The sequence below is a fragment of the Candidatus Pelagibacter sp. HIMB1505 genome, assembly GCF_052047915.1.
GTDB lineage: Bacteria > Pseudomonadota > Alphaproteobacteria > Pelagibacterales > Pelagibacteraceae > Pelagibacter > Pelagibacter communis_A.
Map to the genome: position 1 here is coordinate 631,176 of NZ_JBNAIR010000001.1, position 114,342 is coordinate 745,517.

General features: G+C 29.4%; 131 protein-coding genes (2 of these 131 running past the window's edge). 98 read left to right on the top strand and 33 right to left on the bottom strand.

Annotation, left to right across the window (positions count from 1 at the left end; all coding sequences use genetic code 11):
- Positions 1-340, top strand: partial view of a DUF3726 domain-containing protein gene (locus ACTTAU_RS03290; RefSeq protein ID WP_438305574.1) — the 3' portion only. It extends 272 nt beyond the left edge of the window; 340 of the gene's 612 nt are visible here — the last part of the coding sequence; the start codon falls outside the window, past its left edge; it ends in the stop codon at positions 338-340.
- The gene (locus tag ACTTAU_RS03295; RefSeq protein WP_438305572.1) at positions 333-503 is read left to right on the top strand and encodes a hypothetical protein; all 171 of its coding nucleotides are present in this window, start codon (positions 333-335) and stop codon (positions 501-503) included. The genes ACTTAU_RS03290 and ACTTAU_RS03295 overlap by 8 nt, the downstream gene beginning before the upstream one ends.
- On the opposite strand, the gene ACTTAU_RS03300 is transcribed toward ACTTAU_RS03295, so the two are convergent.
- The 3 genes from ACTTAU_RS03300 to ACTTAU_RS03310 form a co-directional block, all read right to left on the bottom strand.
- Positions 500-1,042: a hypothetical protein gene (locus tag ACTTAU_RS03300; RefSeq protein ID WP_438305570.1), complete on the bottom strand. Its 543-nt coding sequence runs from the start codon at positions 1,040-1,042 to the stop codon at positions 500-502. The genes ACTTAU_RS03295 and ACTTAU_RS03300 overlap by 4 nt on opposite strands.
- 139 nt (positions 1,043-1,181) lie before the next feature.
- The gene (locus ACTTAU_RS03305; protein WP_438305569.1) at positions 1,182-2,540 is read right to left on the bottom strand and encodes a glycine cleavage T C-terminal barrel domain-containing protein; all 1,359 of its coding nucleotides are present in this window, start codon (positions 2,538-2,540) and stop codon (positions 1,182-1,184) included.
- The gene (locus ACTTAU_RS03310) at positions 2,533-3,261 is read right to left on the bottom strand and encodes a methylenetetrahydrofolate reductase (RefSeq protein WP_438305567.1); all 729 of its coding nucleotides are present in this window, start codon (positions 3,259-3,261) and stop codon (positions 2,533-2,535) included. Before ACTTAU_RS03310 ends, ACTTAU_RS03305 begins: the two co-directional genes overlap by 8 nt.
- A 111-nt stretch (positions 3,262-3,372) precedes the next feature.
- Between ACTTAU_RS03310 and ACTTAU_RS03315 the strand changes: the two genes are divergently transcribed.
- From ACTTAU_RS03315 to ACTTAU_RS03380, 14 genes are all read left to right on the top strand, one after another.
- Positions 3,373-4,560, top strand: coding sequence for an aromatic ring-hydroxylating oxygenase subunit alpha (locus ACTTAU_RS03315; RefSeq protein WP_438306256.1), 1,188 nt, complete (start codon positions 3,373-3,375; stop codon positions 4,558-4,560).
- A complete protein-coding gene (locus ACTTAU_RS03320; protein ID WP_438305566.1) occupies positions 4,557-4,964 on the top strand; it encodes an AAA family ATPase in 408 nt (135 codons plus the stop codon). Before ACTTAU_RS03315 ends, ACTTAU_RS03320 begins: the two co-directional genes overlap by 4 nt.
- Positions 4,964-5,338 carry a cytidyltransferase gene (locus tag ACTTAU_RS03325; RefSeq protein ID WP_438305564.1) on the top strand — a complete coding sequence of 125 codons (375 nt, stop codon included), beginning with the start codon at positions 4,964-4,966 and terminating at the stop codon, positions 5,336-5,338. The genes ACTTAU_RS03320 and ACTTAU_RS03325 overlap by 1 nt, the downstream gene beginning before the upstream one ends.
- A gap of 16 nt (positions 5,339-5,354) precedes the next feature.
- Positions 5,355-6,128 carry an enoyl-CoA hydratase gene (locus tag ACTTAU_RS03330; protein WP_438305563.1) on the top strand — a complete coding sequence of 258 codons (774 nt, stop codon included), beginning with the start codon at positions 5,355-5,357 and terminating at the stop codon, positions 6,126-6,128.
- 3 nt (positions 6,129-6,131) lie between these two features.
- On the top strand, positions 6,132-6,566 hold the full coding sequence (locus ACTTAU_RS03335; protein WP_438305560.1) for a CoA-binding protein: 435 nt from the start codon (positions 6,132-6,134) through the stop codon (positions 6,564-6,566).
- A 3-nt stretch (positions 6,567-6,569) separates the two neighbouring features.
- The gene (locus ACTTAU_RS03340; protein WP_438305558.1) at positions 6,570-6,989 is read left to right on the top strand and encodes a YeeE/YedE family protein; all 420 of its coding nucleotides are present in this window, start codon (positions 6,570-6,572) and stop codon (positions 6,987-6,989) included.
- Positions 6,986-7,396 carry a DUF6691 family protein gene (locus tag ACTTAU_RS03345; RefSeq protein ID WP_438305556.1) on the top strand — a complete coding sequence of 137 codons (411 nt, stop codon included), beginning with the start codon at positions 6,986-6,988 and terminating at the stop codon, positions 7,394-7,396. The genes ACTTAU_RS03340 and ACTTAU_RS03345 overlap by 4 nt, the downstream gene beginning before the upstream one ends.
- Before the next feature lie 44 nt (positions 7,397-7,440).
- A complete protein-coding gene (locus tag ACTTAU_RS03350) occupies positions 7,441-9,051 on the top strand; it encodes a hypothetical protein (protein WP_438305555.1) in 1,611 nt (536 codons plus the stop codon).
- A 39-nt stretch (positions 9,052-9,090) separates the two neighbouring features.
- A complete protein-coding gene (locus ACTTAU_RS03355) occupies positions 9,091-9,660 on the top strand; it encodes an NAD(P)H-dependent oxidoreductase (RefSeq protein WP_438305553.1) in 570 nt (189 codons plus the stop codon).
- On the top strand, positions 9,632-10,105 hold the full coding sequence (locus ACTTAU_RS03360; RefSeq protein WP_438305551.1) for a hypothetical protein: 474 nt from the start codon (positions 9,632-9,634) through the stop codon (positions 10,103-10,105). Before ACTTAU_RS03355 ends, ACTTAU_RS03360 begins: the two co-directional genes overlap by 29 nt.
- A gap of 61 nt (positions 10,106-10,166) precedes the next feature.
- Positions 10,167-12,599: a GcvT family protein gene (locus ACTTAU_RS03365; RefSeq protein ID WP_438305549.1), complete on the top strand. Its 2,433-nt coding sequence runs from the start codon at positions 10,167-10,169 to the stop codon at positions 12,597-12,599.
- Positions 12,599-13,348, top strand: coding sequence for an electron transfer flavoprotein subunit beta/FixA family protein (locus ACTTAU_RS03370; RefSeq protein WP_438305547.1), 750 nt, complete (start codon positions 12,599-12,601; stop codon positions 13,346-13,348). The genes ACTTAU_RS03365 and ACTTAU_RS03370 overlap by 1 nt, the downstream gene beginning before the upstream one ends.
- Positions 13,348-14,301: an electron transfer flavoprotein subunit alpha/FixB family protein gene (locus ACTTAU_RS03375; protein ID WP_438305545.1), complete on the top strand. Its 954-nt coding sequence runs from the start codon at positions 13,348-13,350 to the stop codon at positions 14,299-14,301. Before ACTTAU_RS03370 ends, ACTTAU_RS03375 begins: the two co-directional genes overlap by 1 nt.
- 22 nt (positions 14,302-14,323) lie before the next feature.
- A complete protein-coding gene (locus ACTTAU_RS03380) occupies positions 14,324-15,943 on the top strand; it encodes an electron transfer flavoprotein-ubiquinone oxidoreductase (RefSeq protein WP_438305544.1) in 1,620 nt (539 codons plus the stop codon).
- Between the two features lie 178 nt (positions 15,944-16,121).
- Here ACTTAU_RS03380 and ACTTAU_RS03385 read toward each other — a convergent pair whose 3' ends face one another.
- Together ACTTAU_RS03385 and hisI are read right to left on the bottom strand one after the other, a co-directional pair.
- Positions 16,122-16,496, bottom strand: coding sequence for a DUF2237 family protein (locus tag ACTTAU_RS03385; protein ID WP_438305542.1), 375 nt, complete (start codon positions 16,494-16,496; stop codon positions 16,122-16,124).
- Positions 16,497-16,964, bottom strand: coding sequence for a phosphoribosyl-AMP cyclohydrolase (gene hisI, locus ACTTAU_RS03390; RefSeq protein WP_438305540.1), 468 nt, complete (start codon positions 16,962-16,964; stop codon positions 16,497-16,499).
- A gap of 77 nt (positions 16,965-17,041) precedes the next feature.
- Between hisI and folE the strand changes: the two genes are divergently transcribed.
- The 12 genes from folE (at position 17,042) to ACTTAU_RS03450 (ending at position 28,922) form a co-directional block, all read left to right on the top strand.
- Entirely contained in the window at positions 17,042-17,644 is a 603-nt protein-coding gene (gene folE, locus ACTTAU_RS03395) for a GTP cyclohydrolase I FolE (protein WP_438305539.1), read from the top strand.
- A gap of 1 nt (position 17,645) precedes the next feature.
- Positions 17,646-18,647, top strand: coding sequence for an oxidoreductase (locus ACTTAU_RS03400; RefSeq protein ID WP_438305536.1), 1,002 nt, complete (start codon positions 17,646-17,648; stop codon positions 18,645-18,647).
- The gene (locus tag ACTTAU_RS03405) at positions 18,647-19,534 is read left to right on the top strand and encodes a LysR family transcriptional regulator (RefSeq protein WP_085114070.1); all 888 of its coding nucleotides are present in this window, start codon (positions 18,647-18,649) and stop codon (positions 19,532-19,534) included. Before ACTTAU_RS03400 ends, ACTTAU_RS03405 begins: the two co-directional genes overlap by 1 nt.
- Before the next feature lie 93 nt (positions 19,535-19,627).
- Positions 19,628-20,644, top strand: a complete 1,017-nt coding sequence (locus ACTTAU_RS03410) for an extracellular solute-binding protein (RefSeq protein WP_438305532.1) — start codon at positions 19,628-19,630, stop codon at positions 20,642-20,644.
- A gap of 14 nt (positions 20,645-20,658) precedes the next feature.
- Positions 20,659-22,266, top strand: coding sequence for an ABC transporter permease (locus ACTTAU_RS03415; RefSeq protein WP_438305530.1), 1,608 nt, complete (start codon positions 20,659-20,661; stop codon positions 22,264-22,266).
- Positions 22,263-23,324 carry an ABC transporter ATP-binding protein gene (locus ACTTAU_RS03420; RefSeq protein WP_438306254.1) on the top strand — a complete coding sequence of 354 codons (1,062 nt, stop codon included), beginning with the start codon at positions 22,263-22,265 and terminating at the stop codon, positions 23,322-23,324. Before ACTTAU_RS03415 ends, ACTTAU_RS03420 begins: the two co-directional genes overlap by 4 nt.
- 14 nt (positions 23,325-23,338) lie before the next feature.
- Positions 23,339-24,031: an AzlC family ABC transporter permease gene (locus tag ACTTAU_RS03425; protein ID WP_438305528.1), complete on the top strand. Its 693-nt coding sequence runs from the start codon at positions 23,339-23,341 to the stop codon at positions 24,029-24,031.
- Positions 24,028-24,336: an AzlD domain-containing protein gene (locus ACTTAU_RS03430; RefSeq protein ID WP_085114074.1), complete on the top strand. Its 309-nt coding sequence runs from the start codon at positions 24,028-24,030 to the stop codon at positions 24,334-24,336. The genes ACTTAU_RS03425 and ACTTAU_RS03430 overlap by 4 nt, the downstream gene beginning before the upstream one ends.
- Positions 24,337-24,346: 10 nt before the next feature.
- Positions 24,347-25,237 carry a DMT family transporter gene (locus tag ACTTAU_RS03435; protein WP_438305526.1) on the top strand — a complete coding sequence of 297 codons (891 nt, stop codon included), beginning with the start codon at positions 24,347-24,349 and terminating at the stop codon, positions 25,235-25,237.
- A 100-nt stretch (positions 25,238-25,337) separates the two neighbouring features.
- Positions 25,338-26,300 (top strand): ABC transporter substrate-binding protein, encoded by a 963-nt coding sequence (locus ACTTAU_RS03440; RefSeq protein WP_438305525.1) that lies wholly within the window; start codon positions 25,338-25,340, stop codon positions 26,298-26,300.
- A 59-nt stretch (positions 26,301-26,359) separates the two neighbouring features.
- Positions 26,360-27,424, top strand: a complete 1,065-nt coding sequence (locus ACTTAU_RS03445) for a quaternary amine ABC transporter ATP-binding protein (protein WP_438305524.1) — start codon at positions 26,360-26,362, stop codon at positions 27,422-27,424.
- On the top strand, positions 27,417-28,922 hold the full coding sequence (locus tag ACTTAU_RS03450) for an ABC transporter permease (RefSeq protein WP_438305522.1): 1,506 nt from the start codon (positions 27,417-27,419) through the stop codon (positions 28,920-28,922). Before ACTTAU_RS03445 ends, ACTTAU_RS03450 begins: the two co-directional genes overlap by 8 nt.
- A gap of 6 nt (positions 28,923-28,928) precedes the next feature.
- Here ACTTAU_RS03450 and ACTTAU_RS03455 read toward each other — a convergent pair whose 3' ends face one another.
- Together ACTTAU_RS03455 and ACTTAU_RS03460 are read right to left on the bottom strand one after the other, a co-directional pair.
- Positions 28,929-29,255 (bottom strand): c-type cytochrome, encoded by a 327-nt coding sequence (locus ACTTAU_RS03455; protein ID WP_438305520.1) that lies wholly within the window; start codon positions 29,253-29,255, stop codon positions 28,929-28,931.
- 29 nt (positions 29,256-29,284) lie between these two features.
- Entirely contained in the window at positions 29,285-30,502 is a 1,218-nt protein-coding gene (locus ACTTAU_RS03460) for a molybdopterin-dependent oxidoreductase (RefSeq protein WP_438305519.1), read from the bottom strand.
- Between the two features lie 156 nt (positions 30,503-30,658).
- On the opposite strand from ACTTAU_RS03460, the gene moaA reads away from it, so the two are divergent.
- The 9 genes from moaA to ACTTAU_RS03505 are packed head-to-tail and all read left to right on the top strand — an operon-like array spanning position 30,659 to position 39,075.
- On the top strand, positions 30,659-31,651 hold the full coding sequence (gene moaA, locus ACTTAU_RS03465; protein WP_438305518.1) for a GTP 3',8-cyclase MoaA: 993 nt from the start codon (positions 30,659-30,661) through the stop codon (positions 31,649-31,651).
- The gene (moaC, locus tag ACTTAU_RS03470) at positions 31,651-32,196 is read left to right on the top strand and encodes a cyclic pyranopterin monophosphate synthase MoaC (RefSeq protein ID WP_438305515.1); all 546 of its coding nucleotides are present in this window, start codon (positions 31,651-31,653) and stop codon (positions 32,194-32,196) included. The genes moaA and moaC overlap by 1 nt, the downstream gene beginning before the upstream one ends.
- 6 nt (positions 32,197-32,202) lie before the next feature.
- Positions 32,203-32,673, top strand: a complete 471-nt coding sequence (locus ACTTAU_RS03475) for a thioesterase family protein (RefSeq protein ID WP_085114080.1) — start codon at positions 32,203-32,205, stop codon at positions 32,671-32,673.
- A complete protein-coding gene (locus tag ACTTAU_RS03480; RefSeq protein ID WP_438305513.1) occupies positions 32,670-32,939 on the top strand; it encodes a molybdopterin biosynthesis protein MoeD in 270 nt (89 codons plus the stop codon). The genes ACTTAU_RS03475 and ACTTAU_RS03480 overlap by 4 nt, the downstream gene beginning before the upstream one ends.
- Positions 32,939-33,382 (top strand): molybdopterin synthase catalytic subunit, encoded by a 444-nt coding sequence (locus tag ACTTAU_RS03485; protein WP_438305512.1) that lies wholly within the window; start codon positions 32,939-32,941, stop codon positions 33,380-33,382. The genes ACTTAU_RS03480 and ACTTAU_RS03485 overlap by 1 nt, the downstream gene beginning before the upstream one ends.
- A 1-nt stretch (position 33,383) precedes the next feature.
- Positions 33,384-34,400: an MBL fold metallo-hydrolase gene (locus ACTTAU_RS03490; protein ID WP_438305511.1), complete on the top strand. Its 1,017-nt coding sequence runs from the start codon at positions 33,384-33,386 to the stop codon at positions 34,398-34,400.
- A 7-nt stretch (positions 34,401-34,407) separates the two neighbouring features.
- Positions 34,408-34,845, top strand: a complete 438-nt coding sequence (locus ACTTAU_RS03495) for a DUF4396 domain-containing protein (RefSeq protein ID WP_438305509.1) — start codon at positions 34,408-34,410, stop codon at positions 34,843-34,845.
- Between the two features lie 3 nt (positions 34,846-34,848).
- Complete coding sequence (putA, locus tag ACTTAU_RS03500; RefSeq protein WP_438305506.1) at positions 34,849-37,884, top strand: bifunctional proline dehydrogenase/L-glutamate gamma-semialdehyde dehydrogenase PutA; 3,036 nt, start codon at positions 34,849-34,851, stop codon at positions 37,882-37,884.
- Complete coding sequence (locus tag ACTTAU_RS03505; protein ID WP_438305505.1) at positions 37,885-39,075, top strand: MFS transporter; 1,191 nt, start codon at positions 37,885-37,887, stop codon at positions 39,073-39,075. It abuts the gene before it with no gap.
- On the opposite strand, the gene ACTTAU_RS03510 is transcribed toward ACTTAU_RS03505, so the two are convergent.
- Complete coding sequence (locus tag ACTTAU_RS03510) at positions 39,055-40,371, bottom strand: MATE family efflux transporter (protein ID WP_438305503.1); 1,317 nt, start codon at positions 40,369-40,371, stop codon at positions 39,055-39,057. The two genes, ACTTAU_RS03505 and ACTTAU_RS03510, sit on opposite strands and share 21 nt — an antisense overlap.
- On the bottom strand, positions 40,372-41,325 hold the full coding sequence (locus tag ACTTAU_RS03515) for an ADP-ribosylglycohydrolase family protein (protein ID WP_438305501.1): 954 nt from the start codon (positions 41,323-41,325) through the stop codon (positions 40,372-40,374). It lies immediately after the preceding gene.
- A gap of 41 nt (positions 41,326-41,366) precedes the next feature.
- Here ACTTAU_RS03515 and ACTTAU_RS03520 point away from each other — a divergent pair, with 41 nt between their 5' ends.
- Genes ACTTAU_RS03520 through ACTTAU_RS03535 form a run of 4 tightly spaced genes read left to right on the top strand, consistent with a single transcriptional unit; the run spans position 41,367 to position 44,906 of the window.
- Positions 41,367-42,074, top strand: a complete 708-nt coding sequence (locus ACTTAU_RS03520) for a methyltransferase domain-containing protein (protein ID WP_438305499.1) — start codon at positions 41,367-41,369, stop codon at positions 42,072-42,074.
- Positions 42,053-42,754: a formylglycine-generating enzyme family protein gene (locus tag ACTTAU_RS03525; protein WP_438305497.1), complete on the top strand. Its 702-nt coding sequence runs from the start codon at positions 42,053-42,055 to the stop codon at positions 42,752-42,754. Before ACTTAU_RS03520 ends, ACTTAU_RS03525 begins: the two co-directional genes overlap by 22 nt.
- A gap of 12 nt (positions 42,755-42,766) precedes the next feature.
- Entirely contained in the window at positions 42,767-44,230 is a 1,464-nt protein-coding gene (locus tag ACTTAU_RS03530; RefSeq protein WP_438305496.1) for a DUF294 nucleotidyltransferase-like domain-containing protein, read from the top strand.
- Positions 44,214-44,906: a 3'-5' exonuclease gene (locus tag ACTTAU_RS03535; protein ID WP_438305494.1), complete on the top strand. Its 693-nt coding sequence runs from the start codon at positions 44,214-44,216 to the stop codon at positions 44,904-44,906. The genes ACTTAU_RS03530 and ACTTAU_RS03535 overlap by 17 nt, the downstream gene beginning before the upstream one ends.
- Here ACTTAU_RS03535 and ACTTAU_RS03540 read toward each other — a convergent pair whose 3' ends face one another.
- Positions 44,907-45,434 carry a cytochrome b gene (locus ACTTAU_RS03540; RefSeq protein WP_438305492.1) on the bottom strand — a complete coding sequence of 176 codons (528 nt, stop codon included), beginning with the start codon at positions 45,432-45,434 and terminating at the stop codon, positions 44,907-44,909.
- Between ACTTAU_RS03540 and ACTTAU_RS03545 the strand changes: the two genes are divergently transcribed.
- From ACTTAU_RS03545 to ACTTAU_RS03555, 3 genes are all read left to right on the top strand, one after another.
- A complete protein-coding gene (locus ACTTAU_RS03545) occupies positions 45,429-45,896 on the top strand; it encodes a c-type cytochrome (protein WP_438305491.1) in 468 nt (155 codons plus the stop codon). The two genes, ACTTAU_RS03540 and ACTTAU_RS03545, sit on opposite strands and share 6 nt — an antisense overlap.
- A gap of 121 nt (positions 45,897-46,017) precedes the next feature.
- On the top strand, positions 46,018-48,447 hold the full coding sequence (locus ACTTAU_RS03550; protein ID WP_438305490.1) for a GcvT family protein: 2,430 nt from the start codon (positions 46,018-46,020) through the stop codon (positions 48,445-48,447).
- Positions 48,448-48,449: 2 nt separating this feature from the next.
- Positions 48,450-48,983: a hypothetical protein gene (locus tag ACTTAU_RS03555; protein WP_438305488.1), complete on the top strand. Its 534-nt coding sequence runs from the start codon at positions 48,450-48,452 to the stop codon at positions 48,981-48,983.
- A 313-nt stretch (positions 48,984-49,296) separates the two neighbouring features.
- On the opposite strand, the gene ACTTAU_RS03560 is transcribed toward ACTTAU_RS03555, so the two are convergent.
- Positions 49,297-50,154, bottom strand: coding sequence for an NAD(P)-dependent oxidoreductase (locus ACTTAU_RS03560; protein ID WP_438305487.1), 858 nt, complete (start codon positions 50,152-50,154; stop codon positions 49,297-49,299).
- Positions 50,155-50,198: 44 nt separating this feature from the next.
- Here ACTTAU_RS03560 and ACTTAU_RS03565 point away from each other — a divergent pair, with 44 nt between their 5' ends.
- Positions 50,199-50,378, top strand: a complete 180-nt coding sequence (locus ACTTAU_RS03565) for a hypothetical protein (protein WP_438305486.1) — start codon at positions 50,199-50,201, stop codon at positions 50,376-50,378.
- Positions 50,379-50,387: 9 nt separating this feature from the next.
- Complete coding sequence (locus ACTTAU_RS03570; protein ID WP_438305484.1) at positions 50,388-51,254, top strand: NAD(P)-dependent oxidoreductase; 867 nt, start codon at positions 50,388-50,390, stop codon at positions 51,252-51,254.
- Position 51,255: 1 nt separating this feature from the next.
- Here the strand turns inward: ACTTAU_RS03570 and ACTTAU_RS03575 are convergent, their stop codons facing one another.
- The 3 genes from ACTTAU_RS03575 to ACTTAU_RS03585 are packed head-to-tail and all read right to left on the bottom strand — an operon-like array spanning position 51,256 to position 54,706.
- Positions 51,256-52,320: a tartrate dehydrogenase gene (locus ACTTAU_RS03575; protein ID WP_438305483.1), complete on the bottom strand. Its 1,065-nt coding sequence runs from the start codon at positions 52,318-52,320 to the stop codon at positions 51,256-51,258.
- A 25-nt stretch (positions 52,321-52,345) separates the two neighbouring features.
- Entirely contained in the window at positions 52,346-53,263 is a 918-nt protein-coding gene (locus ACTTAU_RS03580) for an alpha-E domain-containing protein (protein WP_438305480.1), read from the bottom strand.
- A 3-nt stretch (positions 53,264-53,266) separates the two neighbouring features.
- Positions 53,267-54,706 carry a circularly permuted type 2 ATP-grasp protein gene (locus ACTTAU_RS03585; protein ID WP_438305478.1) on the bottom strand — a complete coding sequence of 480 codons (1,440 nt, stop codon included), beginning with the start codon at positions 54,704-54,706 and terminating at the stop codon, positions 53,267-53,269.
- A 104-nt stretch (positions 54,707-54,810) separates the two neighbouring features.
- Here ACTTAU_RS03585 and ACTTAU_RS03590 point away from each other — a divergent pair, with 104 nt between their 5' ends.
- The 7 genes from ACTTAU_RS03590 (at position 54,811) to ACTTAU_RS03620 (ending at position 61,140) form a co-directional block, all read left to right on the top strand.
- Positions 54,811-55,536 (top strand): 20S proteasome subunit A/B, encoded by a 726-nt coding sequence (locus ACTTAU_RS03590; RefSeq protein ID WP_438305476.1) that lies wholly within the window; start codon positions 54,811-54,813, stop codon positions 55,534-55,536.
- 69 nt (positions 55,537-55,605) lie between these two features.
- Positions 55,606-56,121 (top strand): pentapeptide repeat-containing protein, encoded by a 516-nt coding sequence (locus ACTTAU_RS03595; protein WP_438305474.1) that lies wholly within the window; start codon positions 55,606-55,608, stop codon positions 56,119-56,121.
- A complete protein-coding gene (locus ACTTAU_RS03600; RefSeq protein ID WP_438305473.1) occupies positions 56,114-56,404 on the top strand; it encodes a hypothetical protein in 291 nt (96 codons plus the stop codon). The genes ACTTAU_RS03595 and ACTTAU_RS03600 overlap by 8 nt, the downstream gene beginning before the upstream one ends.
- A 196-nt stretch (positions 56,405-56,600) precedes the next feature.
- Positions 56,601-58,043, top strand: coding sequence for a sodium:solute symporter family transporter (locus tag ACTTAU_RS03605; RefSeq protein WP_438305471.1), 1,443 nt, complete (start codon positions 56,601-56,603; stop codon positions 58,041-58,043).
- Between the two features lie 28 nt (positions 58,044-58,071).
- On the top strand, positions 58,072-58,992 hold the full coding sequence (locus ACTTAU_RS03610) for a radical SAM protein (RefSeq protein ID WP_438305468.1): 921 nt from the start codon (positions 58,072-58,074) through the stop codon (positions 58,990-58,992).
- A gap of 9 nt (positions 58,993-59,001) precedes the next feature.
- Positions 59,002-59,691 (top strand): TVP38/TMEM64 family protein, encoded by a 690-nt coding sequence (locus tag ACTTAU_RS03615; RefSeq protein ID WP_438305465.1) that lies wholly within the window; start codon positions 59,002-59,004, stop codon positions 59,689-59,691.
- A 135-nt stretch (positions 59,692-59,826) separates the two neighbouring features.
- On the top strand, positions 59,827-61,140 hold the full coding sequence (locus tag ACTTAU_RS03620) for a DUF2064 domain-containing protein (RefSeq protein ID WP_438305463.1): 1,314 nt from the start codon (positions 59,827-59,829) through the stop codon (positions 61,138-61,140).
- A gap of 1 nt (position 61,141) precedes the next feature.
- Here ACTTAU_RS03620 and ACTTAU_RS03625 read toward each other — a convergent pair whose 3' ends face one another.
- A complete protein-coding gene (locus ACTTAU_RS03625) occupies positions 61,142-61,888 on the bottom strand; it encodes a sterol desaturase family protein (protein WP_438305462.1) in 747 nt (248 codons plus the stop codon).
- 11 nt (positions 61,889-61,899) lie between these two features.
- Positions 61,900-62,790: a YghX family hydrolase gene (gene yghX / locus ACTTAU_RS03630; RefSeq protein ID WP_438305461.1), complete on the bottom strand. Its 891-nt coding sequence runs from the start codon at positions 62,788-62,790 to the stop codon at positions 61,900-61,902.
- Positions 62,791-62,875: 85 nt separating this feature from the next.
- Between yghX and ACTTAU_RS03635 the strand changes: the two genes are divergently transcribed.
- Together ACTTAU_RS03635 and ACTTAU_RS03640 are read left to right on the top strand one after the other, a co-directional pair.
- Complete coding sequence (locus ACTTAU_RS03635; protein WP_438305460.1) at positions 62,876-63,811, top strand: ABC transporter ATP-binding protein; 936 nt, start codon at positions 62,876-62,878, stop codon at positions 63,809-63,811.
- Entirely contained in the window at positions 63,801-64,568 is a 768-nt protein-coding gene (locus ACTTAU_RS03640) for an ABC transporter permease (RefSeq protein WP_438305458.1), read from the top strand. The genes ACTTAU_RS03635 and ACTTAU_RS03640 overlap by 11 nt, the downstream gene beginning before the upstream one ends.
- On the opposite strand, the gene ACTTAU_RS03645 is transcribed toward ACTTAU_RS03640, so the two are convergent.
- The 3 genes from ACTTAU_RS03645 to ACTTAU_RS03655 all read right to left on the bottom strand — a co-directional run bounded on the left by ACTTAU_RS03645 (position 64,565) and on the right by ACTTAU_RS03655 (position 67,286).
- Positions 64,565-65,704: a glycine cleavage T C-terminal barrel domain-containing protein gene (locus ACTTAU_RS03645; protein WP_438305457.1), complete on the bottom strand. Its 1,140-nt coding sequence runs from the start codon at positions 65,702-65,704 to the stop codon at positions 64,565-64,567. The two genes, ACTTAU_RS03640 and ACTTAU_RS03645, sit on opposite strands and share 4 nt — an antisense overlap.
- 98 nt (positions 65,705-65,802) lie before the next feature.
- Entirely contained in the window at positions 65,803-67,077 is a 1,275-nt protein-coding gene (gene aceA, locus ACTTAU_RS03650) for an isocitrate lyase (protein WP_438305456.1), read from the bottom strand.
- Between the two features lie 47 nt (positions 67,078-67,124).
- Entirely contained in the window at positions 67,125-67,286 is a 162-nt protein-coding gene (locus ACTTAU_RS03655) for a hypothetical protein (RefSeq protein ID WP_438305454.1), read from the bottom strand.
- A 111-nt stretch (positions 67,287-67,397) separates the two neighbouring features.
- On the opposite strand from ACTTAU_RS03655, the gene ACTTAU_RS03660 reads away from it, so the two are divergent.
- The 3 genes from ACTTAU_RS03660 (at position 67,398) to ACTTAU_RS03670 (ending at position 70,036) form a co-directional block, all read left to right on the top strand.
- Positions 67,398-68,825, top strand: coding sequence for a helix-turn-helix domain-containing protein (locus ACTTAU_RS03660; protein ID WP_438305453.1), 1,428 nt, complete (start codon positions 67,398-67,400; stop codon positions 68,823-68,825).
- A 201-nt stretch (positions 68,826-69,026) separates the two neighbouring features.
- Positions 69,027-69,296, top strand: coding sequence for a GNAT family N-acetyltransferase (locus ACTTAU_RS03665; protein WP_438305450.1), 270 nt, complete (start codon positions 69,027-69,029; stop codon positions 69,294-69,296).
- Complete coding sequence (locus ACTTAU_RS03670; RefSeq protein ID WP_438305448.1) at positions 69,287-70,036, top strand: sulfite exporter TauE/SafE family protein; 750 nt, start codon at positions 69,287-69,289, stop codon at positions 70,034-70,036. The genes ACTTAU_RS03665 and ACTTAU_RS03670 overlap by 10 nt, the downstream gene beginning before the upstream one ends.
- Here ACTTAU_RS03670 and ACTTAU_RS03675 read toward each other — a convergent pair.
- Positions 70,026-70,400: a phosphate-starvation-inducible protein PsiE gene (locus ACTTAU_RS03675; RefSeq protein WP_085115110.1), complete on the bottom strand. Its 375-nt coding sequence runs from the start codon at positions 70,398-70,400 to the stop codon at positions 70,026-70,028. The two genes, ACTTAU_RS03670 and ACTTAU_RS03675, sit on opposite strands and share 11 nt — an antisense overlap.
- A 2-nt stretch (positions 70,401-70,402) precedes the next feature.
- Positions 70,403-70,858: a hypothetical protein gene (locus tag ACTTAU_RS03680; protein ID WP_438305446.1), complete on the bottom strand. Its 456-nt coding sequence runs from the start codon at positions 70,856-70,858 to the stop codon at positions 70,403-70,405.
- A 137-nt stretch (positions 70,859-70,995) separates the two neighbouring features.
- On the opposite strand from ACTTAU_RS03680, the gene ACTTAU_RS03685 reads away from it, so the two are divergent.
- Positions 70,996-71,565, top strand: coding sequence for a hypothetical protein (locus ACTTAU_RS03685; protein ID WP_438305444.1), 570 nt, complete (start codon positions 70,996-70,998; stop codon positions 71,563-71,565).
- Here ACTTAU_RS03685 and ACTTAU_RS03690 read toward each other — a convergent pair.
- Positions 71,557-72,477, bottom strand: coding sequence for a calcium/sodium antiporter (locus ACTTAU_RS03690; protein ID WP_438305442.1), 921 nt, complete (start codon positions 72,475-72,477; stop codon positions 71,557-71,559). The genes ACTTAU_RS03685 and ACTTAU_RS03690 overlap by 9 nt on opposite strands.
- 82 nt (positions 72,478-72,559) lie before the next feature.
- Between ACTTAU_RS03690 and ACTTAU_RS03695 the strand changes: the two genes are divergently transcribed.
- Both ACTTAU_RS03695 and ACTTAU_RS03700 read left to right on the top strand, forming a co-directional pair.
- Positions 72,560-72,949 (top strand): DUF4149 domain-containing protein, encoded by a 390-nt coding sequence (locus ACTTAU_RS03695; RefSeq protein WP_438305440.1) that lies wholly within the window; start codon positions 72,560-72,562, stop codon positions 72,947-72,949.
- Between the two features lie 3 nt (positions 72,950-72,952).
- Positions 72,953-73,369, top strand: a complete 417-nt coding sequence (locus ACTTAU_RS03700) for a carbonic anhydrase (RefSeq protein WP_438305439.1) — start codon at positions 72,953-72,955, stop codon at positions 73,367-73,369.
- Here ACTTAU_RS03700 and ACTTAU_RS03705 read toward each other — a convergent pair whose 3' ends face one another.
- Complete coding sequence (locus ACTTAU_RS03705; RefSeq protein WP_438305437.1) at positions 73,370-75,907, bottom strand: ABC transporter permease; 2,538 nt, start codon at positions 75,905-75,907, stop codon at positions 73,370-73,372.
- Complete coding sequence (locus ACTTAU_RS03710) at positions 75,891-76,556, bottom strand: ABC transporter ATP-binding protein (protein WP_438305435.1); 666 nt, start codon at positions 76,554-76,556, stop codon at positions 75,891-75,893. The genes ACTTAU_RS03705 and ACTTAU_RS03710 overlap by 17 nt, the downstream gene beginning before the upstream one ends.
- On the opposite strand from ACTTAU_RS03710, the gene ACTTAU_RS03715 reads away from it, so the two are divergent.
- The 3 genes from ACTTAU_RS03715 to ACTTAU_RS03725 are packed head-to-tail and all read left to right on the top strand — an operon-like array spanning position 76,555 to position 78,393.
- Positions 76,555-77,157, top strand: a complete 603-nt coding sequence (locus ACTTAU_RS03715; protein WP_438305434.1) for an arylesterase — start codon at positions 76,555-76,557, stop codon at positions 77,155-77,157. The genes ACTTAU_RS03710 and ACTTAU_RS03715 overlap by 2 nt on opposite strands.
- A gap of 4 nt (positions 77,158-77,161) precedes the next feature.
- The gene (locus ACTTAU_RS03720; protein WP_438305433.1) at positions 77,162-77,851 is read left to right on the top strand and encodes an ion transporter; all 690 of its coding nucleotides are present in this window, start codon (positions 77,162-77,164) and stop codon (positions 77,849-77,851) included.
- Between the two features lie 5 nt (positions 77,852-77,856).
- Positions 77,857-78,393 carry a DUF2939 domain-containing protein gene (locus ACTTAU_RS03725; protein WP_438305431.1) on the top strand — a complete coding sequence of 179 codons (537 nt, stop codon included), beginning with the start codon at positions 77,857-77,859 and terminating at the stop codon, positions 78,391-78,393.
- A 47-nt stretch (positions 78,394-78,440) separates the two neighbouring features.
- Here the strand turns inward: ACTTAU_RS03725 and ACTTAU_RS03730 are convergent, their stop codons facing one another.
- Positions 78,441-79,499 carry a homocysteine S-methyltransferase family protein gene (locus ACTTAU_RS03730; protein WP_438305430.1) on the bottom strand — a complete coding sequence of 353 codons (1,059 nt, stop codon included), beginning with the start codon at positions 79,497-79,499 and terminating at the stop codon, positions 78,441-78,443.
- Between the two features lie 174 nt (positions 79,500-79,673).
- On the opposite strand from ACTTAU_RS03730, the gene rbsK reads away from it, so the two are divergent.
- Positions 79,674-80,588, top strand: a complete 915-nt coding sequence (rbsK, locus tag ACTTAU_RS03735; protein WP_438305429.1) for a ribokinase — start codon at positions 79,674-79,676, stop codon at positions 80,586-80,588.
- Positions 80,589-80,623: 35 nt separating this feature from the next.
- Complete coding sequence (locus ACTTAU_RS03740) at positions 80,624-81,172, top strand: tetratricopeptide repeat protein (protein ID WP_438305427.1); 549 nt, start codon at positions 80,624-80,626, stop codon at positions 81,170-81,172.
- Here the strand turns inward: ACTTAU_RS03740 and glnT are convergent.
- Entirely contained in the window at positions 81,169-82,494 is a 1,326-nt protein-coding gene (glnT, locus tag ACTTAU_RS03745; protein WP_438305426.1) for a type III glutamate--ammonia ligase, read from the bottom strand. The genes ACTTAU_RS03740 and glnT overlap by 4 nt on opposite strands.
- A gap of 47 nt (positions 82,495-82,541) precedes the next feature.
- On the opposite strand from glnT, the gene ACTTAU_RS03750 reads away from it, so the two are divergent.
- The 12 genes from ACTTAU_RS03750 (at position 82,542) to phoB (ending at position 94,198) form a co-directional block, all read left to right on the top strand.
- Positions 82,542-83,705, top strand: coding sequence for an iron-containing alcohol dehydrogenase (locus ACTTAU_RS03750; protein ID WP_438305423.1), 1,164 nt, complete (start codon positions 82,542-82,544; stop codon positions 83,703-83,705).
- Positions 83,705-84,496, top strand: a complete 792-nt coding sequence (locus ACTTAU_RS03755) for a type 1 glutamine amidotransferase (protein WP_438305422.1) — start codon at positions 83,705-83,707, stop codon at positions 84,494-84,496. The genes ACTTAU_RS03750 and ACTTAU_RS03755 overlap by 1 nt, the downstream gene beginning before the upstream one ends.
- A 51-nt stretch (positions 84,497-84,547) precedes the next feature.
- Entirely contained in the window at positions 84,548-85,543 is a 996-nt protein-coding gene (locus ACTTAU_RS03760) for a S1C family serine protease (protein ID WP_440632915.1), read from the top strand.
- A 71-nt stretch (positions 85,544-85,614) separates the two neighbouring features.
- Complete coding sequence (locus ACTTAU_RS03765) at positions 85,615-86,262, top strand: peroxiredoxin (RefSeq protein WP_438305419.1); 648 nt, start codon at positions 85,615-85,617, stop codon at positions 86,260-86,262.
- Positions 86,263-86,375: 113 nt separating this feature from the next.
- Positions 86,376-87,002 (top strand): SOS response-associated peptidase, encoded by a 627-nt coding sequence (locus ACTTAU_RS03770; RefSeq protein ID WP_438305417.1) that lies wholly within the window; start codon positions 86,376-86,378, stop codon positions 87,000-87,002.
- Positions 87,003-88,160, top strand: coding sequence for an ATP-binding protein (locus tag ACTTAU_RS03775; protein WP_438305415.1), 1,158 nt, complete (start codon positions 87,003-87,005; stop codon positions 88,158-88,160).
- 110 nt (positions 88,161-88,270) lie between these two features.
- Entirely contained in the window at positions 88,271-89,290 is a 1,020-nt protein-coding gene (locus ACTTAU_RS03780) for a substrate-binding domain-containing protein (protein ID WP_438305413.1), read from the top strand.
- A gap of 113 nt (positions 89,291-89,403) precedes the next feature.
- Positions 89,404-90,807, top strand: coding sequence for a phosphate ABC transporter permease subunit PstC (gene pstC / locus ACTTAU_RS03785; protein ID WP_438305411.1), 1,404 nt, complete (start codon positions 89,404-89,406; stop codon positions 90,805-90,807).
- On the top strand, positions 90,800-92,062 hold the full coding sequence (gene pstA / locus ACTTAU_RS03790) for a phosphate ABC transporter permease PstA (protein ID WP_438305408.1): 1,263 nt from the start codon (positions 90,800-90,802) through the stop codon (positions 92,060-92,062). The genes pstC and pstA overlap by 8 nt, the downstream gene beginning before the upstream one ends.
- Positions 92,063-92,824 (top strand): phosphate ABC transporter ATP-binding protein PstB, encoded by a 762-nt coding sequence (gene pstB, locus ACTTAU_RS03795; RefSeq protein ID WP_438305406.1) that lies wholly within the window; start codon positions 92,063-92,065, stop codon positions 92,822-92,824.
- A 3-nt stretch (positions 92,825-92,827) separates the two neighbouring features.
- Positions 92,828-93,517: a phosphate signaling complex protein PhoU gene (gene phoU / locus ACTTAU_RS03800; RefSeq protein ID WP_438305403.1), complete on the top strand. Its 690-nt coding sequence runs from the start codon at positions 92,828-92,830 to the stop codon at positions 93,515-93,517.
- Positions 93,518-94,198 carry a phosphate regulon transcriptional regulator PhoB gene (phoB, locus tag ACTTAU_RS03805; protein WP_438305401.1) on the top strand — a complete coding sequence of 227 codons (681 nt, stop codon included), beginning with the start codon at positions 93,518-93,520 and terminating at the stop codon, positions 94,196-94,198.
- A gap of 1 nt (position 94,199) precedes the next feature.
- On the opposite strand, the gene ACTTAU_RS03810 is transcribed toward phoB, so the two are convergent.
- Positions 94,200-94,421 carry a DUF6552 family protein gene (locus ACTTAU_RS03810; RefSeq protein ID WP_438305399.1) on the bottom strand — a complete coding sequence of 74 codons (222 nt, stop codon included), beginning with the start codon at positions 94,419-94,421 and terminating at the stop codon, positions 94,200-94,202.
- Positions 94,422-94,512: 91 nt separating this feature from the next.
- Between ACTTAU_RS03810 and ACTTAU_RS03815 the strand changes: the two genes are divergently transcribed.
- Entirely contained in the window at positions 94,513-94,878 is a 366-nt protein-coding gene (locus tag ACTTAU_RS03815; RefSeq protein WP_438305396.1) for a Fur family transcriptional regulator, read from the top strand.
- The gene (locus tag ACTTAU_RS03820; protein ID WP_438305394.1) at positions 94,878-95,342 is read left to right on the top strand and encodes a hypothetical protein; all 465 of its coding nucleotides are present in this window, start codon (positions 94,878-94,880) and stop codon (positions 95,340-95,342) included. The genes ACTTAU_RS03815 and ACTTAU_RS03820 overlap by 1 nt, the downstream gene beginning before the upstream one ends.
- 2 nt (positions 95,343-95,344) lie before the next feature.
- On the opposite strand, the gene ACTTAU_RS03825 is transcribed toward ACTTAU_RS03820, so the two are convergent.
- Positions 95,345-96,511 (bottom strand): mandelate racemase/muconate lactonizing enzyme family protein, encoded by a 1,167-nt coding sequence (locus ACTTAU_RS03825; protein ID WP_438305391.1) that lies wholly within the window; start codon positions 96,509-96,511, stop codon positions 95,345-95,347.
- A 121-nt stretch (positions 96,512-96,632) separates the two neighbouring features.
- On the opposite strand from ACTTAU_RS03825, the gene ACTTAU_RS03830 reads away from it, so the two are divergent.
- The 5 genes from ACTTAU_RS03830 to ACTTAU_RS03850 are packed head-to-tail and all read left to right on the top strand — an operon-like array spanning position 96,633 to position 100,847.
- Positions 96,633-97,598, top strand: a complete 966-nt coding sequence (locus ACTTAU_RS03830; protein WP_438305390.1) for a tripartite tricarboxylate transporter substrate binding protein — start codon at positions 96,633-96,635, stop codon at positions 97,596-97,598.
- 12 nt (positions 97,599-97,610) lie between these two features.
- A complete protein-coding gene (locus ACTTAU_RS03835; RefSeq protein WP_438305389.1) occupies positions 97,611-99,119 on the top strand; it encodes a tripartite tricarboxylate transporter permease in 1,509 nt (502 codons plus the stop codon).
- Positions 99,112-99,564, top strand: a complete 453-nt coding sequence (locus ACTTAU_RS03840) for a tripartite tricarboxylate transporter TctB family protein (protein ID WP_438305387.1) — start codon at positions 99,112-99,114, stop codon at positions 99,562-99,564. The genes ACTTAU_RS03835 and ACTTAU_RS03840 overlap by 8 nt, the downstream gene beginning before the upstream one ends.
- Before the next feature lie 6 nt (positions 99,565-99,570).
- Positions 99,571-100,497 (top strand): NAD(P)-dependent oxidoreductase, encoded by a 927-nt coding sequence (locus ACTTAU_RS03845; protein ID WP_438305385.1) that lies wholly within the window; start codon positions 99,571-99,573, stop codon positions 100,495-100,497.
- Positions 100,498-100,511: 14 nt separating this feature from the next.
- Positions 100,512-100,847 carry a hypothetical protein gene (locus ACTTAU_RS03850; protein ID WP_438305383.1) on the top strand — a complete coding sequence of 112 codons (336 nt, stop codon included), beginning with the start codon at positions 100,512-100,514 and terminating at the stop codon, positions 100,845-100,847.
- Here the strand turns inward: ACTTAU_RS03850 and ACTTAU_RS03855 are convergent.
- Complete coding sequence (locus ACTTAU_RS03855) at positions 100,834-102,300, bottom strand: DEAD/DEAH box helicase (protein ID WP_438305382.1); 1,467 nt, start codon at positions 102,298-102,300, stop codon at positions 100,834-100,836. The genes ACTTAU_RS03850 and ACTTAU_RS03855 overlap by 14 nt on opposite strands.
- A 111-nt stretch (positions 102,301-102,411) precedes the next feature.
- Between ACTTAU_RS03855 and ACTTAU_RS03860 the strand changes: the two genes are divergently transcribed.
- Positions 102,412-102,795 (top strand): rhodanese-like domain-containing protein, encoded by a 384-nt coding sequence (locus ACTTAU_RS03860; RefSeq protein ID WP_438305380.1) that lies wholly within the window; start codon positions 102,412-102,414, stop codon positions 102,793-102,795.
- On the opposite strand, the gene ACTTAU_RS03865 is transcribed toward ACTTAU_RS03860, so the two are convergent.
- Positions 102,792-103,292 (bottom strand): invasion associated locus B family protein, encoded by a 501-nt coding sequence (locus ACTTAU_RS03865; RefSeq protein ID WP_438305378.1) that lies wholly within the window; start codon positions 103,290-103,292, stop codon positions 102,792-102,794. The two genes, ACTTAU_RS03860 and ACTTAU_RS03865, sit on opposite strands and share 4 nt — an antisense overlap.
- A 95-nt stretch (positions 103,293-103,387) precedes the next feature.
- Between ACTTAU_RS03865 and ACTTAU_RS03870 the strand changes: the two genes are divergently transcribed.
- From ACTTAU_RS03870 to ACTTAU_RS03910, 9 genes are all read left to right on the top strand, one after another.
- Positions 103,388-103,834 (top strand): YtoQ family protein, encoded by a 447-nt coding sequence (locus tag ACTTAU_RS03870; protein ID WP_438305377.1) that lies wholly within the window; start codon positions 103,388-103,390, stop codon positions 103,832-103,834.
- 237 nt (positions 103,835-104,071) lie between these two features.
- Positions 104,072-104,917: a HalD/BesD family halogenase gene (locus tag ACTTAU_RS03875; protein WP_438305374.1), complete on the top strand. Its 846-nt coding sequence runs from the start codon at positions 104,072-104,074 to the stop codon at positions 104,915-104,917.
- Positions 104,917-105,816 carry an NAD(P)-dependent oxidoreductase gene (locus ACTTAU_RS03880; protein ID WP_438305372.1) on the top strand — a complete coding sequence of 300 codons (900 nt, stop codon included), beginning with the start codon at positions 104,917-104,919 and terminating at the stop codon, positions 105,814-105,816. Before ACTTAU_RS03875 ends, ACTTAU_RS03880 begins: the two co-directional genes overlap by 1 nt.
- Positions 105,813-106,544, top strand: coding sequence for a class II aldolase/adducin family protein (locus ACTTAU_RS03885; protein ID WP_438305371.1), 732 nt, complete (start codon positions 105,813-105,815; stop codon positions 106,542-106,544). Before ACTTAU_RS03880 ends, ACTTAU_RS03885 begins: the two co-directional genes overlap by 4 nt.
- Positions 106,544-107,758, top strand: a complete 1,215-nt coding sequence (locus tag ACTTAU_RS03890) for a Coenzyme F420 hydrogenase/dehydrogenase, beta subunit C-terminal domain (RefSeq protein ID WP_438305370.1) — start codon at positions 106,544-106,546, stop codon at positions 107,756-107,758. Before ACTTAU_RS03885 ends, ACTTAU_RS03890 begins: the two co-directional genes overlap by 1 nt.
- Complete coding sequence (locus tag ACTTAU_RS03895) at positions 107,758-108,861, top strand: mandelate racemase/muconate lactonizing enzyme family protein (protein WP_438305368.1); 1,104 nt, start codon at positions 107,758-107,760, stop codon at positions 108,859-108,861. The genes ACTTAU_RS03890 and ACTTAU_RS03895 overlap by 1 nt, the downstream gene beginning before the upstream one ends.
- 29 nt (positions 108,862-108,890) lie before the next feature.
- On the top strand, positions 108,891-109,094 hold the full coding sequence (locus tag ACTTAU_RS03900) for a hypothetical protein (protein ID WP_438305367.1): 204 nt from the start codon (positions 108,891-108,893) through the stop codon (positions 109,092-109,094).
- Between the two features lie 4 nt (positions 109,095-109,098).
- Positions 109,099-109,641 (top strand): GNAT family N-acetyltransferase, encoded by a 543-nt coding sequence (locus tag ACTTAU_RS03905; RefSeq protein WP_438305365.1) that lies wholly within the window; start codon positions 109,099-109,101, stop codon positions 109,639-109,641.
- Positions 109,642-109,689: 48 nt separating this feature from the next.
- A complete protein-coding gene (locus ACTTAU_RS03910; protein ID WP_438305363.1) occupies positions 109,690-110,346 on the top strand; it encodes a GNAT family N-acetyltransferase in 657 nt (218 codons plus the stop codon).
- Here the strand turns inward: ACTTAU_RS03910 and ACTTAU_RS03915 are convergent.
- Complete coding sequence (locus tag ACTTAU_RS03915; RefSeq protein ID WP_438305362.1) at positions 110,343-110,945, bottom strand: LysE family translocator; 603 nt, start codon at positions 110,943-110,945, stop codon at positions 110,343-110,345. The genes ACTTAU_RS03910 and ACTTAU_RS03915 overlap by 4 nt on opposite strands.
- A gap of 48 nt (positions 110,946-110,993) precedes the next feature.
- Here ACTTAU_RS03915 and ACTTAU_RS03920 point away from each other — a divergent pair, with 48 nt between their 5' ends.
- Complete coding sequence (locus tag ACTTAU_RS03920; protein ID WP_438305360.1) at positions 110,994-111,380, top strand: ATP-binding protein; 387 nt, start codon at positions 110,994-110,996, stop codon at positions 111,378-111,380.
- Here the strand turns inward: ACTTAU_RS03920 and ACTTAU_RS03925 are convergent, their stop codons facing one another.
- Positions 111,381-111,746, bottom strand: a complete 366-nt coding sequence (locus ACTTAU_RS03925) for a hypothetical protein (RefSeq protein ID WP_085114535.1) — start codon at positions 111,744-111,746, stop codon at positions 111,381-111,383.
- Here ACTTAU_RS03925 and ACTTAU_RS03930 point away from each other — a divergent pair.
- Positions 111,715-112,023, top strand: a complete 309-nt coding sequence (locus ACTTAU_RS03930) for a hypothetical protein (protein ID WP_438305359.1) — start codon at positions 111,715-111,717, stop codon at positions 112,021-112,023. The genes ACTTAU_RS03925 and ACTTAU_RS03930 overlap by 32 nt on opposite strands.
- Positions 112,024-112,025: 2 nt before the next feature.
- On the opposite strand, the gene ACTTAU_RS03935 is transcribed toward ACTTAU_RS03930, so the two are convergent.
- Complete coding sequence (locus tag ACTTAU_RS03935; protein WP_085114533.1) at positions 112,026-113,018, bottom strand: type IV pilus twitching motility protein PilT; 993 nt, start codon at positions 113,016-113,018, stop codon at positions 112,026-112,028.
- A gap of 136 nt (positions 113,019-113,154) precedes the next feature.
- Here ACTTAU_RS03935 and ACTTAU_RS03940 point away from each other — a divergent pair, with 136 nt between their 5' ends.
- Positions 113,155-114,342 carry the 5' portion of a PilN domain-containing protein gene (locus ACTTAU_RS03940; RefSeq protein ID WP_438305357.1) on the top strand. 579 nt of this gene lie beyond the right edge of the window, so 1,188 of the gene's 1,767 nt are visible here — the first part of the coding sequence; the start codon lies at positions 113,155-113,157; the stop codon falls past the right edge of the window.

The following is a 114,342-nucleotide window of genomic DNA, read 5'->3' on the forward strand; positions in this document are numbered from 1 at the left end:
TGAAAAGTTTAAAACTATTATTTTTAACAAAGTAGCATTTCCTTTACTGATGATACCTTTTTTAAGTAGAAGTTCTGAAATAATAGGAAAAAAAGTTCATATTAAATTTAGTAATATTGAATTTTTATTAAACCTTAATGTTAATATTTCATCTAATATATTAAATAAAAATTGTCCCATAATTGCTGAAAATTTGGAAGTTAGATTTTTAGAAAATGAGGATAGTTTTTCAGACGAAGAATGGAAAAACTTATATAAGCTCTCTGAAGAAACATTTGTTGAAGAAACAGATAGTTTAAAAGAAGGAGCTGCAGGTGCTGGATTAACTGATAATGACTGATAAATTTGAAAAAGGAATTAAAGAAGAAGAAATTATTAAAGATTTAAATGGGATTTGCGACGAATGTAAAAAAAAAGAAGAAAGTGTTTTTCAAAATTTAATCCTAATAGGATTTAAAATTTGTAAATCCTGTAGACTTTCAAAAACAATTTTTCCACTTTAAATGTTATTTACAGGCATAATATTCATTCTACTCATGACGAATGATATAGATAAAAATGCAATTATTAAGAAAGATAAAAAAACAATTCCAAAGGATTTAAAATTTGATTTTAAATTTAAAATTTGTCTTGTAGCAATTATCAATGCAGCAAAAATCCAAAATTGAGTAAGGAATATAATTGGTACCATTAATTCAGGAGTTACTGCGAAAAATCTTATTAATCCTGGTGCATGAGCAAAACCTACAGCAGTTAAAACTTTTTTAAAGGGGACTTTTGTTTGTTTATCTGGAAAAATTTTTACTCCTATTACATAAATCAAAATACCCCAAACTAGCCAAGTTAATATGGCGGTAAGTCCAGACATTCCAACGGCAGTTTTAATTACAGTATTTGCAGCTACTGCTCCTGCAACACCATCTAAAATCATAATTAGACCAGCAAAATAAATTGCCGCTTCACCAAAATTTTTATTATCACTATAAAGCGACTTATCTAATTTTATTGATTTAAAAATTATACTTAAGAATTCACCAAACATTATTTTTTTTTATTTTTTTGTTCTTTATAAGAAACAATTAATGGAAAGAGTATTAAAGCAATAGCTATTACAATGCAAACTGCTATTAGAAAACCTTTAGACATTTTTAGGGGGAGTATAACACTCCCCCTATAATAAGTTAACCTTTTACAACTTCTCTTGTATTTGCGTTGAAAGATTCTTTAAATGGAATATCCACTACCACTGCATCAACAGGTTGACCTGGTGTTTCAGAGTAGATTTCAGGTAAATGAACTTTATATTTAGTTCCAACTTTACCTTTTGGAAAACCATTTGCATTCAGTGTTCCATCAAATGGCACATATCCCATTGCGATATTTTGTTTTTTCTCTGGATGATACCAAGGAGAAGTTATGAATCCTACCGGATCACCACTACTCTCTGGAGAAATTAACCAAAAGTCAGGAGCATATTCTTCAATAGGTTTGCCACCCAATTCAAGACCAACTAATTGAAGTTTGTATGGTTTTTTTCCTTCTTTTAGTTCTTTGCCCATTTTCTCAAGTGCTGCTTTTCCTACGTAATCACCTTTTTTATTCCACTCACCTTTTCCAGATAATGAAACCTGATAACCTAGGTTACATTGAAAAGGATTATGTTGGTGATCCATATCTTGACCCCAAGAAAGAATTCCTGCTTGAATTCTTCTGTGGTGAGCAGGTGCTATAACCATCAGGCTATGTTTCTTTCCAGCTTCTAAAACAGCATTCCACATATCTTCAGCATATAAAGTTGAGTCTCTTAGATATATTTCATAACCAGCTTCTCCTGAAAAACCTGATTGAGAAATTACCACATCTCTTCCACCTATTTTAGCGGATGCTAAACCGTAGAATGGCATGTTATCAAAATCAACTTGATCACCACAAAGATCTTTCATGAGTGCTTTTGATTTTGGACCTTGAATTTGAACTGGACTGACATCAATTTCATCAATCTCTACATCAAATCTTCCATCTGCATTTACACCTTGTAAATACATTCCAATATCACTATCAGAAAGACTAAACCAAAACTCATCTTCAGAAATTCTAAGAAGAATTGGATCATTTAAAACACCACCATAGGCGTTACATAAAATTACGTAACGTGCTCTCATTGGTGAAATTTTAGTTGCATCTCTTGTGATAACGTAGTCTGTAAATTTTTCTGCATCAGGACCCTTAACTCTAATTTGTCTTTCAACAGCCACGTTCCACATTGTAACGTGATTTACAATTGCATCGTACTCAACCATTGCACCACCATCTTCAGGTTTTACATATCCTCTTGGATGATAAATACGATTATAAACAGTTGCTCTCCAACAACCTGCTTTCATTGATAAATGCCAATATGGAGATTTTCTTACCCTTGTTGATATTAGCATTTCTACTTTAGTAGGACCGCTCTGTCTTAAATTATACGGCACCTTTCTGTCAGACTGATCGACTGACGTAACATGTCTTACTTTGTCGTAATCGAACTCTTTAGACATATTTGTTCTCCTTCAACCACTTGTTTGTTTCCTTCAAGCCGCCGAATGTATAAATGTGGAAGTTATCAGTATGCGATTTAACTTTCCCAATTAAATCATTAGGGTCTTTAGGTTTCAATAAATCTAACGCCTTACTAAAATTAGATTTAAGAAAGTTTAAGGAATTTTTTGCCCCTACAATATTAGCAAATTTTATTAAGCTAGATATTTTTAAAGGCCCAGTAATTCCAACATGCACTGGTACGCTTTGTTTAGAAATAAAATCTATAATAGGCTGAGGATCAAGTAACCACTGGGTTACAATATAATCAGCATAAGGCTTTTTATCTATCATAGCTTTTTCTAAATCTGTATCGGATATATCTGGACTACCTTCGGGATGTCCTGCTATTCCTATTTTCATTTTTTCAAAATAACCTGTTTCTAAAAGTTGAAATGAACTATCAAATTTTCCAACTGGATCTCTACCACCACCAATTATTAAAGCTTGTTTAACGCCACCATCTTTACATTTATTGACATAATCTTTTAATTCTTGCTCATTACTCATTGATCTTGCTGGAAAGTGTGGAACTGGGTTAAATCCTTTTTTCACAAGTTCTAACGCTTTATTTGCAGTCTCATTATAATCACCACCAGGAAGCATAGTAATATAAACATCACTCAAGGCTGGTAAGGTTTCAATATTAGAGTTAGGGCCTATCTCTATAGAAAAATTCATTTTTCAGATCATTATTCTTTTTGAAAATACTGTCAAAGAAATTCGTTTAGATCTCGAGGAGAAAATTTGTTGCCAAAAATTATTCTGGTGGTAATTTTTTTTGTGGATCAAATAAATAAAAGTACAAATAATTCTAGCACTATTAACTTTGAGAAACTCTCAAATGTAGATAGGCCAATTGAGGCCGCAAATGGTCTACCCAATCAATGTTACACTGATGAAAATTATCTTAAATACGAAAGAGAGAAAATTTTTTGTGATAAATGGACAGTTATTGGAGTAGGAAGCTCCATCCCAAACCCTGGAGACGCAAGACCATACAATTTACTCGGGATTCCTTTATTGATAGTTAGAGACAGAGAGTATCAAATTAGAGTATTTCATAACGTTTGTAGTCATAGAGGATTTAAACTTGTGGATAAGCCATGTGGTCTTAAAAATGTAATTAGATGCCCATATCACTCATGGGCTTATGATTTTAGTGGAAGATTAATAGCAACACCTCATGTTGGAGGCCTTAATATTCACGAATCTGAAAAATTTGAGAAAGCCAAAAGTAATCTAAAAGAAGTTAGATCTAGAGTTTGGATGGATATGATTTTTGTTAATATCAATTCAAACGAAATTGATTTTGAAGAGTATATTCAACCATTAGAACAAAGATGGTCAAAATTTATTAATAAAGAAGATCAAAAATTAATTAATTACTCGAATGATTTTGGTTATTTTAATTTAGAGGTTAACTCTAATTGGAAATTTGCTATAGAAAATTATTGTGAAAGCTATCATTTACCAACAATTCATCCTGAATTAAACAAAGTATCAAATATTAACGATCATTATCATATACAAGGTTTGCCTAATAGATTTGCTGGCCAGGGAAGTAAAAAATATCAAACCTTAACCAAGGGAGAAAAAAGATTTGATACTTTTAAAAATTGGAACAAAGAACAATTACAACACTCAGAATATGTAGCTTTGTTTCCAAATGTAATGATCGGATTACATATAGATCATTTTTATATTTTTTGGTTAGAACCTCTTGCTACCAATAAAACTCGAGAACATATGAATATGTATTATATTGGTAATGAAAGTGCTAATGGTGATGAACTTAAAGAACTTAGAAAACAAAATTCTAAATTTTGGAAAGATGTAATGCTTGAAGATATAAGTGCAATTGAAGGAATGCAAGAAGGCAGAGGTTCACCTGTTTACAATGGTGGAAATTTTTCGCCCGTAATGGATGCACCAACACATCAGTTTCATAAATGGGTAGCAAGTAATTTATCTAAATGAAAATTATTTTAATAATGGGTTTACCAGGTTCTGGTAAAACAACTTTGGCTAATGAATTAGCACCAATGTTAAATGCTAAAAGATTAAATGCAGATGAAGTTAGAAAGGAAGCAAATGATTGGGATTTTTCAGAGGAAGGTAGAAAAAGACAATCTAAAAGAATGGCAGATTTTGCTTTAAAATTAAAAGAAGAAGGAAGTAATGTTGTGGCCGATTTTATATGCCCAACACCGGAGGCGCGATCTTTATTTCCTGCAGATTATGTAATTTGGGTAGATACCATTAAAGAGGGTAGATTTGACGACACAAATAAAATGTTTATCAAACCGGAAAAGTTTGATTATCATGTAACAACACAGGATGCTAAAAATTGGGCAACTAAAATTTTAAAGGAGATACAATAATGGCTTACGAATGGGACAATAGAAAACCAACAGCTCAAATGCTAGGAAGATGGCAACCATTTCATGATGGACATTACGCTTTGTTTAAAGAAATAATTAAAAAAACAGGTCAAGTTTGTATTCAAATAAGAGATGTGCAAGGTGTTGATGATAATCCTTTTGATTTTGAAACTGTTAAAAAAAATATTGAAGATAGATTAAATCCTGAATTTGAAGGACAATTTAAAATCATGCTTGTTCCAAATATCACTAATATTTGTTATGGAAGAGGAGTTGGCTATAAAATTGAAGAGATAGTTTTAGACGAGGAAACTCAAAAAATTTCTGCTACAAAAATTAGAGCGAAAATGAGAGAAGAGGGAAAACTTAAATAAGTTTTCTGTAACTTTCATGCATATCAAAAATAAAAAATTATCTGATGGGGTTGTTATAGTTACAATAGATGAGCCTAAAACTTATAATTCTCTCTCATTTAAAAATCTATCAGATCTTCTCAAAACACTTCAAAAATTAGACAAAGATAAAAAAGTAAAAGTAATTATTCTTGAGGGATCAGGAAAAGGTTTTAGCGCCGGTCATAACTTAAAAGAAGTAAGAAGCTTAAAGAATAGAGTTAAATATCAAAAACTATTCAATTTATGCTCTAAGGTTATGCTTCAAATAGTTGAAGGAAAAAAACCAGTAATAGCAAAAGTACATGGAGCCGCTTTTGCAGCTGGATGCCAGTTAGTTGCAAGTTGTGATTTGGCATACAGTACAAAAGATGCTTTATTTGCAACCCCAGGGGTTAACATAGGTTTATTCTGCAGCACACCAATGGTTGCTGTTAGTCGTAAAATAAATAGAAAACCAATGATGCAAATGCTTTTAACTGGTGAACCAATAAAAGCTAATTTTGCAAAAGAGATTGGATTAATTAATGATTGTTATCCAAAATCAAAAATAAATAACGAAGTTTTAAAAATCGCAAAAAAAATTGCCTCTAAATCAAATCTTACAATTAAAATTGGCAAAGAAGCTTTTTACAGGCAATTGGAAATGCCACTTAGAAAAGCATATGTATACACAAGTCAAATGATGACTAAAAACATGATGGCTATGGATGCTAAAGAAGGTATATCAGCCTTTTTAGAAAAAAGAACTCCTAAGTGGAAAAATAAATAATTGATGCCAGATATTAAAGAAATCTTGGATAAAAATAAAACTATTGCAATGATTGGTGTGAGTAAAGATCATACAAAACCATCAACAATTGTTATGAAACGTATGCAGGAATATGGTTTTAAAGTCATCCCTGTTAACCCAAGAGCCAAAGGAGAAAAAATTCTTGGTGAAGAGGTTTTTGAAAAAATAACTGACATAAAAGAAAAAGTTGAAATAGTAGATGTTTTTAGACCTTCAAAAGAGGTATATGCAATTGCAGAAGATACAGTTAAAATTGGTGCTAAAGTTCTTTGGTTACAACTTGGAATTAGAGACGAAAAAGCAAAAGAACTCGTAGAAAAAAATAATATTGAATATGTAGATAACAAATGTACAAAAATGGAATACCAAAAGTATTTTTTAAAAATGAGACAAGCTTTTCCGGTATTAAGTGATTAAAAAATGAATATTGTAAATTTTACACCAATTACAGCCTTTACAGGTGGATTAATTATTGGTTTAGCAGTTGTAATATTTTTCTTACTTAATGGCAGGCTTGTTGGAATAAGTGGAATAGCAAGTAATGCACTTTCTTCAAAAGAAAATAAATTTGATAATATTTTATTTTTAATTGGGTTGATACTTGGTCCAATTATTTACTCTTTTTTTTCAAATCAATCAGTCAATATAACTATTTCCAATTCCTATGTTGTGATGATTTTAGCAGGTATTTTAGTTGGTATAGGTACTAGAATTAGTGGTGGATGCACAAGTGGTCATGGGATTAGTGGAATTGGAAGATTTTCACTAAGATCAATTATAGCAACCGTTTCATTTATGATTGTTGGAATTTTAACTGTTTTAATAAATAATTTAATATGAATAGAATAGCTTCATTAGTTTCAGGAATTGTTTTTGGTATAGGTTTAACAATATCAGAGATGATTAACCCAGCTAAAGTTTTAGGATTTTTAGACTTATTTGGTAATTGGGACCCATCACTTATGTTTGTAATGATTGGTGCGCTACTTGTCTCTTCACCAATGTTTCATCTGATCAAAAAAAGAGAAAAACCAATATTTGCTGAAAACTTTAATTTTTCAAATAATAAAGTAATAGATAGCAAGCTAGTAATTGGTTCAGCTTTATTTGGTGCTGGGTGGGGTTTAGGAGGATTATGTCCAGGACCTGCAATTTCTTCAATTGCACTTTTAAATATTTATTCAATTACATTTGTAATTTCGATGTTTGTAGGTTTTTATTTAGTAAAAACTTTAAAATCTATTTAAATCAGAAAAATTTATATTTTCTATAATTTGTTGTAAAATCCATAATGAAAAAAATTTATCAATTTTTTGATAATACTTTCCTAGATCTAGGCCGTCAGTTTAAATGGACATACCTCCCTCCGCTAATGGTCTATGTCGCTGCAGGAATTTCAGGTTTAACAGGAATTGTAGGAACTTTTTTTGTAAAAGATTATTTGAATTTATCAGCAGCTTTTCTTGCAGGTTTAGGATTTTGGGCTGGTATTCCTTGGGCTCTGAAAATGCCTCTTGGACATATAGTAGATCTTATTTGGAAGAAAAAAAATTACATGGTTTATCTAGGCGCATCGTTAATAGCGCTAAGCTTATTAATAATGTACGGACTGATCATTCACACTAAAGAGATGTCTCAAATATTTAGAGTTGAGACCTGGTTTGTGATTAGTGTTATTTTGGCTCCTGTAGGTTATGTAATTCAAGACGTAGTTGCTGATGCAATGACTGTAGAAGCTGTTCCTTTGATTGATGATCAAGGAAAGCAATTTTCTAAAGATCAGATAAAAGTAATGCATACCACAATGCAAACCCTTGGTCGATTTGCAATAATAGGCGGAACAGTTCTAGTTGCAGTGGCTAATGTAATTTTGTTTAGAAATGTTGATAGTTTAAATGCAGTAGATAAAATTCAATTATATGGGTCAATTTATATTTATGCTCTTATAGTTCCTTTAATATCTATCTTTGGTGTAATTCTTGCAAATTATTTAAGAAATAAAAAAATAAGAAATTTAAAAATACAAGGCTTAAAATTCAAAGATGAAAGGGGAGATGAAAAACCAAAAGTTAATTGGTGGATTTTAGGTGGAAGTTTAATATTTGTAATTTTTTCATTATCTGTTGGGTCTTTTAAAATTCCTCTAGCTCAAGAAATTGTTTTTATTGGATCTGTAATTATCATTTTATTTTTAATGTTTAATTTAATAAAGGAGTTACCTGAGAATTTAAGATTAACTATTGTTGGAACAGCTGTAATTATTTTTGTTTTTAGAGCTATGCCAGGACCTGGCCCAGGGTTAACTTGGTTTGAAATAGATGTTTTAAATTTTAATGAACAATTTTTTTCTATTTTGTCATTACTTGCATCTGTTTTAACCTTATTTGGGATAGTTCTTTTAAGACCATTTATGGCTAAAAATACTATAGCTAAAATTATTATTGTTTTAAGTGTTGCAGGTGCAATTCTATTTCTTCCAAGTATTGGAATGTATTATGGATTTCATAATTGGACTTCATCTGTAACGGGTGGAGTTGTTGATGCTAAATTTATTGCTATTATAAATACAGCTCTCGAGTCGCCTTTGGGTCAAATATCAATGATACCATTACTTGCTTGGATTGCTAAAAATGCTCCTGCTCATTTAAAAGCAACTTTTTTTGCTGTATTTGCTTCTTTCACAAACCTTGCTTTATCCGCGAGCGCACTTGGCACAAAGTATATTAATCAAATTTTTATAGTAACTAGAGAGGTAAAAGATAAGGTAACAGGTGAAATCCAAACTAATGCAGACTATTCTGAGCTCGGCATACTTTTAATTTTTGTGACCCTCTTGACTTTAATTTTACCGATCTTATTTGTGTTCATAATCAACAACAGCAAATATAAAACTTCTGAATAACAAAATTTGAGTTTTTAAATTTTGAAATTATAAAATGAAATGAAAAAAATATTTTTAATATACGGTCATTATAATGATAATTCTTTTAATGCAGCCATTAAAAATGAATTTATTAAAGAAGCTGAATTAAAAGGTTATAAAGTTGATGTTGTAGATCTTTATAAAGAAAAATTTGATCCAGTTTTTGCAGGTGAAGAACCAGATAAAGTAGTTTTAGATCACAGAAAAAGAATTGAACAATCAGATACAATAGTTTTGGTTGCACCAATTTGGAATTTTAGAATGCCAGCAATTGTTGAGGGGTGGATAGATAAAGTTTTAGCTCCACCTTGGGCTTATAGATTTAAAAAACTTTGGGGTAATTATGGTTATCCAATTGGAAATTTAAAAAATAAAAAAGCAATTATTTTCTGTACCTATGGATCACCTAGACTTGCAATAACTACTTTTTTCCTAAATCTACCAATTAGAAGATTAAAAAGAGGAGTTTTTCATATGTGCGGTATTTATAATATTATCTACAGAAGATATTTTGCAGTACCATTCGTAAGTAATGAAAAACGAAAAGAATTTCTTGAAGATGTTAGGGAAACAGCTCGTAATCTTTAAGATTATTTTTTTATTTTTTTTAACTATCACAAACTCAAAAGCAGAATTACTCTTACCGAATGTTAATTTTAAGCCTTTTGATGTGGTTCAGATTCAACTTTTAGCTCTTAAAAATAACGACGAGATTTATGCGAACTCTGGTATCGAACAAACTTGGAATTTCGCCCATCCAAATAATAAAAAAATTACAGGTCCTTTAGATAGATTTACTTCCATGATTAAAGGTGAAGGTTATAAAATGTTATTAAATCATATTGAGCATTCCATAACCCTTGTTCAATCTGGCGACAATTGGGCTCAGTTTGAAGTAACAGTGCTTGATCAAAACAAGACTTACCATAAGTTTGATTGGCAAGTTGAAAAGTATGAAAAATCTGGTCCTTTGAAGGATTGTTGGTTGACTACAGGAGTGTCTTCTCCAGTGTCACTTGGCTCTTCAGTTTAGTTAGTTATCAACAGATACAATTTTCTTTCAGAGTAGATAAAAATTTAGTAGGAATCGTTTCATGAAATCAAAAGCTAAAGTAGTTGTTGTTGGTGGAGGAGTAGTTGGAGTTAGTGCTCTTTATCACTTAGCGAAAAAAGGCTGGTCAGATGTTGTTTTAGTTGAGAGAAAAGAATTAACTTCTGGTTCAACTTGGCATGCTGCAGGATTACTTCCATTATTTAATATGAGTTATTCTGTAGGACAACTTCATAAATATGCAGTTAATCTTTATAAAAAATTAGAGGAAGAAACTGGAAAAAATGTTGGCTTTAGTGTTGTATCTAATATTCGATTAGCAAGCACCAAAGATAGAATGGATGAATATCATCAGTATGCCGGTGTTGCAAAAACAATTGGAGTTGATGTAAAATTTTTAACACCTCAACAAGTTAAAGAAATTTGGCCACTATGTCATACAGATGATTTAGTTGGAGCAATTCAACATCCTGAGGATGGCTATATTCAACCAGCAGATTTAACTCAAGCACTAGCAACCGGTGCAAGAAATATGGGTGCAGAAATTTACAGGAATACAACCGTACTTGCGATGAAGCAAAATAAAGATGGTTGGGTTGTTGAAACTGACAAAGGTTCTATAGAATGTGAACATATTATTTCTTGTTCAGGAAATTTTGCAAGACAAACAGGTAAAATGGTTGGTTTAGATATTCCTGTTATTCCAGTAGAACATCAATACATTGTAACAGAACCTCATCCTGAAATACAAAAAAGAAAAAAAGATGGTTTACCTGAAATGGGAGTTTTAAGAGATAGTGATAGCAGATGGTATATGCGAGAGGAAGCTGGTGGATTAATATTAGGCCCATATGAAGATGGAGCTCCAGCGTGTTATGTGAATGGACCATCAAAAGATTCAGAGTATGAATTATTTCAAGAAGATTTAGATAGACTTGCTCCGCACATTGAAGGAGCAATTCATCGTGTACCTGCATTTGGAGAAGTTGGTGTTAAAAAAGTTTACAACGGTGCAATTTGTTATACACCAGATGGTAATCCAATTGTTGGTCCTGCATGGGGATTAAAAAACTTTTGGATTAATGAAGGACACAGTTTTGGAATTACTGCAGCAGGCGGAGCAGGTTGGCAATTAGCTGAATGGATTGTAGATGGAGAACCTACAATTGATATGCTAGGTGTTGAGCCTAGAAGGTATGGAGACTATTGCTCTAAATCATATCTAAAAGCTAAAAATGAAGAAGCTTACAGTCATGTATTTATTACTCACTATCCAGATGAAGAAAGACCAGCTGCAAGACCATTAAGAACTTCACCTTGTTATGAAAGAATGAAAGATTTAGGTGCTGTTTTTGGACAAAAATTTGGATGGGAAAGACCAAACTTTTTTGCAACAGATGGAATGGAACAAAAAGATGATTGGTCATTTAGAAGATCAAAATGGTTCGAGGCAATAAAAAAAGAATGTCAAAATGTAAAACAAAATGTGGGTCTTTTAGACATGACCGCATTTGCAAAATGCAGAATTAAGGGTCCAAAAGCTGAAGAGTTTTTAGACTTCTTAGTTGCAAACAAGCTTCCTAAAAAAATTGGGAGAATAAATTTATGTCACGCATTAAATACTAAAGGTGGCGTTCACTCAGAATTCACAATAATGAAAGAAGCAGAAAATAGTTACTATCTTGTTTCTGCTGGTTCAAATTTACGTTTAGATCATGACTGGATTCAAAAATGGATGCCAACAGATGGGTCTGTTACTTTTCAAGACCTTACAAATAGCACAGGCGTTCTTGTTGTTGCAGGACCTAAAGCAAGACAACTAATGGAAAAAGTTTCAACAGATGATTTTTCCAGTGAAAATTTCAAATGGCTCACTGCTAAGAATGTAGATATTGGGTATGCTCCAGTTAACGCAATGAGAGTAAACTTTGTTGGAGAATTAGGTTGGGAACTGCATCATCCAATTGAGTATCAAAATCATATTTTTGATAAACTAATGGAAGCTGGAAAAGATCTAGGCATTAAACCCTTTGGTATTCGTGCAATGAACAGTTTAAGATTAGAAAAATCTTATAAATTAGTTGGAACCGAAATGTCTATAGAGTACTCACCTTACGAATCTGGTTTAGATAGATTTATCCACCCAAACAAAGGAAATTTTATTGGCTTGGAGGCATTAAATAAATGGAGAGAAAAAGGTTTTGATAATAAATTAGTAACTTTAGAAGTTCATAATACAGAGGATGCTGATGTGCTTGGAAATAATCCTATTTACAAAGATGATAAAGTGATTGGAAGAGCAACAGGTGGTGAGTATGGTTTTAGATTAGATAAATCTATTGCACTTGCAATGGTTAAACCAGAAATGGCAAATGTTGGAGAAAAATTAAAAGTTGATATTTTAGGAAAAATATACGATGCAACAGTAATGGATGAAAGTCCTTACGATGCAGAAAATAAATTATTGAGAGCTTAATGAAAATATTAGTCGCTGTAAAAAGAGTAATTGATTACAATGTCCAGATTAGAGTTAAAGAAGATGGTTCTGGAGTTGTTACTGATAATGTTAAAATGTCAACTAATCCACCTGATGATAACGCGGTTGAAGAAGCAGTAAAAATTAAAGAGGCTGGTAAAGCTACAGAGGTAGTTGCAGTTACGATTGGTGAGGATAAAGCTCAGGAGACAGTTAGAAAAGCTTTAGCAGTAGGTGCTGATAGAGGAATTCATGTGAAAGCAGATGGAATTTTAGAACCATTGGCTGTTTCAAAACTATTACAAAAAGTTGTTGAAAAAGAAAAACCTGATTTAGTTTTTATGGGCAAGCAAGCAATCGATGATGATTGTAATCAAACTGGTCAAATGTTAAGTGCTTTACTAAATTGGCCACAGGCCACTTTTGCTTCAAAAATAGAAGTTAAGGATGGAAAATTAGAAGTCGTTAGAGAGATTGACGAAGGTCTAGAAACAATCGAGATTAATATTCCAGCAATTGTAACTTGTGATTTAAGGTTAAATGAGCCACGATATGCATCTTTACCAAATATAATGAAAGCAAAGAAAAAACCTGTTGATCAATTAAATGCTTCAGAACTAGGAGTAGATATTGCAAATAGAGTTGAGCAGATCAAAGTTGAGGAACCTCCTAAAAGAAAAGCGGGAATAAAAGTTGCTAATGTAACTGAACTTGTTCAAAAGCTTAAAAACGAGGCGAAAGTAATATAATGGCTGTACTATTAATAGCAGAACATAATAATAAAGAGCTAAGACCTTTTACTTTAAATGCTGTTACTGCCGCATCTCAAATTGATGAAGATGTGCATGCTTTAATAATTGGTCATAACAGCGATGAGGCTACAAAAGCTCTATCCGCTTTACCAGCTATAAAAAAAGTTATTAACGTGGATGCGCCACATTATGAAAACTTTACTGCAGAAAATTTTGCTCCGGTTGTGGTTAAAATTGCTGAAAATTATTCTCATGTTGTTTGTTCAGCTAATACTTTTGGTAAAAATTTAATGCCACGAATTGCTGCTTTGTTAGATACATCTCAAATTAGCGATATAATAAAAGTGATTTCAACAGATACATTTGTGAGACCTATTTATGCAGGTAATGCTTTTGCCACAGTTAAAAGTAAAGATTCAAAAAAATGTGTAACAATAAGACCTACTTCATTTGATCCATGTGAAAGTTCTGGCGGCTCTGCACCAATTGAAAAAGCTGATGGTTTAGATCAATTTGCTCAAACTAAATTTATTAAAAGAGAAGAAATAAAATCTGATAGACCAGAACTTGGCACAGCAAGAATAGTAGTTTCAGGTGGAAGAGGTATGCAAAGTGGTGATAACTTTAAATTAATTACTGAAGTAGCAGATAAATTAGGTGCAGCAATAGGTGCATCTAGAGCTGCAGTTGATGCAGGGTATATTAGTAACGATCATCAGGTTGGACAAACAGGCAAGGTAGTAGTTCCAGATTTGTACATTGCTGTTGGTATTTCAGGAGCTATTCAACATTTAGCGGGCATGAAAGAAAGTAAAGTAATTGTAGCAATAAATAAAGATGGTGAAGCTCCCATTTTTAGTGTTGCTGATTATGGATTAGAAGCAGATTTATTTGAAGCCCTTCCTCAATTCCTAGCTGAATTGAATAAATTAAACACTATACAAAAATAATACCGAAAGATAAAAACATCATATGACTAGAGAGTCGATGGAATATGACGTTGTAATTGTTGGAGGTGGACCTTCCGGTTTAGCAACTGCTATAAAGTTGAAACAATTAGACTCTAATTTAAATATTTGTTTATTGGAGAAAGCATCAGAAATTGGTGCACACATTATAAGTGGCAATGTTTTTGAGACACGTGCATTAGATGAATTATTACCAAATTGGAAAGATTTAAATGCACCAATCAAAACAAAAGTTAGTAAAGAAAAATTTTTATTTTTAGGCAAAACAAAATCATTAAGTTGGCCTACATGGTTGTTACCATCAGTACAACAGAATCACAAAAATTATATTATTAGTCTTGCAAATTTATGTAGATGGCTAGCAGAACAAGCTGAGGCTTTAGGAGTTGAAATTTTCCCAGGGTTTCCAGCTAGTGAAATTTTATATAATGAAGATGGATCAGTTAGAGGTATAGCAACTCAAGATATGGGCATTGATAAAGAAGGAAATAAAAAAGATAGTTATGAACCTGGCATTGATTTAATTGGAAAGGTAACAGTTTTTGCAGAAGGTTGTAGAGGTCATCTTGGAAAACAGTTAATTCAAAAATTTGAATTGAATAAAGGTAAAGATCCTCAACAATATGGAATCGGTTTTAAAGAGATTTGGGAAGTCGATGATAAAAATCACGAAGAAGGTCTTGTAATGCACACAGCAGGATGGCCATTAGATAATAATACTTATGGCGGAAGTTTCATGTATCATGCCGAAAATAAACAAGTATTTTTGGGTTATGTTATTGGTTTGGATTATAAAAATCCTCATTTATCACCATTCGATGAGTTTCAAAGATTTAAAACACATCCAGCAATAAAAAAAATCATAGAAGGTGGCAAAAGAATATCTTATGGAGCTCGTGCTTTAATTGAAGGGGGTTTTCAAAGTTTACCTAAAATGTTTATGCCAGGAGCATTACTTGTGGGATGTGATGCAGGTACTTTAAATATGCCTAAAATTAAAGGCTCTCATACTGCTATGAAAAGTGGAATAATAGCTGCAGAAACTATAATCGAACATTTTAAAGAAAATAAAAGCCTCTCTATTTTTGAGGAAAAATTTAAGAATAGCTGGCTTTATGATGAGTTGTTTAGAGCAAGAAATGTTAAGCCGAGTTTTAGTTGGGGTTTAATTCTTGGAATAATTTTTACAGGAATAGATCAAATATTGTTTAAAGGTAAATTGCCATTCACATTAAAACATAAGCATGCAGATCATGAAACTTTAAAGTTAGCTAACGAGATGCCAAAGATAGAGTATCCAAAACCAGATAATGTAATTACATTTGATAAAACGAGCTCTGTTTATCTAACTGGTACCAATCATGCTGACAATCAACCAGTTCATCTTAAATTGAAAGATCCTGAACTACCAATTAGATATACATTAGAAAAGTTTGATGAACCTGCGCAAAGATATTGTCCTGCAGGAGTTTACGAAGTGCAAAATGAAAATGGTAATAATAAGTTTGTTATAAACTCTCAAAATTGTATTCATTGCAAAACTTGTGATATTAAAGAACCATCACAAAATATAACTTGGGTTACACCTGAAGGCGGAGGTGGTCCAAAATATGGTAATATGTGATTAATTAGATAAAAATTTTATTAAAATAATAATCACGCCTATTATAACTGACCATATAAAAAGATTGTTAAAAAATATTTTTTTATTTTTATTCGCATAAATAAATCCTGGTAGAACCAAAATAAGAATTAAAATTAAATATATTACAGATAAAATTTCATCACTCATTTAGATGAATTCAAGAAAGATCAATTGCAAATTTTTTTAAAACTTCAATAGGTAAAATTTTTAAAGTATTTTGATGAGTACTTTTTAAATAAATAGGGCATCCTTTACCTGCCTCTACAGCTTTTGCATACCAACTTGCACACACACACCAGCCATCTCCATCTTTCAATCCAGGAAAACCAAATTCAGGATGAGGTGTAATTAAATCATTACCTGCTTCTTTACACCATTCTAAGAATTCATCTGTAACTTTTGCACAAACAGTATGAACACCATGATCATTTTCATCTGTATTACAACATCCATCTCGATACCAACCTGTTAATGGATCAAGTGAGCATTGCTCTAGGTCTTGACCTAGAACATTTTTTTGTTTGTCACTCATTTAAATTTTTGTTGGATTGGGTTGTCCCTTGTAAACTTCCTCAGGATCAAATTTCTTTTCTGTTTCTAAAAACTTCATTTCAATTTTTCTTCCATTATCAATTGGACCCAATGGAACCGATCTATAAAAGCATGATCTGTATCCAACATGACAACTAGCTCCATCACCAATATCAACTGTCAGCCAAATTGAATCTTGATCATCATCAATTCTTATTTCCGTAACCTTTTGAGTAAATCCACTTGTTTTTCCTTTGTGCCAAATAGCTTTTCTTGATCTACTAAAATAATGAGCTTCTTTTGTTTCAATTGTTTTTTTAAAAGCTTCAACATTCATATAACCATGCATTAAAATATCTTTCGTTTTAGAACACATTGTAATTACAGGAATAAGTCCATCATTATCAAATTTTGGAGAAAGTAGATTTCCTTCTTCTATTTCAACGACATTTTCTCTTTTTTTGAACATATTATGTGATTATGTAGCATATATAGAGATATATTAAATATTTTAAAAATAAGATTTTATAGGTATAAAAACGCTCAATGAAATTAGTTAAAGAAACAGACAATCAGCAAATTAAAAAAGTTTCAGATCAAGAAGCTGAGGAGGCTTTTAGAACAATCTTAACTTGGATGGGTGAAGATCCTGCAAGAGAAGGGTTATTAGAAACCCCTAAAAGAGTGACTAAAGCATTTAAAGAATATTTTGCTGGATACGCTGAAGATGCAAATAAAATTTTAGAAAAAACATTTGGTGATGTTGAAGGATATGATGATATGGTTGTTGAAAAAAATATTTCAGTAACAAGTCATTGTGAACATCATATGGCACCAATTGTTGGTACTGCACATGTTGCGTATATCCCTAAACAAAGAGTTGTAGGTTTAAGTAAATTAGCAAGAGTAGTTGAAGTTTTTTCAAAACGATTACAAACACAAGAAAGATTGACAATGCAAATTGCACAATCATTAATGACAGCTTTAGATGCAAAAGGTGTGGCAGTTACTATTGATGCAGCGCATCAATGTATGACGATGAGAGGAATTAAAAAAGAACACGCTACCACAGTTACAAATTACTTTTTAGGTCAGTTTAAAGAAGATCTTTCCATTCAAAATAGATATTTAAGATTTATCAGTAAATAAAGTGTCTACTCAATTTAAAGCATTAATCATCGATCAAGAAGGTGAGGGTTTAAAACGAGAAATTAAATCTATTGATCAATCTTATTTAAAACATGGGGATGTTTTAGTTAAGGTTAATTATTCATGTTTAAATTATAAAGATGCACTTATTTTAAATAATGGAGCAAGATTAGTAAAAGAATATCCACATATTCCAGGAATAGATTTTTCAGGAACTGTTGTAGAGAGTGGAAGTGATAAATTTAAAAAAGATGATGAAGTTATTCTCACAGGATGGAGAGTAGGTGAAATTTATTATGGTGGTTATTCTCAATTTGCAAAAGTAAATTCAGAATTTTTAGTCAAAAAACCAAAAGATTTAACAGCCAAACAGGCAATGATTATGGGTACAGCTGGGTTAACAGCTCTGTTATGTGCTTTTGCAATAAAAGCAAGAGAAGAACTTTTACTAGGAGAAAAAGTTAAAGATGTACTTGTAACTGGTGCTTCAGGTGGAGTTGGTAGCATTGCAGTTATGATCCTAGCAAAGTTTGGTTATGATGTTACAGCGGTTACAGGAAAAAAAAGTAATGAAGAATATTTAAAATCGATTGGCGCAAAAACTATTATAAATAAAGATGATTTAGACAAAGATCCTCGACCATTAGATAAAGGTTTATGGGATGGGGTAGTGGATACTGTAGGTGGAAAAATTTTAGCTAATGCTCTAGCTCAAACAAGAGATAACGGTATTGTTGCTGCATGTGGAAATGCGGCAGATATTAAACTTAATACAACTGTAATGCCTTTTATAATTCGTGGAGTTAAACTTTGGGGAGTAAATTCTGTAACTGCTTCTATTAAAAGAAGAGAATTTGTTTGGAATGAAGTTGCAAAAGTTATTAATTTTGAACTTTTAGAACAATCAATCAAAACTATTGGTTTAGAAGAATTAATTGGAATTTACTCAAAGATGTTAAAAGGAGAAACGTCTGGCAGATATATTGTAGATGTTAATAAATAATGGATTGGGACAAATTAAAAATTTTTCATGCTGTAGCTGAAGCAGGAAGTTTTACTAATGCAACAATAAATTTAAATTTAAGTCAATCAGCTATTAGTAGACAAATTCAATCTTTAGAACAAGACCTTAAAGTTCAGTTGTTTGAACGTCATGCTAGAGGTTTAACTTTAACCGAAAATGGAGAATATGTTTTTAAAACTGCTCATGAAGTTATCAGTAAACTTAAAGAGGTCGAAACATCATTAGGTGACCAAAAAAACAAACCAACAGGAAAATTAACAATAACAACAGTCAGAAGTTTTGGTACGCACTGGTTAACTCCAAGAATTGAAGAGTTTATGAGACTTAATCCTGAAATAGAAATTGAACTGGTATTTGATGATAAAGAATTAGATCTTAGCACAAGACAAGCAGATATTGGTATTTTCATGAGAAGACCAAAACAATTAAATTATATTCAGAAAAAACTAGTTGATATTAAATATTATATATATGGATCTAATAGATATTTAGAAAAATATGGAATGCCAAAAACAATTACTGACCTCAACAAACATAAATTTATTTCATTTGGAAAAGGTGCACCTTCACCAGTTTATAACCCTGATTGGGCATTAAAACTTGGAATGCATGATGGAAAAAAAAGAAAATCAATTATGAAAGTAAATAGCGTGATGGGATTATTGTTAGCAGTAGAGTCTGGTGTTGGATTAGCAGCATTACCAGAATATCTTGTTACTAATTCAAATAATGTGATTAAAGTTTTACCTAAATCAGAAGGACCAATAACCGAAGCACATTTTGTGTATCCTCAGTCACTAAAAAATACAGCTAGAGTTCAGGCTTTTAGAAATTTCCTTTTTAGCAAGATAGGTGATTGGAAATAATCCCATTTTTCTTGACAAATACTTGCTAAAATGCGAATGATAATCATTCTCAATTAGAGAATTATCAAACCAACCAACAATTGAAATAAGTAAATGAAATTTATTTTAGTAAGTTTTTTAATATTAAATTTTCTATCAACTTTTTTAAAAGCTAATGAGGTCAATGTATTTAGCTCAAGACATTACTCATCAGATATTCAGTTATATGAAAAATTTACTTCACTCAGTGGCATTAAAGTAAATATTGTTTCTGGAAAAGACGCTGCACTCCAAAAAAGAATTATAGAAGAAGGATCAGACTCAAAAGCAGATATTTATATTACTGCTGATGCTGGAAGATTAGGTTTATTTGATAAAAAGGGCATGTTCCAAAATTCTATTTCACCAAAAATTAAATCAATAGTTCCAGAAAGTTTAAGAAGTGAAAATTGGACAGGGATAGCAAAAAGAGCAAGGATTATTTTTTATTCAAAAGATAGAATAAACAAAGAAGATATCAAAAATTTAAATTATGAAGATTTATCTAATCCTAAATGGAAAAATAAAATAACAATTCGTCAATCAAATAATATCTATAACCAATCCTGGATCGCATCAATCATAAGTAATAATGGTAAAGAAAATACAGAAACATGGATAAAAAAATTTAAAGGAAATTTTGCTAGAGATCCAAAAGGGAATGATCGTGCTCAAATATTAGCTGTTGCTGCTGGAGAAGCTGATCTAGCAATTGCTAATACTTACTATTACGCACTTATGTTGTCTGGCCAAAAAGGATTTGAACAACAGGAAGCAGCAAAAAAAGTTTTGCCAATCTTTCCTAATCAATCAAATAGAGGAACCCATATGAATATTAGTGGAGGTGGTATTTTAAAAAATGCTCCAAATCCTAAAAATGCAATAAAACTTTTAGAATTTCTTTTAACAGAAGAGGCTCAATCACATATAGTCAAAAACACGTTTGAATATCCCATTAATGAAAATGTTGAACCTAGTAATCTAATTCAAAGTATGGGAACATTTAAACAAGATCTTTCAACACCAGTTGAAGATTATGCTAAATTTCAGAGTATTGCACTTGAGCTTATGCTTAGAAGTGGTTGGAAATAAATTTTACTTATATGATGAATAGATTAAACATTTGGTATCTAAGTTCATTATCAATCTCGATAGTTGTTGCTATTCCTATTGTAATTATTTTTAGTAGCTTTTTTGAATTAACAAGTGAGTACAGTTTAATTTTAAAAGAAACATTTTTATTAGACTATATCGTAAATTCCCTGGTTTTATTAATTGGAGTAATAGTTATTACTTCAATAATAGGAATTGGATGTGCATATTTAGTATCTTTTTACGATTTTCCAGGTTCTAAATTTTTTAAATGGGGATTGATATTATCATTTGCAGTACCAGCCTATATTTATTCATATTCACTAACTGCTTTTTTTGAAAATTATGGAACTGCATACTCTATATTGAAATCTTTATTTGGTGATGGTGAATATAACAAATATATTCCAAAATTAGATGGAATGGTGGGTGCAACTATTGCAATTTCATTTTCAATTTTTGGTTATGTTTATGTTTTAACAAGGGCATCATTTCATTATCAATCACAAAATCTTATTGATCTTGGTAAAAACTTAGGTTTTTCAAAGAAAAAAACATTCATGAAAATTATCCTACCAGCTGCAAGACCGTCAATAATAGCGGGGCTATCTCTTGTTGCTATGGAAACACTATCTGATTTTGGTTCAGTATCTTTTTTTGGAGTTTCAACGTTAACTACAGGAATTTATAATGCTTGGATAACTTATGATGATTTGACATTAGCAAACCAATTATCATTTTATTTATTAATCTTTATATTTATTCTTTTTACATTAGAAAATATTTCAAGACAAAAAGCTCAATATCATTCTCCCTCAAAAAGCGGAATTCAGTCTAAAACAAAAATATCCCTTAAGGGCTATAAAGCTATACTTTCTTTCGGAGTATGTTTTTTAGTTTTTTTTATAAGTTTTTTATTTCCAGTATCTCAGATGGCCTACTGGACTTATTTATTTCCAAATCACTTAGTAGATCTAAAGTTAATTGAATTATTGACTAATACTTTATTACTAGTTTTTTTGTCCTGCTTATTATTAATTTTTTTAAGTTTCATTTCTAACTATGGAAATAGAATAACTAAAAGTAAGCTTCTTCAATATCTCACAACATTTTCAATATCAGGATATGCAATGCCAGGAATTATTTTAGCTGTAGCTTACATCTCATTTATATCATTTTTAGATAACAATTTATTTTCAAATTTTAATATAAAATCATTTTTCATAGGTTCTATTTTTGGATTAGTTTTAGTTTATTTTGTGAGATTTTATTCACTAGCTAATAATGGATTAAAATCTGGGTATTTAAAGATTAATTATTCAATAGATGAAAGCGCTTATTTGCTTGGTTATTCTAAGATTAAAACTTTTACTAATATTCATTTACCTTTTTTAAAAAATTCTATTTTTTTAGTTATAATTTTACTTTCAATAGAAATAGTTAAAGAATTACCAATTACTTTAATTATGAGACCATTTAATTTTGATACATTTGCAACTACCGCTTATGTGTTTGCATCTCAGGATCTACTTGAAGCAGCAGCTGCACCTGCATTATTTTTAATCTTAATATCAAGTATTTTTATATTATTAACCTCTAGATATATATTAAAAGATAAATAATGAATAATTTCTTTGAAATTAATAATGTTACTTTTGCTGCCAGCAAAAAAAACAAAGTTAATAATGTATCTTTAAAAATAGAAAATGAAGGTGATGTGGTTTGTTTGCTTGGTCCATCTGGTATTGGTAAAACCACAATTTTAAGAACTATAGCTGGTTTAGAGAAAATAAAATCTGGATCAATTAATTTAAACGGCAAAGTAATTTCTTCTGAAAATTTACACATAGAACCAGAGAATAGAAATATATCATTATCATTTCAGGATAATTCTTTGTTTCCTCATTATAATGTTATCGACAATATTAAATTTGGAGCTGAGAGAAATAAAAGAAAAAATGAGAGACTTAAATTAACTGAAATTCTAGAATTTTTGCATCTAGAACATATTCAAAATAAGTTTCCTCATCAAATTAGTTCTGGGGAGGCTCAAAGAGCAGCATTAGCTAGATCATTATTATCAATGCCTGATTTGCTTCTTCTAGATGAACCTCTTTCTAATATTGATCAAAGCTTTAAAGAGGAAATCCAAGTAAAATTAAAACAATTACTAAAAGAATATAAGATCACCACTATTATAGTTACACATGACTCATATGAAGCTTTTTATCTTGGAAATAAATGTGGGATAATTTTAGATGGTCAGTTAAAACAATATGACGATCCTTATAACGTATATCATTTTCCAAATTCTATAGAGGTTGTAAATTTTTTAAATAGAGGGATATTAATCCCAGCCAAAGTTATAGATGAAAAATCTCTTGAAAATAAAGATCTTGGATTAATTGAGGGTGATTTTGTAAAGCATTATCCAAAAGGGGCTAATGTTAAATTGTTACTTCAGCCAGAAGATTTAGAACATGATGATAAAAGTAATTTAAAACTTGAGGTAGTTGATAGAAAATTCAGAGGGACAAACTTTATTTATACACTTAAAACACAAAGTAATTTATTAATACCAGTGTTTGTACATTCTCACCATGTTCACCAACATGAAGTTGATGAGAAATTTGGAATTAAAAGACCTATTCATATTGATCATATTGTTTGTTTTGATTAATAGACATCAGAATAATGAAAAAATCTAAATTATTTGTGAAAGGCATAATTGATGTTTTGCCTTTATTAATACCTGTAGTTCCATTTGGAATAATTTTAGGCGCAATAGGAATTGAATTAGGTTTTAGTGTACTAGAGACATTTGCTACTTCATTAATAATTTTCGGTGGAGCATCTCAAATAGTTTTTTTACAATTATTTTCTGGTGGTGCTTCTTCTATTATAACTATTACTTCAACATTTGTAGTGAATTCAAGACACTTACTTTATGGAGCAAGTTTAAGTGAATATTTAAATAAGTTATCAATTGGATGGAAAATAATTTTATCTTACTTACTTACTGATCAAGCATATGCTGTTTCAAATATATTTTTTGAAAAAAATAAAGATAATGATTTAAAACACTATTACTTACTAGGCTCTGGTTTTATACTTTGGTTTGTTTGGCAAATTTTTACTTTTGTAGGAATTTTTTTAGGCTCGATTGTTCCTGAAGAACTAGGTTTAGCATACACAATACCTTTGACATTCATATCGTTATTAGTTGGTTATTTTAGAAAGTTGGATCATTTGATTGTAATTTTAATTTCAGGGATACTTTCTATTACCTTGTATGATGTGCCATTGAAATCTTATATTATTTTATCTAGTTTTTTATCTTTGTTAGTTGCTTTTGCAATCATCCATCTAAAAGGAAATTCAAAATGATTTGGTATGGAATTATAATTTCAGGGATATTAAATTTTTTAACAAAATTTTTATCCTTAACTTATTTTGACACTAGCAAAATGAACCCAATGGTAAAAAAAATTTTAGCTTATGTTCCATCAGCTGTATTTCCTGCAATAATTTTTCCTGGAATTTTTTTAGATACAAATGGAATGATTGATATTGAAAACAATCCAAAAATATATGCTTCAATTGTTGCTGTTATAATTGGAATATTAAGTAAAAATATTTTAGCTACTATTTTTTCTGGTTTAGCCACATATTGGTTTTTAATATTTATTTAGTAATTGATAAATGAAAAAACCTTTAATCAATAATGAATTGCTAGGTATCTTTTATATGATCCTATGCCAATTTTCATTTGCAACTAACGATGCCATGGTTAAATTTATTTATCAAAATTTTGATGAAATTTTTGTTTTGAATCAAGTAATTTTTATTCGAGGAATTTTTGCACTATTTTTTATTGGAATATTTTTATATTTCAAAAACTTATTGAACTTTAAAATAATTTTTTCCTCTAGACAGTTATCAATTAGAGGTGCGTTTGAAGCTTTAGCTGCTATTTGTTTTTTTATTGGAGTTGCAACTTTACCATTTGGTATGGTCTACGTCTTATTAAGCTTAGCACCAATTTTTATGACAGCCTTTGGAGCATTATTCCTTAATGAAAAAGTGAGATGGAAAAGATGGACTGCAGTAATAATAGGGTTTATTGGAATAATAATTGTTGTAAATCCAAAAGAACTTGAGTTTGGTTATTTTTTTATCTTCCCATTATTGTCTGCAATTCTCTTGTCTTTTAGAGACATGTATACAAAAAATATCAAAGGAAATTTTCATAGTCTACAAATTGCATTTATTACTTGTTTAGTAGTTACAATTTTTTTTGGATTTTTAAGTCTTTATAAATTCTTTAATTTTAACTTGAAAGAATATTTAATTCTTTTTGTAGCATCATTCTTTTTATCATTAGGATACATATTTTCTGTTGCAACAATTAAAGTTGCTTTAGTTTCTGTTACTTCAACTTTTAGATATTCAGTAATTCTTTGGGGTATTCTATACGGCTATTTTTACTTTGGGGAGATACCCAATACTAATACCTATACAGGCGCAGTATTGATAGTTGTAAGTGGTTTGATCATAATTACACGTCAAAAACAGCTTGGTAAGATTAAGTAGCATAATAAGAGCTATTGCATCAACTTGACTGCATTATTTATATTTTCCTTGTTAAAATAAAATGTTAGAATTTTTAAATTAATTTTAACGAGAGGTAATAATGAGAATATTAAAAAGTACATTAGTTGCTGGATTAATTTCGATTTTTGTATCTGTCTCAAGTTTTGCAGAGAAAGTAAAAATTGGAGATCCAGGTTGGACTGGTGCTACTGCAATTGCAAATTTATTAGCTGCAGTAGTATCTGATAAAATGGGTGGTGAAGTAGAAATTGTTCCTGGTAATAACACTTCTATTTATGCTGCAATCGACAGAGGTAAAGGTGAAATCGATGTGCACCCTGATATTTGGTTACCAAACCAAGAAGCTTACACAAATGATTTAGTTCCAAAAGGAACTTTAAAATTAAGCAGTAAGCCATATGAAGGTAATCAAGGTTATTGTGTGTCACAAGCTTTTGCAAAAAAAATGAACATCACTTCAATTTTTGATCTTGGAAGACCAGAGGTTGTTAAAGCAATGGATAGCGATGGCAATGGTAAAGGTGAGTTTTGGATTGGTGCAGATGGTTGGGCTTCAGCAAATGTTAATGAAGTAAAAATTAGAGATTACAAATTACTTGATGCTGGAATTGAGCCAATAAGAGCTGCAGAAGCAGTTAAAAATGCAAGAGTACTAGACTCAATTAAAAAAGGGGAAGGTTACGCATTTTATTGTTACAAACCTCATGCAATCTGGGGAATGGCTGACGTAGTTATGTTAGAAGAACCAAAGTATGATCCTGCAAAATATAAGATGATACAACCAAAAGCAGACCCTGATTGGTATAAAAAATCTTATGTTGCATCTAAAGATGCTTTGAAACAAATCCAAATTGGATGGGCTACTTCTTTAGAAAAACAATCACCAGCAATTGTTGAATTTTTCAATAATTTCCAACTTACAGCTGACGATGTATCATGGATGGCGTACGAAGTATCAGTACAAAAAAGAGATCCAGGTGAAGTTGCAAGACAATGGATGAGTGAAAATTCAAAAACAGTTGATGGTTGGTTAGGTTTATAAAAAACAATCATTAAATTTCTACCTGGCAGATAATTTCTGCCAGGTATTCAATAAAGATTATGTCATCACAAAGCTTAGGTTGCGATATACAAATTAAAAATGTTTGGAAAGTATTTGGTAATACTTCTGCAGAAGCTCTAGATGCTATACAAAATCAAAAAATTTCGAAAACTGAGGCGCTTGAAAAATTTAACTCAGTAATTGGTGTATCTGATGTTTCTTTTGATGTTAATCCTGGTGAAATTTTTTGTGTAATGGGATTATCTGGAAGTGGTAAATCAACATTAGTCAGACATATTAATAGATTATTAGAACCAACATCTGGTCAAATATTAGTGAATGGCCAAGATGTTATGGGATTAGAAAAAGAAAGTTTGCAAGAATTTAGAAATAAAAAGATTGGAATGGTATTTCAAAATTTTGCTTTAATGCCTCATAGATCAGTAATTGACAATATTGCAATGCCAATGGAAATAAGGGGTGTAAATAAAAATCAAAGATACGAACAAGCTAATAAAATTTTAGATATTGTTGAGCTGCAAGGATGGGGAAATAAGTTTGCTCATGAATTATCAGGAGGAATGCAACAACGTGTTGGATTAGCTAGAGCATTAGCAGCAAATCCAGAAGTGTTATTAATGGATGAGCCATTTTCTGCATTAGATCCTTTAATTCGTAGACAATTACAAATTGAATTTATCAATCTTTCAAAACAAATGAAAAAGACAACTGTTTTTATTACTCACGATCTTGATGAAGCTGTAAAAGTTGGTCACAGAATTGCAATAATGAGAGATGGAATGGTAATACAAATTGGAACACCAGAACAAATTGTTATGAACCCAGCTGATAATTATGTTGCAGACTTTGTTAAGGGAATTTCAAGACTGAAAGTAGTTGAGGCAAAAACAATTATGAAATCAAAAGATCAATTTGAAAAAGAAAATGGACCATTACCATCTAATGCAATTGAAATGAAAGAAAATGATTTATTAACTAATCTTATTGAAAAATCTGTTTCTAATAACGCGCCAATTGTCATTAAAGATAATTCTGGAAATTTGATTGGAGCAATATCACAAAAAGATCTTTTAACTTCGGTAGTCGAGGGTCAAGATGAGTAGTAGAAAAGAAATAGAAATTTCAAATGATGAACAAATAACAAATTTTGTTCAAACTAGCTCTAAATATTACATAACAGAATTCAATAAAATCGGTAACAGTTCGAAATATGTTATTTCATTTAATAAAAGTGCATTTTTATTAGGTTCTCTTTGGTATAGTTTTAGAAATCTTTGGAATTGGGCTTTGGCTTTTTTAATTATTGAAACTTTTGCAATCACGCAAATTGTTAGAGGTTTTTTTGGAAATATAAGCGCAGAAGCTTATAAAAAGATAGATCAAATCCAGTCCACAATTGACTTTAGGCAAAAACAACTAGAAGCAGCCATAGAGCAAAATTCTGATAAAGTTGAAATGTTTCAAAGGACAATTAAATCTTTAGAAGACTCTATAGCAGGGTATGTTGCTGAAGCACAAAGAATTGAAGCATCAGGTGTTTGGATTGCTATTTCAGGAATAATTTTATTTATTGTTATTAGAGTAATTCAATCAATGTCAGCTAACACAATCTTAGAAAAAAGATATTCAGAATGGTTATCTGACAAATCAATAAGACCTGGTATGAAATTAAATAATATAATTTTGAGTGTAGTTTTTGCTTTGGTGATTATAATTTTTTCAACTATTCATTATAGTTTTCCTAACTTTATGGATGTAATGAAGGATTTCCCCACTCATCCTGATATAAGATTAAAATCAATTGCTGGTGTTGAAGGTGCATTTGACTATGCCGTCATTAAAGGTGATCGAATATTTGATGCTATTACTTTTGGAATTAGATCTGTTTTAGACTCGTTGGAATTATTGTTTGTAAAAACTCCTTGGATTGTAATTATAAGTTCAATTGTTTTATTAACAGGTCTATCCGCAGGTCCACGTGCTGCAATATATTCTGGAGCTTTTCTAGCATACATGGGTTTTTTAGGTTTTTGGATAAAAGCAATGACAACTCTAGCTTTACTTGGAACAGCAGCCTTATTAAGTATTGTTATTGGTATTCCACTTGGAATTTATTGTTCAACCAGACCCAGGTTTTATGCATTTATAAGACCCATCATGGACTTTATGCAAACCATGCCTGCATTTGTATTTATGATTCCAGTGATTGCTTTTTTTGGAACAGGAAAAGTTGCAGCTGTAATTATTACAATGATATTTGGAGGAACCCCAGTTGTAAGGTTAACTGTTTTGGGTTTAAAAGGAGTTCCACAAAATATTCGGGAAGCTGCAATCGCTTATGGTGCTTCCAAGTGGTACTTGTTGACGAAAGTTGACATTCCGCTTGCAATGCCAACTATACTTGCAGGTGTTAACCAAACAGTAATGTTAAGTTTAGCCATGGTTGTTGTTGCATCATTAATTGGTGCGAAAGGTTTAGGCCAAGATGTTCTTGAGGCCTTACAATATGCTAATGTTGGACAAGGTATTTTAGCCGGTATTGCAATTCTTTTTGTAGCTTTACTTCTAGATAGAATAGTTCAAGGTAAAAAAAGAGTTTAAATAAATTTACTTACCAGCAGAATTAAGCACGTAATAAACTACAGTATCTATCTCTTCTTTTGTCAAAATTTCATCTTCTCCAAATGCAGGCATAACTCCTAGTCCATAAACCACCATTTCTGTAAGAGATTCATTCGTCATTTCAACGGTATCCAAATTAGGACCAACATTTCCCTCAGATCCAGCTGCCTTTAAAACATGACACGCCGCACATCCTGCAGTTTCATTGAATATCTCTAAACCTTTTGCCATTTTAGCTTCATCAGCTAAAAGGCTTGAGATATGTAAAAGAGCTATACCTAGACTTATTAATAAAAATTTTAATATTTTCATTAATTTAGAATTTAACCTTAACGCAATAATTACACTACTGTAATGTTGACACTGTGATCTTTCCAACCATTGTGAGCGTAACCTCTTCTATTTTCCATTCTAAGCTCTGGCTGTTTGTCTCTTCCGTTAGAAGCTAAACTTGCAATGTTGTAAGTACCGGCAGAAAGTGTAGTTTCAAAAACAAATTGTCTCCAAGCAAATTTCCCTAAATCTGGACCAACAAATTTTGCTTTTTTCCAAGATTTACCTCCATCTACAGAAACTTTTACACTTCTAACTTTTCTAGTTCCACCCATTGCAACACCAACTATTTGAACCTTGCCAGCTTTAACTGTTCCAGTTTCATCTGTTGGTCTAGTGATCCAAGATTTCACAGGCATTTCCCAGCAAGAAGGGTATTGAGAACCTTTTTTGCCAATTGGTGAAATTCTGTAACTAGATTTCATATATTTTACTTGTGACTCCTCAGAAGTGAATGAAACTTTACCTAAGTGTTTAACATTATTAATTCCAAAGTATCCTGGAGTGATCATTCTTAATGGACCACCATGAGAATTCGGTAATGGCACACCATTCATATCCCAAGCTAAGATAGCATCTTTATAAACTTCTTTTGGAACTGATCTTTCAATCATCGCTTTCATAGGATCTAAACCAGTAGGTTCATGATCTATACCAGCTGAAGTCATAAATGTTGTTCCACTAGTAATTCCTCCACATGCATCTACTAAAGTTTTCACTGGAATACCTGTCCACATAACACATGCTGCAGCACCAGTTTTCCATTGTGAACCTCTAGGCTTATGTTCAAAAAAACCTCTTCCGTTACCGGAGCACTGCAAAACAGTAGCCATAGTAGTTGTTCCCATTGCTTTTAACTCTGCAAGAGTGAAGCTTTTTGGATTATTCACACCTTCAATACTAACTTTCCAATTATTTCTGTCACCTATTTGAGCATCACTCATAGTAGGCATATTATTTCTGATATAAACATTGGCATTAGGAGTAACTAAACCTTCGCCAATAGCACTTCTATGAGTTTCAATTCCTTTGTCTGAATGTACAATTAATGCATCTCTATTTTTCCAACTGATAAAATCTGGAAGTCCTTTGCTACCTTCTTTATGATTAGCATTAGCAATAGTTATTGGAACTATAGATGCAGTTGCTGCTAAACCAGCTACTGAAGCTGTTCCAGCTAAAAAATTTCTTCTATTTAAGTTTGGTGTATTTTTTGTTTTTTTCATTTTTTTCCTCCAGAAATAATATGAGTATATTAATAACAATTTCTTCAACTAAATTCAATTTGATAAATCTGACACACTACCTTTGGTTGTTTATTAGATAAGATTAAAATAAATAATGTTTATAAAACAATAATTCTATTATAAGTTTAATTATAAATGAGTTTGTTACAAGACAGTTTTGGCAGAAGATTTCCTTACATTAGAATGTCAATCACTGATGTTTGTAATTTTAAGTGTGGCTACTGTCTACCAAACGGCTATCAGGCAGATAAGAGTGATAATAGAACATTTTTAAACATCAATGAAATTGAGAGACTAACAAAAGCATTATCTGAATTGGGAGTTTGTAAAATAAGATTAACTGGTGGTGAGCCTACTGTTAGAAAAGATTTTTTTGATGTTTTAAAAGTAATAAAAAAACATTCAGGAATAAAAAAAACTGTAATCACTACAAATGGTTATCGCTTGGATAAAAAAGCTCAAAAAATTAAAGAAAGTGGCTTAGATGGTATTAATATTAGTATTGATAGTTTAGATAGAGAAACCTTTAAGAACATAACCGGGCACGATCGTTTACCAGAAATTTTAGAAGGAATAAAAAAATTACAAGAACTTAATTTTAAGAATATTAAAATTAATGCTGTTTTACTTAAAGGTGTAAATGATAAAGAAGAAGATTTTGAGAAATGGGCTGAATTTATAAAAACAAACGAAGTTGATTTTAGATATATTGAACTTATGCAAACTGGAGATAACTTAGATTACTTTAATAGATATCATGTGCCTTCTTCAAAGTTTGTTAATTATTTAAATGAAAGAAATTGGATTTTTCAAACATTTGGAAAAGATGCGGGCCCATCTAAAAATTATATTAATACTAATTACAAAGGTAAATTTGGTGTGATAGCACCTTATTCAAAAGATTTTTGTAAAAGTTGTAACCGGTTAAGAATAACAGCTAAAGGTGACTTAAGACTTTGTTTGTTTGGTAATACTGGAATTAATATCAGACATTTAATGCAAAAGGATGATCAAACTGAAGAGTTAAAAGATTTAATTTTAAAACAACTTAACTTCAAAAAAGAGTCTCATTATTTAGAACTTGGAGAAACAGGTCTAACTAAAAATTTATCTACTACTGGAGGCTAATGAATAAACCAAAAGTAGTTGAGCAAGAAAATCTTCAAGATTGGGCTAAAGAAATTTTTCAAAAAAATTCTTTTAATATGATTGATGTTTCTTCTAAGAAAGAAACATTTAGAAGAGCTTTAGCATATGGAAAAATTTATGTGGGTAAAGAAGTATTTGATTTAATAAAGAATAAACAAATGCCAAAAGGAGATCCAGTGACATTAGCAGAAGTTGCTGCAGTTTTGGGTGTTAAAAAAACAAGTGAACTTATTCCTTTATGTCACCCATTGCCAATTGATCATACAGCAACAAAAATTATTTTAATCGAAGAGGATTACTCACTAGAAGTTTATTGTGTTGTATCTGCTGTAGCAAAAACGGGTGTTGAAATGGAGGCGATAATGGGGGTGAATGCTGCATTAACAACTATTTACGATCTAAGTAAAATTGTTAACCCTCATCTTAAAATTGATAATGTGAAATTATTGATTAAAGAGGGTGGTAAAAGTGGAGTATGGACTAATCCAGATGGTCTTCCAAAGTTTTTAGAAAATATTTTCTAATTAATAATGTCATTAAATTTAAGTTCTCAAAAGATTATTAAAGATTGGATTGATTATAATGGTCATATGAATGTAGCTTATTATTTACTAATATTTGATAGATATGGAGCTGATAAATTAAATACCATTTTTAAAATGGGTGAAGAGTCTGCAAAAAATACTGGTATGAGTACAATGATTGTTGAAAATAATATAGCCTACAAACGTGAGTTAAAAGTTGATGAAGAAGTAGATATTAATTTAATTTATTTTAATCACGACAAAAAAAGACTTCATTATAAATTTGAGATGATTAATAAAAAAGATAACTCACTATCAGCAACTTTTGAAGCTTTAGCTTTGTATGTTAACTTAAAAGATAGAAAAGTCTCTGAGTTTGAAGGGGAAAAAATATCAATAATGCAAAATTTTATTAAAGAAAATAAACACAATTTTAGCGATGAAGATTTAAAATATTCATCAAAATTAAAAATATGAAAATTGTTTTAGAGTTATTTGGAGCAAGTAGAGATTTTAGTGAAAAAGGACATATAGATTTTGAAATACAAAAACCAATTTTAATCAAAGAATTTAGAAAAGTTATTAGCAACTATCTCAATGAAGAATTTAAAGGTAACGATTCCTTTTTACAAATAGTTAAAAATTCTGCTTTTTGTTCTGAAGAAAATGAAATCATTAGCGACAATTATAAGATCACAAAATCTCAAAAAATTAGTATTATCCCTCCAATCGGAGGTGGTTAATGCTGCATACCAAAATTGTAGATACCAAAAAACAACAGATTAAAATTTCAGACGCAGAAAAGTTTATTGCTTCATCAAAATTTGGTGCAAATATATATTTCACAGGCACTGTAAGAAATCTTAATGACAATAAAGAAGTAACAGGAATTACTTATGATAGTCATGATGAAATGGTTATTAAAAGTTTCGAGGAAATCTACAATGAAACTGAACAAAAATTAAATATTCAAGATAAGGCAGTTTTTATTGAACATGTTAAAGGATATGTAAAGTTAGGTGAGATGAGCATAATTATTGCTGTTGCATGCAAACATAGAGACCAAGCATATGTTTTATCTAGATATATTATTGAAGAAATAAAAAAAAGGACTCCAATTTGGAAAAAAGAACATTATATAAATGAAGACAGCCAGTGGTTAAAAGGAAATCCAATTAAAACTTAAAATGATTTTTAGACAACTGTTTGATAAAGTTTCGAGTACTTATACTTATCTAATCGCTTCAGCTAGAGGACGTGAGGCTTTAATCATAGATCCGGTATTAGAAAATGTTGATCAATATATAAAACTTTTAAATCAATTAGATTTAAAGCTAGTTAAAGTTATTGATACACATATTCATGCAGATCATATTTCAGGTATTGCTGAACTTAGAGATAAGACAAATTGTGTAACAGTCATGGGTGACAAAACTCCTGCAGATGTTGTTGCAATGCGAGTTTCAGATGAAGAAAATATTAAGATTGATGGAATAGATTTAAAAGCAATCTATACTCCAGGACATACAGCTGAAAGTTTTAGTTTTGTAATGGGGGATAGAGTTTTTACTGGAGATGCATTATTGATTAGAGGCACTGGTAGAACTGATTTTCAAAATGGTGATCCAAAAGATTCATATAATTCAATATTTAATAAATTATTAAAACTTCCTGAAGAAACTTTGGTTTATCCAGGTCATGATTATAAAGGTGAAACAGTAAGTACAATTATTGAAGAAAAAAATTTTAATCCAAGATTACAAGTACAATCAGTTGATGAGTATGTTGAGATCATGAACAACTTAAAATTACCAGATCCAAAAATGATGGATGTGGCTGTACCAAGTAATCTTAAACTTGGTATCGATTTTAATCGTCAAAAAGTAAATAATGGAATTGAGCCTGCGGAATTTAATAAAATTAAAAAAGATCCAAATGCTATTTTGATAGATTTAAGAGAGCAAAGTGAAATTGATAAAGAAGGAATGATCAAAAATAGTGAAATAGTACCATTCCCTTCGATGTATGAATATTTAGATAAAAATAAGAATAAATTAAAAGATAAAAGAATTCTTTTTTATTGTGCACACGGTCATCGTTCAACTCTAGCAGTTCAAATATCTAAATCTTATGATTTTACTAATTGTTGTCATCTAATTGGTGGATTAGAAAATTGGAAAAAAGAAGGGTTAGATTTAAACTAGAACCTTAATGACAGCTGCAACTTTTAATTGGTCTTGTAATCATACTTGGAAAAGAAGTGCAATAAATACTGCATGGTGTTTATTAGGTTGTGCAATAGGAGATTTTGGAACAATTTTATTTTTTCAGATCACTCAAATTCCATGGCCGGTTTTAGCTATTATGACTTTAGCAATTATTAATGGTTTAATCACAAGTATTATTTTGGAAACTATCATTTTGATCAGACAAAATTTTAAATTTAAAGATGCTTTAAAAACTGCCTTAGGAATGAGTTTTATCTCAATGGTCAGTATGGAAATTGCAATGAATTTAACAGACTATCTTTTAACAGGTGGAGCCATGTTAACATGGTGGGCTGTTCCTATAATGCTAATAGTAGGTTTTTTAACTCCATGGCCTTATAATTATTGGAGATTAAAAAAATTTGGTATAGCCTGTCATTAGGCAATGCAAAATATATTCAACAATAAATATTTAGATCAAAAAAAATTAGTTAAAGATCATTTTTATTATTTAGTTTCTAATTTTTCAGAGCTTAATCAAAAACAAATAGATAATTTATCAATAAATATTGTTAAAAATGCTCAAAGCTATAAAGCTGGAAGTCCTTTTAGTAAATTAATTCACGAGTTTTCTCTTACAAGTAATGAAGGCATCGTATTGATGTGTTTAGCTGAAGCTCTTTTAAGAATACCAGATGCAAAAACTATTAATGATTTAATAGAAGATAAAATACCAATAGGTGATTGGAAAAAATATATCAAAAACGATAAAGATTTATTTGTAAACATATCTTCAATAGCTTTTTTATTAACAGGCAAAATTGTTGAAGAAAAAGTAGAAGAAAATAAGAATATCTTAGGTAAAGTTGTTAAAAATCTTTCAGGTCCAATTCTAAGAAATGCCATCAAACAAGCAATCAACATTCTCGCTAAGCAATTTGTCTTTGAGAGAGACATTAAAAAAGCAATTAATTACAGTAATGAGAAACAGCATGATAAATATACATTCTCATTTGATATGCTGGGTGAAGCTGCAGTCACTTATGAGGACTCTGATCGATATTATAAACAATATGAAGAAGCAATAATTGAAACTGGTAAAGGGAAAAATCCTCATAAAAAAAGTATTTCTATTAAATTATCTTCTTTACATCCAAGATATGAGAGAAATAAATTAGATTTATTAAAAAAAGAACTTTTTCCAAAGGCTTATAAACTTACCGAACTTGGGAGAGAAAATAATGTTGATATTTGTTTTGATGCTGAAGAAGCAGATAGATTAAATTTATCTTTATTCATATTTAAGGAAATAATTGAAAGTAAATTAATTGATGAAAAGTACCAAGGTTTTGGATTTGCAGTTCAAGCGTATCAAAAAAGAGCTTTTTTTGTTTTGGATTGGCTTAAGAAATATTTAAGTGATGTTAATAAAAAGATTAACATAAGATTGGTTAAAGGGGCTTATTGGGATACAGAAATAAAGATTGCTCAAGAACAAGGCTTCATAGACTACCCTGTATTTACTAAGAAATTTGCTACAGATATTTCTTATTTAGCCTGTGCCCATAAACTTTATGAAAATGATAATATTTTCTCACAATTTGCAACGCACAACGCTCATAGTATTTCATATATTAAAACTCTTTTTAATGATCGCGATTTTGAGTTTCAAAAATTACATGGCATGGGTGATGAAATTTATTCATACCTTGAAAAAGATGAAAATTTTAAATGCAGAGTTTATGCACCAGTTGGTGGTTATAAAGATCTACTGCCTTATCTAGTAAGAAGATTATTAGAAAATGGTGCTAACACTTCTTTTATTCATCAACTAAAAACAAAAGATTTTGATATTTCAAAACTAGTTCAATCTCCACTTGTTAAAATAGATAAACTTGATGAGGATAAAATCAAAAAACCAATAGAAATTTATGGAGATCGTAAAAATTCAAAAGGTTTAGATTTAAGCGAAGAAAATGTAGTGGAAAGTCTTCAATTTAATGGAAAGTTTAAAGATATTAAAGCTTATTCATTAGTTAACGGTGAAGACATTAAATCAGATAAAGAAATTGATATAAAATCTCCTCATAACTCTTCTACTTTAGGAAAAAAATATTTTGCTGATGAAAAGATATCCGAGACAGCAATTAACAATTTAAAAGAATATTCTTCTGAATGGAAAAAGTTTTCAATTGAAAAAAAAGTAGAGATTTTTTTAAAATTTGCAGATTTAATTGAAGAGAATACTAATGAAATTATTGAAATTTGTGCAAAAGAGTCTGGCAAAAGTATTAAAAATTCAATAGCAGAAATTAGGGAAGCAGTTGATTTTTGCAGATACTACTCAAAAGAAGCTCTAAACTTATTTCAAACTCAAACATTAAAAGGACCAACTGGAGAACTTAATCAATATAGAATGGTAGGAAAAGGTCTTTCCTTTGTGATAAGTCCTTGGAATTTTCCAGTTGCAATTTTTATAGGTCAAACTGTTGCAGCACTTATTACCGGCAATGTGGTAATTACCAAGCCAGCTGAGCAGTCATCATTTGCAGCTTATTATATTATAAAACTTTTATTAAAAGCTGGTTTACCAAGTAATGCGATAGCATTGTTATTAGGTGATGGGGCTTTAATTGGAAAAAAAGTTATTAATGATAAAAAACTTAAGAATGTTATTTTTACCGGCTCTTTAGAGACAGCAAAAATTATTCAATCCAATCTTCAACAAAAAGAAAATATTCCAACTTTAATTGCTGAAACAGGTGGTCAGAATTGTATGATTGTTGATACCTCAGCTTTAACAGAACATGTTGTAAAGGATGTGGTGAATTCAGGATTTGATAGTGCAGGTCAAAGATGTTCAGCATGCAGAATACTATGTGTTGAAGAAAATGTTTACGAACATACCAAGGATACTTTAATTGGAGCAATGAAAACCCAAAAAGTTGGTAATCCAGAAGAATTATCAACTGATATTGGACCAGTAATTGACACTGAAGCGTATGAAAATATCAACAATCATATAAAAAAATTTGATAAAGTTTTTCAAACAGAGATAAATTTAAATCAAGGTAATTTCATTCCACCAACATTAATTGAAATTGAAAAACTATCAGATTTAAAGAATGAAGTATTTGGTCCGGTAGTCCACATGCTTAAGTATAAAGCCTCTAATTTAGATCAATTGATCGAAGATATTAATGATCTTGGATTTGGATTAACCTTAGGCATACATAGTAGAATAGATAAAACTATTGATAGAGTAGTAGAAAAAGCTGAAATTGGTAATATTTATATCAATAGAAACATGATTGGTGCAGTAGTGGGTGTTCAACCTTTTGGCGGATATGAAAAATCAGGCACAGGACCAAAAGCAGGAGGCCCAGAATATTTAAAAAGATTATGTCACGAACAAAGTATATCTAATAATACTGCTTCGATGGGTGGTAATGCATCATTATTGTCTGAAGTAGAAGATTAGATGATAAACAAAAATTTAATCCTTCTGACTATTTGTCAGGTGTTTTCTTTTACAGCGCCGCCAATAACAGTATTTATAAGTGGTATTGTTGGATTAAAAATTTCTCCAATAGCTTCTCTTGCAACATTACCAACATCTCTTTCAATTGTTGGAACTGCAGTATTTACAATCTTTGCATCAAAAATAATGAGTAAGATTGGAAGGAAAAAAGGATTTATTTTATCATCTTCGTATACAAGTTTAGCATCTTTACTTGGAGCTTTTTCAATTTATTCAGAAAATTTTATATTATTTTGTTTTTCATGTTTTATCATTGGAACTGGGATAGCATTTACTCACCAATATAGATTTGCTGCTGCAGAAACAGTTGAAAAAAATGATAGTTCAAAAGCAATATCAATTCTTTTACTTGCAACAATTTTATCTGCTTTAATTGGTCCAAATGTTGCAAATTTTTCAAAAGATATAATCACAAATCACCTTTATGCAGGCTCATACATATCTCTTTCAGCCTTAACAATAATTCCTGTGTTTTTTTTATTGTTCTATAAAACAGAAAAGAATCCAAAAACAAATGAAGATATTAAAGGCAAACAAAGATCTTATATTGAGCTATTACAAAATCCTATAATACTTCAGGCAATAGTGACCGCAGCATTTGCATATTCGATTATGTCTTTTTTAATGACCGCTACTCCAATTAGTATGTATAAGATGCATGGATTTAATTTAGGCTCAACAAGTATTGTGATCCAATCTCATATAATAGGAATGTTTTTACCTTCATTAATAACTGGGTCATTAATTAAAAAATATGGTCACTCGACAATAATATATTCTGGTGCAGTAATATATTTGCTGTGTATTTTTTTGAGTTTTTATGAACAAACATTTCTTAACTATTTAATAGCTCTTGTATTGCTTGGAATTGGTTGGAATTTTTTATTTATAGGCGGCACCAGTTTGTTAGTGCTTTGTTATACGAGTAGTGAAAAGTTTAAAGTACAGGGATTTAACGATGTTTTAGTTTTTTCAATTCAAGCAATTGCAAGTTTAACAGCTGGTTATTCAATTTTAAACTTTAGCTGGAATGAAATTAATTTAGCATGCATACCAATGGTAATTTTGATTATTTTAGTTTCTATAAGAGCAGATATTTATAAGAAACAATTAGCCTCTGCTAAATCTTAAGTAGATCTTATCTAAATAATAATAAAGAGAAGTTGCCCTTAAAATCATAAATATACAAAGCGAAATCCACACACCTGTATTTGAAAAATATTTTGTTAAGAAAATAGAAATTATCAAATAACAAAATACTGATAATATCATTGCATTCCTAAGTTCTTTAGTTTGAGAAACGCCAATAAAAATTCCATCAAATTGGTAACAAAAAGATGCAATAAATGGCAAAATAATTAACCAAATTACATATTTTGAACTAAGATCTCTAATTTCCTCAATGTCAGACATTAAATTAATAACATATTGGTTCACCAAGAGATAAATGATTGAAATTATTAAACCTGTTATAGAACTCAAAATAAATGAGTTCTTGATAATAGTTTTAAATAAACTTAGATCTTTTTTACCCAATGAGAAACCAACCATTCCTTCTGTTGAAAAAGCATAAGCATCTAAAATAAATGCTGATAAAAAAACAAGATTAATTAGGATTGTATTTGCAGCTATATAATCTTCACCTATTTGTGTTCCAAGATATGTGAACCACAAAAATGAAAAGGTCAGCAAAATAGTTCTTATAAATATATTTAAATTGATATTAAAAATATTTTTGATTTTATCAATATCAACTAACTCTTTTATATCTAATTTTAATTCAGTGTATTTTGAAAGATAATAAAAAGTATAAATCAAAAAAATTACCGAAGTTATGATTGCAGAATATAAGGTTCCATAAGCAACTCCCTTAATATTAAGATTATATTTTGTAACAAACAAAATACTTAAAATGATATTTAAAATTGAAAAAAAACCTACTGCAAGACTAGAGATTTTAGTTTTTTGTAAACCTATAAATAATCCAGTAATAATATAAAGTGTTAATTCACCAGGTGCAGAATAAATTCTAATTTTAAAATATTGAGTATAGAATTGCTGTGTTAACTCAGATAAATCAAAAATTTTTAAACTTAAATAAAGAATAAAATGTTGAGTAATAAGAATTAATAATGAAATTGTAAAAACAAATAATAAATTTCTTAAAATAATATTTAAAATTTCTTTATAATTGTTTTGCCCATGTGCTTGAGAAGTCATGCCGACTGTTCCCATTCTTAAGAATCCAAAAGACCAAAAAATCATTGAAAATAAATTAGCTGCAACTGATGTTGCTGATAAGTATGAAAGATTTCCAAGATTTCCCATTAAGGCAGTATCAATAATACCAACCATAGGTATGGCTAAATTTGCGAAAAAAATTGGTATCGATAATCTTAAAATGTAAGAGATCGATGATTTTTGCATTTAAGAAATATGTTTTAATATATTTCTAGCGGGAATAGTTTTTTTAATCCAATTAACTGGGATATCTTTTAATCCGTTAAGGGCTGCAAAATACGCACCTACAAAATTTGCTCTAGAACAATTACATCCACCAGCTTTAATTAATTTTATTACAGCTGATTTGTAATTTTTTGAATTTAATATTGCATGAATTGAACCTAAAAATGTACCTGGATAACTACAAGCTTTTCCATATTTCTTTACAGTTTGGATATGAGGTTTCTTTGCATCTCTAATAATTTTTCTAAGATTTAAGACAACATCTTTGAAATATTTATTAGAGTTATTTTTTTTTACAAAAGATTTCACTGGATCTTTTGACCCATCTGCAGCAAGTTTTATTATTTCTAATTTTGCTAAAGCATATTGTTCACTGATTTTAGTATTCGCTACACTTTTAATAACTTTTTTTACATTTGAGATTTTTTGGTCATATAAATAATAAGGCAGTGCTGCACAAAACCCATCAGATTCATTAACTTTTCTTCCTCCAGTAATATTTTTTTTAGCCTTAATATTTTTAATTGTTTCCATTATATTTTGATGAATCCATGGACCAGTCATTGGCTTAGTCCATTTGATTTTTTTATATTTTTTTCTAAGATTTAAATTTTTCCAATATTTTGAGCCAAGCCCAAAATTTTTAATTATGTTTTTTTTAAATGTTTTTAAAATTTCAGGTTGATTTTTAGCCTCAACTAAAGACTTAAACATTACCTGCCCAACATCGTTATAGCCAGAAACATTACCAGTTTTGATATTGTAAAATGGACATCTATTTTTTTTAAGAAAAGCAATTTCTTTTTTATTTTTTATATAAGAATTTAATTTTTTTGGATCATAAACCCAGTGCAAAGGTCTCGCTGCAGCGTCTGCAACAGTTGCACCTAAAAATATATGATAATCAAGACTCATAGATTATTAATACTTTATTTAGTAAAAACTTTAAATAAATTATGAAAGCAATTAAAAATTGGGACAATAAAACATGGCTATCATCGAAAGCTTATATTAATTCATTCAATAAATTTTTAATAAAAAATGCTAATCTGAAATCAAATTCAAAAATATTGGATATTGGTTGTGGCAGAGGAAAAATCTTAGGAAATTTATCTACTAAACTAAAATTAAAAAATAGGCCAATTGGTATTGATATAGAAAGTCATAAAGATAAAGATAAAAAAATTTTCTTCAAAAAAATTGATGGAATTAACTTTTTTAAAGCAAATAACAAAAGATTTGATTTAATACTAATTAAGCAAACTATTCACTTGTTAAAGATGAGTGAAATAAAAAAACTAATTAAATTTTGTAAAAATAATCTTTTACCTGAAGGACAAATATTTATTTTTACTCTAGATCCTGTAACAAATGAAATACCAACATTTAAAAAGATGCACCTAAAACTGAAGCAGTCTCTTAGTAAAGATAAGAAAATTTTAAATTTCATAATCAAGACTAATAAATGTATTAGTAAAAAATTTATTTATAAAGTTAAGATTAAAAAACAAAAATATTTGAAAATGGTTAAAGATAGATATATTTCAACTCTACTTGATTTTAATTTAAAAGATATTGAAAAAGGTTGTGAAGAAATAAGACTAAAGTTTAAAAATGAAATTAAATTTAGAGATAAATTACAATGTATAGTTATAAAAAAATAATTCTAACATTTTTAATTTTTATATATCAAAACATATCTTATGCGTTTGTTAATGAAAAAATTGATTTTGAAAAATTTTCTTTAAATAAATATGAAATTACAATTAAAGAATTTAAAAGATATGCAGTAGCAAACAATATAATTACTGAGGCAGAAAAAACAGGTGGTGGATATGAATGGGGTGCTGGCTGGGAAAAAAGAAATAATTGGAATTATCAAACCCCTTATGGAAAAAAACCAGTTTCAGAGTTAGAACCTGCTGTTCACATTAATCGTTTTGAAGCTGACAAATATTGTAAATATGTAGGTGGACGATTACCAACTTTTAAAGAATGGTCTTTTGCAGCGTATACGCAAAACTTTAACTCAGATAAATTTAAAAAAGGCACAACCTATAAATATCCAAGTGGTAATGAGGCTAAAAATATGAATTCACAGGGTCTATTAGATTATAATAAGCATGTTGATGTAACTACTTTACCTGTTGGAATAAATGGACTGGTTGCAATGGGGGGCAATGTTTGGGAGTGGATAGATGATCAAAGAGGCCAAAATTCTTTAACCGCTGGTGCATCTTGGTGGTACGGAGGATCAAAGACTTCAAAAAGTGGAGCACAATATAAACCCTCAGATTTTTATGCAATCTATGTAGGTTTTAGATGTGCATTTGATACTAATTAATTATATTTAAGAATGTTTAAAAGATCCAACAGTGTAGATTTGTTTACAAATAAAGTCATGGACTACATGACTGATGATTATGTTTTAGTTGATAAAGAAAAAACTGTTAAAAACTCAATTGAAAAATTAAGAACAGAAAAAAAATCAACCATTATTGTAGAAGATAATAAAAAAGTAATTGGAATTATTACTGAAAAAGACATCCTAAAAAGAATTGCATTTACATCTAATGATTTAACTAAAGTAAGTGAAGTTATGACAAGTCCTGTAAAATTTGTTTATGAGGATGATCTATTATTTCATGCAGTAGGTAAGATGCGGAAATTAAATTTAAATCATCTTCCTGTTTTTGACATGGGTTTAAAAATATTAGGAATGATAGATATGAATACAGCTCTACAAGCTGAATTAGGTGATGTTGTTAATCAAATAGATAATATGACTTATGATGAACAAGATGTATCGGGTTTGATAAAAATCAAACAACAACAAGTAGTTCTTGCTGAAAATATGTTAGATAGAAATGTTTATCCGGGTGATATCTCATATCTTTTGAGTTTTTTAAATAATGTGATTTATCGAAGAGCAATAAGGCTTGCTGAAAAAAGAGTAGCTGAAAAAAACATCATTAAAGATATTCCTGATTTTTCAGTGATTGTTATGGGATCAGGTGGAAGAATGGAAAGTTTTTTACATCCAGATCAAGATAATGGAATTATTTATGAAACCAATGATGAAGATCCAAAAAAATTAGATTTATATTTTGAGGAGCTCGCAAAAGATTTCACTAAAACATTGGACGATTGTGATATTCCTTTTTGTAAAGGTGATCTGATGGCAAGTAATCCGTTATGGAGAAAAAGTTTACCAGAATGGAAAAACCAAGTTAGTCAGTTTTTAGATAATCATACTCCACAAGATATGAGACATATAGATATGCTATATGACTTTAAATCTGTTTATGGAAAATCTGAACTTGCTGATGAATTAAGATTTCATTTAAATGAAAAACTTCATGAAAAAAAATTATTAAAATTTTTATATTTTAGTGAGGAAGAAAGTGATGCAGCAATTGGTTTTTTTGGTCAATTTATTCTTGAAAAAAATGATGAAGAAAACATTGGTTTATTAAATTTAAAACACACTGGAACCCTGCCATTAGTTGAGAGTATCAGATTATATTCAATTAAACATAAAGTAACCAAAACCTCTACATTTGAGAGACTAGATGAGCTCAATAAACTTAAAGTTTTAAATGATGATGAAACTGATTTTTTCAAAAATGCTCATCGTTTTATGTCGAGCATTTTACTTAAAAATCAGGTTGAAAGAACTAAACAAGGTTTAACTATTAAAAATTTTATTAACCCAAAATCATTACTTGAAAGAGAAAAAAAAGTTTTAAAAATTTATCTTAAAAAAATAAGAGAATTAAAGCAAAGGGTCAGAGTAGATATTGGTGAAGAGTATTTTTAATAAAATTAGATATTATTTTGAAAAACAAAAATTATTTAATCGAGTATCATTAGAACAATCTAACTTTTCTATTTTAGATACTGAAACAACAGGATTAAATGTTTCAAAGGGTGATAAAGTCATATCTGTTGCTTCTTTAAAGATTAATAATTTTAAGATCCAAGAGGACTTGTTCTTAGATGAATTGGTAAATCCTCAAATCAAAATTCCAGGAGAGTCGACAAAGATCCATAATATTAAAGATGAAGATGTTAGGGACAAGCCAACTCTAATTGAAATTGAAGATAAAATATTAAAATTTTTAAAAAAAAGTGTCTTAGTTGGTCACAATATTGACTTTGATATAAATTTTTTAAAAAATAACGCTAAGGGCACAAATCTTGCAAATCGCATGAAGGTTATTCAGCCAATTGACACAATCTTTTTAACTGCAGGACTTTATCCAGATTTAGAAAGCTATGAATTATCAAATTTATGTGAATATTTTAATATTCAAACAGATGATCAGATAAGACATTCTGCATTAGGTGATTGTAGAATAACAGCGAGATTATTTTTATTTCTATTAAATAAAGCTAAAGACCAAGGTGTGAAGAATATATCAGGATTAGTTAAGCTTTGTAAAAGAGGTTTAAGTTTGCATCATATTATAAAGAATGCAAAAAATATTCATTAATCATAGGATTTTTTTTAAAATATTTTCTTTAAAAATATAACGATGAACTATCACTGCTAATATGTGCAAGGATATCAAACCTATCAAGGTATAATTAGCCAGAATATGAACATCATAAAATTGATCTGCCAAATCAAAATTATCTTGAATTTGAATATCATTAAAAAAAAGATTTAATTTTTCACCATTAAATAGTTTTTTCAAAATTCCTGAAATAGTAATTGTTAATACTGATAAATAAAGCAAGACATGATTTAGTTTTGCTATAAATTTTTGACCAAAAAAACTACTTGTTATAATTTTTGGTGTTGGATTTAAAAAGTTATTTAAAAGTCTTAAAAGAACCAAGTAAAATATACTTAATCCAATTATTACATGAATATTTTCTATATTTATTCTTGTCTTTCCAAAATCTAAATCAACTAAGTAAAATCCTAATGGAATTTGAACAAGTAAAAGTAATGCCGTTAACCAATGAAATAATTTTGAAATAAAACCATACTCTGATACTGTATTAGTTATATGCACAATTTATTTAATCATATATTGAAGTACTTACGCAACCTTTTACTATTCAGTATAATAAGTTTTTTTAGCTTAAATGCTTTAGCAGAACAATCTGTTGAAGATATTATTAAAGGAAGACAACAAATTTTTGATAGAAATTATACAATGGCAAAAAGAGTTCAGGCATTGTCTGAACAAGGTAAATTTGATGAAGCTATAAATCTAATGGTCAGAATGAATGAAGGTTATAAAAAAGTTATTAATATGTTTCCTGAAAATACCAAAAAAGGATTTGGAACTGAGGCCTTACCAACAATATGGGAGGATAAAGAAAACTTTAATCAATTGATGGTTAAAACTTCAGATGACTTAATAAAACTTACTTCTTTAATAAAAGAGACAGACAATATTGAAGCTACATTAGGTCAGTTTATGTGGGGAAATTGCAAAGCTTGTCACAATAAGTTTAGAGAAGAACATTAGTGACTTTAAAAGAAAAACTTATAATAGAGTTTAGGCCTATAATTGTTGCGTTATTTTTCATATTTGTATTTTCTAAAATTTACAACTACTTCTTCTAATTAATCAAAATAAATACTCATATATGTCTGAACTACAATCTCATGCAAAACTTGTAATTATTGGTGGCGGTATAATGGGTGTAAGCCTATTATATCATTTAACTAAAGAGGGTTGGAGCGATGTTGTTTTAATTGAAAAAAGTGAATTAACTTCTGGTTCAACTTGGCATGCAGCTGGTCAATGTCCTCATATGTTGAGCAGTTTAAATCTTGCTAAAATACATCTTCATTCAACAAATCTTTATAAATCTTTAGAAAAAGAAACGGGACAACCAACAGGTTTTCATGAAACAGGAAGCTTAAGACTAGCTTATAAAAAAGAAGATCTTCAGTGGTTTCATTATGTAAAAGGAATTTTAGATATAGCTGGATCTCCTTGTTCTATTATTTCAACAGATGAAATTCACAAATATCATCCATTTATAAAACTAGATGGAATACTTGGAGCATTTTATACACCTGAAGACGGTTATACCGATCCAACTTCAACTACAAATGCAATGGCAAAAGGTGCAAGAGATAATGGTGCTAAGATTTATAGAAAAAATAGAGTAACTGATATTGAACAATTACCAAGTGGTGAATGGAAAGTTATAACTGAAAAAGGAAATATAACTTGTGAACACGTTGTAAATGCTGCAGGAAGTTTTTGTCCAGAAGTCTCACAGATGGTTGGGATAAAAAATGTTCCAAGTATCAATATGGTTCATCAATATTTAGTAACAGAGGCTCATCCAGAAATTGAAAAATTAGATAAAGAACTTCCAGTTGTTAGAGATCCAGACTCATCCTCATATCTAAGACAAGAGGGTAAAGGATTATTAATTGGACCTTATGAAAAAGAAGTTGCTGCTTGGGCATTAGATGGAATGGATTGGAAGTTTGATATGGAACTTTTAGAACCAGATTTAGATAGAATTGAAAAATATTTAGAAAAAGGAATGGATAGAATTCCACAATTTAAAGATGTTGGAATTAAAAGAATTATTTGTGGACCTATTACTCATACACCTGATGACAATTTTCTAGCAGGTCCTGCACCAGGACTAAAAAACTTTTGGATGTTTTGTGCAGCAAGTATTGGGATAGCACATGGTGGTGGAGCTGGAAAATATATGGCTCAATGGATTGTGAATGGTGACAGTGAAATTAATATGATGGAGTTTGAGCCTAGAAGATATTTAAATTGGGTTAATAAAAAATATTCTGTTGAAAAATCAAAAGAACAATATGGGAGAATGTATGTAACACCAATGCCTCATGAAAAAGTTGAAGCTGGAAGACCAATGAAAACATCTGGGGTTTATCAAACATTAAAAGATAAGGGTGCAGAATATTATGATTTGTATGGTTGGGAAAAACCAGATTGGTTTAATGCCGATAAAATTAAAGAGGAGTTAAGTTATAATAGAAATAATGTTTTTCCTTATATCCAAAAAGAATGTGAGCATGTTCATAATCATGTTGGGATTTTAGATTTAAGTACTTTTTCAAAATATGAAATAACGGGAGAGGATAGTTATCAATTTTTAGATCGATTATGTGTTAATAGAATTCCAAAAAAAGATGGAAGTATTATATTAACTCACACATTAAATCCTATTGGTAGAATTCAGAGTGAATTTACAATCACAAAAGTTAAAGAAAATTATTACTACGCATTATCAGCAGCAGTTTCTGAAATAAGAGATTTAGATTGGTTTAATCAAAATAAATTAGATACTGAAAAAGTAACAATTAAAAATGTTTCATTAGAAAAAGGGGTGCTTGGTTTAATTGGTCCAAAATCAAGAAATGTTTTATCAAAAGTTACAAATACCGATTTATCTAATGAAAATTTCCCATGGTTAAAATCAAAAGAGATAAAAATTAATGATATTGAAGTTTTAGCATTGAGGGTAAATTATGCTGGTGAGCTTGGATGGGAGCTTCATGTTCCAATGGATAAAATGAGTGAGGTTTATGATTTATTATTTAAAGAGGGACAAAGTGAAAATATAATTGATTTTGGTTCAAGAGCTCTAAATTCCATGAGAATGGAAAAAGGTTATAGAGGTTGGGGATCAGAATTAACTCCAGAAATAAGTGTGGTTGAGGCAAGTTTAGATAAATTCTTTAATTTAGATAAAAAAGATAATTTTATTGGATCAGATGCAGTTAAAGAAAGATTAAAAAAAGGTATTGATACAAAATTAGTTTATTTAGAAGTGGATGCAAAAGATGCTGATGCTCATGGTAATGAACCTGTATATTTTAACAATAAAAGAGTGGGGCTTACAACATCTGGCGGATATGGCTTCAGAGTGAAAAAAAGTTTAGCTTTTGCTTATGTAAAACCAGAGACTGCTAAACTTGGTAATGAATTTTCAATCGATATTCAAGGCAACAAAATTAAAGCAAACATTATTAAAGAACCTGCTTTTGATCCTGAAAATTTAAGATTAAAATCTTAATTATGATACCCAAAAAAGTGCGAGAGCATCTTGAAGAATACATTAGTCAAGAAGTGTATGTCCAAATAGCTGTTATTAAAGGGAAAGAAAAAGGTACAACTAAATCAGCAATTAATAAATATTTTAGCTCAAATCATTTTAAGGATTTATCTGATGGTAGACCATATGATCATTTTATTGATGGGCTAAAGGATAAATGTCTTGTTAAGTTAATCAATTCACCCATGAGAAATAAAGAAACTGAAGACGAGGTGATTAAAGAATTACAGTCAAAGTTGAATAATTTAAGCGAAGACGAATTAAAAGACACATATTGGGAAATTGAAACAGGTGAATATTTATCAGGTAAACAAGTAAAAGAACTTGAGAATGAAAGAGACCAAATGATTAAACAATTAGATCTTGAGAATAATTCAAATAAAACTGATGAGGTTTATGAAACTATAATTGGGTTTTGTAAAAAATATGAAGTGCTTTGTACTAAAAAATATCCTGAAGCACCTTTACCTTTAGAAATTTTGAAGTCTTTTAATTAATTTGAGAGGTTCGCTCTTTCAGTCTCTTCACCAAAAGAGCTCCTCTATGTTGCCTCTTTGGCATTTAAATCCGATTGGATTTTTGTTTTCGTTTTTTCGTATTTGAAGATCTTCAGTTATGTGTCAGGTGGTGTAAGTTTAATCATAATAACCTCCTTATTTATTAAGTTAATTATAATTAAAGCTTTTATCAATTAATTTATTTTAATTTTATGCAAATATATTTCTTGAATACAACCTGATGCTTTAGTAGATTCCCGGTATCAGAATTTACTTCCCTTTAAACGAGAATAGAAAAAATTTTTTTTAAAAATTATTTTTTATTTATTAATTCACTAATAAAATTTTCACCATAACCATCATCAACAGCTTTTTGAAAATAGTTTTTATTTGTTTCTGCAACTTTTTCTGCTTCAGGGAAATTTTTTAATAAATCTTGTATATAAGTTAAATCTTTGACTGAGTTTTTTGTAGTAAATTTAAAACCAGTAAAATCTCCTTCAAGTAAATTATCAAAAACTCGATTTAAAGCTGCTGAATTGCCTGACCCTAGTTTAGCAACTTCAAATAATTTTTTCATATCGAGACCAAATTCTTTTCCCGTTTTTGCTAAATGATTGATTAGAGCAGCATTTCCTAAAGTTAAAAAATTATTTAATAATTTTGATTTAGCTCCCATTCCAACTGGACCAAAATGAAAGTAATTTTTACAGAAATTTTTTAAATATGGCTCTGCAATTTTAAAGTTTTCATCAGAAGCACCAACAATACCCCCTAGAATACCTTCTTCAGCTTGGACAGGACCACCCATTACAGGACACTCTATATATCTAATATTCTTATTTTTATAGATTTCCTCTGTTTCAATAGATCCACTTTTATTATGAGTTGTAATATCTATAACTAAACAATTAATACTTAGTATTGAGGATAATTTTTCAGCAATTTCTTTTGCAATTGGTGTATTTGTTACACATTTAAATAGTACATCTAAATTTTTATCTTTAAATTCATCAAAATTTTTAACTTCAATTGCACCTTCACTAACTATTTTTTCAATTGGTTCTCGGTTTTTATTTGCAACAACAAATAATTTGTGACCTGCTTTTAAAATGTTTTTGGCTATTCCATAACCCATATAACCAACACCAATGAAGCCAATATTTTTCATATTATCAAGTTTACATGATTAATGAATATGTATAAAGTTTATTCATGAAGTACTTATGTGCATTAAAAGATTTATTAATTAGCCTTGTTGCATCTACTATAATAATTTATGGATTAAATATTGTTGCTGGGTTTGCAGGTGCAGATTATACATTCACTAATGGTGAAGCCTTTATAGTTTGGATCTTAATGGCGATATTAGTTAATAATTGTTTGAAGAGATAAATCTTTTAAATGAAAATTGCATTTATTGGCACTGGCCTTATGGGCTTCCCAATGGCCAAAAATCTTCTTGAAAAAAATTTAGAATTGAATGTGTTTAGTAGAACAATTGAAAAAGCTAAACCTCTAGAGAAATTTGGTGCAAAAATATCTAATTCACTAAGCGAAGCTATAAAAGGTGTTGATGTGGTCATCACAATGTTAACTGATGATGATGCTGTTGAAAAAGTTTTAAGTGACCAAGACTTTCAAGAAAATTTAAAAAAAGAATCTACAGTTGTTGATATGTCGTCGATTAAACCAAAAATTGCCATCAAATATGGAAATCTCTTGAAAGATAAGGATGTCAATTTTTTAGATGCACCAGTTTCAGGTGGAACCATTGGTGCTGAACAGGCAACTTTAGCCATAATGGTTGGTGGAGATCAAAAAATTTTCGATCAAGTTAAAGATATTTTGAAAGTTATGGGAAATCCAACATTAGTAGGTCCTATCGGAAGCGGACAAGTATCAAAACTAGCCAATCAAATAATTGTAGGGGTAACCATTGGTGCAGTTGCTGAAGCAATTACATTATGTGAAAAAGCAGGAGTTGATGGTAATAAATTTATTAAAGCCTTAGAAGGTGGATTTGCTGATGGTAAAATTTTGCAAAATCACGGAAAAAGAATGATTGATAAAGATTTTTCACCTAAAGGAAAAGTTTCTACACACTTAAAAGATATGAACAACATATTAGAATGTGCAGGTGATTTTAGTACTAAATTGCCAATATCAAATTTAATTAAAGATATGTTCAAATCTTTAGTTGAAAATGGAAATGATAATGATGATCACAGTGCTCTTTATAAAGAAATTGAAAGATTAAATAAAAATTAAATTATAAATTAGATCTAATTGCTTCTGAACATTCAATTGTATTAGAGTTACCACCAAGATCTTTAGTCCTAAATTTTTCATTACCTAAAGTTTTTTCAATTGCATTTTCTATTGAGTTAGCAGCTTCTTTTTCACCAAGATAATCCAACATCATTGCTCCTGACCATATTTGACCAACTGGATTAGCAATACCTTTACCTGCAATATCTGGTGCAGATCCGTGCACAGGTTCAAATAAAGAAGGAAATTTATTTTCTGGATTAATGTTTCCTGATGGAGCTATTCCAATCGTTCCAGTGCATGCAGGGCCTAAATCAGACAGAATATCTCCAAATAAATTTGAAGCTACCACTACATCAAACCACTCTGGATTAAGAACAAATCTTGCAACTAATATGTCAATATGAAATTGATCAGTTTCTATGTCAGGATAATTTTTTTTCATTTCATTAAATCTTTCATCCCAAAAAGGCATTGTGATTGAAATTCCATTTGATTTTGTTGCATTAGTAAGTTTTTTTCTTTTTCTAGTTTTAGCTAATTCAAAAGCAAATTTTTGAACTCGATCTACACCATGTCTTGACATGATTGTTTCTTGAATTGCAATTTCTCGATCAGAATTTTTATACATTCTTCCACCAACAGAAGAGTATTCACCTTCAGTATTTTCTCTTACAATTAACATATCAATATCGCCTGGTTTTTTATTTGCTAATGGAGGATTTACTCCAGGAAAAAGTTTTACAGGTCTAAGATTTATATATTGATCAAACTCTCTTCTAAATTGAAGTAACGATCCCCATAAAGAGATATGATCTGGAACTTGATCTGGCATACCAACTGCCCCAAAGAATATCGCATCATGTTTACCCAATTTATTCTTCCAATCATCTGGAAGCATTTTTCCATGTTTTTTATAATAATCACATGAAGCAAAATCATATTCTTCGAAATTAATTTTAAATTGATGTTTTTCAGCAGTATCTTTTAAAATCTTTATACCTTCAGGAACTACTTCTTTACCAATTCCATCTCCAGCAATACATGCAATATTATATTCTTTCATAAATTTCTTTTATATGTTTTTAGTATTAAGAAAAATAATTTTTTTGAATTTGATTATTCAAAGTGTTCAATTTTTTTAATATTTTCTCTAAAAATAATAAAAAATTATCTAAATTATCTGTTTTAATTTTATATCTATTTATATCTTTTTTAATTTCTTTAACATTTTTAATTAAATCATTTTTTTTTGATATTCTATAAGTTGCCCTTTCTATTTGATTTAAGTTCCAATTGATAGATCTTGGAAAGGTATTGGTCTTTAAGAAAAAATTAATAATATCTGAGATAGATATATCTTGCTGAGAATATTGACGATAAGCTTGAAATGCTGAAATTGATTTTAAAATATTAATCCATTCAAGAGTTAAATATTCATACCCTTTTTTATGTTGTTTAGATCTAAGTACTTGTGATTGAAGTATTCTTATCATCATATCAGTTCGCTCTAGAAACCTTCCTAATCTTAAAAATTGATAATCTATATTTCTCTGCATTTCTAAATCTGTTGAATACATAAAGTTTTGTGAGCCTTGAATGATATTATTAAGCAGATTTAAGTTATTTTTTTTGGAATTTTTTTTAATTATTGATTTATTAAAGGTTATTAATAATTCATTTAGTTTAAGTATTGATTGTTCAGGTAAAATATCTCTCACTACCAATGAATTTTCTTTTGAATAAAATAAAGAGTTCACTAATGAAGATTGATTTTTTTTATCTTTTATAAAATAGTCAATTATTTTTCTTTCAGAATATTTCTTATTTAATTTTAAATAATCTTTATTTAATTCCATCACAGTTAATAATGGTTTCCATGAAATTTCATCTTCAAGAGCTAAATCTAATTGAAGTTCACTTGTTGTTATTAATAATCTTGATGTAAAATTGGATCGTTCTAAATAACGTGACATCCAATATAGTAATTTTGCTCTTCTACTTAACATAATTTAAATATCTAAAATCCAGGTATCTTTGCTGCCTCCTCCTTGAGAAGAGTTAACAATCATACTACCTTTTCTTAAAGCAACACGTGTTAATCCACCTTGTGTAACGTAATTGTTTGCACCTGATAATATAAACGGTCTTAAATCAATATGTCTTGGATCTAATTGATTATTTATTAGAGTAGGTGAGGTAGATAAATTTATTAAAGGCTGAGCAATATAATTTCTCGGGTTTTTTTTGATCTTTTTTATGCAATCATTTTTTTCTTTGGTTGAAGCTGTTGGTCCCATTAAAATTCCATAACCTCCTGACTCATTTGCAGGTTTTACAACTAATTTTGATATATTTTTAATCACATAATCTCTTTGTTTTTTTTCATGACATAAAAAAGTTTCTACTTGATTGATTAAAGGTTCTTCGTTTAAATAAAATTTAATCATTTTTGGGACATAGCTGTAAACCACCTTATCATCAGCCACACCTGACCCTGGAGCATTCAAAATACTTATATTGCCTTTTCTCCAGGCTTTAAAAATTCCCGGGATTCCTATTAAAGATTTCTTATTAAAAACTTTTGGATCTAAATATAAATCGTCAATTCTTCTATATAAGGAATGTAATTGTTCTTTGCCACCAACAGTTTTCATATAAACTTTATCATTTTCTACATATAAATCTGAACCTTCGACTAATTCGACTCCCATCTGTTGTGCAAGATATACATGCTCAAAATATGCAGAATTATAAACACCTGGAGTAAGGATAGCCAATTTAGGATTTTTTTTATTTTTTGATAATGATCTCATGCAAGAAAATAGTTTTGAACAATATTCATCCACTGGGCTTATCTTTTGTTTTGCAAATATCTCTGGAAAAACACTTTTCATAACCATTCTATTTTCAAGCATGTATGAAACACCTGAAGGAACTCTTAGATTATCCTCTAAAACTAAAAATTCTCCATTAATGTCTCTAACAAGATCTGAGCCACATATATTAGCCCATACTTTAAATGGTGGTTTAACTCCTAAACATTCTTTTCTAAAATTTCCAGACTCAAAAATAATTTTTTTTGGGATTATTTTTTCTTTAAAAATTCTTTGCTCATTGTAGACATCATTAATAAAAAGATTTAGAGCTTTAACTCTTTGAATTAAACCCTTAGAAATTTTAGACCAATTTTTCTTTGTGATTATCCTTGGAATTATATCTAAAGGCCAATAGTGATCCGCAGGTTTATCTTCAGAATAAACTCTAAAGGTAATTCCTCTTTGACTGATTGCATTTTCGGAATTTTTAACAGTTGTTAACAGTCTTTTAGTTGAATACTTCCCAATAAAATTCGAAATTTTTTTCGACTCTGACCTAAGTTTATTTTCTGATGTAACATATTCATCAAATGCATTAATTGCCTTATATGAATTCCATGAAATTTTAGGCATTCATATTTAAAGCATATAAAATCTTAAAAAACATTTAAAAATAAGTAAATTTGACTTACAAAATAGTCTTTTTAAACACTTATTTATATATTAGATAGATCACGATGACTTATTGCATAGGAATTAACGTTAATGAAGGAATGGTATTTGCATCAGACTCTAGAACAAATGCTGGATTAGACGATATTAATACTTATAGCAAAATGTTTAATTATGCTGTTGGAGATAGAAATTTAGTAATTGTTACCTCTGGAAATTTAGCAACATCACAAGCCGTCTTCAGTTCTATTAAAAAAGATTTAGAAGCAAGTAATCCTATTACTAGTCTTAATACCTGCACAACTATAGAAGAAGTTGCAAGTTATGTTGGATCATTAACTGTAAAACATTCTTCTCCTCAAGGAATTAATGAAGAAGTTTTGCAATTGGGTTCATCATATATTGTTGGTGGACAAATAAAGGACCAGAAATCTGAAATTTATTTAGTTTACCCTCAAGGTAATTATATCAGACCTTCAGAGGCAAGACCTTATTTAATAATTGGAGAAATTAATTATGGTAAACCAATTTTAGATAGAGTTTTAAAACCAGAAATATCATTAGGTGACGCAGCAAGGTGTGCTTTGATTTCAATGGACTCAACTATCAAGAGTGACCTTAGAGTTGGTCCTCCTATAGATTTTGTCGTTTATAAAAAAGGTCTTATTGAACCAATTTATATAAATAAGTTTGAAATTAATGATCCAGAATATTCTTCAATCACAAGTAGTTGGTCGCAGAGTATAATTAGAGCATTTGAAACTTTTCCAAGATTTAATTGGGAAAAATAATTTCATTAAGAATCTATTAATCTAATTATCTATTATTGAAGAGATAATTTTTTTTTGTTACGATTTGTTATGAAAAAGTTCCTAATAGTAATTTTTTTTACTTTTATAAATATAAATCATTCTTTTTCTGCTTGTGATGATCCTTTAGGAGATGGTGTAGATTATTCTTTTTGTCAATTTTCAGAGGAGCAAGATTTAAGTAGAGCTTATGCTCCGAATTCTGACTTATCTTTTATAAGTTTTATAAAAGTTAATTTAGATAAAGCTATTTTGATGAATACGAATTTATCCAACGGTAATTTTGCTGAAGCTTCTTTTTTTAGAGCAAATTTGTATGAAGCAAATTTAGAGGGAGGAAACTTTGAAAAATCAAATTTTACAAGTGCAAACCTTACAAGAGTTAACTTTAAAGGCTCTTCTTTAATTGAAGCAAATTTTAAAGATAGCAATCTATTTGGTTCTGATTTTACAGGTGCAAATATAACTAATGCTTCTTTTGAGGGAGCAAATTTGAATAATTCAATATGGATTGATGGTTCAAAGTGCAATCTAGGTTCAATTGGTGTATGTAGCAATAATGACTAATTCAATAAAAACTGATGACGTTATCTTTAACTTTTTCAAACAAATTTGTGATGAAAAAGATGATCAAAAATGTGTTGAGCTTGGTAATGATTGGATTAATGCAATGGAGACAAATTTGAATAACATGGAGGCTAATTTAGAAGAAGCAGACAAAATTAAACATAAAGATGATATTAAAAATAACCGAGATCATTTAAATAGTTTAAAGGGTAAAAATTCATCTGAATGGAGAGAATATGCTACCCAATGTATGGTCGAAATTATGGATAATAAGACACAATAAATGAGTAATCAGGAAAAAGTATTTATAATGATTTGTATCTCATTGATAATTTTTACTCTTTATTATCTTGGTGATAAGTACATATTCTAAATATCTTTTAATTTAATATTAATTAGCGTATAAAACTCCTAAGGGGTGTCATAATTGACTGAGAATATACCCTCATAACCTGTCCGGTAATTCAGAAAGGGAGAATATGGATAAAACATACTTTATTAGCCAATCAACTTCATTAAGTCTTGTAATAATAATAAGTTTAATCTTTACAGTTTTAGGTCTTTATCATTCACAAAAATTTAAAGGACTTAACAATTATTTAACAGCAAATAGAAATATAGGTTTATTTTCCTTAACAACTAGTATGGTTGCATCTGCATTAGGTGCCTGGATTTTATTTGGACCTGCTTCCGCTGCTACATGGGGAGGTATTGGTGCTGTAATTGGATATGCTTTAGGTACAGCTTTTCCAATGATTTTCTTAATTTATCTAGGCCAAAAAATTAGAAAAGATTTTCCAAAAGGTTCAACACTAATTGAGTTTCTAAGAAAAAAATTTGGAAAAAGTTTGTTCAAATTAATCCTATTAATGATCGTTTTTTATATGTTTATTTTTTTATGTGCTGAGGTAACAGCAGTTGCAATATTAATTAACTATATATCTGGCACAGAGTTATGGATTACATCTTTGATAATTTTAATTGGAACTTTGACTTATACTTTATATGGAGGCTTAAGAGCCTCAATATTTACTGATAATATTCAAATGATTGTAATTGGAGGTCTACTTGTAATTTCAGCATTATATCTAATTAATTTTACTGGTGATCAATTTTCTTTTTCATATGTGCAAAGTAAAAATCCCCAATTATTAAGTGCCAGTTATATTCCAAATTTCACAGCTGGATTTACTTTTTTTATTGCGGTTGCTGCAACAAATCTATTTCATCAAGGAAATTGGCAAAGAGTGTATGCAGCAAAAAATAATGATGTTTTGAAAAAAAGTTTAATAATTTCTTTTATTATCATTATTCCAATTGTATTTTTTATGGGTTTCACAGGACTTGTTGCAATATCAGCTGACCCAAAAGTAGTACCTGATCTTGGTTTTTTTTCATTATTACTAAAAGAACAAACGAAACTTTTATCTATAATAATTGTAATTCTTGGTTTAGCTCTAACAATCTCAACAGTTGATACGTTGATTAATGCAATATCAAGTTTGATTATTGTAGATGGGAAAGCAACTTTTAATTTAGATAAAAAAACAAACTATTTAGTCTTTTCTAAATATATTATTATTGTTTTATCAATCATTGCTTTTATTGTGGCTTCAAAAGGATTTAGCGTGTTGTATCTATTTCTGTTAGCAGATCTTTTTTGTTGCGCTTTTGTTTTAACAGTATTTTATAGTTTTTATAATAAAGCGATTAATGAGAAGACTGCTTACATATCAATTCTAATAGGTTTGATTGGTGGATTTTTATTATTTCCATCGCCAGATTTTTCTAAAAGTTTATTAGTTGGTATTTTAATGTCTAAAGAACTGTTTGCACCATTTGTGTCACAATCATTATTGTTTTTATCGTTTATTGTTGCAACGTTTTTGCCAGTAGTCATTTTTAAATTAAAAAAGTTTTAATATATTTTGACAATGGTTATAAAAGCTTGTGAACAATTTAATAAATAACAAGTTCAAAAACCCAAAATTTACAGCAGATGGAAGTGATAGAGCTTTTGTTGAAGCTGAAAAAATTAAAACATTATGGTTTAATACAGGAACACTTTGCAATATTGAATGTAAAAACTGTTATATTGAATCTAGTCCTAAAAATGATCGTCTTGTTTATTTAACTTTTGATGAAGTAAAAAACTTTATTGATGAAGCGATAGAAAAAAATCTCGGAACCCAGGAAATTGGTTTTACTGGCGGTGAACCCTTTATGAATAAAGATATTATTAAGATGATTGAATATTCTTTATCAAAAGGTCTTAAAACACTTGTTCTATCTAATGCAATGAAGCCTATGCTAAACAGAGTTGAAGAGATTAAAAAGGTTAATCATAAAAATTTGACCATAAGAGTTTCGATAGATCATTATGAAAAGTCAAAACATGAAGAGATTAGAGGAAAAAACACTTACGATATAATGATGAAGGGTCTTAAATGGTTGGATGAAAATGATTTTAATTATGCTCTTGCAACAAGACTTTTATGGAATGAAACAGAAGAAGAGCTAAGAAAAAATTTTGGAATATTTGTAAAAAACAATCACTTAAAATTAAACACTAATTCTAAACAGGAATTAGTAACTTTTGCAGAAATGGATGAGAGTGTTGATACACCTGAAATTACTACTTCATGCTGGGAAATTTTAAAAAAAGACCCAAAAGACATTATGTGTTCATCTTCTAGAATGGTAGTTAGAAAAAAAGGTTTAAAGAAACCAAGTGTCATTGCTTGCACGCTTCTTCCTTATGATGATGAATTTGATTTAGGACAAACCTTGACAAATTCACTTCAGAAAATATACCTCAACCACAAACACTGTTCAAAATTTTGTGTTCTTGGTGGTTCAAGCTGTAGCTAAAGTTTAATAATGAAAAAAAATCGAGGTAAAATATTTTTTGGTTTAGTATTTTTTACAATTATAATTGTAAGTTATTTTACTGATCTTAGTGAAATTCTATCATTTGAAATTATCAAAGATACTTATCAGGATATTAAGATATTCGTTAATAATAATTACACAATTTATTATTTAACATTTTTCATTTTATATATAGTTGTAACTGCTTTTGCTTTACCAATTTCACTTCTTAAAACTTTATTAGCTGGAGCTTTGTTTGGATTTTGGCCTGGATTGATACTGGTATCGTTTGCAAGTTCTATTGGATCTACTTTTTGTTTTTTATTTTCACGTTATGCACTTAGAGCTTATACGCAAAAAAGATTTGCGTCATATTTAGAAAAAGTTAATAAAGGAATAGAAACTGATGGATGGTTGTATCTTTTATTTTTAAGGTTAAGCCCAATTTTCCCTTTTTTTATAATCAACTTAGTTTTTGGATTAACTAAAATGCGAACACTTGAATTTTATATTGTATCCCAAATTGGAATGTTCATAGGAACGGCTCTTTTTGTTAACGCAGGTGCTCAAATAGCTAATTTAAACTCTTTAGAGGAAATTTTGACTTTAAAAGTTATTTTGTCACTGACCCTATTAGGATTATTCCCAATATTAATTAAGTTTATATATAAGAAGTTTAAAAATGACAGACAAGATTGAAAAATACATAAAAACAGAATGTGGTATTACGGAATACCATCGTTTACGTGCTTTAGCTAAAAAAGGTATTTTTTATAAAATTCGATTTTATTGGTTTGTTACGATTGGCACTTTAAGAGACTTATTTAAGTAAAAATGAAAGTTTCAGTAATTATTCCGATTGGTCATAAAGATCAAAACTTTACATTAATTAACCAAATCAAAGAAAAATTTGAAAGTTTTGAGATCATCGTTGCTGCTTCCTATCAAAACAATGAAGCAAAAAAACTTGAAGATAAAGTAGATCAATTTTTATCTATTCATAATTCTACAAGATCTAAAGCACTTAATGTAGGTGCTGAAAATGCCAAAAATGAGATCCTGTGGTTTCTTCATCTTGATAGCAATATTTCTTTAATTGATTACTTGGATTTTGAGAAAGTAAACGATCAAAAAATTAATACGTTTTTATTAAAATTTGATGATGAAAAACTAAAATATAACTCAGTTGGAGCAAATTTAAGAACTAAATATCTTAATCTTCCTTTTGGAGATCAATCTTTCATCATTAATAAGAAGTTGTTTAATTTTATAGGTGAATTTACAGAGTCTATTGATAAGGGTGAAGATCATGAGTTTATTTGGAAAGCAAAAACTATAGGTGTAAAGGTTAATATTATTTCTAATTATATTTTAAGTTCAGCAATCAAATATAAAGAACATCCTATACTTCAAACATTTAATACTGTTAAAGACACAGTTTTACAAATCTTTAAATTTTACAAGCCAAAGAAGAAATATGTAATTTGTCATTTCTTAAAAGATCCTAAATCTCCAAAATCTAAAACTCGATTAAGGAAAGATTTATCTGATGATTTTGTTAACGAGCTTAATGAAAACTTAATTGAATTATTATCAGAGAATATAAAACAAATTAAGAAAAATAAATTTATCTATCAAATTTCAGTATCTGAAAAAGATCATAAAGATTACGCATATAAATTTTCAAGAATGACAGATGGTTTATATTTTACATCCCAAAATGAACTTGGTGCTTCAATGAAAGAAGTAATTGAGTTTAATCTTAAATATTTCAAAAAAGTTGTGATTGTAGGAACTGATATTCCTTTTTTATCAGCTAAAGATATTACTGATAGTTTAAAATCTTCACCAGCTAAAAATGTTTTTTATCCTACACTTGATGGAGGTTTTTGTTTACTTGCAACATCGGATGATAAAATTTTAGATATTTTAGATAAAGTGAAATATGGAACTGATACTGTTTTATCCGATCTTACAAAAAATGTCTCAAAGTTATTAATAGAGAATAAATTTTATCAAGATATAGATGTTAAAGAAGATCTTTTTAAAGTTTACAAAGATTTAAAAGAAAAAGTTTACTCACTAAACCCAACTTTAAAAAAACTTTATACTTTACTTTACTCTAATCAGAAAAAATTTAGTGAATAATTTATTTTTTAATTGGTCTTAAAATTAAATTTAATAAATTTTGTTCACTATCTCCTTGGACACCAATTGGCATACCAACTTTTCTAATAAAATTAGATTTTGAATTAAAAATTTTATCCCACCAACTAAATATAGTTGAGTAATTTGCATCAGTTTCACTCTGACGTTTATGATGATGAACCCAGTGAATTGAAGGAGTTACAATTATATAAGATAAGTATTTTTCAAATTTTTTTGGAAGATTAATATTTGAGTGATGAAAAATTGAACTAATTAAAATTATTGCTTCTATTAAAAGTAAATTAACTAAAGAAATATTAAACAGGATTATCAATAAAGATCTCACTAATGCACTTAATATTACTTCACCAAAATGAAATCTTACACCAGATGAAATATCTAAAGTTTCATCTAGATGATGAACATGATGAAATCTCCATAAAAATGGTATTTCATGATTTAATCTGTGCCACCAATATAAAAAGACATCAACTATTATAAGATGAAACAAAAAAGAAATGATTAAATTATCAAATTTAAACAAACTATGAACTTCAAATTGGGTTGCATAAATTGTAATAGGTAAGATTATTATTGGTGTAATTCCAATATTTACTAACCAGAAAAAAATATTTTTTGAAATTCTAGATACTTTTTTTTTAAATTTGATTTTTTCTTTTGGATATAAGTACTCTAATAAAAGAAAAAAAATTATTCCAACAGATACTATTAGACTTTTAAATACCATTAAAAAACAGACTAAGCTAAATGCTTGTTAAAAAAAGTAATCGTTCTGTCCCAGGCTAGATTTGCATTCTTTTCATCATAACGAGGAGTGGAGTCGTTATGAAATCCGTGATTACAATCTTTATAGATATGAGATGTATAATCTTTTTTATTATTTTTTAATGCTGCTTCATATTCTGGCCAACCTTTATTAATTCTCTCATCTAATTCAGCAAAATGAAGAAGAAGAGGAGATTTTATTCTTGGAACATCTTCTGACTTTGCTTGACTGCCATAGAAGGGAACAGAAGCAGATAGCTCAGGGTAAGCAACTGCAAGTGCATTACAAACTCCACCACCGTAGCAAAATCCAACTGCACCAATTTTTTTAGTTGTATCATCATGATTATATAAAAATTCAAAACCATTGAAAAAATCATTTAATAATTTTTCACGATCTATTTTTCTTTGCATTTCTTTACCATCCACATCATTACCTGGATAACCACCTAAGCTACTCAAACCATCAGGTGCAAGAGCAATAAAGCCTGCCTTTGCAACTCTTCTTGCAACATCTTTGATATATGGATTTAATCCTCTATTTTCATGTACAACTAATACTGCAGGAGTTTTATCATTAGCTTTAGTAGGTTTTACATAATAGCCCTGAACATCGCCATTTCCATTTTCGCTTCTATACGTTATGTAGTTTGCTTTAATATCAGGATCATTAAAACTTACCTGTTCAGCAAGAGCATAATTAGGGGCAAGGCTATTGAAAATAGTTAAGGCAGTTACGCCAGCGGCAGCATACTTACCAGCTCTTTTTAAAAATTCTCTTTTGTTAATTTTTCCATGAGCATAGTGATCATAAAGTTCTAAAATTCTTTGATCAAAATCTTTAGCAGTTAATCTATTTTTCATAACTTAAATCTTATATTATCCACTAGTTTTAGCAATTCCTCTTATTGCATTCTATACAATAAGGATTATATCTTTCCCATCTACAATGTCAGAAAATCAAATAATAATAGAAAACTTGTCAAAAACTTATGACAATGGATTTAGTGCACTTAAAAAAGTTAATCTTAATATAAAAAAAGGTGAGATTTTTGCAATGCTTGGACCAAACGGTGCAGGCAAAACTTCTTTAATAAGTATTATATGCGGAATAGTTACTCCAACTTCAGGAAAGGTAACAGTCGATGGTTTTGATATTATTGAAAACTATAGAGATACCAGATCTAGAATAGGGCTTGTACCTCAAGAATTAACATTAGAAAGTTTTGAAACTGTATTTAATAATGTTTCTTATACTAGAGGTTTATATGGAAAAGCACCTAACCCAAAACATATTGAGAAAATTTTAAAAGATTTAAGTCTATGGGATAAAAAAGATCAAAGATTAAGACAATTATCAGGTGGTATGAAACGAAGGGTTTTAATCGCAAAAGCATTATCACATGAACCATCAATTTTATTCCTAGATGAACCAACTGCAGGTGTTGATGTCGAGTTAAGACAAGATATGTGGAAGGTGGTTGAAGGTTTAAGAAAAACAGGTGTTACAATTATTTTAACTACTCACTATATAGAAGAAGCAGAAGCTATAGCAGATAGAGTGGGTGTTATTAATCAAGGTGAAATTATCATTGTTGATCAAACAAAAGAATTATTAAAGAAAATGGGTCATAAAAAATTAACAGTCGATCTTCAAGAAAAACTACCTGAAATTCCTAATAGTTTAAAAGAATATAACTTAGAATTAGGTGAGGATAAAATGTCAGTAAATTACACATATAATGTGCAAGCAAAACAAACAGGTATTACTAATTTACTTCAAGATTTAAAAGATACAGGATTAAAATTAAAAGATTTAAAAACAGAGCAGAGTACACTTGAGAAAATTTTTGTAAGTTTAGTTAAGGAGGATAATGAAATTTAATTTTTACGCATTTAAAGCAATTTATCTTCATGAAATGGATAGATTTAGAAGAACAATGATGCAATCATTGTTTTCTCCTGTTTTATCAACTTCACTTTACTTTATAGTTTTTGGCTCAGTTATAGGTGGCTATGTTGAAAATATAGATGGCATTAGTTACGGCTCTTATATTGTTCCAGGTTTACTGATGTTAACACTATTAACTCAATCAATCAGTAACACCTCATTTGGTATATTTTTTCCTAAATTTAATGGAACAATTTATGAAATTTTAGCAGCACCAATTTCTACATTTGAAATAGTAATTGCATTTGTAGGGGCTGGGGCAACAAAGACTTTAATTGTTGGAGTAGTTATATTTATCACTTCAACCTTCTTTGTTGATGTACAAGTAATGCATCCATTATTAATGATCTTTTTATTAATACTGGTTGCTTTTACATTTGCATTATTTGGTTTTTTAATTGGTTTAATGAGCTCTAACTTTGAGCAAATGTCAATTATTCCAACACTAGTAATCACCCCAATGGTATTTTTAGGTGGAAGTTTATATTCATTAGATATGTTGCCACCTTTTTGGCAGACAGTTACTTATTTTAATCCAGTTGTTTATCTAATTAATGGTTTGCGATTTGCTTTTTATGGTGTCTCAGACTTTAATATTTGGATCAGCATTACTTCTATGGTTATCTTTTTAATTGCTTGTGTGACAGTGGTTTCTGTCCTACTTAAAAAAGGCTACAATATTAAAGCTTAAGAAGAAGCAATTTTTTTCTTTGGATCGTAAAAAGGTTTTTCAACAATTGTACAATTAAATTTTTTATCATCAGTAGAAACTTCAAATTTATTACCAATTTCAGAATAATCAATATCAACCATTCCTAATGCAATATTTTTTTTAAGTCTTGGTGAATAAACTGCAGAACTAATTTTTCCAATTTGTTGATTATTTTTTTTAATTGGCCAAAAAGTTGTATTTGGTCCTTCAAGCGGATCACAATCTAATTCTAAACCAACTTGTTTTCTTTTAATTCCATCTTGTTTGATTTTTTTTAGAGCTTCTTTGCCAATAAAATTAGCTTCCATATCTAAATTAACCAATCGATCAAATCCTAGTTCAAAAGGGTTAGTGTAAATATCAGCATCAGCATGATAAGAAAGCATTCCTCCTTCAATTCTTCTAATAGTTGAAGTATGACCTGGCTGAAGGCCATGTTCTTTACCCGCTTCCATTATTTTTTCATATAATTCATTTCCTCTTGAACCATCTCTTAAATAAATTTCATAACCAAGCTCACTTGACCAACCTGTCCTTGAAATTATTAAAGGTATTCCATCTAAATTATACTCTCTTAACCAATAATATTTAAGATTTTTGATATCCTCACCGAATAATTTAACCATAATTTCACCTGAGGTTGGACCTTGTAATTGCAATGGTGAAACATCTGGCTCAGAAATTTTTACATCTAGACCTGAATTAATAGCAACGCCTTGAGCCCACAATAAAATATCACTATCTGCTAAAGATAACCAAAAATGATTTTCTGCTAATCTTAAAAGAACAGGATCATTTAAAATTCCACCATCATTGTTTGTAATTAATACATATTTGCATTGTCCAACTGAAAGTTTTGAAAGATCTCGAGGTGTTAGGATTTGAGTAAATTTAAAAGCATCAGGCCCTGTAATTTCAACTTGTCGTTCAACAGCCACATCACAGAGAATTGCTTTTTCTATTAAATTCCAAAAATTTTGTTCAGGACTGCCAAAATCTCTTGGAATATACATGTGATTGTAGACAGAAAAGCCTGTTGCACCCCATTTAACAGTAGAATCGAAGTATGGTGATTTTCTTATTTGAGTTCCAAAACCAAAGTTTTTATTAGTCATACAAACACATAACACTCTGGATATAAATTACAAAGAAATTCAAAGTTCTAAGATGACCCAGAGAGATTGGGTCATCTTAGATTATCTAAAGAGGAAATTTAGAATTGTTCAGATTCTGTTGAGCCAGCCATTGCTGTCGTTGAGCTTTTACCAGCACTTATAGTGTTAGATACAGCATCAAAATAAGAAGTACCAACCTCTCTTTGATGTTTAACACTCGTGTACCCGTCTTTTTCTCTTGCAAATTCTTGCTGTTGAATTCTTGAGTAAGCAGTCATGCCCTCTGTTTTATATTTTTCTGCAAGTTCAAATATTGCAATATTTTGTGTGTGGAATCCTGCAAGAGTAATAAATTGAAACTTATAACCCATTTTACTTATCTCTTGTTGGAAAGTTGCTATCTCACTATCTGATAAATGCTTTTTCCAATTAAATGACGGTGAACAATTGTAAGCTAATAATTTTCCAGGAAATTTTTCATGTATAGCATCTGCAAATCTCTTAGCTTCTTCTAAATTTGGAGTTGCAGTTTCACACCAAATCAAATCAGAGTAAGGTGCATAAGCAAGACCTCTAGAAATAGCTTGTTCGATACCTGGTTTAACGTAGAAAAAACCTTCTGGAGACCTTTCTCCAGTTAAAAATGGTTTATCATTTTCATCAAAATCATTTGTTATCAATTTTGCAGCATTTGCATCTGTTCTTGCTAAAATGATAAGTGGAACATTAGCTATATCTGCTGCTAATCTTGCAGCTTTTAAATTTTTAATCATAGTTCCTGTTGGGACTAAAACTTTTCCACCCATATGCCCACATTTTTTCTCACTAGCTAGCTGATCTTCAAAGTGAACACCTGCAGCACCTGCTTTTATAAATTTTTTAGCAAGTTCAAAAACATTTAATGGACCACCAAATCCTGCTTCACCATCTGCAATAATTGGTAGCATATAATCTACTTTATCTTGTTCTTTCATTTCCCCATCTTGAATTTCCATATGTTGAATTTGATCTGCTCTAATTAAAGCATTGTTCATAGACTCAACTAATTTTGGTGCACTGTCATAAGGATATAATGATTGATCAGGATACATTTCACCAGCACTATTAGCATCAGCTGCAACTTGCCAACCACTTAAGTAAATAGCTTTTAATCCTGCTTTTGCATGTTGAACTGCATGGTTTCCAGATAAAGAACCAAGCGTATTAATGTAGGGCTCAGTATTTAATAAATTCCATAGTTTTTGTGATTGCTGCTTACAAATAGAATATTCTATTTTTAAAGATCCTCTAAGTCTTTCAACTTCATTTTCTTTGTAATCTCTTTTAATTCCAGCAAATCTTTTTAAATCATATGAAATGTTCTCAGCACTCATTAATTATGTCCTATCTGTAAATTTTAAAATAAAGCTATGATGATGAATTAATTGCTTTCAGTGTTTTCTGAAGCAATTTCTTTCATTCCACTAGATCCCCAGTCACAATGATCATCTCTCATATAAATTCCTCTTTCTTTATATTGCTTATGATCCTCTAAACTGATGATTTGAGCTTTATTTTCATTGTTATTATTGTTTTTTGTCATGTAAATCTTATAATTTACAAAATTTACAAAATCTATAAAATTCGTCAAAAAGCTTGTAAAACAAAGTAATTTTTTGTAAATATAAATTTACAAAATTTACAAATAGAAAATATGAGTCAATTCAATTTGAAAATAGGACCTAAAATCAAAGCTTTTAGAAGACAATTAGGATTGCAAGCTAACAAGTTAGCCGAGGATTTAAGTATCTCACCTAGTTATTTAAATTTAATAGAAGCTGGAAAAAGAAAAATTGATGGAGATCTTTTATTAAAGATTTGTGAAAGACTTAATATAGATCTTTCCCATTTAAATGCAAAATCTGATGTAAATTTAGAAAACACTATCTCTGAAATTTTAGATGATAAATTATTTGAAGATTTAGATATTTTAGGACCAGAGGTAAAAGATCTAGTTAGCACTAATCCAAAAATTGGAAAAGCTATTGTTAGACTGGGAGACATTTTAAAAAAGAAAGATCATGAACTGATCAATAAAATTGAAAAGATATCCGGTAAAATAGTAGATAATAGAAAAAACTCTTTTCCTGGTGAAGTAATTTCAGATTTTTTACAAGAACAAAAAAATTATTTTCCAAAATTAGAAGAGTTTGCTAATAAAGTTTTTAATAAAGTGCAAAAAAATAATCGAACCAGATATGTTGCTTTATGTGATTATCTTAAATCTGAGTATTCAATAATTGTAAAAGATATTATCCCTGAAGATAATAAACCATTTTCAAAAATATACGATAAACAAAAAAAAGAACTTTTATTGAGTGATTATAGTTCATTAGAAACTAAAAAATTACATGCTGCAGCTCAAATAGCTCAGATGGGCGCAATGAAAGAAATTGATTTTTATCTCTCTAAATTTATTTTTCCATCAGATGAGTCAAAAAATTTAACAAAGGTTGCTTTACTTAATTATTGTGGAGCAGCAATTCTAATGCCATACAAACCTTTTCACACAGAGTGTAAAAAGTTAAAATATGATTTAGAGTTACTTCAAAATACCTTTGCAACATCTTTTGAACAAGTTGCACATAGGGTTACTTGTTTACAGGATCCAAAATTACCTGGGATTCCATTTCACATGTTAAGAGTTGATATGGCTGGTAATATTTCTAAAAGATTTTCTTTATCAGGTATTGAAATTCCAAGATATGGTGGTGCCTGTCCAAGATGGAATGTTTATTCTGCCTTTACTAGACCTGGGGTAATGCAAGTTGCTGTCAGTAAAATGACTAATGGTGAAAAATATGTTTGTATTGCAAGGACAGTAGAGAAAGGCATAGGTAGATTTGGAAAAACTAAAAGTATTCTGTCTATAGGTTTAGGTTGTGAAGCTAAACACGCTAAAGATTTTGTTTATACCCAAAATATAGATGTGAATAGTAAGTCTTCAGAAATACCAATAGGTGTCTCGTGTCGAACATGTGACAGACTAGATTGTTCACAGAGAGCTTTTCCACCATTGCATAAAAAATTCGATGTAGATATAAATACTAGAGGTGTTTCAATTTATGTTACTGATCATTAAATGATAAAATTTATTATTCCAGCAGTTCTTGTTTTTTTAATAGTTTTATTTTGGGAAAAAATTAATCATTTTATTTATGAAAGATTTAAAATTAGAATTAATTATATCTTTGCATCAATTATAGGCTTTATTTTGCTTATTATTTTAACACTATTATATTTCTAAAATCTGATTACTACAGGCTAGAAATCTAAATTATCCATGATCAATATTAATAATATTAAATATAAATTATCTGAAACTGATGGAGTTTTTACTCTTAAAAATGAGAATACAACACTAGGATTTGTACGTTTTGATGACAAGGGAGAAGTTGAATATATATTTGTAAATCCAATATTTAGAAAACAAGGTATAGCAAAAAAATTATTAAAACTTGTTAGAGAAAAGACAGGTAAAAAATTAATTTTACAAGAACCTATAAGTCCACTTGGATCAAAGTTATTAAGATCTATTGAAAAATGGAATTAAATTTCCTTTTTTTTATAACTGTAATTCCTGCAATCATTTTATATGGGATAGCTAAATCTGGTCTTGGTGGATCCATGACATTAATTTCAATTCCATTAATGACAATAGTGATGCCACTGAATGAGGCATTAGGAATTGTTCTTCCAATTTTGATATTTTCTGACTTTATTGCGACTTATAAATATAGAAAAGAATTTGATCTATCCACATTAAAACTAATGGTTCCTTTTGCTGCAATTGGAGTGGTGATTGGATCTTTAACATTTTCTTATTTTTCTGAAGAATTATTAAAATTTATAATTGGTTTGATGGGTTTTCTATTTGCAGGTCATTATTTTTTCTTAAAAAAAAACAAAGAAGCTAAATCAGAAAAAAATTTTCTTAAAGGTGGAATTTGTTCAACAATTTCAGGTTTTACAAGTTTTTGTGTTCATGCTGGAGGAACGCCTGTCAGTATTTATTTACTTCCTTTAAGATTAAAAAAAGAAATTTATGTAGGAACTAGAATAATATTTTTTACTTTTATGAATCTAATAAAACTTCCTTTTTATATAAATTTATCTATGACAAATTTTGTGACATTTAAACAGTCAGTAGTTTTATTTCCAGTAGCTTTTATAGGAATACTTATAGGCTATAAACTTCTTAAGATAATTGATGAAAAACTTTTTTATAATGTTCTTTATGCTTTGATACTTGTTTCAAGCACAAAATTAATTTTTGATTTTATTAGTCTTTAGGTTTTAACCCAAATTTTTTACTGTGTCTTAATCGCATTACTACTATTGCAATAGCAATTAATAATATAGCTGTCGACTCGTAAACTAGAGCAGATGGATTCATTTCTTTACCTTGAAGAATGATAAATCTTGATAAAGCAGTTATTGCTATTAACAAAGGCAATGTAATGCTAATTGATTGCTGTTCCCAAAATACTCTTACCATTGCCATTACTTCTAAATATAAAAACATTAATAGAAGATCTGCTAAAGTAACTGTCTTTAATTGATACATGTTATAGATCTCCAAAAATACAGCTACAACTGTACTAATTAGAATGATGATTAATAAACCAGATTGTAAATTTTTAATTAAATCTTTCAAAATCAATTCTTTTTCTTAGTGAATGGTAACCATTTTTCAGCAGGCGTTTTATCTGGACCATCATACTTAATATCATATGAGTTAGTTGAATTTAGAACCTCTATTCCTTTTGAAAAAACAAACATAAAAACCACCACAAAAAAAATCGCCATTATTTTAAAAGGATCAAAGTTTTTAGTTTTAAAAACACTTGCAGATTTTTCCTCTGCTCGGTGAAACTGCTTAAAAGTCATGTAAACAGCAAATATTAAACCAACATGAGCCACATAAAGACCAGCCCATCCAAATGCAAAAGTCGTATATGAAAAGATATAAAGACTAAACACAGTTGTCCAAATAAAACTTAAAACTAACAAAATCTGTAATCTGACAGATTTAGGTAAAGCTCTTAAATCATTTTTACTATCATCAAAGAGTATGTTTGCACTCTCTTTCATCCAATTTTTTAATCCATCCATGTAAAGATTCTATCAGATACAAATTATATTGATATATCTAAATGATATTTAACAAAATTTTAACTTATGCCATTTACACATACCAATTTAGATATCTATTAAATTGCTAGTTCATCAAATTAATTTAAACTTAAATTATGGTTCTAAATAAGATTAAAAACTTTAAACCTAGGGTAAAAGCTAGAATTCGAAAAAATAGACAAATTATCAATAAGAATTTAGATAATTTTTTTGACTGGGTTAAAGGTGCTAAACTAGTTGAATTAGATGAATGTGATACCAATGAGGATCCAATTAGACCTCAATTAGATAATAAATTTAGAACAAGTTATGGAAGAAAAATTTATGGCGTTGAATATAAAGGTGAAATTCATGCAGTTATGTGTTTTGCTTACACAAACAAGGTACCAAGATCTGTTGAAGAGTTAGATAAATTTAGTCATGATGCATTTTTACAAAGTGCAATGCGTGACCAAAACAATGGTCAAATAGCTATTGCATATACAGTTTGGTCAAAAAAAAAAGGTGGTGGAAAATTAATCGTAAAAGAGGTTTTTAAAAAAATAAAAAAATCTAATCATTTGAATAGACTGGTTACACTTTCCCCATTAACTGAAATGGCAACTAAATTTCATTCTAAAAATGGAGCTAAACTTTTACAAGTTAATGAAGATACACAAAATTTTGAATATAAAGTTCTAAAATAAATACACTATATAAATTGCATAAGAAGTTAACATAAATGATGCAATTAATTTTGAAATTGATTTAGCAAATCTTAAAATAATTATAAAAAATAAAGTTGCAGCAATCATTTCCCAAATTCCCTTTTTCATCATTTCATCCGTTACTGGAATATTTTCAATAAGCAAGGTCACGCCTAATATTCCAAGAATATTGAAAATATTACTGCCCAGAATATTTCCAATAACAAGATCGTTATGTTTTTTTATAGAGGCTATAATAGTTGTTGTAAGTTCTGGAATAGCGGTACCCACTGCAACAATGGTTAAACCAATTACAGCTTCAGAGATACCGTAAGATTGTGCAATTTTAATTGAAGAGTTAACTAATAACCATCCTCCCAAAATTAAAGTAGCAAGACCAATAACACTATAAATAATTGCTTTAATTAAAGAAGAATTTTCTAAATTTTCTTCTTTATCACCATTGTCTTTTTGATCTTGGAAATAAGAATATGAAATATAGCTAAATAATATTAATAAAAAAATAACTCCTGAATAAAAATTCAACCAATCAATGAATTTAAAGAATAAAAGCAATAGTGACGCAACAATCATCACGAAAATATCTCTGTTTATTTTCAAACTTTTTAACATTATTGGAGTGATTAAAGCAGCTATAGCAGTGACTAATAGAATATTGGCTATATTGCTTCCTATAATGTTTCCAAGTGCAATATCAGGTGAGCCAATTAAGACTGCCTCAACTGATACTGTTAACTCGGCTAAACTTGTGCCAAACCCAATGATAACAGCACTAACGAGTATATTTGAAAGTTTAAATTTGCGAGCAATAACTAAAACACCTTTAAGAGCACCCTCACCACCAAGATATAATAATAACAAACTGATAGGAATAATAATTAGATCGTACATAGCTGGTATCTATATACGAACTAATTTAAATAAAACAATTATATAACTTAAACTTATTTATGTTAATTATATTTTTCTAATTATGATTCTAAACTTATCAAATTTTTTAGCATCTGGAATTTTAGCAATCATGTTATTTTTCTCTTTCACGATCGCACCAAAAATTTTTAAATCTTTAGATGAAAAAAATGCAAGAAGTTTTATAAGAAATATTTTCCCATATTATTATTCGGTTAATTTAATTTTAAGTGTTCTTGTTATTATCTGTTTTATTATTTTAAATTATTATGGATTAAATTTTTATTTAATTTCATTTGTAGCTATTTTATTTGCTTTTTCACAATTTATATTAATGCCTATGATTAATAAGTTTAGGGATAATAATGAAACTAAAAAATTTAATTATTCTCATGCAATAAGTGTAATAATAAATATTATACAAATGGTTTTTTTAGTTATAATTTTAATTTAATTAATGAACAAAAAATTTAAAGCAATGGTTCTTTCTTGTATGGATCCAAGGTTTCAACCTAAAATATTTAATTATCTAAAAAAAAGAAAGTTAACTGGAAAATACAGTGCCTTTACTATAGCAGGTGCTGCAGTAGGGGTAACACACACTAAATTTAATAAATGGCATAATGTGTTTTTTGATAATTTATCAGCCTCGATACAATTACATAAAATTGAAAAGTTAATAGTTATAAATCATAAAGATTGTGGTGCTGCTAAAATCGCAAATTCTAAAAAAGAATTTAACAATAAAGTTGAAACAGATATTCATAAAGTTTCATTTAAGAAATTAAAATCAAATTTAAGAAAAAAATTTCCAAAGTTAAAAGTTGAATTTAATTTGATGGCATTAAATAATTCTATTAAAAAATTTAAGTAATTATTGATTTCTAATTAAAGGATATACTTTAGGGCTTAAATACTTCAAATTTGTAAGCATTATCAGAATTAAAGTTACTAAACCAATTCCTAAACTTAAGCTTAGGAGTACTTGTAGATCAAATTGCCAAACAAGTTCAAATATATTTTCTATTACATAATAGGAACCAATTATTGCAAACAATACTGCAATTAAAATCACTGAGAAAAATATTAAGACAAATTCAATAATAGATGAAAATATAATTTCTTTTTTTGAAAAACCTAAAATCTTAAATACCAAGTTTTGAAATTCTTTAACTTTTCCTTGAACCATTATTGCACTCGAAATCACAATTAAACCAATTATAATTGTCACCGCTGATATTAAAATTACTGCAATAAAAACTTTATTTAATATATCGGTTACTTTATTTAAATAATCTGAAATTTTAATAATCGATAAACTAGGTAATTCATTTAATAATTTTGTTTCTTTAAATTTTTGAAGATCATTAAACTTTGTTGTTGCTAAATATTCGTGAGGGATAGTATTTGCAAAATCAGGATTAAATAACATAGCAAAATTTATTGATAGATCTCTGTAATCTACTTCTCTCAAACTTGTAATTTCACCATCTATTTCTCGCCCGTATATATTAAGCGTAAAAATATCACCAAGTTTTACATTAAAATCTTTTGCAGCTTTTGCATCTAGTGAAATTTGTAATTTCTCTGGCTTTGATAAGTCCCACCACTTACCTGCAACTATTGGATTATCACTAGGCACTTCATCAGCCCATGAAGATCTTCGATCATTTCCAATAACCCAATAACTATCATTGTCTGGAGTAATATAAGTTCTTGGATCTATTCCATTAATTTTAACAATGCCAGATGAAACAATAGGAACAATTTCTAAATTAACTTCCTCATCCATTGATTTGATACTTTGTTCAAAGATTTCTCTTTCAGTATTTTGAATGCCAATAAAAAAATAATCTGGTGCAATGTCTGGAATGGTTTTTGCAACTTCTCTTTTAAAATTTGTCCCAACCATAGCTAAAGTTAACAATAAAGTTACTCCAAGACCAAGAGACATTATTGTTATAGGGGTAATACTTTTCGTTTGAGTAATATTCTTAACTGAAACTTTTAATGAAATATTAGATCTATTTTTTAAACCTTTAAGAAAAAAAACTACAATTTTGGATAAAAGAAAAAATACTATTAAACATATAAAAAAAGCACCAAAGTACATCAAACTATAAATTGGCCTTGATGAGCCAAAAACAAATAAAAATATTAAAGCAGATAAAAATAATAAACTTACAAACACTGATTTTTTTGAATAATAAAATTGTAAATTTTGAAAAACATTTCTAAATAAATTAGAAGCTTTCACTTGATCAATTGCATTAATGGTTGGAATTGAAAATATAATTAGAACAATTAAGCCTACTAAAAATATTTTTATAAAGTTGAATATAGAAAATAATGGTTTGATATTTAATCCAAGTCCTTTTGATAAATAGGTATCTGCTATAGGCACCAATAAAAAACTTAAGGCATATGCAGCAATACTTATAAAAGTAAGCAAAATTAAAAGCTGAAAGTAATAGATTGTCTTTATGTTAAGTGAAAAAAAACCAAGAGCTTTTTTAACTGCTATCGACATATTACTTTGATTTAGAAATGATAAAAGAGTGTTGGCAATTCCAATTCCTGCAATTAGCATTGCGCTAATGGAAACCAATGATAAAAATTGAGAAAAATTTTCAATTACTCTCCTTAAACCACTTGCAGAATTTTCTGGATAACGAAGTTGTACTTTTTGATCATTAACGAATATTTCCTGAATTTTTTTTCTTGTATCGTTAATATTGGCATTGTCTTCAAATTTAACCTTGTATTCATGGTTTAGGAAACTGCCCATTGTATTTAATTTTAAAAGTTCCAATGTGTCTTTGCCAGCTAAAGCAAAATCACCAAAGGCAACAAAACCACTTACATCAGGAACTGATTTTATGACACCAACTACTTTGAATAATTGATCTTGAACTTTAATCTGCTCATCAATTTTAAGATTTAATGTTTTGAAAATATTTTCATTAACTAGAATTGTATTTTTCTCATTGTGAATTCTGTTTAATGATCCAATAGGTTCATGAACAACCTCACCATATAAAGGATATTGTTCATCAACAGTTTTAATTCTGGTAAATAATGATTGATTATCCTGATCTCGATTTGTTGAGATCATGGTACTAAACTCAATCATTTGAGAAATTGTAGTAAATTCTTTTACTTCATTAACTAATTCTAAATTGCCTTTATCTCTATTATAGTCAATCTCAAGATCTCCACCTAATAATGCTTTAGCATTATCGTTAAGTTCTTTTTTCAAACTCTCTTCTATTGTTAAAATTGCACTTAATATAAAGAGGCTGATAAAAAGAGTTAAAATAATACTAAAAATTTTTTTATAATTTCTAACTAGATCTCTAAAAGCATAGTTAATAATAAGCTTAAGATCTGAAATACTATTTAATCTTTCCATCTTTGATCTTTATTTTTCTTTTTGCTTTATCAGCAAGTTTTGGATCATGGGTTACCATTATTAATGAAGACCCTTCATCTTTTACGTATTTAAATAAAATATCTGAAATCATTAATGAGTTTTCAGTATCTAAGTTTCCAGTTGGTTCATCTGCCAAAATTAACTCTGGTTTCATTGCAATCGCTCGTGCAATTGCTACTCTTTGTTGTTCACCGCCTGAAAGTTGACTTGGTAAATTGTTAAATCTATTTTTAAGACCAAATCGATCTAATAATTCTTTAGCTTGTTTTTCTGGATTTTTAAGTTTGTTCAATTCCAATGTAAGAGCCACGTTTTCAACTGCAGTATAATTTGGAATTAAATAAAAAGATTGAAAGACAATCCCAATATGTTTTCTTCTTATTTCCGAAACTTCATCCTCTGATAAATTGGTAATTTCTTGATCTTGAAAAAAGATTTTACCTGATGTGGCTTTCTCAAGACCACCAATTAACATAATCAAACTTGTCTTACCCGAACCACTTTCTCCAACAATTGAAATAGTGTCTTTTTTTTTAGTGGTTAAATCGATATCCTTTAAGACTTTTATAGATTCTTTGTCAGTTTGATATTTGAGATTTATTTTTTTTAATTTAAGAAGAGTGCTCATGAATAAAGTTTTATTTATTAAAGTAATTGCAATCTGTCTACTGAGCATAAAAGCATTTGCAATTGAAAAAATAGTTTTATTTGGTGATAGCTTAATGGCTGGTTATGGTCTTCCAAATGAGCATCATTTATCGGTTGTTTTAGAACAAAGATTAAAAGATCAAGGTAAAAATATTAAAGTAATCAATGGTAGTGTTTCAGGAAGCACTTCATCTGGTGGATTAAATAGAGCAGAGTGGTCTTTATCTGATGAGGACATTGATTTAATGATCTTAGGCCTTGGAGCAAATGATATGTTAAGAGGAATTCCTCCAAATGAAACAGAGCAAAACTTGGAAAAAATAATTAAAATTGCTCAGTCTAAGAATATTAAAGTTATTTTAGCTGGAATGTTAGCTCCAACTTCACATGGCATCGATTATAAAAAAAAATTTGATATGATTTATCAAAATCTTTCAAAAAAATATAACCTTCCACTAATTCCTTTTTTACTTGAGGGTGTAGCTTTAAATCCTGAATTAAACCAAAGTGATGGTATGCATCCAAATAAAGAGGGCACAATCATTATCAGTAAAACTTTAGAAAAATATATCAAGGGATAAATTCATGAATAAATTTTTGTACAATTTAAAAGAAAGTAGAATTTTTCAATTTATCGTTATTACTATTATCATTCTCAATGCAATTACTATTGGTATAAACACTTATGATTTAAGTGAATTTACAAAACAAGCCATAAATATTTTAGATTATTCAATTACAATATTTTTTGTAATTGAAATCATTATTCGATTTATTGGAGAACCAAAAAAAATAAATTTTTTTAAAAGTGGATGGAATATATTTGATACGACAATTGTTTTAATATCTTTAATACCAATCCCTAATAATTCTAGCTATTTACTTTTGAGACTTTTGAGAGTTTTTAGAGTTTTAAGGATTATATCTGTTGTTCCAGAATTGAAAAAAATTATTGAGGCATTGTTAGACTCTGTAAAAAGAGTGTTTTATGTAGGTCTACTTTTATTCATCATACTTTATATATACGCAACTATAGGCTCTATTTTATTTAGCGCTGACATACCTGAAAGATGGAATGATGTTGGTGTATCTATGATTACATTATTCCAGGTGTTAACTTTATCTAGTTGGGAACAAGTTATGTTACCATTGCAAGAAATCTATTGGTGGGCTTGGGTTTACTTCTTTAGTTTTATTATTATTTGTGGAATTACAATGTTAAATTTATTAATTGCCATTCTTGTTGACGTGGTGATTAATCAAAAGAGATTGTAAGTTTAATGCTCAATAAAATTAAATATCCTTTGATTTCAATTATAGTTGTCTTTTTTTCTTATTCATTTACGGCGATGTATTCTTTTCATCAACTTCACAAGGGAATATATTTCAATGATAAACAATTGATCGAAAATTATGTAGATTGGCAAAGTGTAAGAGGAAATGTCAAAAATTATATTAATGTAGAAATTTTAAAAAAAACCCAATCAGAAGAAATTTTCAAACAGTTAGGGGATGTTGGGGTTTTACTTTCAGGGTTTGCGGGTAAATTTGTTGAAATTGCCATCGATACTTATCTAAATTCTGAAGGAATTAGTTTGTTGTTAGAAAAGAGCCAAAAAAAAGATGAAATTCCAAAACCATCAATAATTACATTCCTTGGTAGTTTTACTATTATGGATAACAACGGACTTAATTCATTTTATGTTAATTATGAAAATGAAGGAAAAGAATATCCGATATATTTTACTAGAGATGGTTTGAGGTGGAAAATTACTAATATTGAATTTCCAAAAGATTTATTTGAAAAGATTAAATAATTTTTTACTAGCGTAATTTATAAAAACTACGCTAGTAAATTTAATTCTTAAGCTTTATCTCCGTACTCAGTCATGTGTTTTGGAATTCTTTTATTTTTTCCATACATGAAATGGTTTTCCATGTTCTCTCTATATTTACTAGCAGGAACTTTTAAACCAACTGCTTCCGCTGTTTCTCTAATTAGCATTGGGTTTGCACCACAGCATACACCAATATAATTAATTTTAAGATCATAAGCCTCTTTTGCAAATTTACCCATTTCGTACCTATTACAGAACAATGGATCTAGTGCTGTTGGAAATGTTCTTCCATGGGGAGAAGGACATCCACAATTATCATAATCTGGAAGATTAAAGAATGTAGGATGCTCTTTACTTGTTCTATATGGAATAGGTAATGCACCTACATGACATTTAACTGCTGCTCTTACTTCTTTTAAGTAAGGCATCATTGTTTCAGGTCCTCTAAAACAGTTTAATCCAACCACATCTGCACCACGTTGCTCTAACTCTTTGCAAGTATCAACTACAGACATTCCATCTCTCATTTTATTTTCACCCATTGGTGAAATAGTTAGTACTGTTGGAAGACCAGTTTTTTTCATAATCTCCAAAGCTTTAAAAGCTTCTTCTGCATAATAAAAAGTTTCACCGATTAACATATCAGCACCTTCATCTACAGCCCATCCAATCATTTCTGAAAACATTTTTTCAACATCTGCTTGAGCAGATTTGTCATCTTCTTTCCAAATGTTTGAATTAGAAATATTTCCAGCCATTAAATTTGGCGCCATTCCTTTAGGCGTATCTAAAGCAACTTTTTTAGCAATTTTTAATGCTGATCTATTTAAGGGCTCTAGTAATTCTTCTTTACCAATAACTCTCATTTTTTCTCTATGACCGTTATAAGTAAATGCCTCAACTACATCAGAACCTGCATGTTGAAATTCCCTATGTAAATTTTCAAGAACCTCTGGATGATCTAAAGATACCATCGGAACAAATTCACCAGATGCCATATAACCTCTTCTTTCGATTTCAAATAAAAAGCCTTCTGCACAAATAACAGGACCTTTATTTAATCTATCTACTAATTTATTAGACATATTGTTATCCTCTCAGTTTTAACTTCAGCGGCAATTTTTTGAAATGTCGCTTTAGCGTATTTTTTTAAGCGCCAGCAATTTGTTTTAAATCAGCGCTGCAATTTTTATAACAAAATAAAAAGAATTTAGAAAGTAATTTTAATAACTAATAAATTTCATTATAAATATTTGGCTATGTCAAACTCAATAACAGTATTAGGAATATTTGTTGCTGATCTTTGCTTTAAGGGAAAAAATATTCCAAGAGTAGGGGAGACCCAAATTGGAGATAATTTTAAAATCAATCCAGGTGGAAAGGGTTCGAATCAGGCTATTACAATTGCAAAGCTTGAAGGTGATGTAAATTTCATAACCAGAATAGGTGAAGATGAATATGGAAAAATGGCTTTAGAAATTCACCGATCTAATGGAGTTAAAGTTGATGGAGTAATTAAAGATAGCAATAAACCAACAGGGGTGGCTGGAATATTTATTGATGAGAAAGGTAATAACTCAATAAATGTTATTCCTGGAGTAGCTAACAATATTTCTAAAAAAGATATTGATAATAATTTAGATAATTTAAAAAAATCTAAAATTTTTTTAACCCAGTTAGAAATACCAATTGAAGTGAATATGTATGCTTTAGATAAAGCAAAAGAAAATAATTGTATTACAATCCTAAATCCTGCACCAGCTAATATAATTGATAAACAATATTTTAAGTTAATTGATTATTTTACGCCTAATGAGACAGAAGTTGAATTTTATCTAAATAGAAAAATTGATAAAATTGAAGATCTTAATAAGGCAGGAAACGATTTATTAAATCTTGGATTTAAAAATATAATTATTACTCTTGGTGAAAAAGGTGCCTACTTTAAAAGTGAAAATGAGGAATATCTGGTTGACGAATATAGATTAAAGAATAAAGTTATCGATACAACTGGTGCTGGAGATGTTTTTAATGGAGCTTTTGCATGTGCTTTGGCAAACAATAAAAAGATAAAGGATGCCATAATTTTCGCAAATAAGGTCGCTGCGATTTCAACAACAAAACTAGGTGCAGCAAATTCAATACCAACTTTAGATCAAGTAAATTCAAATTAGTTAAAAAAAACTTTATTTTTTGATATAGTTTTGAAGTGAAAAAAATTTTTGCAATTTTATTTATTATAATCCTTTCAACGACAAAATTATATTCTGATGAAAGAGATGTTCAGTTAAATAGATTATTTAATGAGTTAAAAATTGATAATGCTGCTTTAGTTTATGGAACTGAGCAAAAAATTTGGGAGATTTGGACTACTCATCCTACTGATTCAAAACTTACGATGGAGTTATCTAAAGGAACAAAACTTATGCAAGGCAATACTTTAGCTGAGTCTATAAAAGTATTTTCTAATCTTATTGATCTTGATCCAAGTTGGGCTGAGGCATGGAATAAAAGAGCAACTGCTTTATATTTAATTGGTGATTATGAAGGTTCACAAAAGGATATTGATAAAGTTTTAGAGTTAGAAGATAGACATTTTGGAGCTTTAGCTGGACAAGGTTTGGTTAATATTAAATTGGAAAATTACGAAAAGGCAATTGAAAGCTATGAAAGAGCTCAAGAGATTTATCCTGCAATGCAATCTCCAAAAATTATGATTGAACAAATTCAAGAATTAATAAAACAACAACTAATTTAACAATCTAAAGTATTTTTTCTTTCCCAATCACTAATAGGTTGTGATTTATCTAATTTTTCAGTTTTATTAAATTCAATAAGTTCTATAGATCTTAGTTTGATGTAGCTTTTAATTACATCTTCACCAAAAGCTTTGTTGATCATTTTATTTTCTTTTAAACAAGTAATTGCCTCTTCAATTGTATTAGGAAGCTTAGGAAGGTGAGGATATTTTTCAAAATCTTCATACATATTGCAATCCAATGGTTCACCTGGATTAGTTTTTTTATTTATGCCATCAATTCCTGCAGCAATAATAGCTGCTTGCATTAGATAAGGATTTGCAGATCCATCCATTAATCTTAATTCAAATCTTCCTTGGTCTGGAATTCTAATCATGTGAGTTCTATTATTTCCCGTATAAGAAATGGTATTCGGTGACCACGTTGCACCTGATTGAGTAGGGATGGCGTTTATTCTTCTATAGCTGTTGATTGTTGGATTAAACAAAGCACATAATCCACGAGCATTTTCTAAAATTCCACCTAAGAAATTATAAGCAAGTTTACTTAAACCAAGCTTATCTTTTTTATCTAAAAACTTATTATCTTTTTTATTCCATACAGAAACGTGAGCATGACAACCATTACCAGTAAGATTATGAAATGGTTTTGGCATAAATGTTGCTCTTAGCCCATGTTTTTCAGCTAAAGATTTTACCATGAATTTAAAAAATAAATGCCTATCTGCAGTAACCAAACTATCTGAGTAATCCCAGTTCATTTCAAATTGACCATTACCGTCTTCATGATCATTTTGGTATGGAGCCCAGCCAAGTTCAATCATGCAATCACATATTTCTTTAATTAGATCAAATCTTCTCATTAATGCGATTTGGTCATAACTAGGTTTTGATTGAATATCTTTTGGATCTGCAACTGACTTTCCATCTTCTGTCAGTAAGAAAAATTCACATTCAACCCCTGATTTCATTTGTAAATTTTTCTTAGATAATTCTTTAATTTGATTTTTAAGAATTACTCTTGGAGATGCTTTAACTGGTTTGCCATTCATATATAAATCCGATGCAAGCCAAGCCACTTCTTTTTTCCATGGCAATTGAATTAAACTATCAGAATCTGGTAATGCAAACATATCCGGATCAGCTGGTGTCATATCTAACCATGTTGAAAAACCGCCAAAACCTGCACCATTTTTTTGCATATCTTTGATGGCTTGAAAAGGAACGAGTTTTGATCTCATTACCCCAAAGAAATCAACAAAACTAATAAAGAAATATTTGATACCTTTCTTTTTTGCAATTGAGTATAAATCTTTTGACATTAAGTAATCTTGGTTAAATAATTTTTAACGTTAGACTAAATAAAATTATGCAAAAATACAACTGGAACTATCCAACAATAATGTGGGTGGGTGAAAATAGAATTAATGATATCGCTGAAGCTTGCAAAACATTAAATATCAAAAAACCATTACTTGTTACTGATAAAGGTTTATCAAATAGTGAAATTGTAAAAAATACTATTTCAATTTTAAAAGATAACAATCTTCAAGTTGAATTATTTTCAAATGTTGTAGGAAACCCAACAGGTACCAATGTTAGTGAAGGTGTTAAAAGTTATAAAGATAATCAATGTGATGGGGTAATTGCATTTGGTGGTGGAAGTGGTTTGGATGTTGGAAAAGCTATTGCATTTATGTCTGGTCAGACTTTATCTATTTGGGATTTTGAGGATGTTGGTGATAATTGGACTAAAGCAAATTCTGATCAAATATCACCAATTGTTGCAGTACCAACAACAGCAGGAACCGGTTCAGAAACTGGAAGAGCGTCAGTAATTTTAAATGAGGAAACTGGTGTAAAAAATATTATTTTTCATCCTAAATTTTTACCTTCAATTGTAATTTTAGATCCAACATTAACCGTTGGCCTTCCTCCAAAAATTACAGCTGCAACTGGTATGGATGCACTAGCACATAATTTAGAAGCTTATTGTGCGCCAGGATATCATCCTATGGCTGATGGAGTTGCACTAGAAGGAATGAGTTTAGTTAACAAATGGCTGCTTGAAGCTGTAAATAATGGCTCAAATTTAGAAGCTCGAATGAACATGTTAACTGCAGCAAGTATGGGATCTACTGCTTTTCAAAAAGGGTTAGGGGCTATCCATTCATTAAGTCATCCTGTGAATGCACTAAATAATATTCATCATGGTTTATCTAATGCAATCTTCATGCCTTATGTACTTACTTTTAATAAAGATGTCATAGAAGAGAAAATAATTAAGATATGCAATTACTTAGAATTAAAAGATCGATCTTTTGATGGATTTATTAATTGGGTTTTGGATTTAAGAAAAAAATTAGATATGCCACATAAATTATCTGAGGTAATTAATGAAAAAGATTTACAATTAGTTCGTTTATCAAAAATGGCTTTAGCAGATCCATCCACAGGCGGAAATCCAAAAAAATTAACAGAAGCTGATATGAAAACCATGTATCTACATAGTATGGAAGGTAAATTATTTTAATGAGTTTGAATATTTTAGTAGTTGAAGGAAATAACCCAGAAGACTCAAGCGTTTTTATCAAAGCTGCAAAAGCAAGTTGTTCTCAAAATTTAAAGAATTTAGTTCAAAAAATAGAGCCATCGGCTGAAGTAAAAATAATAAATCCTTCTAAAGATAATGAAACAACAGAAGCATTAGAGAATATGGATCAATATCATGGAATTATTTTTACAGGTGGCGCTATGAGAATTAATGATATGACTGATGAAATTAAAAAACATATTAATTTTGCATCCAATTGTTTTAAACATGGAAAAAAAATTTTAGCTATATGCTGGGGTTTGCAAGTTTGTTCTACTGCAGCAGGAGGAAAAGTTGCTCCAGCAATCAAAGGTGCCCATATAGGTATTGCAAGTAATGTTGAAATTAATGAAGAAGGAAAAAAAAATTTAATCTATAAGGATAAAAAAGATATATTTACAACTCCAGCATTTAACTTTGATGAAGTAGTTGAATTACCTGAAGGTGCAAAGCTTTTATCCAGTGATAGTATTAATAAAGTTATGGCAATTTATTTTAAATCTGGTCAATCTGAAATATGGGGACTTCAATACCATCCAGATTATGAATACTGGCAAATGGTAAATTTATCCAATGCTAGAAAAGATAGATTGTTAAAAAATAATATTTTTAAGGATGCTGCTGAATTTGAGGATCATGTTAAATTTATTAAAGAAGAAGATCAAAAATTAGATTTTGATAATAGAACTTATGAAGTTAGAAACTGGCTTAATAATCTAAAAGTAAATTAATCATAAAATTATTTATTGAATACAACCTGTTGGTTTAGTAAAATTATTTTGTTGAGATTTTTAATAACAATATTTTTATTTCTAATATCGTTCCCAAATATTTTATTATCTGATCAAAAAAAGATATCTACTGAAGAAGATATCAGGAAAATTTATCAATCAATTGTAAAAATAGATAGCATAGTGCCACCAGATGCAAGAACAGCAAAAGCTCTTGGAACTATAAGAGGAGGCAATGGAGTTGTTATTGATGATAAGCACATTCTAACGATTGGTTATATTGTGGTTGAAGCAGAAACAATTACAATCACCCTTCCAAATGGTGGAGTAGTCCCTGCTGAATTAATTGGCTATGATCACACAACAGGTTTTGGAATTTTAAAAACAATTTTACCTTCTAACTTATCTTCATTAAAAATTGGAGACTCTGATAATCTAAATAAAGAGGAAACACTTTATGTTTTACCTTATTTAACAGAAGGAGCTCCCTCTGCTGTTAAAATGGTATCAAGACGATCTTTTACTGGTTGGTGGGAATATTTTTTGGATAAACCAATTTATACCCATCCAATGAACAGTTCTTTTGCAGGCTCAGCTTTAATAAATGAATTTGGAGAAATATTAGGTATTGGATCATTATATGTATCTGACGCTGCAGCTAAAGGAATACCATCCCCTGGTAATTTATTTGTTCCTATCAATGATTTGAAACCAATTTTAGATGATCTTATTTTAAATGGTAAAAGAACATCTGATGTAAAACCATACATGGGTCTTACTTCAAATGATGACACTGGAAAAGTAATGATCACAAGAGTAAACGATGAAGGACCTGCTGCAAAAGCTGGATTTATGGAGAATGATATTATTTTGAAAGTAAATAAGATAAATATTCCTGATACTGAAAATTTTTATAAAACAGTTTGGTCACAAGGTGGACCGGGCACGCTTCTTGATTTTGAAATAGAGAGAAACAATCAAATTATCAGCTTAAAGCTTACTACAATGGATCGAAATGATTTCTTTGTGAAACCTAAATATTACTAATTAGTCATTAAATGACACACTTTAATAATCTTATTTAATACCCATCTGAATCCCAACGAAAGGAAAAAATTATGTCACTAAGAATTAATGATGAAATTCCAAATTTAAAAGTCACAACAGATCAAGGTGAACTAAGTTTACATGATTATATTGGAGATAGTTGGGGAATATTATTTTCACACCCAAAAGATTTCACACCAGTTTGTACAACAGAGTTTTCTGCAGTTGCAAAGTTAAGTGATGAATGGGCTAAGAGAAACACAAAGGTAATTGGTATTTCAGTAGATTCTGCAGAAGATCATACAAAATGGAAATCGGATATTGAAAAATTCGGTGGTTCTAAAGCTGGATTTCCAATTATTGCTGACACTGATTTAAAAGTTGCAAAAGCTTTTGACATGTTACCTTCAGAAGCACACTTACCTGAGGGAAGAACTCCAGCAGACTCTGCAACAGTTAGAAGTGTTTTTATTATTAGTCCTGAGAAAAAACTTCAGCTAGTTATGACTTATCCAATGACAATTGGTAGAAATTTTGCTGAAGTGTTAAGAGCTTTAGATGCATTACAAAAAACTTACCAAAACCCAATTGCAACACCTGCAGATTGGCAAGTTGGACAAGATGTAATTGTTGCATTGTCTCTTAATGATGAGCAGGCCAAAGAAAAATATGGAAAACTTGATATAAAACTTCCATATTTAAGAACTGTTAAATTATAAATTTTTTTAAAAAGACCAATTATAATTAGTTTGTAATTGGTCTTTTTTATTCTCTAATTTAAAAAAAACGATTTCTTTGTGAATCTTAAAATTTCCTAGTATTATCTTAAATTATGTGTGGACGATATGTGGTTACAAACCCTGTTTCAAAAACTGATAAATTAGTAAAATCTGCAATCCAGGTTGAGGATAATGAAAATTACAATGCTCATCCTTATCAAAAACTTCCGGTTATTAAAAAATACAAAAATGGAAATACATTAGAAAATTTAAAATGGGGATTGGTACCTAGTTGGGCAAAAGATAAAGATTTTAAAGCATTAATTAATGCAAGATTAGAGACAATTGATGAAAAAGTTTCTTTTAAAAAATTAATAAAAGATTTTAGATGTGTTGCAGTTGCTGATGGATTTTATGAATGGAAGAGGGAAGAAAAAGAAAAAACTCCTCATTATTTTGTAAGAGAAGATAAAAAACCAATTTTCTTTGCTGGTATTTATGAAAGTGATCAGTTTTGTCTAATTACAGAAAAAGCATCAGACAATATTAAAGAAATTCATCACCGTCAGCCGGTGATATTAAATCAAACAGATGTTAATCGATATTTAAACTTAGAATTATCAGGTTCAAGCTTTTTAAAAGAGGCTAATAAACCACACTTAATTTTTCATGAAGTATCAAAGGATGTCAATAAGCCTACCAATAATATTGCATCATTGATACAACCATTAAATAATTAAATGGATCTCTTACTTTTAATCTTATTAATCATTATTGGTATATTAACTTTTTTATTATTAAAGAAAGAGCGAGTTCTAGGAATTAATACTGATGATAGCAAAAATAAAGATCAGGTTAAAATAATTGAGAATAAGGATTATAGAAAAAATATTAATAATTTATTAGATTATTTCCCTGAAGAGGTATTAATTTTAGATAAAAGTAAAAAAATACTTTTCAATAACAAATCATCAAAGAATTTGTTTCAAATTAAGTCAGGAGAAAATATTAGTAGTATTTTAAGACATCCTGATCTTTTAAACTCAATAGATCAATCATTTGAAGGTAAAAATGTTTCTGATTTAGAAATCGAAATAAGAAATCAATCTGTATTAAGATTGAATATCACAATTTATCTTGATAAAAATTCCTTATTTTTTGACCAAACAACTTGTGTGTTGTTTATTAGGGACCTAACTGAATTTTATAAGTTTCAACAATTAAAATCTGATTTTGTTGCAAACGTTTCGCATGAACTTCGTACACCACTTCAATCAATAAAAATGGGTCTTGAAAGTTTTGAAACCAACTCAGATATTAAAAACAATTTAGAAGTTAAAAATTTATTACCGATAATGACTTCTCAATCTGAAAGAATGGAAAATTTAATTAGAGATTTGCTTTCTCTTTCAAAAATCGAGCTACAAGAGCACATTAGACCAACACATGAAATCGATTTAATAGAGTTAATGGAATATATCATTAAAACGTATGATAAAATTATTAGTAAAAATAAAATTAAATTAAAATTTAATAAAATTGATAATTTTAAAATTATTGGTGACAGGGATAAATTAATCGAAATTTTTACAAACCTTATCGATAATTCAATTAAATATAGTGATAAAAATAAAGAAATTACCATCACGGCTAAAAAAGAAAATGATTTGAATATTATATCTGTCGAAGATAGAGGAATTGGAATTCCAAAAGAATTAATACACAGAATCACTGAAAGATTTTTTACTGTTGATCCAAGTAAAAGTAGAAGCGTTGGTGGAACAGGTTTAGGTCTTGCAATTGTAAAACATTTGGTAGCCCAACATAGAGCTGAAATGTTGATAAATAGTGTTGAAAATCAAGGGACGACAATAGATATCAAATTTAAGGCTTTATAATACAACTGAAAAGTTAGTCTTTGTAATAAAACTTTAACTTTCCTTTAATAAAATTTTTAAAAATTGAATTTAAATGAAAGATTGTATTAACAAATATAAAAAGGAAAATTATGAATAAGTTAGTAAGTTTATTTTTTGGACTTTTGTTAGCTTTAAGTTTTACAACAACAAGCTACTCAAGAGATCAAATTAAGATTGTTGGGTCTTCAACAGTTTATCCATATTCAACAGTAGTTGCAGAAAAATTTGGTAAAGGTAGCAAATTTAAAACACCTGTTATTGAAAGTACTGGTACAGGTGGTGGAATGAAATTGTTCTGCGCTGGCGTAGGCGTAAATCATCCAGATATTACTAATGCTTCAAGAGCAATTAAAACAAATGAAAAATCTTTATGTGAAAAAAATGGTGTATCTGAAATTATAGAAATAGTAGTTGGTAATGATGGAATATCATTTGCTCATGCAGCAAGTTCACCAGATTCTAATTTTACAAAAGAGCAACTTTGGAGAGCTTTAGCAGCAACAGTTGATGTAGATGGAAAATTAGTTGAAAATCCATATAAAAATTGGAGTGATATTGACTCAAGTCTTCCAAATAAAAAAATTGAGATTTTAATTGCACCTCCAACTTCTGGAACTCGAGATGCTTGGAATTCTCTTGTAATGGGAAAAGGTTGTTCAAAAACAGCAAAATCTCTATTTGGTGATAAAGCTAAAAAAGAATGTGTTAAAATGAGAGAAGATGGTTATGCTGTTGAAGCTGGAGAAAATGATACTTTAATTGTACAAAAATTAACTTCTAATCCAGATGCTTATGGTTTCTTTGGATACAGCTATCTAATAGCTAATAAAGATAAAGTCAAAGCAGCTGCAATTGAAGGTGTTAAACCATCTTTAGAAGGCATTCAGGATTATTCATATCCAATTGCTAGACCTTTATTTTTCTATGTAAAAAAAGCTCATATTGGAGTAGTTCCTGGTATCCAAGAATTTTTAAAGGAATTTACTTCTAAAAAATCAATGGGTAACAGAGGTTACTTATCTAAAATTGGTTTAGTGCCACTTGCATCAGATAAGTATGAAGTTACTAGAACAGCTGCTGTAGATTTAAATACAATTGAGATAAAATAAGTTTAAACTTATCCACAACAAAAAGGCCAGTTTTTACTGGCCTTTTTTTTTTATTCAATTCTTAAGTTAATTTGTAATAAATCTGTAACATTTGAAAGATATGAGAGTGGCTCATGAACTTTGTTCTAATATTTCTAATATCAATATTTTCGTTATCATTATTTTTCTATGGAAGATCAAAAACAAAAACTATCTCAATAGAACAGAACATTAAGCTAAATGCTTTACCAAAATTTTATGGTTACTATCTAGTCTTATGGTGTTCAATACCAGCTTTAGTATTTTTACTAATCTGGTCTCTTTTTGAACCCACCATAATTAAATCAATTATTATTGAAGTAGCAGCCAATCAAGGTGCAATTTTTAATGATAAAAATGAAGCAAATTTAATTTATGAAAAGATTAAAGCAATTCATCTTGGAACTTATATTGGAGACATAGACAGCATTTTAAGAGAGAGTGCTCTTTCTTATGCAAAATTTACTAATTTATTTACAAATTCTAAAATAGTTTTAATTTTTGGAATAGTTATTGCTTCAGTTATTTATTCTCTCAATAAAATTAAAAATAATAATAAAGCTAGAGATGATGTTGAGGTAATTTTAAAAGGCTTACTGTTTGTATCATCATTAATTGCAATATTAACAACTCTTGGAATCATTTTTTCACTTTTATTTGAAAGTATTAAATTTTTTTCAGTTATAAATATTTTTGATTATTTATTTGGTACTAACTGGAGTCCCCAGAAAGCGTTTGTAAGAGATGCTTCTTTAATTACAGAGGCAGAGTATGCTGAGTTAAAAGATGCATTTGGTTTTATACCACTTATCGCAGGCACATCATTTATAGCATTTATTGCAATGTTAGTTGCAGTCCCTATTGGACTTTTTTCAGGGATATATATGGCAGAATATGCTTCATTAAAAGTTAGAAGAGTTTCAAAACCAATTATTGAAATTTTAGCCGGCATACCAACTGTTGTTTATGGTTTTTTTGCAGCTTTAACTGTAGGACCTTTTTTTAGAAAGTTAGGAGAAAATTTAGGTTTAACAGTTTCATCAGAAAGTGCCTTAGCTGCAGGGTTAATTATGGGAATTATGATTATTCCATATATTTCATCTTTATCTGATGATGTAATTAATTCTGTTCCACAATCTTTAAGAGATGGTTCTTATGCAATCGGTGCAACAAAATCTGAAACGATTAAAAAAGTTGTTATCCCTGCGGCACTACCAGGAATAATAGGTTCAGTTTTACTTGCTGTATCAAGAGCAATTGGTGAAACGATGATCGTTGTAATGGCTGCAGGTTTGGCTGCTAACCTTACAATTAATCCTTTGGACTCAACAACAACCATTACTACTCAAATAGTAATGATTTTGGTAGGAGACCAAGAATTTGATAGTCCAAAAACACAATCTGCTTTTGCATTAGGCTTAACGTTATTTATAGCAACTTTAATTTTGAATTATATCGCTCAAAGAGCAGTGAAAAAATATCGAGAAAAATATGACTAAGGAACAAAGATTAAAAAAAAGACATAGTGCTGAAAAGAGATTTAGGTTTTATGGTCTTGCTTCAATATTTATTGCTTTATTATTTGTAGTCATTTTAGTTCATAATATTTTTTCAAAAGGTAGTTCAGCATTTATGAAAACAGCAATTAATGTTGATGTTTTTTTTGATCAGGAGTTATTAGGTATTCCAAATAATCCATCAAAAGAACAGATATCTGATGCTGATTTATATGATGTAGCTATTGAAAGTATTTTAAAGGTTTATCCAGCTTCTGGTTTAGATCAAGAAAATGCATTGATAGATTTATTTACAATTGATGCAGAAATAGAAATTAAAAAAGCATTAATCAAAAACCCTAATTTAATTGGAAAAACAATTACTTTAGAAATTACTGCTTCTGATGATATTGATCAGTTGCACAAAGGAAATTACCCAAGAGAATTACCTGAAGAAAGAAGAAGAATTTCAGATTATCAACTTCAAATTTACGATACTTTGGTTGAAGATAATAAAATAGTTAAAAATTTTAATACCTATTATTTCCAAAATGGAGATTCTCGTGATCCTGAGCTAGCAGGTATTGGGGGTGCATTGGTTGGTTCTTTTTATAGTATTTTGATTTGTTTATTACTATCGTTTCCTGTTGCAGTTTTAGCCTCAATTTATTTAGAAGAGTTTGCGCCAAAAAATAAGATTACTGATTTTATAGAAATTAATATTAATAATTTAGCTGCAGTTCCTTCAATTGTTTATGGATTGTTAGCGCTTCAAATATTATTAGCAACTATTCAATTACCAAGATCAACTCCTTTAGTAGCTGGAATTACACTTGCTTTGATGACTTTACCAAGAATTATTATTCCTTGTAGAGCATCTTTAAAAGCAGTCCCACCTTCAATTAGAGAAGGTGCTTTAGCTGTTGGTGCATCAAAATTTCAATCTGTATTTCATCATGTAGTTCCTCTAGCACTTCCAGGAACTTTATCAGGAACTATAATTGGATTAGCACAAGCGCTTGGTGAGACTGCACCCTTGATATTAATTGGTATGGTTGCATTTGTTGTAGATATTCCATCTACACCAATTGATCCTTCTTCATCATTACCAGTTCAGGTATATTTATGGTCAGAGTCTGCTGAAAGAGGTTTTGTTGAAAAAACTTCAGCTACTATAATGATGCTATTAAGTTTTTTAATTGTAATGAATTTTTTAGCAGTATATTTAAGACAAAAATTTGAAAAAAGATGGAATTAAATGAGTAATACAAAAATTAAATCTAAAAATTTGAATGTTTTTTATGGAGAAAAACAAGCTCTATTTGATGTGAATTTAGATTTAAATGAAAAAGAAGTAACAGCTCTTATTGGCCCATCAGGTTGTGGTAAGTCTACTTTTATTAGATGTATAAATAGAATGAATGATGTAATCGATATTTGCAAAGTAACTGGCAATATAGAAATTGATGGAATTGAAATTAATGATAAAAATTTAGATGTTGTATCTCTTCGTGAAAGAGTTGGAATGGTATTTCAAAAACCAAATCCTTTCCCTAAAAGTATTTATGATAATATTTCTTATGGCCCTAAAATTCATGGTAAAGGCGAGAGTAAAGATGAGCTTGATGAGATTGTTGAAAGTAGTTTGAGAAAAGCAGCATTATGGGAAGAAGTTAAAGATAGATTAGATGAACCTGGAACAGGTTTATCTGGTGGTCAACAGCAAAGGCTATGTATTGCAAGAGCAATTTCTGTAAATCCTGAAGTAATATTAATGGATGAGCCTTGTTCTGCACTTGATCCCATTGCAACAGCTAAAATTGAAGAATTGATTGATGAACTTAAAACAGCTTATACAATTGTTATTGTTACTCACTCAATGGCCCAAGCAGTCAGAGTTTCACAGAAAACAGGCTTTTTTCATTTAGGAAAGTTAATTGAAGTAGGAGAAACTGAAAAAATATTTAAAAATCCTGACAATAAAATGACACAAGATTATATTACAGGTAGGTTTGGATAACATATGAGTGAACATACAGTAAAATCATACGAAGAAGAATTAAGACAGTTAATCGACTCTGTTATTAAAATGGGGAGTTTAACTGAATCTCAAATGGCAGACTCGATGGATGCAATTATTAAAGTCGATAAAGATGCTATTGATAAAATTATAAAGAGTGATGATGAGATAAATAAATTTAGATCAAAAATTGATACTCAAATCATGACCCTGCTTGTAAAAAGAGCACCTATGGCAATTGATTTAAGAGAAACAATTAGTTCATTAAAAATTTCTCAAGATCTAGAGAGAATTGGCGATTTATCTAAAAGTAATGCAAAAAAAATTAAACCGTTACCACAAGATTTACCTGATGAATTATTAGGTAACTTAAAAAGATTGGGAGATTTAGTTATAAAACAATTGAAAGAAGTTTTAGATAGTTTTGTAAACAAAGATTTTGATAAAGCTAAAGAAGTTTGGGAAAAAGATGAACAAGTTGATAATCTGACTTATATAGCAATGGAAAGTGTAATTGATTTTTTATCAAAAGATAAAAAGAATTTAGATTTTTCTACCCATTTAATTTTCGCTACTAAAAATTTAGAAAGAGCAGGAGACCATATTACTAATATTGCAGAAAATGTTTGTTATTTAGTAAAAGGTGAATATTTAAAAGGTAATAGACCTAAAGGTAGAGTTATCCAAGAATAAATGAATGGTAAAATTTTTATTATTGAAGATGAGACTTCAATAATTAAACTCGTTCAACATAATCTTGAAAAAGAAGGTTTTATCGTTTCATCATCAGAAAATGGCAATGAGGGCTTAAAACAGTTAAAGAAATTTGAACCAAATTTACTTTTATTAGATTGGATGCTTCCAGATTTATCTGGCATTGAAATTTGCAAACATATTCGAAAAGATAACAAATTTAAAACTTTACCTATAATAATGTTAACCGCAAAAGGTGAAGAAGAAGATAAGATAAAAGGATTAGAAAGTGGAGTTGATGATTATTTAACTAAACCATTCAGCTACAAAGAATTATTAGCTAGAATTAAAGCTGTCCTTAGAAGATCTAATCCTGAAATTGTTTCAAATAATCTTCAATTTGAAGATTTATTGTTAGATAGGATTGAAAAAAGAGTATTCAGAAATAACTTAGAAGTTAAACTAGGTCCTACAGAATTTAGATTATTAGAGTTTTTTTTAATGAACCCAAAAAGGGTTTATAGCAGAGACCAAATTTTAGAAAATGTTTGGCCAAATAACATTAATGTAGAAAGCAGAACTATAGATGTTCATATTAGAAGGCTTAGACAATCAATTAATATTGATAATAAAAAAGAATTGATTAGAACAGTTCGAGCTTCAGGCTACTCTTTAATTTAAGCTAAAATATAACTTTATAAATTCCAATTAAAAACAAAGGTATCTGTAGACCAAAATTAGTTAGTATCGCCTTATCTTTTGATAGAAATCCTGCGATTGTCCAGCCTACAACTCCTAATCCATGAAAATAAATGTTAATAGGGTAGTAGTTTAAATTAGTAAGTAATATTCCAATTAATACTAAAGCTGTACTTATCCATTTAAGATATTTTTTAATAAACATATTCATTATTTATCCTAATCTTTTTATTTAGTGTGTGAAATTAATATTATATTTTTACTTGATTTATAAATATGTTATGTTATAACATAACATGTCAAATACAGAAATAGTTTTTAATATTATAAAAAAGTCTTCAAAAAACCTCACTGCTTACGAAATTTTAGATAAGTTGCAGAAAATTAAAAAGACACAACCTATGACGGTTTATCGAGCGCTTGATAAACTGATTGAAGAAGAAAGAATTCACAAAAACTCTATTAATAAAACATTTGTTCTTTGCAATCATGATCATGAAGAAGACCACAATACTGCTTTAGCAATTTGTAAAAAATGTGGAGGCACTGAAGAATTAAAATCCAATGTATTTACCGAAATTCTTAAAAAGAAATCACTTAAAAATTATGACTTAAATGATTTTTCTATGCAAATCATCACAACATGTAAGGGATGTAACTAATGAAAAAAATAAGTTTTTTAACTTTTAGTATTTATATTTTAACTCTAACTTTTGCTAAGGCTGCTGAAGGACACTCTCATGAATTACCTGAATTTTTACATTTTATTGAAGATATAATTGAAGGTAATGACATTTATAGAGGTTTTGTATTTGGTTTTATTCATACTTTAATTCCATTAATTGGTTTTTATTCTGGCTGGAGCATCAATCGGTTTTTAAAAATAGTATCCAATGGAGCTATTGCTGGAATTGTTGGAATCGTTTTTGCTCACATTATTGCTGATTTTATAGCAGCATTAGCTGATCCAAGTTTAAAAAGTGCAGCAATAGGAATTGTCTTAGGTGGTTTTTTACCATTAATAGCAGTTCCATTTTTAGAAAAATATGTCACCAAAAGTAAATATCACACAGTGGTTGGTGATCATGAAGATTTAGAAAAGGATTTGAAAAGCAAACATAAATAATCTTAATTAAATAATTTTTTAAATAAGTTATTTAATTTATCTTTTTTTTCATAACCCATTCCAATAAATTTTGGAAAGGTTACATAACTGTTTTCGACAGTTGAGGAGTCTGGAAAACCACCAAAAGGTTGAAATAAACTTGGATATATTTCATTTCCTCCAAGATTTAATCCAGCTGCAATATTACATGAAATTTGATGTCCACCATGAGGAATTACTCTTGTAGAGCTCCAATTATTTTCATTCATCATTTTTAAGGTTCTTAAATATTCAACAAGACCATAACTTAAAGAGCAATCAAATTGTAACCAATCAATATCGCTTCGCATTCCACCATAACGAATTAGATTTCTAGCATCTTGCATGGAGAATAAATTCTCACCTGTTGCTAATCCATTTTTATAACTTTCAGACAACTTTGCATTTAATTCGTAGTCTAAAGGATCACCTGCTTCCTCATACCATTTAAGATTGTAAGGCTCCATGGCTTTGCTATATTCAATTGCAGTTTTAAGATCAAATCTTCCGTTTGCATCAACACATAAGTTTTTTCCATCACCAACAATTTTTAAAACACTTTCAATTCTATTGATGTCATCTTTTAATGATGCTCCTCCAATTTTCATTTTAACTGTAGTAAATCCTAAATCTAAATAACTTTTCATTTCATCTTGAAGCATTTGAATGTCTTTGCCTGGATAATAATAGCCACCTGCAGCATAGACAAAAATTTTATTAGTAAATTTTCCGTTGCCATATTCTTTTGCTAAATGTTCATATAATGGAACTCTTGCAATTTTAGACACAACATCCCACACTGCCATATCGATTGTACCCACCGCTGTACTTCGCTCACCATGTCCACCTGGCTTTTCATTTTGCATTAATACTTTCCAAATTTTTTCAGGACTAAAATTAGTTCCATCATCATTTAGTAATTCTTTTTCTTCAGCTTCTTTTAATCTTGGAATAAATCTTTTTGTTAAAAGCTCACTTACAGCGTATCGGCCATTTGAATGAAAACCATAACCAACTATATTTTCACCATCAACTTTTACATCTGTTTTAATTGCAACTACACTACAATCCATTTTGGCAAAACTGATGTATGCATTTTTAATTTCTGAGCTAATTGGAACGATCTTTTCTTGAATATCGATAATTTTCATAAGTTTTAGTTGGTAATTAGATTAAAAATTAGTGTTAATAAATTTTAACCACATTGACAATTATACAAGTTAAATCTAGGTTTCCAGCTTTATTATACAAATAATTAACAAGAGGAAATAAATGAAATTAAGAACTTTCTTAACTAATTTCCTAGCAGCGTTATCACTTTTAGTAATCACTATCAGTGGTGCTAATGCAGGAAGTCATAGTAAAAGTGTTACAAATATAATCCCATTTGGACCTGGCGGCGAGTCTGATGTCACTGCTAGAATGCAACAACCTTATTATAAAGACATTTATAATAGTGATATCGTTGTACAATATAAACCAGGTGGCGGGGGATCAGTAGGTTGGTCTTCTTTAAATTCTGAAAAAGGTGATGGAAGTGTAATCATGGGGGTTAACCTTCCGCACATTATTATGCAACCAATTGCAAAAGGCGACAGTGCTGGTTACAAAACTGATGACATTAATGTGTTTTCATTTTTCCACTACACTCCAGATGCAATCTTAGTAGAGGCGTCAAGCCCATACAAATCTCTTGCAGATTTAATTGATTATGCAAAGAAAAATCCAGGTAAATTAACTTTTAGTGGATCAGGAACTTATTCAGCTAATCACTTATTAACAATTTCACTAAACCAAAAAGCAGGTATCAAAACTACTTATGTACCATTTAAAGGTACAGGTGCAGCAGTTCAAGCATTACTTGGTAAACAAGTTGTAGCTGAAGCTGGTTATTCAACTGTAGCAGCTAAACAAGGTTCTAAAGTTAGAATGTTGGCAGTTGCATCAGAAGGAAGACTTCCTGCATTTCCTGATGTTCCAACCTTTAAAGAGTTAGGATTTGACATTGTTTCAGGTGCTTACAGAGGTTACGCGTTACCAAAATCTGCATCTAAAGAGACTGTAAAAGAATGGTCAGACAGAATTATGAAAATTAATTCTGATCCTAAGTTCAAAAAACAGATGGAAGACGGTGCTTTCGTAGTTGTTAATATCGGTCATGATCAAATAGATAGTTTCATGAAAGAGCAAAAAGCAGCTAATGAAGCAATTGCTAAAGAACTTGGTTTAATTAAATAATTAAATCATTAGATGGCAAATCTTTTTGCAGATTTTTTGTCATCACTAAGTCTTCTTAACTTAGGCTTAGCATTTTTAGGAGTTCTGGCAGGGATCATTATTGGGGCCTTGCCAGGACTTTCAGCAACGATGGCTGTTGCTATTTTAGTTCCCTTTACTTTTGCATTAGAACCCTCATCAGGATTAATTGTTCTTGGAGCAATATACACTGGTGCTATATTTGGTGGTTCATGGTCAGCAATTTTAATTAATACTCCTGGTACTCCTTCAGCGGTTGCAACTACATTTGATGGTTATCCACTAGCTAAAAAAGGAGATGGAGATCTTGCAATGTCTATAAGTTGCATGTCTTCTTTTGTTGGCGGTATTGTAGGTGTAATTTGTTTAGCATTATTTGCCCCACCTTTAGCAAGTGTCTCTTTAATGTTTGGACCGACAGAATATTTTTGGTTAGCGTTATTAGGTTTAACTTTAATTTCAACTCTATCAGAAGGAGATAATATTAAATCTCTAATTGGAGCTTGCATTGGATTATTAATGTCAATGATTGGTGTTGCTGTAGTTGGTGGTGATATGAGAATGACCTGGAATATAAGTTTTTTAAATAGTGGAATTGAAATTGTAAGTGCCATGATTGGTCTTTTCTGTATCCCGGTCATTTTAGATTTAACTAGTATGAAAGGAAAACACTTAGGAGATAATGAAACTCCTAAAAGTTTAAGATTAAAAGAGTCATTTTTAATAATGATTAAAAATAAATTTGAAGCAATTCGAGGTGCTTTAATTGGTACATTTGTTGGAATTTTACCAGGTGCAGGAGGAAGTATCGCTAGTATCGTCTCTTATGGAGAGGCAAAAAGAACCTCAAAAAATAAAGAGAATTTTGGAAAAGGAGAACCTGAAGGATTGATTGCATCCGAAACTGCAAATAATGCAACAGTTGGTGGTGGATTTGTTCCTACTTTATGTTTGGGTATTCCAGGAACACCTCCAGATGCAGTAATTTTAGGAGCATTACTTGTTCAGGGAATTAGAACAGGGGACACTTTATTTACCCAACAATCTTCAATTGTTTACACGTTTATATTTGGTTTAGCTCTTGCAACAATCATGATGTTGCCACTTGGATTATTGATGGGAAGATATGCTTATAAGTCTTTATTAAAAGTTCCAAAACAAGTTCTTATTCCAATAATAATATTTTTAACCATTATTGGCAGTTACTCTATTCAAAATAATATTTTAAATGTTTATTTTATGTTTTTCTTTGGTCTTATTGGCTGGGTTTTAAATAGAGCAGGTTTTAAAGCATCCCCAATTGTTCTTGGTTTAGTCTTAGGTCAAATAGCAGAACAAGGGTTCGTTCAAGCTTATATTATTGGAAATGCGCAGGGGAGTATTGTTGCAAATTACTTTGCAAGACCGATATCATTTGTTTTAGTGTTATTAATTATTATCAGTTTATTTTTGCCAGCTTTTAAAAAATTATACAAAAGAAGAAAAGGAATTGTAAATGATTAAGGATTTAACATCATTAATTTCTGGAGTTTGTTTTATTTTATTGTCTTTTGTTTTATTTTATGAAGCAAACCAATTAAGTCCATTTGCTTCAGTTTTTCCGTATGCAATTACTTCTGTCTTATTGTTATTGTCAGTTATCTTAATTTATCGATCGTTAAAGTTAGAAATTAAAGTAGATAAAGAGAAGGTAGATACTTTAAAAATAATTTTACTCTGCATTGTATTTTTTGCTTGGATTTATTTTTTAGAAAGAACTGGATTTATTTTAACTAGTTTAATTGCTTTCAATTTATTAATATTAGTTAATACAGGTTTAAATTTTAGTATAAAAAAAATCATACTTTATATGGTGTTAGGTAGTTTATTCATTTTACTTTTATATTTTGGGTTTAAAAATCTATTATTAGTACCCCTTCCTGAAGGTCTTTGGTTTAGAGATCTATAATTTTTAATGATTAAAATTTTAATTACAGAGTTTATTAATCAAAATAGTTTAGATTTATTAAATGATAAATTTAAAGTTAATTATGATGATAAACTTTGGGAAAAAGTTGATAAAATAAAAGAAATAATAAATGATTATGATGGTTTAATTGTAAGAAACAAAACCCAAGTTAACCAGAATATTTTAAAACAAACTAATAATTTAAAGTTCGTAGGAAGATTGGGAGTTGGGTTAGATAATATTGATACAAAATTTTGTGAAGAAAAAAATATCCATGTTCAGCCGGCAACAGGAATGAATGCAGACTCTGTTGTAGAATATGTTGTATCCTCTTCATTATCTTTGATTAAAAAAATACCTTTATTTCATAATGGAACTATCAAAGGTGAATGGCCAAGAACTTCAATTAAATCTGAAGAGATAAGTGGTAAAACTTTAGGACTAATTGGTTATGGTACAATTGGAAGAAAAGTTTCAAACTATTGTTCAAACCTTGGTTTAAATATCATTGCTTATGATCCTTATTTGAAAGATCAAACTGCCAATCAAAATGTTAAGTTTGTTGAGTTAGATGAAATATATGGAACATCTAATATTATATCTCTTCACTTACCACTTACAGATGAAACAAAAAATCTAATAAATAAAAGCTCATTTTCAAAAATGAAAGAAAAACCAATTATAATAAATACCTCCAGAGGATCAGTTATAAATGAAGATGATTTAATTGAGGCTTATAATGTTAATCTTATTTCTGGGTTTGCTTTAGATGTATTCGAAAATGAACCAATAAAAGAAAGTTTTTATAATAAAATTAAAAGCAATATGAATTGTATTTTAACCCCACATATCTCTGGAGTGACTACTCAATCTAATGAAAGAGTTTGTAATTTTATAACTGATAAAACATTAGAGTTTTTTAAAAATAGATAAGATAAAGTTTAATTATGATATTTTTAATTAAAATATTAATTGCTGCAACCTTAATATCATTTGCAAGCTGGCTTTCAGGTCAATATCCAAAGTTAGCTGGATTTATAATAGCACTACCTATCGCTTCATTAATTGCAATTATCTTTTCATATTATGAACATCAAGATATTGAAAAGACAATAACGTTTACAAAAAGTATACTAATTGCCGTACCTGTCAGTTATTTATTTTTTCTACCATTCTTTTTCGCAAATTCATTGAATATGAATTTCTGGCTTATTTACGCTAGTGGAATATTTCTGCTTGTGGGTGGATATTTCATCCACAAATACTTAATTAATTTCTTTTAAATCTTTTAAATTTAAAATTTTTAGGTCTTTTTCTATTTTTAAACTTTTTTTTATTTTTAAATGAGGATTTTCGATCATCATTTGATCTAGAATTTTCATCATTTTTTTTACCAAAATATTGAGGGTTATTTGTATAACCAAAAGGCTTTTTATCTTTTAAAGCCTTCTTTCTATTATCATTTTTCTTATTAAATTTTTTCCTACCTCTAAAACCAGACTCTTTATTGTCATCTCTTTTAAAGAATTTCTTTTTGTCTCTAAAGTTTGGTTTTTTATCATCTCTAAATCGTTTATTTTTATTAAAAGAACCTTTAACTTTTTTACCACCTCTAAAATTTTTCTTTTGGTTCCTGTCTCTTTGTGGTGTTTTGTAATTTGGATCAATTAATTTACTAATTGAATTCCACATCGATCGATCACTTGGAGTTAAAAAAGTTAAAGCAGAGCCATCTTTTCCTGCTCGACCAGTTCTTCCAATTCTATGAATATAATCCTCTGGTACCTGTGGTAGATCATAATTTATAACGTGTTTAATAACTGGGATATCTAATCCACGTGCAGCAACATCAGTTGCAACTAAAATTCGACTGTTTCCATTTCTAAATCCAGTAATTACTCGATCTCTTTTACTCTGTCTTAAATTTCCATGAATAGCATCTGCTTTATGACCATCAAACTTTAATCGTTTAACAATTTTATCTGCCCCATGTTTGGTTTTAACAAATACTAAAATTGATCCTGATCGCTCCACTAGTTGATTAATTAACTCGTGATATTTTTTATCTTGTGTAATTTCAAAAGTTTCTTGTTTAATTTTTTCAATTGGAGTTGATAATGAACCAACTGAAATTCTTTCAGGATTATTTAAATATTTTTGAGAAATTCTTAAAATATTATCAGGTAGTGTTGCTGAAAATAATAATGTTTGATGATCTTTTGGAACGTAGTTTAAAATTTCTTCTATTTGAGGAGTAAAACCCATATCCAACATTCGATCTGTTTCATCAAGTACTAAATAGTTAACTTTGGATAAATCTAAACTCTTTCTCTTTAAGTGATCATTAATTCTTCCAGGAGTTCCAACTATAATTCTTGCACGTTTGCCAAGTTTTCTAAGTTGTTTTTGCATGCTCTCACCACCAATTAATAAAGCATTACCAATTCCAATTTCTCTAACATTTAATTTTAAAACGGTTGCCATCACTTGCGTTGCAAGTTCACGTGTTGGGCAAACTATTAATGCCATAGCATTTTTGTCTTTTAAAAGTTTATTTATCATTGGAATGGTAAAAGCTAGCGTTTTACCTGTTCCGGTTTGTGCAGTTCCTAATATATCTCTTCCTGTTAAACTAACTGGAATAGATTGGCTTTGAATAGGAGTTGGAGTTTTAAAGTCTGCAAGCTCAATTGATTTTTTAAGCTTATTTTCTATTTGTAAATCTGAAAAGTTCATTGAGGTTGGGAAAAGTATAAATATATATATTTTAACTGCGCTTATATCTTTAATAGTGGATAGTGCAATATAAGAAATTGATTATAAATTTTTTTGATATAAATAATACTTATGGCAATCAAATCAGCACAACAATTAGTCCAAGAAGCTTATACTGAGGTTAAAACCATCAATACCGATCAGGCATTAACATTAGTTAAAGAGAACAAATGTAATCTAATTGATATTAGAGACGTTAGGGAATTAGAAAAAGAGGGAAGAATAGAAAATGCAGTTCATATTCCAAGAGGAATGTTAGAGTTTTGGATAGATCCAAATAGCCAATATTTTAAAGAAGGAAAATTAGACCTTAATAAAGAAATAGTTTTATTTTGTGCAGCAGGATCAAGATCAGCATTAGCTGCTAAAGCATTACAGGATATGGGATTTGAAAAAGTATCTCATGTTGAAGGTGGCTTTGGTGCAATTAAACAAAGTAATTTTAAAATTATTTAGTTTGAGGCAATTTTCTTAAATTCTTTACTAAATCCGTTTAAACCAAGATTGATATTTATTTTTTGGCCATTTGGTGCAACGTACTCTAAATTCATTTCATTTCCTTTTTGAAATTTACTTAACGTTTCATCTTTAACCATCATGCTGGTAATACATCCATTTTGCCTGCAAATATTAAAACCATATGGTTTTTCACTAATAAATTTTCCATCAAAACCAATTTTAACTCCTTGTGGTATTGATGTTCCAAGAGGACTAATCAATACAAATCTAACATTGTTAGATCCTGACTTTGTTTGCATTGCAATAGTAACTATCTTTTGTTTCATTTCTTTATCTACAAACACACTTCTTTCAAGAACACATTGTTTTTTATCATCTGCAGAGCAATTACTGATCCATTCTCCTTCATACAATTTTGAATTTTTTTCTTCTGCTTGAAGGTGTATTGGAGCAAAAATAGTTATTAAAATGATTAGAAATTTTAAAATTTTCATTAATCAAGTGGTAGACCATACATGTGATAATTCAACCGTTAATCTTGTTAAATTTATACAATCAGGTTATTTTGATTAAAAAATAAAGAATTAAAATGTTAAAAGTTTATTTAGCTGGTGAAATTCATACGAATTGGCGAGAAGAAATAATTGAAAATTGTAAAAAAGAAAATTTAGATATCAAATTTTCATCTCCTGTAACTGATCATCCTTCATCTGATGATTGTGGAGTTGAGATTTTAGGCCCTGAAGAGAAAAATTTCTGGAAAGATCGAAAGGGCGCAAATATCAATTCAATTCGAACTAAAAAATCTATTAAAGACAGCGATGTCGTTGTTGTTAAATTTGGCGAAAAATATAAGCAATGGAATGCAGCATTTGATGCAGGTTATGCAGCAGCTTTAGATAAATCAATCATTGTAATCCATAGTGAAGATCACCAGCATGCTTTAAAAGAAGTCGATGCTGCAGCTTCAGCCATTGCTTCTGATCAAAAACAGGTTGTTAGAATATTAAAGTATGTCATTGAAGGCACCTTGTAAATTTTGTTTACGAGACCTTAGAAATATAATAACGTTTTGATATGAACTTAAATTTATCGACTCATCATCATAGACTTGCAAGAGTGGGTTTAAGTTCAAGACTTTCTTCAAAATTATTTTCTCTATTACTTCAAAAGATAGACTGTAAAAATCATTTAAATTCTTCAACGCCCACGAAGCTGTAAAAAATATCCTTCTTAAATAATCTTAATTAATTATTTTTTTAAAAGGAGGAAAATGGAAAGATTACAGGAAATTATAGATTTACAAAAATACCCAATTCACGATTTACAATCAAAAGAACGTAAAGAGATGGTCGCTCATTATAAAAATGAGTTAGATGAAGTAGGTTGCTGCAAAATTCCAAATTTTATTAAACAAGACTCACTTGATAAAATGTTTAAGGAAGTTTCAACAAGACGTGAGCATATTTACTGGTCTGATGAAAGTCACAATCCATACTTTAGTATTAAAGATGAAAATTACGAAACAAATCATCCAATCAACACATTTAATGAAAGAAAGAATGGTTATCTCAATTCTGATGTTTTAAGTGATGATAGCGATTTAAGATTTATCTATGAAACAGATGAATTAAAAGATTTTGTCTCTGATTGTTTAGGAGTTAAACCTATTTTTCAATGGGCTGATCCACTTGGTCGAAATCCTTATAATTGTATGGACCCAGGTCACACTTTGCCTTGGCACTTTGATAGTAATGAATTTACTTTAAGTATCTTGGTTAAAAAAGCAGATGAGGGTGGAGACTTTGAATATGTTCCAAACTTAAGAGCTCCAAGTGATAACAAATTCGAGGATGTCAAAAAGGTTTTAAGTGGTGATCGAGAAAAAGTAAGAGTGTTAAAGTTAGGTGAAGGAGATCTTCAAATCTTTAAAGGAAGATTTTCAATGCATCGAGTTACAAAAATTAAAGGGAACACTACTCGTTATATTGCTTTACCAACTTATGTTTTAGATAGTTGGAGAGTAAATACACCTGCACATTCTAAAATTGTTTACGGTAGAGCAATGCCTATTCATTATGAAAGAAATAAAAAACGTGATGATGATTTGGTGGATTAATGATTAAAATAGGTTTTATTGGACTTGGGAACATGGGATTACCGATGGCTTTTAATCTTCATAAATCAAAAAAAATTGATTTATTAGGATATGATGTCAGTTCAAAATCTATTCAAAAATTTAAATCAAAAAAAGCAAAGGCAACTCAATCGTTGCAAGAGCTTATTAAATTTTCAGATATCATAATCACCTGTGTCCCTGGACCTAAACAAATTAAATCATTATCAGTTGGCAAAGGTAAAATCATCGATCAATTGAGTAAAAGTAAAATTTGGATTGATTGCTCCACTAATTCCTTGAGTTGCTTTAATTTTTTAAAACAAAAACTTAAAGGAAAGATCTACCAATTTGTTGATGCAACTATATCAGGTGGCAATCTAAAAGCTCAATCTGGTGAATTATCTATCTTTATTGGTGGTAATAAAACGACAGTGAGTAAACTTAAGTTTATTTTTAAACTGTTAGGTAAAAATCTATATTATCTCAATAAACCTGGTGCTGGTTATGCTGCAAAAATTGCACAAGTCAGTTTATGTTACTTAAATTATTTATCTTTATCAGAGTCGTTAATGTTAGGGGTTAAGTCAGGAATAAGACCAAAAACAATGTTGGAGATTATCGATAAAAGTGCAAGTGGTGGTTATACCTCAACACGATATGGCCCTAATATGATAAATGGCGATTATGATCCTTCTTTCTTTTTAGGGTTATCAATGAAGGATATCAATTTAGCAAATGAAATAATCAAATATCAAAAATTAAATTTACCAATTATGAATTTAACTTCAAAAATTTATAAACAAGCACTTAAGAAATATGGACCAAAATCTAATCACTTAAAAGTGATTAAACTTTTAGAGCAAAATAACAAATTAACTTTTTCAAAGGAGGGAAGATGAAAAATAATATCAGTGAAGCAGATTGGAAAGTAAGAGTAGATCTTGCAGCTATGTTTAGATTAACTAATATGATGGGTTGGGATGATACGGTTTGGAACCACATTACGGCAAGAGCACCTGGCACCGATCATACTTTTTTTATGCATGAAATGGGATTGTTATATGAAGAAGTTAAAGCCTCAAACTTAATTAAGGTTGATGAACATGGTAAAGTATTAGAAGGACCTGAAAAAGCAAATACAGCAGGTTTTATTATTCATAGTGCTATTCATCTAAACCATCCAAATGCAAAATTTGTCTTTCATGCACACCCACCATCTGCTTTAGCTGCAACTGCATTGAAAGATGGTATTCCTCATTTTGTTCAAGATAGTTCAATGCTGTACGGTAAAGTTGGCTATCATGAGTGGGAAGGTTTATCGATTAATAAAGACGAGCGAGTTAGAATTGCAGAAAACATGGGAGACAATAAAGTTTTAATCATGAAAAATCATGGACTTTTAACTGTTGGTGCAACTGCAGGCGAGGCTTTTATGAATATGTATTATGCAATTAGAATGTGTGAAGTTGCAATCCAAGCAACAAGTTCAGGACTTCCACTTGAAAGAGCAACTGAAGAAATGTGGAAATTATCTCAAAAACAATATGAATTATTTTCACCTGGATTAAACGAGTGGCCAGCATTACTTAGAAGATGTGATGCAAAAGATCCTTCTTATAAAGAGTAATGACAAAAATTAATTCTTTAGATGATATTGTAAAAAATGGCCTTTGTATTGGCTGTGGTCTTTGTAAAAGTATTGCAGGCAACTCACTTCAAATAGAAATGAGTGACAAAGGCAATTTAGAGCCTAAAGAATTAAAACCAATTTCAGATGAAACTTTAGAAGAAATTAAAAAAGTTTGCCCCGGGGTTATTGCTGAAGGACCTGTTCAAAATAAAGAAAATGAAGGGTCAAAGCATGATGATATTTGGGGATATTATTATGATCTATTTTATTCATGGTCGTTAGATCCAAAAATTCGTTTTCAAAGTTCAACAGGTGGTTTGTTAAATGGTTTGTCTTTATATCTGTTAGAGAAAAATAAAGTTGATTTTATAATGCATACTGCAGGGGATAAAGATAACCCGATGCGAAATGTTGTAAAATACAGTTACAACAGGGAAGATTTATTAAACTGCGAAAGTCGATCAAGATACGGCCCATCTTCGCCTTTAAGTGAATTTCATAAAGCTTTAGATAAAAAACAAACTTTTGCATTCGTTGGAAAACCTTGTGATGCAGGCGCTATAAGATTACTTGCTAAATCAGATAAGAGAGTAGATCAATATTGCAAATATATTTTCACTTTAGTTTGTGGAGGATTTCAAGAACTTGCTAAATCACAAGAATTTATTGAAAGCTTTAATGTAAAAGAACAAGAACTTAAAGAATTTAGATATAGAGGTTATGGAAACCCTGGCAGGATGTACATTAAAACAAAAGATAATCGTGAGTTTGATAAAGATTATAATTCTTTTTGGGGCGATGAAAGTAATTGGAAAGTTCCATTTAGATGCAAGATATGTCCTGATGCAATAGGAGAAAGTGCAGATATTGCAGCTTTAGATACCTGGCGAGGTGGATCTCCAAAAGGAGAAGATGAAGGGTTTAATGCAGTGATCACTAGAACTAAAAAAGGAATAGAGATTTTTAATCAAGCGGTAAAAGAAGGTTATATCCATAAAGGAGATAAGCTTACTATTGAAGATATAAAAGATTTCCAGCCTCACCAAACAAGTAAAAAGAAAGCTGTTTTTGCAAGACATCTTGGAATGAAAAATAAAAATTTACCTACAATTGAAACCAAAAATTTAAGAATTGAAGAATTATATAAAATGAATGATGATGAATTTAATAAACAACAACAAGAAGGTGTTGCAAAGCGAGTAGGAAATTAATGAAAATAACTAAAATTTCTATTTGGAATATTAATCTTAAAAGTCATGAAACTTATTATATGGCAGGTAATAAAACCTGCGATGAAGTTGAAAGTGTAATTATTTCAATTGATACGGATAGTGGTATTCAAGGTTGGGGTGAATGTTGTCCTATCCCTCATTATTTACCAGCATATGCAAAAGGCATTGCACCTGCTTTAACTGAACTTGCACCAATTATCATCGGATCTGACCCTGTTGGACCAGAAGCTTTAATGTTAAAGGTGAATAAATATTTACAAGGGCATAACTATGCAAAGTCTCCTTTAGATATTGCTTTATGGGATATCACTGCAAAAGTTGCAAAATTACCTTTGTTTAAATTGTTAGGGGGTCAAAAACAAAAAGACATGCCTTTATATCATTCAATTACATGTGTTGCACCAGATGAAATGGTCAAGATTGCAAAAGAAAAACAAAAAGAAGGCATTACTCAATTTCAAGTAAAATTAGGAGTTGATAATAATTGGCAGGTTGATGCTGAACGATTGATTAAAGTTCGAGAAGTAATTGATGACAATCATTTAGTTTATGGAGATTGGAATTGTGGAGCAACCCCATTAGATGCAATCCGAACAAGTAGAAAAGTTGCTCATCTAGATATTATGTTAGAACAACCTTGTGTAACTTTATCAGAATGTGCATCCGTTAAACAAGCAACAGGTCTTGCAATGAAATTAGATGAAGGTGTGTATGACACCAAAACTCTTTTAGAAGGATATGAAAAAGGAATTATGGATGTTGCTGCATTAAAACTTTCAAAGTTTGGTGGAGTAAGTGCGGTTAGAGATGCAAGAGAACTATGTAGTTATTTTGGAACTAAAATGTGTATTGAAGATACTTGGGGAAGTGACATTGCAACTGCAGCATTGCTTCATTTAGGAATAAGTTGTGATCCATCAAGATTACTTAATGTATGTGATTTATCAGGATATGTGTCACCCCGTTTAGATCAAAATGGACCTACAAGAATTAGTGGAAGAATTTCTGCACCTACTGGATTTGGTTTAGGGGTTGAGCCTGACAAAGATTTATTGGGAAAACCTGACATTATTTTAGATTAAATATTTATTTTAAATTAATATTAAAGTTTATGGCTTGGTATAATTTAAATAACACGGATCCTATTGCTAAAGAATTCAGTAAGCAAAAAAGAATTGAGCGATGTGGATTTTGTGGTCAGGAAAAAGAAATTAGAACAGATAAAAAGATATATTTTTCAGAATTTGAAATAGAAGACAGACCTATTTGTTTTCATTGTTATCATCATCACAGTAAAAAAGCAGTTGCCAAATAGATTAATGAACAAGATTAGTATTTCTTTATCAAAAACCAAAAAATCTAAAAAAATTGAACTATTTTTTAAAAAAGTATTTACAAAATCTGAAGGCAAGAAAGAGGGTAATATTGTAAGCAGATTATCTTTTAAACTTGCAAAGTTAATAGATGGTGAAAATGTTATTGGCATTGAGGCAAAAATTAATACTAAGATTGTTGGGTATATTTTTTTATCTAAACTTCAATATAAAGAGGATTATTTGGTTTACTTATTAGCACCAGTTGCAGTGGATAGTAATTTACAAAAACAAGGAATTGGAAAAAAAATTATTCAATTTTCTTTAAAGTACTTAAAGAAACAAAAGGTAGATTTATTAATGACTTATGGTGATCCAAGTTACTATAAAAAATCAGGATTTAAAAAAACCAATACATCTTTAATTCCAGCACCTTATAAACTCTCTCAACCTATTGGGTGGTTAGTTAATAAAATTTCTTCAAAAAGATTAAAAATAAAATCTAAACCAAAATGTGTCTTACCATTTAGAAATAAAAAACTTTGGTAATTATATAATTTATTTGAAAACTACTTTTTAAGATTATAAAATTTTTAAATGTTGGGGAAAAAAATAAGATTTAAACTTCCTAAAGTTCCAGGTAAAAATTTTCTAAAAGGTAAATTTGTAATTCTTGAACCAGCCAATCCCTCAAAACACGGTAAAGATTTATTTGAAACCTTTAGTTTGGATAAACAAGGTTTGTTATGGAAATATATGCCTGATGGACCTTTTAAAAATATTAATCAATTAAAGTATTATATAAAAAATACAGATTGTTTTTTTTATGCAATTTACTCAAAAAGACATAAAAAATATTATGGATTAGCATCTTATTTAAGAATTCAACCAAAAGCTGGTTCAATAGAGGTTGGTTATATTACTTATTCTCCAATTTTAAGAAGAACAGTTGAGGCAACGGAGACGATGTATTTAATGATGAGAAATGTTTTTGAGACACTTAAATATAGAAGGTACGAATGGAAATGTAATAATGGTAATGCAAAATCTAAAAATGCTGCCTTAAGATTAGGTTTTAAATTTGAAGGTGTGTTTAGACAAGCAGCAGTGATTAAAGGAAGAAATAGAGATACCGCATGGTTTTCAGTTATTGATAAAGAATGGAAAAAATTAAAAAAAGGGTATTTAAAATATTTATCAAGCAAAAATTTAGATAAAAACTTAAATCAAAAGAAAAGTTTAAGATTTAATTAAAACTTTAAACTTAATAACCATAAAGATCCTATCATTAAGCACGTACCTGATAATTTACCAATCAAAGATAAATCTTTTTTAAAGAAGTTTTCTTTCATAAAATTTACAATCACTGCATAAAATCCATCAGAGACAAAACCTAAGATACAAAATATAATTCCAAAAGTTATTATTTGATTAAAAGGGTCTTGGTTCATATCTAAAAACACTGGAATAAATGATCCAATAAACACAATCATCTTAGGGTTGGACCATAAAACTAAAAAACCCTGAATATAAAAGTTTTTTTTCTCAACATTTGGTAGTTTGATATTTAAATCTTTTGCATTTTTGAACATGCTAAAGCCAATGTAAAATAGATAAAAAATACCAATCCACTGAACAATAATTAAAAAAAGATTTAGTTGATTATTTAAGAAATCAAAACCATAAGCATATAAAACAAACATAGACGCAGATCCTGTCACAGTACCTAAAGTGGTTTTTATTCCTGAGATAAAATTATATCTTAGAGTATTAGCAATAATAATTGAGACCGATGGACCTGGAACCACCAGTAATAAAAAAGTTGCTAGTAAGAAAGGTATGAAAGTTTGCATGAAATTTTATGATAATATTAATTATAAATGTGATAAATCATAGAAATAATGATTTTAGAATTTAATTCTGACCCTGCTGAGCTAAAAAATGTTAGACAAAAAGTTGAAGATTTTTGTAAAAAAAATCAAATTAAAGTAAATATTTTAAATATCAAATTAGCGATTGATGAAGCGGTACAAAACATAATTCGTTATGCATACAAATTTGATAAAACAAAAAAGATAACCATAAAATTAGAAAAAATATCTGGAGATAGTTTTAAAGCAGAGATTAGAGATTTTGGCGAACGGGTTCCAATAGATCAAATTAAACATAGAGCATTAGATGACATTAAACCAGGTGGTTTAGGTGTGCATTTTATTAAGAGTATTTCTAAAGAAATGACATATGAACATAAGGATGAAGCTGGAACTTTATTAACTTTGGTATTTTAATTACTCTTCTTTTAGAAGTTTAGGCTCAGAACATTTGTAAAATTGATTAGAGCCCCTTAGAGATTTTTGCAACATCGCTAATTCTTTTGAATTTTTGCTGAATGTTACATTAGTTTGAAAGCCACCAATGTTGCCCTTTGAAGAAAAAGATGACGGTGTTTGTCTATCCATTTTAAAGTTTACTTTTGTTTTAGAATTATTGATTTTTGTTAAAATAACTTGTTGTCTTTTATTTGAATAAACCCAAGTAGTTGTATTTTTATTATTTTTACAACTTAACTCATAAATATTTGCATTAGAATTTTTAGGAATAAAAGCTATAATTATAGTAAATATGATTAAGTTTAAAAAAAATTTAGATAGCATTAAATTATTTGTTATTGCTTTTTTTGCATTTTTAGCTGCTCATTATTTTTATAATAATATCATAACGAAGTCTACTGCTAGCAATATTAAATTTATCGATGTTGAAGTAGAAATGAACGGTAAAGTTAATCTAAATTTAAACTGCAAAGGTTCAAATAATCCAAATCCTTCAAATGTTAATAGAGGCCTTGGAGAGCAAACAGAAAATAACTGTGTAGGAACCGGAACTTTCTCAGCTACTATTCCGCAACAACGATTTACTGAAAGTCCTAATTAGTTTTATTCAACTAATTTTTTTAATTTTAAACCCTCTAAACATTTTTCCATCGTAAACATTCCATCTTTAGCAGATGTTTGAAGTGTAGATTGGATTTGTTCTGTTTTACCTTCTCTAATCAAATTTCTAATTGCAGGTGTACCGGTCATTACCTCATGACAACCAATTCTTCCTCCACCTTTCTTTTTTAAAAGTTGTTGAGACATTACTAATCGAATTGATCCAGCTAACATCGTTTGTGCTTGTTCTTTTTGCGCTGGTGGAAACACATCTAAGATCCTTGTTATAGTTGATGAGGCACTACTTGCGTGCAATGTTCCAAAAACTAAGTGACCTGTTTCAGCAGCAGTTAATGCTAATGAAATAGTTTCAAGATCTCTCATTTCACCAACTAAAATTACATCTGGATCTTGTCTTAATGCAGATTTTAAAGCTTTAGCAAAACTGCCTGTATCTTTTCCAACTTCCCTTTGGGAAATAATACTTTTTTTTGCAGGGTGAACAAATTCAATAGGATCTTCAATAGTAATTATATTTTCTGCTCTGTGTGAATTGATTTGATCAATCATTGCTGCAAGAGATGTAGATTTTCCTGAACCTGTTTGACCTGTGACAAGAACTAAACCTGTTTTATGAGTAATTGCTTCATGAGCTGCAGGGGGTAAACCAAGTTTTTCAATATTTGGTATTTCACTAATAATTTTTCTAAGAACCATACTAGGTCCATAAGAAGAATAATAACCGTTTGCTCTAAATCTTTGTCCATCGACAACGACTGCAAAGTCTAAATCTCCATTTGTAATTAAGTAATCATATTGAGCTTTATCTAAAGATTGTTTCCAAAATGACTCGATGTCTTGTCTCGATATTATATCATCGCTAAAAACTTTGATCTCACCATTTTCTCTGATTGCAAATGGTTGATTCGATCTGATGTGAATATCAGATAAATCATAATTTTTTGGATATGTTTTTAATTTATCATGTAAACTCATTAATGTTTTGATGCTCTAAAAGTAACAGTTTTTCAAGTTTTTTTTACTGTTGATCTATATATAAAGTAACACAACTAATGCTTGTGTACCGATTCGCTATTTATTATTGTGATTCTATTAAGCTTTTTAAAAATTTATGATTGATAAACTTGGCCCACCAATTGCAAAAGCATTTGCACCAGTAATAAAAATGTTGGGCAATTACCACTCTAAAAAAGAAAAGGTTATTGGAGTAGTTTTTAAAGATAAGTTTATTCAAGCAGCAGAAATTTCATATAAAAAAAATACTTGTAAAGTTGATAATTTTACAAACCAACAAATAGCAGGAATTGGTGAAGATCAAGATTTTCTATCAGCAACCACATACTTAAGTGATCAAGTTAAAAATGCTTTAGATTCTATTAAGACAAAAACAAGAGATGTTGCAATTTCACTAGATACCTCCAAAGCACAAATTTATAATTTACAAATCCCTATAATGGATCAGGAAAGTTTAACTGAAGCAACAGCCTTTAGTGGTTTTTGGGATCAGTTTGATGAAACACCAGAAAGTTTAGAAGAGTTTGAAACAAGTTACTCAGTAGTGAACACAAACGAAGAACTCGGAGTTATGGATGTTGTTTTGGTTACTATGGAAAAAAAATTTGTTGAAGCCTATTCAAATATTTTTAGATTAGCAGGTTATAATCCAGTTGTTATAGATTTAGCGCCGTTTGCACATGTTAATGCTCAAGGAATTGTACTTGGCAAAGAAGGTTTTGAAACTCCAAATGTAGTCTTTAATTATACGAAAGAGGAAAAAAGCATTACCATTTGTTCAAATAAAGGTTTTCAATATTCTGAACTTAACATTATTGAAGCTGATCAAGTGTTACTAGATACTGTTGAAGAAGTTGAAAGTATAGAAACAGAATTTTGGGATGAAATTTTTGAAAGATTAGGTTCACAGATTAAACAATATTTGGTTGAGTATGAAACAAAATATGAATTTGATCCAATCAGTATTATCACCATTGTAACAGATAAGATAAAAATTAAAAACGTTTCAAAAGGAATTGAACGACAATTAGGAGATGTAATTGTAAAACATTACAATCCAGAGGAAACAGTTGAATTTTCAAATGATGCAAAGAAATATATAGATAGTTTATCCAATAAATCACTAGCATCTGAAGCAATCGGTGTTGCATCAAGAAAACTGAACTCATTTAATCTTGAAACTAATGAGATAATGTCCGTCAATTTATTATCTAATTTTAATCAAGTAAAAATTAATAGACGATCAAAATCTTTAGGTAATTTTTGTTTGATGATATCAATGATT

Coding starts and splice junctions, on each gene's coding strand:
- ACTTAU_RS03345 (WP_438305556.1), top strand. CDS start 6,986: ATGAATAGAATAGCTTCATTAGTTTCAGGAATTGTTTTTGGTATAGGT.
- ACTTAU_RS03930 (WP_438305359.1), top strand. CDS start 111,715: ATGATTAAGTTTAAAAAAAATTTAGATAGCATTAAATTATTTGTTATT.
- ACTTAU_RS03825 (WP_438305391.1), bottom strand. CDS start 96,511: ATGAAAATTATCGATATTCAAGAAAAGATCGTTCCAATTAGCTCAGAA.
- ACTTAU_RS03685 (WP_438305444.1), top strand. CDS start 70,996: ATGGTTCTAAATAAGATTAAAAACTTTAAACCTAGGGTAAAAGCTAGA.
- ACTTAU_RS03925 (WP_085114535.1), bottom strand. CDS start 111,746: ATGCTATCTAAATTTTTTTTAAACTTAATCATATTTACTATAATTATA.
- moaA (WP_438305518.1), top strand. CDS start 30,659: ATGAGTTTGTTACAAGACAGTTTTGGCAGAAGATTTCCTTACATTAGA.
- putA (WP_438305506.1), top strand. CDS start 34,849: ATGCAAAATATATTCAACAATAAATATTTAGATCAAAAAAAATTAGTT.
- ACTTAU_RS03330 (WP_438305563.1), top strand. CDS start 5,355: ATGCATATCAAAAATAAAAAATTATCTGATGGGGTTGTTATAGTTACA.
- ACTTAU_RS03310 (WP_438305567.1), bottom strand. CDS start 3,261: ATGAATTTTTCTATAGAGATAGGCCCTAACTCTAATATTGAAACCTTA.
- ACTTAU_RS03585 (WP_438305478.1), bottom strand. CDS start 54,706: ATGCCTAAAATTTCATGGAATTCATATAAGGCAATTAATGCATTTGAT.
- ACTTAU_RS03705 (WP_438305437.1), bottom strand. CDS start 75,907: ATGGAAAGATTAAATAGTATTTCAGATCTTAAGCTTATTATTAACTAT.
- ACTTAU_RS03855 (WP_438305382.1), bottom strand. CDS start 102,300: ATGAACTTTTCAGATTTACAAATAGAAAATAAGCTTAAAAAATCAATT.
- ACTTAU_RS03875 (WP_438305374.1), top strand. CDS start 104,072: ATGGAAAGATTACAGGAAATTATAGATTTACAAAAATACCCAATTCAC.
- ACTTAU_RS03815 (WP_438305396.1), top strand. CDS start 94,513: ATGTCAAATACAGAAATAGTTTTTAATATTATAAAAAAGTCTTCAAAA.
- yghX (WP_438305461.1), bottom strand. CDS start 62,790: ATGAAAAATAGATTAACTGCTAAAGATTTTGATCAAAGAATTTTAGAA.
- ACTTAU_RS03935 (WP_085114533.1), bottom strand. CDS start 113,018: ATGAGTTTACATGATAAATTAAAAACATATCCAAAAAATTATGATTTA.
- ACTTAU_RS03360 (WP_438305551.1), top strand. CDS start 9,632: ATGTTAGGGAAACAGCTCGTAATCTTTAAGATTATTTTTTTATTTTTT.
- ACTTAU_RS03450 (WP_438305522.1), top strand. CDS start 27,417: ATGAGTAGTAGAAAAGAAATAGAAATTTCAAATGATGAACAAATAACA.
- ACTTAU_RS03845 (WP_438305385.1), top strand. CDS start 99,571: ATGATTAAAATTTTAATTACAGAGTTTATTAATCAAAATAGTTTAGAT.
- ACTTAU_RS03385 (WP_438305542.1), bottom strand. CDS start 16,496: ATGAGTGACAAACAAAAAAATGTTCTAGGTCAAGACCTAGAGCAATGC.
- ACTTAU_RS03755 (WP_438305422.1), top strand. CDS start 83,705: ATGAGTTTGAATATTTTAGTAGTTGAAGGAAATAACCCAGAAGACTCA.
- glnT (WP_438305426.1), bottom strand. CDS start 82,494: ATGTCAAAAGATTTATACTCAATTGCAAAAAAGAAAGGTATCAAATAT.
- ACTTAU_RS03455 (WP_438305520.1), bottom strand. CDS start 29,255: ATGAAAATATTAAAATTTTTATTAATAAGTCTAGGTATAGCTCTTTTA.
- ACTTAU_RS03560 (WP_438305487.1), bottom strand. CDS start 50,154: ATGAAAAATATTGGCTTCATTGGTGTTGGTTATATGGGTTATGGAATA.
- ACTTAU_RS03430 (WP_085114074.1), top strand. CDS start 24,028: ATGATTTGGTATGGAATTATAATTTCAGGGATATTAAATTTTTTAACA.
- ACTTAU_RS03670 (WP_438305448.1), top strand. CDS start 69,287: ATGGAATTAAATTTCCTTTTTTTTATAACTGTAATTCCTGCAATCATT.
- ACTTAU_RS03510 (WP_438305503.1), bottom strand. CDS start 40,371: ATGCAAAAATCATCGATCTCTTACATTTTAAGATTATCGATACCAATT.
- ACTTAU_RS03530 (WP_438305496.1), top strand. CDS start 42,767: ATGTTTAAAAGATCCAACAGTGTAGATTTGTTTACAAATAAAGTCATG.
- ACTTAU_RS03920 (WP_438305360.1), top strand. CDS start 110,994: ATGATTTTAGAATTTAATTCTGACCCTGCTGAGCTAAAAAATGTTAGA.
- ACTTAU_RS03520 (WP_438305499.1), top strand. CDS start 41,367: ATGAAAGCAATTAAAAATTGGGACAATAAAACATGGCTATCATCGAAA.
- ACTTAU_RS03870 (WP_438305377.1), top strand. CDS start 103,388: ATGTTAAAAGTTTATTTAGCTGGTGAAATTCATACGAATTGGCGAGAA.
- ACTTAU_RS03725 (WP_438305431.1), top strand. CDS start 77,857: ATGCTCAATAAAATTAAATATCCTTTGATTTCAATTATAGTTGTCTTT.
- ACTTAU_RS03645 (WP_438305457.1), bottom strand. CDS start 65,704: ATGACTAATAAAAACTTTGGTTTTGGAACTCAAATAAGAAAATCACCA.
- ACTTAU_RS03595 (WP_438305474.1), top strand. CDS start 55,606: ATGAAAAAGTTCCTAATAGTAATTTTTTTTACTTTTATAAATATAAAT.
- ACTTAU_RS03350 (WP_438305555.1), top strand. CDS start 7,441: ATGAAAAAAATTTATCAATTTTTTGATAATACTTTCCTAGATCTAGGC.
- folE (WP_438305539.1), top strand. CDS start 17,042: ATGAAATTAGTTAAAGAAACAGACAATCAGCAAATTAAAAAAGTTTCA.
- ACTTAU_RS03820 (WP_438305394.1), top strand. CDS start 94,878: ATGAAAAAAATAAGTTTTTTAACTTTTAGTATTTATATTTTAACTCTA.
- ACTTAU_RS03765 (WP_438305419.1), top strand. CDS start 85,615: ATGTCACTAAGAATTAATGATGAAATTCCAAATTTAAAAGTCACAACA.
- rbsK (WP_438305429.1), top strand. CDS start 79,674: ATGTCAAACTCAATAACAGTATTAGGAATATTTGTTGCTGATCTTTGC.
- ACTTAU_RS03485 (WP_438305512.1), top strand. CDS start 32,939: ATGCTGCATACCAAAATTGTAGATACCAAAAAACAACAGATTAAAATT.
- moaC (WP_438305515.1), top strand. CDS start 31,651: ATGAATAAACCAAAAGTAGTTGAGCAAGAAAATCTTCAAGATTGGGCT.
- ACTTAU_RS03880 (WP_438305372.1), top strand. CDS start 104,917: ATGATTAAAATAGGTTTTATTGGACTTGGGAACATGGGATTACCGATG.
- ACTTAU_RS03655 (WP_438305454.1), bottom strand. CDS start 67,286: ATGACAAAAAACAATAATAACAATGAAAATAAAGCTCAAATCATCAGT.
- ACTTAU_RS03545 (WP_438305491.1), top strand. CDS start 45,429: ATGCACAATTTATTTAATCATATATTGAAGTACTTACGCAACCTTTTA.
- ACTTAU_RS03340 (WP_438305558.1), top strand. CDS start 6,570: ATGAATATTGTAAATTTTACACCAATTACAGCCTTTACAGGTGGATTA.
- ACTTAU_RS03565 (WP_438305486.1), top strand. CDS start 50,199: ATGAAGTACTTATGTGCATTAAAAGATTTATTAATTAGCCTTGTTGCA.
- ACTTAU_RS03835 (WP_438305389.1), top strand. CDS start 97,611: ATGGCAAATCTTTTTGCAGATTTTTTGTCATCACTAAGTCTTCTTAAC.
- ACTTAU_RS03440 (WP_438305525.1), top strand. CDS start 25,338: ATGAGAATATTAAAAAGTACATTAGTTGCTGGATTAATTTCGATTTTT.
- ACTTAU_RS03415 (WP_438305530.1), top strand. CDS start 20,659: ATGAATAGATTAAACATTTGGTATCTAAGTTCATTATCAATCTCGATA.
- ACTTAU_RS03860 (WP_438305380.1), top strand. CDS start 102,412: ATGGCAATCAAATCAGCACAACAATTAGTCCAAGAAGCTTATACTGAG.
- ACTTAU_RS03445 (WP_438305524.1), top strand. CDS start 26,360: ATGTCATCACAAAGCTTAGGTTGCGATATACAAATTAAAAATGTTTGG.
- ACTTAU_RS03375 (WP_438305545.1), top strand. CDS start 13,348: ATGGCTGTACTATTAATAGCAGAACATAATAATAAAGAGCTAAGACCT.
- ACTTAU_RS03495 (WP_438305509.1), top strand. CDS start 34,408: ATGACAGCTGCAACTTTTAATTGGTCTTGTAATCATACTTGGAAAAGA.
- ACTTAU_RS03830 (WP_438305390.1), top strand. CDS start 96,633: ATGAAATTAAGAACTTTCTTAACTAATTTCCTAGCAGCGTTATCACTT.
- ACTTAU_RS03335 (WP_438305560.1), top strand. CDS start 6,132: ATGCCAGATATTAAAGAAATCTTGGATAAAAATAAAACTATTGCAATG.
- ACTTAU_RS03570 (WP_438305484.1), top strand. CDS start 50,388: ATGAAAATTGCATTTATTGGCACTGGCCTTATGGGCTTCCCAATGGCC.
- ACTTAU_RS03665 (WP_438305450.1), top strand. CDS start 69,027: ATGATCAATATTAATAATATTAAATATAAATTATCTGAAACTGATGGA.
- pstC (WP_438305411.1), top strand. CDS start 89,404: ATGAACTTTGTTCTAATATTTCTAATATCAATATTTTCGTTATCATTA.
- ACTTAU_RS03910 (WP_438305363.1), top strand. CDS start 109,690: ATGTTGGGGAAAAAAATAAGATTTAAACTTCCTAAAGTTCCAGGTAAA.
- ACTTAU_RS03885 (WP_438305371.1), top strand. CDS start 105,813: ATGAAAAATAATATCAGTGAAGCAGATTGGAAAGTAAGAGTAGATCTT.
- ACTTAU_RS03810 (WP_438305399.1), bottom strand. CDS start 94,421: ATGTTTATTAAAAAATATCTTAAATGGATAAGTACAGCTTTAGTATTA.
- ACTTAU_RS03555 (WP_438305488.1), top strand. CDS start 48,450: ATGATACCCAAAAAAGTGCGAGAGCATCTTGAAGAATACATTAGTCAA.
- ACTTAU_RS03505 (WP_438305505.1), top strand. CDS start 37,885: ATGATAAACAAAAATTTAATCCTTCTGACTATTTGTCAGGTGTTTTCT.
- ACTTAU_RS03435 (WP_438305526.1), top strand. CDS start 24,347: ATGAAAAAACCTTTAATCAATAATGAATTGCTAGGTATCTTTTATATG.
- ACTTAU_RS03640 (WP_438305458.1), top strand. CDS start 63,801: ATGAAATTTAATTTTTACGCATTTAAAGCAATTTATCTTCATGAAATG.
- aceA (WP_438305456.1), bottom strand. CDS start 67,077: ATGAGTGCTGAGAACATTTCATATGATTTAAAAAGATTTGCTGGAATT.
- ACTTAU_RS03575 (WP_438305483.1), bottom strand. CDS start 52,320: ATGAAAGAATATAATATTGCATGTATTGCTGGAGATGGAATTGGTAAA.
- ACTTAU_RS03715 (WP_438305434.1), top strand. CDS start 76,555: ATGAATAAAGTTTTATTTATTAAAGTAATTGCAATCTGTCTACTGAGC.
- ACTTAU_RS03850 (WP_438305383.1), top strand. CDS start 100,512: ATGATATTTTTAATTAAAATATTAATTGCTGCAACCTTAATATCATTT.
- ACTTAU_RS03320 (WP_438305566.1), top strand. CDS start 4,557: ATGAAAATTATTTTAATAATGGGTTTACCAGGTTCTGGTAAAACAACT.
- ACTTAU_RS03895 (WP_438305368.1), top strand. CDS start 107,758: ATGAAAATAACTAAAATTTCTATTTGGAATATTAATCTTAAAAGTCAT.
- ACTTAU_RS03730 (WP_438305430.1), bottom strand. CDS start 79,499: ATGTCTAATAAATTAGTAGATAGATTAAATAAAGGTCCTGTTATTTGT.
- ACTTAU_RS03370 (WP_438305547.1), top strand. CDS start 12,599: ATGAAAATATTAGTCGCTGTAAAAAGAGTAATTGATTACAATGTCCAG.
- ACTTAU_RS03355 (WP_438305553.1), top strand. CDS start 9,091: ATGAAAAAAATATTTTTAATATACGGTCATTATAATGATAATTCTTTT.
- ACTTAU_RS03300 (WP_438305570.1), bottom strand. CDS start 1,042: ATGTTTGGTGAATTCTTAAGTATAATTTTTAAATCAATAAAATTAGAT.
- ACTTAU_RS03680 (WP_438305446.1), bottom strand. CDS start 70,858: ATGGATGGATTAAAAAATTGGATGAAAGAGAGTGCAAACATACTCTTT.
- ACTTAU_RS03710 (WP_438305435.1), bottom strand. CDS start 76,556: ATGAGCACTCTTCTTAAATTAAAAAAAATAAATCTCAAATATCAAACT.
- ACTTAU_RS03775 (WP_438305415.1), top strand. CDS start 87,003: ATGGATCTCTTACTTTTAATCTTATTAATCATTATTGGTATATTAACT.
- ACTTAU_RS03460 (WP_438305519.1), bottom strand. CDS start 30,502: ATGAAAAAAACAAAAAATACACCAAACTTAAATAGAAGAAATTTTTTA.
- ACTTAU_RS03615 (WP_438305465.1), top strand. CDS start 59,002: ATGAAAAAAAATCGAGGTAAAATATTTTTTGGTTTAGTATTTTTTACA.
- ACTTAU_RS03550 (WP_438305490.1), top strand. CDS start 46,018: ATGTCTGAACTACAATCTCATGCAAAACTTGTAATTATTGGTGGCGGT.
- ACTTAU_RS03635 (WP_438305460.1), top strand. CDS start 62,876: ATGTCAGAAAATCAAATAATAATAGAAAACTTGTCAAAAACTTATGAC.
- pstB (WP_438305406.1), top strand. CDS start 92,063: ATGAGTAATACAAAAATTAAATCTAAAAATTTGAATGTTTTTTATGGA.
- ACTTAU_RS03750 (WP_438305423.1), top strand. CDS start 82,542: ATGCAAAAATACAACTGGAACTATCCAACAATAATGTGGGTGGGTGAA.
- ACTTAU_RS03580 (WP_438305480.1), bottom strand. CDS start 53,263: ATGTTAAGTAGAAGAGCAAAATTACTATATTGGATGTCACGTTATTTA.
- ACTTAU_RS03425 (WP_438305528.1), top strand. CDS start 23,339: ATGAAAAAATCTAAATTATTTGTGAAAGGCATAATTGATGTTTTGCCT.
- ACTTAU_RS03325 (WP_438305564.1), top strand. CDS start 4,964: ATGGCTTACGAATGGGACAATAGAAAACCAACAGCTCAAATGCTAGGA.
- ACTTAU_RS03720 (WP_438305433.1), top strand. CDS start 77,162: ATGAATAAATTTTTGTACAATTTAAAAGAAAGTAGAATTTTTCAATTT.
- ACTTAU_RS03865 (WP_438305378.1), bottom strand. CDS start 103,292: ATGAAAATTTTAAAATTTCTAATCATTTTAATAACTATTTTTGCTCCA.
- ACTTAU_RS03780 (WP_438305413.1), top strand. CDS start 88,271: ATGAATAAGTTAGTAAGTTTATTTTTTGGACTTTTGTTAGCTTTAAGT.
- ACTTAU_RS03770 (WP_438305417.1), top strand. CDS start 86,376: ATGTGTGGACGATATGTGGTTACAAACCCTGTTTCAAAAACTGATAAA.
- ACTTAU_RS03620 (WP_438305463.1), top strand. CDS start 59,827: ATGAAAGTTTCAGTAATTATTCCGATTGGTCATAAAGATCAAAACTTT.
- phoB (WP_438305401.1), top strand. CDS start 93,518: ATGAATGGTAAAATTTTTATTATTGAAGATGAGACTTCAATAATTAAA.
- phoU (WP_438305403.1), top strand. CDS start 92,828: ATGAGTGAACATACAGTAAAATCATACGAAGAAGAATTAAGACAGTTA.
- ACTTAU_RS03695 (WP_438305440.1), top strand. CDS start 72,560: ATGATTCTAAACTTATCAAATTTTTTAGCATCTGGAATTTTAGCAATC.
- ACTTAU_RS03600 (WP_438305473.1), top strand. CDS start 56,114: ATGACTAATTCAATAAAAACTGATGACGTTATCTTTAACTTTTTCAAA.
- ACTTAU_RS03840 (WP_438305387.1), top strand. CDS start 99,112: ATGATTAAGGATTTAACATCATTAATTTCTGGAGTTTGTTTTATTTTA.
- ACTTAU_RS03915 (WP_438305362.1), bottom strand. CDS start 110,945: ATGCAAACTTTCATACCTTTCTTACTAGCAACTTTTTTATTACTGGTG.
- ACTTAU_RS03525 (WP_438305497.1), top strand. CDS start 42,053: ATGTATAGTTATAAAAAAATAATTCTAACATTTTTAATTTTTATATAT.
- pstA (WP_438305408.1), top strand. CDS start 90,800: ATGACTAAGGAACAAAGATTAAAAAAAAGACATAGTGCTGAAAAGAGA.
- ACTTAU_RS03365 (WP_438305549.1), top strand. CDS start 10,167: ATGAAATCAAAAGCTAAAGTAGTTGTTGTTGGTGGAGGAGTAGTTGGA.
- ACTTAU_RS03605 (WP_438305471.1), top strand. CDS start 56,601: ATGGATAAAACATACTTTATTAGCCAATCAACTTCATTAAGTCTTGTA.
- ACTTAU_RS03490 (WP_438305511.1), top strand. CDS start 33,384: ATGATTTTTAGACAACTGTTTGATAAAGTTTCGAGTACTTATACTTAT.
- ACTTAU_RS03900 (WP_438305367.1), top strand. CDS start 108,891: ATGGCTTGGTATAATTTAAATAACACGGATCCTATTGCTAAAGAATTC.
- ACTTAU_RS03690 (WP_438305442.1), bottom strand. CDS start 72,477: ATGTACGATCTAATTATTATTCCTATCAGTTTGTTATTATTATATCTT.
- ACTTAU_RS03905 (WP_438305365.1), top strand. CDS start 109,099: ATGAACAAGATTAGTATTTCTTTATCAAAAACCAAAAAATCTAAAAAA.
- hisI (WP_438305540.1), bottom strand. CDS start 16,964: ATGTTCAAAAAAAGAGAAAATGTCGTTGAAATAGAAGAAGGAAATCTA.
- ACTTAU_RS03380 (WP_438305544.1), top strand. CDS start 14,324: ATGACTAGAGAGTCGATGGAATATGACGTTGTAATTGTTGGAGGTGGA.
- ACTTAU_RS03405 (WP_085114070.1), top strand. CDS start 18,647: ATGGATTGGGACAAATTAAAAATTTTTCATGCTGTAGCTGAAGCAGGA.
- ACTTAU_RS03475 (WP_085114080.1), top strand. CDS start 32,203: ATGTCATTAAATTTAAGTTCTCAAAAGATTATTAAAGATTGGATTGAT.
- ACTTAU_RS03480 (WP_438305513.1), top strand. CDS start 32,670: ATGAAAATTGTTTTAGAGTTATTTGGAGCAAGTAGAGATTTTAGTGAA.
- ACTTAU_RS03410 (WP_438305532.1), top strand. CDS start 19,628: ATGAAATTTATTTTAGTAAGTTTTTTAATATTAAATTTTCTATCAACT.
- ACTTAU_RS03625 (WP_438305462.1), bottom strand. CDS start 61,888: ATGGTATTTAAAAGTCTAATAGTATCTGTTGGAATAATTTTTTTTCTT.
- ACTTAU_RS03700 (WP_438305439.1), top strand. CDS start 72,953: ATGAACAAAAAATTTAAAGCAATGGTTCTTTCTTGTATGGATCCAAGG.
- ACTTAU_RS03305 (WP_438305569.1), bottom strand. CDS start 2,540: ATGTCTAAAGAGTTCGATTACGACAAAGTAAGACATGTTACGTCAGTC.
- ACTTAU_RS03660 (WP_438305453.1), top strand. CDS start 67,398: ATGAGTCAATTCAATTTGAAAATAGGACCTAAAATCAAAGCTTTTAGA.
- ACTTAU_RS03515 (WP_438305501.1), bottom strand. CDS start 41,325: ATGAGTCTTGATTATCATATATTTTTAGGTGCAACTGTTGCAGACGCT.
- ACTTAU_RS03295 (WP_438305572.1), top strand. CDS start 333: ATGACTGATAAATTTGAAAAAGGAATTAAAGAAGAAGAAATTATTAAA.
- ACTTAU_RS03890 (WP_438305370.1), top strand. CDS start 106,544: ATGACAAAAATTAATTCTTTAGATGATATTGTAAAAAATGGCCTTTGT.
- ACTTAU_RS03590 (WP_438305476.1), top strand. CDS start 54,811: ATGACTTATTGCATAGGAATTAACGTTAATGAAGGAATGGTATTTGCA.